Consider the following 115,343-nt stretch of genomic DNA (forward strand, 5'->3'; position numbering starts at 1 on the left):
TCCTGGGTGTGGGTGCGGCCGATCTTGATGATGTGGTCGAATTCGCGCGCCTTCTTGTCGAGGGCGGCATGCAGGTGCTTCAGCGCCGGCAGAAGGTCGTGGACGATGCGCTCGGCGCAGGCGATGTGCATGGCCGTCGGATAGGTGTCGTTCGACGACTGGCTCATATTGACGTGGTCGTTGGGATGAACGGGCTTCTTCGAGCCCATCTCGCCGCCCAGCATCTCGATGGCGCGGTTGGAGATCACCTCATTGGCGTTCATGTTCGACTGCGTGCCCGAGCCGGTCTGCCAGACGACAAGCGGGAAGTGGTCGTTGAGCTTGCCGTCGATGACTTCCTGGGCGGCGGCAACGACGGTGTTGCCGATCTTGGGGTCGAGGCGGCCGAGCGCCATGTTGGCTTCGGCGGCGGCGCGCTTGACGATGCCGAGCGCCCGCACCACCGACAGCGGCTGCTTTTCCCAGCCGATCTTGAAATTGCCCAGCGAGCGCTGCGCCTGCGCACCCCAATAGCGGTCGGAGGCGACCTCGATCGGTCCGAAGGTGTCTGTCTCGGTTCTGGTCTTCTGGGCTGTCACGATCAGGTCTCCGAAAAATCTCGTTGCGGGCATCGGCCTATCGCGTTGCACACATCGCTTCAAGCGGAGATTGGGGCGTGCCGAAATCCTAATCGGTTCAAAGCAGTGAGCGCGAGGTCGGCATCAGGCGAAGCCGCTCGATCGGTTGCGCGAGGTGGCCGTGAAGACGGGGCAGGACGCCCTCGACCCATGACGGCTCGGCGGCAAGAGCGGCCTGGTGACGGCCATGCGCTTCGGCGTTTTCGAACGCGGAAAAGGCGATGAAGACGTTGACGTCGTCGCGCACGGGCAGGCGCGGAAAGGTGTTTTCGGCATGTTCGGTGAGGAATGTCGCAAGCAGCGGCGCCCCGAGGCGGGCAAGCAGCGGAACGACGTCGCTTTCGAACAGCGCGAGGAATTCGGCTTCGGCTGCGGGGCGGAGGTGGAACATCGTTGCAACGATCATCGCGCCCGGCTGCACCAGGCCAGCCATGCCGCGCGCCTTGCCCGAAAGATCGAAACCGCCGCCGACTGGGCGCAGCAGCAGGACGTCGTCGGAATCGATCATGGTCCTGTTGGCCGCATCCTTGTGGGCAGCCCAGACCGGTCCGCCGTAAAAGGCTTCGAGTGCGGCCTTTCGGGCAGCCATGTCGTCGAAGCCACGCAACCAGACGAAATGATCCGGTCGGTCGAGGTCGCGGAACTGGCCGATGATTTTCATGCCGCACGCTTCCTGGCTCTCGACAAGATGGCTGTCGAAGATGTCGATCAGCACGTCGCGTTGGCCCTGATGCAATGTGTATTGCCTGAGTTCGACAACAGGCGAGCAGAGTTCGGCGGCCGCCCGGGGCGGCACGGTCAGGTGTTCGGACATCATTCCCTCTCAATAACAAACCGGTTGACCTGTTTTAATAAAAGACCGGTTGCCCGGTTTTGTCAAACTGGTATTTTGCGGCATCCTCAATCCTGGAGCAGCGCATGGCGAAACCGACAGATCGAAGGACCCGCACCAACGACCCCGAAGGCATACGCCAGAAGCTTCTGGACGTTGCCGAGGAGAAGTTTCAGGCACAGGGCTATCACGCCACGAGCCTCGGCGACCTGATGCAGGCGGCCAGTGTGACCGGCGGGGCGCTGCATCATCATTTTCCAACCAAGAAGGCGCTTGGCCTGGCTGTGATCAACGAAAGGGTGGCGGCGGCGGTGGCGGAAACCTGGATCCGGCCGGTCGAGGGCGCGCTTTCGGCGCGGCAGGGCGTGCGACAGGTTTTTGCCGGCGTCGCCGATCAACTGGAGCGCCAGGGTTTCGTGCGCGGCTGCCCGCTCAACAACCTTGCGCATGAATTGTCGCTCGCCGATCCGGAGTTTCGCGCAGCACTGGCGCGGATTTTTGCCGATTGGCAGGCGGCCATTGCCGACAAGATCAGGGCTGACCAGCACAGCGGGGTCGAAGATCGGCAGACGGATCCGGATCGCTTCGCTGCCCTGGCAGTCGCGACATATTCCGGCGCCATGTCGATGGCCAAGACCGCACAACATGCAGCTGTGCTGCGGTCCTGTGCGGCCGGTTTCGATCCGACGGGGCGAGACGGCTGACCAGGCGGCACCTCATGTCAGGCGGGGCCGTTGCCGCAGCAAAAAGGCGGCGCATGGCGCCGCCTCCATTGGAATAGCCGTGGCTGGGACAACAGTTACCGGATGCCCGTGGCTGGATCCGTGCCTTGGCCCGTGGCTGGGCACATGGCTGGGCCCATGACTGGGATTGCGCGATTGGCGTTCGCTGACGGTCAGAGCGCCTTTTTGATCTTTTCCTTGGTGTCGCCATAGGCCTTTTGCACCTTGCCGGCGATCTTTTCGGCCGTGCCCTTGGCCTGGGTCGTCTTGTTGCCGGTGGCCTTGCCGGCGGCTTCCTTGACCGAACCGGCGACCTGCTTGGCAACGCCCTTGACCTGATCCTTGTTCACCATGTCGCATCTCCTGTGGTGGGTGGCGCAGCACAACGTTCGGCATGCGTTACGGTTCCGGCGCCCGGTTGCAGGGTTCTGGTCGTGACGGGAGGTGCTGATGGGCCAGCCGCAATCGCCGCCCGCCGTTCAGCGCCTGCTTCTGTCGGTGCCGCAACATCGTCGACTGCGTGCTCGGCAAACTCAGGAACGTCCGTGCCGTGGCCACCGCTTCGAAGAGCACAGCCACCATGCTCTCGCCAAACTGGCTCAACCAAATCGGGATGCGCGTCACCAGTCGGCGAGCTAGAAAGGCCCGGCGAACGCTCGGAGAGGCGTTCAGGCAGGAGCATGACCATGATCAAGATGAGTGTCTACTATAGCGCCGATGGCGGTTCGACCTTCGATCACGACTACTACCGCACCCGTCATATGCCACTGCTCCAGGAACGGCTCGGCGATGCCTGCCTGCGCTACGAGATCGACAAGGGCCTTGCGGGTCGCGAAGCCGGAAGCGCGCCGGAGTTCGTCGCAGCATGCCACGTCTACTCGCCTGACCTGGCGACCTTCCAGGAAGCATTGGCTCCCCACCGCGCCGAGATTGCCGCTGATGTCGCCAACTATACCGACATCGCCCCCATCGTGCAGATCAGCGAAGTCGTTGAAGGCTAGGGCAAATCTGGATGCGCTTTGTGAAACGGTGAGCTAGGCTCGGCCGGATCCTGTCGGGCATCGGAGGTGGGGATGCGGTTGGCAATGCGCGCGGCCTGGGCCGTGGTGGCGGGAGTGTCGGCAGCCGGCTGCGTCGCCAGCGACGTCGGTCCGATCAACACGCTGACCGCGCATGTCGGCCAGGCCTCGCCCGAATTCATTCCCGACATGGGCGATGACGGCTCGACGGTGGTGGGCCTGAGTTTTTCCGGCGGCGGCACGCGGGCTGCGGCCTTCGCTTATGGCGTGTTGCGCGAACTCGACGACACCATCATCGACGAGCATCCGGCGACGCGCAGCCTCGTCGACGACATCCGCATGATTTCAGGCGCGTCGGGCGGGGCGGTCGCGGCGTCCTATTTCGGCTACAGGGGACGGGACGACTATCGCGATTTCCGCGAGCGCTTCCTGATCAAGGACGCCGAAGCCTATCTCAGGACCTCGACGCTCTCGCCGCTCAACCTGGCGCGGGCGCTCAATGGCGCCGTCAACGACCGCAACGGCCTGGCCAGATGGCTCGAGGACAATCTTTTCAATGGCGCGACTTATGCGAATTTCAGGCGACCGGATGCGCCGATCGTCTGGATAAACGCCTCCGACATCTACAACCGCACGCCGTTCCTGTTCACCTATGACACCTTCGCTGCCCTGTGCAGCGATCTCGACAAGGTCAGGCTGTCCGATGCGGTTGCAGCATCTGCTGCGGTTCCCGTGGTCTTTGCACCCGTCGTCCTGTCGGCAATCATGCCGAAATGCGGGTACAGCCAGCCTGCGTGGCTGAGCCGCGCGCTTGCCGATCCCGATGCCTCGGTGCGGCTCAAGGCCTATGCCGGCGCCTTGAAGGCTTATCAGCATGCCGACCGGCTCGACTATGTGAAGCTGCTCGATGGCGGGCTGACCGACAATCTCGGCATCACCGGCTTCACCATCGAGCGTTCGTCGGCCGGCACACCCTATGGTCCGCTGTCGCCGGCGGCGGCCGTCAAGCTGCGGACCTTGTTGTTCATCGTCGCCGATGCCGGTCGTGAGGACGATGTCGACTGGGGCGAGACCATCCACGGTCCGGGCCTCGGCGACCTGCTCGAGGCGGTGACCAACACGACCTTCTCGGCTGCCGTTCGCGACCAGCTGGACGCGCTCACCTTGGCCGTCGGCGAGTGGCGCGGCGAACTGATCCGCTATCGCTGCAGCCTGCCGGCTGAAACGGTCAGGCGGTATCGCGGAACACTTGCCGGCTGGAACTGCCGCGACATCAGGCTGGTGGTCGAGCACCTGTCATTCCAGGACCTCGATGCCGCCGCCCAGGCAAAGCTGAACCGCGTGCCGACGCGGCTGAAACTGCCCGTCGAACAGGTCGACCTGACGATTGCGGCAGGGCGTGAAGCGCTTCGGGTCAATGACAGCTTCCAGGAAGCCGTCGCCGACATCCGTCGGCACGCCGGCGTGCTCGACCAGCAGCAGGTCGCCTCGGGCGGCGCGAACTGAGCTCTGCCCCCGAGGTCCGCCGCAGGCACAAAAAGAACGCCTCCCGCACCTGTGACAGTGCTGGAGGCGTCCTGTTCGTCGTTCGATGTTCCGTCCGAATTGCTTCTTCAGGTACCGACGACATCACCTCAATGCGCGGGCGGCAGAAAGGTTCCACCGGTTTCGAAAAAAAATTCGAAGTTTTTTCGACGCCGTTTCAGGCCATGGCGGCTTTGGCCCGGAACAGGCCCCAGGCGAAGCCGGTCCGTGCCCTTGCGTGCAGCAGCAGCGCTGAGACCACCAGCACCATCAGCAGCTCGGCGATGGGTGAGGCCAGCCAGATGCCGCGTTCGCCGAGCAGATGAGGCAGGCCGATGGTCAGCGGGATGGCCAGCAGATAGGTGCGCGCGACGCTGAGCAGCAAAGCGCGGCGGGCATCGCCGATGGCCTGGAAATAACCCGACAGCATCATCACGGGCCCGGCCAGCATGTAGAGCGAAACGGTCATCGGCAGGATGCGGGCGACCTCGCTCTGTGTCGCCGGATCGTCGACGAAGAGCGCGCCGAGGCTGCCATGGCTGAGCAGCATCGCCGCCTCGAACAGCGCGCAATAGCCGAGCGCCAGCAAAAGCCCCAGCTTCAGCCCGGCATCCGACCGTTGCCATTGCCCGGCGCCGAAATTGTTGCCGACGATCGTCTGCATCGCCATGTTCAGCCCGAGCATCGGCAGGAAGGCAAAGGTCATGATGCGGGTGATGATGCCATAGGCGGCGACGGTTGCCGCATAGGCCTCGCCTTCCCAGAGCTGGGTCGAATAGATGACCGTCGCGGCGAGCAGCGAGATGCCGATGAAGCTCAGGCTCTGCGGCGCCCCAAGCGACAGCAATGGCCGCCAGGCGGCGGTCCAGCGCATCGACGGGACAGCTGCGTATTGCAGCACCGTGCCGGCGCGCAGCCGGTAGACGACGACGAACCCAACGGCCATCGCCTGGGCCAGCACGGTGCCAAGGGCCGAGCCTGAAACCCCATAGTCGAAGCCGACGATGAGCACGTAGTTCAGGCCGGCATTGCCGACCGAGGTCAAAAGGTTGGCCGCGGCGACGACGCCGAGGCGGTCTTCGCAGCGCAGCCCGTCGCCGTTGAGCGACAGCGCAAACATCACAGGCGCACCCCAGATCAGGATGGAGATGTAGCCGTAGCCCATCTCGGCGAGCGGTCGCGACCCGTTGGCAAGCCGCAAGGCCAGTTCCTTGCCGCCGAGCAGGAAGGCAGCGATCGCCAGTGCGCAGACGAGCAGGGCAAGGCCGTGCGCATCGAGAAAGGTCGCCCGCGCCTTGTCGCGCTCGCCGGCGCCGAGCAGGCGGGCGAGCTGGCTCGCCATGCCGCTCGCCACCAGCGTCGAAAGCGCAACAAGCAGCATGAAGGCCGGGAACATCAGGGTCACGGCGGCGAGCGCGTCCGGCCCGACATATTCGCCGAGGAAATAGGCATCGACGATGGCGAGCAGGCCGTTGGTGGCCATGATCAGGATGATCGGTGCCGCCGTCCTGAGGAACAGGCCGGGCAAGGGGGCATGCAGAAAGGCATTCGCGCCTCGAGCGTCGGGGGAAGTCATCTCGTCGTCTCCGATAGCGCATCAAACGGAGATCAAATGGGGCCCGCATTGCCATTGGTCTGATGCGTCGGTTTCGACTGACACAGTGAAGGCTTTACCGTGCTTGCGCTGCGGGCGGCGGGCGCTTCATGCCCTGGGCGCTGACTAGGCCCGCAGATGGCGGCTGTCAATCTCGGCGGCGGGCGCGCCCGACAGCACGGCCGTCTGGCGCTGCGCGGTTGCCTCAGGCCATGCCGGGCACGTCAGACAGCTCGAAATAGACGGCAAGGCCGCGCTCGCGGGCGAGCCGCACGTCCTCGTCGGCGCCCTTAGAAGTGCCGGGCAGCCGCAGCACAGCGTTACAATGGTGCAGCAGCCGGTCGGCGACCGGATAGGCGAATTCGTCATAGAGCGGGTCGCCGGCGCCTTTCGAGCCGACCTGCCGCCCGAGCGGCAGCGCCACCCATTCGCCGATGACCGGCAGGTGGCCGGCGCGAAACAGCGGAACGGCGACGCGTTCGAGGCGGCTCAGATTCTCCGCCATCTTGACTGGGTCGTCGCCCGTGCCGGAGCGATAGGGGCCGGCGATCAGGATGAGCAGCGGTTTTCCAGGGGTGTTCATGATATCTCCAGATATTGCACGAATCGCACGAAATAGATATCGCCTCACGCATCATCGTGCAATATCGTGTGGCATCATTGAATTGACGGAGCCGTTCGAAGTGCTCACCAGCCAACGCAAACGTCTGATCCTCGATCGCCTCGCCCGGGACGGGCAGGTCGTCGCCAAGCAGCTCAGCCACGAACTCGCTTTGTCGGAAGACACCATCCGGCGCGACCTCCGGGAGCTTGCGGCGGAAGGCCTGCTATTGCGCGTTCATGGCGGGGCGATGCCGGTGTCGCCGACGGTGGTGCCGATCGCCGAGCGGCGCAGCCTCTCCCGGGACGCCAAGTCGGCGCTCGGCAAGGCCGGTGCCGCGATGATCCGGGACGGCATGACTGTCGTCTTCGACGGCGGCACCTCCAATCTGGAGATCATCCGCCACCTTCGGGCGCAGGCCCGATTCACCGCCATCACCCACAGCCCGACGATTGCCGTGGCGCTGGAGGACAGGCCTGATGTCGACGTCGTCATCATCGGCGGCAAACTCTTCCGTCACTCGATGGTGGCGACAGGCGCGCTGGCGGCCGAAGCGATCGCGCGCATCCGCGCCGATCTTTTCTTCCTTGGCGTCACCGGCGTTCATGCCGGCGAGGGGCTGACGACGGGCGACATGGAAGAGGCGGCGATCAAAAGGCAGCTGATGACAGCGTCGGCCGAGACGGCAGTGCTGGCGACAAGCGACAAGCTTGGCGCGGTGTCGCCGTTCCGCATCGGTGGCATCGGCGAGATTTCGACGCTGATCGTCGAGGGTGAAATTGCCGATGAGCGTGTGGCCATCTTCGCGGACACCGGCGTTTCGGTCCTGCGCGCCGGGTAGAATCCGCGGCCTCAGGCCGAAGCCTGATACGAGGGTACAAAACGAAAAAGGGCGCCCGAAGGCGCCCTTTCCGTAAGCTTCTGGAGCTGGACTTCTTAGAAGTCCATGCCGCCACTCAAGCCCGCAAGCGGGCTTGAGCAACTTTAGCTCATGGGCGTGCTTTATGGACTTCTTAGAAGTCCATGCCGCCCATGCCGCCCATGCCGCCGCCAGGCATACCGCCCGGCATGCCGCCGGCGGAGTCCTTCTTCGGGGCTTCAGCGATCATGGCTTCGGTGGTGACCAGCAGGCCGGCAACCGAAGCTGCGTCCTGCAGGGCCGTACGAACGACCTTGACCGGGTCGACGATGCCGAAAGCGATCATGTCGCCATATTCGCCGGTCTGGGCGTTGTAGCCGAAGGTAGCCGTCTTGTTCTCGAGGATCTTGCCGGCAACGATCGAAGCTTCCGCACCTGCGTTCGAGGCGATCTGGCGGGCCGGAGCCTGCAGAGCGCGACGGACGATGTTGATGCCGGCAGCCTGGTCGGAGTTCTCGCCGACAGCCTTGATGGCGAGCGACGAACGCAGCAGGGCAACGCCACCGCCGGGAACGATGCCTTCTTCGACAGCGGCGCGGGTTGCGTTCAGCGCGTCGTCGACGCGGTCCTTGCGCTCCTTGACCTCGATCTCGGTCGCACCGCCGACGCGGATGACGGCAACGCCGCCTGCCAGCTTGGCGAGACGTTCCTGCAGCTTCTCCTTGTCGTAGTCCGACGTGGTCTCTTCGATCTGCTGCTTGATCTGGGCGACACGGCCCTGGATCTCGGCCTTCTTGCCGGCGCCGTCGACGATGGTGGTGTTCTCCTTGGAGATCGACACCTTCTTGGCGCGGCCGAGCATGTTGAGGCCGACGTTCTCGAGCTTGATGCCGAGGTCTTCCGAGATGACCTGGCCACCGGTCAGGATGGCGATGTCTTCCAGCATGGCCTTGCGGCGATCGCCGAAGCCCGGAGCCTTGACGGCGGCGATCTTCAGGCCGCCACGCAGCTTGTTGACGACGAGCGTGGCCAGAGCCTCGCCTTCGACGTCTTCCGAGATGATGAGCAGCGGCTTCGAGGTCTGCACGACGGCTTCGAGGACCGGCAGCATCGCCTGGAGGTTCGACAGCTTCTTCTCGTGGAGGAGGATGTAAGCGTCTTCGAGGTCAGCAACCATCTTGTCGGCGTTGGTGACGAAGTAGGGGCTGAGGTAGCCGCGGTCGAACTGCATGCCTTCGACGACTTCCAGCTCGGTCTCGGCGGTCTTGGCTTCTTCAACCGTGATGACGCCTTCGTTGCCGACCTTCTGCATCGCCTCGGCGATCATCGAGCCGATTTCCTTCTCGCCGTTTGCCGAGATGGTGCCGACCTGGGCGACTTCTTCCGAAGTCTTGATCTTCTTCGAAGACTTGACGAGGTGGGTGACGACTTCGCCGACAGCGAGGTCGATTCCGCGCTTCAGGTCCATCGGGTTCATGCCGGCGGCAACGGCCTTGTGGCCTTCCTGAACGATGGCCTGGGCCAGAACGGTCGCGGTCGTGGTGCCGTCGCCGGCGATGTCGTTGGTCTTCGAAGCAACTTCGCGGACCATCTGGGCGCCCATGTTCTCGAACTTGTCTTCAAGCTCGATTTCCTTGGCGACGGTGACGCCGTCCTTGGTGATGCGCGGGGCGCCGAACGACTTGTCGATGACGACGTTGCGGCCCTTCGGACCGAGCGTCACCTTCACTGCGTCGGCGAGGATGTTGACACCGCGCAGCATGCGCTCGCGGGCGTCACGGGAGAACTTTACGTCTTTAGCAGCCATTTTAAGCTCCTCGATGGGCCTTTACGGCCCGAATTTCAGATTGGATGGTGCGGATATCAGGCGATCAGCCGATGATGCCCATGATGTCGGATTCCTTCATGATCAGAAGGTCTTCGCCATTGAGCTTCACTTCGGTGCCCGACCACTTGCCGAACAGCACGCGGTCACCAGCCTTGACGTCCAGCGGGACGAGCTTGCCGGCTTCATCGCGAGCGCCAGAGCCGACGGCGACGATTTCGCCTTCCTGCGGCTTTTCCTTGGCCGTATCGGGGATGATGATCCCGCCGGCGGTCTTGGATTCGGATTCGACCCGGCGAACGACCACGCGGTCATGAAGCGGGCGGAACTTCGACTTTGCCATTTGAACTTCCTCGGTGAACTGTTGAGAACCCTCGGTCCGGCTGAACCGGACTTGGTTAGCACTCACTTCAGGCGAGTGCTAACGTGCCGCTGAGATAGTCCGCCACCCCTCGGCTGTCAAGGGAATGACAGCTTCGCGACAGCGAGTTTTTAGGGGTGTCAGCCGCGCGCCTGGGCGATGGCCTTTCGGAAGTCGTCCGAGGTCATGCCGCGCTTGTAGAGCGCCTTGCCGATCAGGAAGCCGGGTGTGCCCTGGAGCTGGAAAGCGGTGGCCTGGGCCTCGTTGCGGGCGAGCACACCGACAAGCACGTCCTGCCTGGCCTGGAGATCGCCGCGGGCGCGCTCGACATCGACGCCGGCCTCGCCAAGCAGATTGGCGGTGCTGCGGAATGTCAGTCGTTCGCGGGCGGTCATCAATGTCTGAACGGCATCGGCATAACGGCCCTGGCTGTTTGCGGCCAGGGTGAGCAGGGCGGCATTGCGCGAGACCTCGCCGAAGATCGGCCAGTCGCGCAGCACCAGGCGAATGCCCGTGTCTTCCTTCATCACCTCGGACAATTGCAGGAAGCTCAGCTTGCAATAGGGACACTGATAGTCGGTGAACTCGACCACCGTGACGTCGCCGTCGGGATTGCCGAGCACCGGGATATCGGGGTCGAAGGCGACGTCTTCGACGCTCGGCATCGGATTGGCCCAGAGCGGCAGCGGGGTCAGCGCGCCAAGGGCAACAACGGCCTTGAGGATATGACGCCGGTTGGGCGACCGGTCGGGCATGCGATCGATCCTGTTTGTCGTGGCGTTGTCCTAGAGAGTTTCCGCTTTTCTTCGAATCGCGGAATCTCTCTAGCTATTTGTTTTTGCGCAATTCCGGACGGAAAACCGCTGCACACTTTTCCTGGAATTGTCCTAGACGATGAGCCCGCATGATTAACAGCCGCCTAATCGCCGCGCCGGCACACGATGATGTGAAGGCCGGGACGTGGATGCCCGGACGTGAATGCAAGTGTGCAATGCAAAAACGCCGCTTGAATGATAAGCATGCTTATAATATATGCGGCTCATGAAAAACGAAGGCATCGACAGGCTGGGTTTCCTGATCCACGACGCGGCAAGGCTGGTGCGGCGCAGTTTCGAGCAGCGCGGCAGCGAATTCGGGCTGTCGGCGGCGCAATGGCGCCTGCTGGTCCGGCTGGTCAAGGAAGAGGGCGTGGCCCAGGCGCGGCTTGCCGAGCTCCTTGAAATCGAGCCGATCAGCGTCTCGCGACTGCTGGACCGGATGGAGGAGGGCGGCTGGATCGAGCGCCGCCAGGGCGCCAGCGACAGACGGGTGCGGATGATCTTTCCGACCGACAAGGCGCTGGAGGCCTTTTCCAAGGTCAAGGCGGTGGCCGGCGAAGTCTACGAGAAGGCGCTGGCGGGCCTTTCCGACGAACAGCGCCTCGCCACGGTCCATGGCCTGCGCACCATTATCGACAACCTTTCCGCTGGCGAGCCCACGGATGCGAATTGTTTGAGAGAGACGAAGACATGAACGCGGTGGCGAAAGTGAACGAGAACAGCACAAAGGTCGAACTGGATGGTGCGGCCGCAACCCAGCTCCAGCCCGTGATCGCGGCACCTCAGCCTGCGCCGAAGAAGCGCGGCCGCGTTCTGTTGATGGCGGCCTTGCCGCTCGCCCTGGTGGTCGGCGGCGGCTATTTCTGGGTCACCGGCGGCCGCTACCAGGAAACCGAAAACGCCAATCTGCGCCAGGCCAAGGTCAACATCGCCTCGGAAGCGGCCGGCCGCATCGTCAAGGTCGACGTGTCGGACAACACCACGGTCAAGGCAGGCGACGTCCTGTTCGAAGTCGATCCCGAGCCCTACAAGATCGCGCTGGCGCAGTCGGACGCATCCCTTGCCGCAGCCCGGCTCAATGTCGAGCAGTTGCGCGCCGCCTACAGCCAGGCGGTGGCCCAGGAACGGGTCGCGGCCAGCGGCCTCGACTATGCCCGGGCGCAGTTCGACCGCAGCAACGGCCTGGTCACCAAGGGCGTCAACACCAAGTCGTCGCTCGACGAGGCCCGCATGGACCTCGACAAGGCTGAGGAGCAGCACAGTGCGGCGGTGCAGGGCATCGCCAGCGCCAAGGCGGCGCTTGGCGGCAATCCCGACATCGAGACCGACAAGCACCCGACGGTTCTGTCGGCGCTTGCCGCACGCGACAAGGCCGCCTTCAACCTGGCCCAGACGACGGTCCGCGCCCCCGCCGACGGCGTGGTCTCGCAGGCCGCGTCCTTCAAGGTCGGCCAGTTCGTCGGCACCGGCACCGCCTTGTTCAGCCTCGTCGAGACGGGCGACACCTGGATCGAGGCGAATTTCAAGGAAACGCAGCTGACCCACATGAAGGCGGGCCAGGAAGCCGAGATCGTGCTCGACACCTATCCGGACCGCACCTTCCGCGGCACCGTCGAGGCGATCGGCGCCGGCACCGGCGCCGAGTTCTCGCTGCTGCCGGCCCAGAACGCCACCGGCAACTGGGTCAAGGTCACGCAGCGCATTCCGGTCAGGATCAAGGTCGACGCCACTGACGCCGGTCTCGCCATGCGCACCGGCATGAGCGCCACCGTATCGATCGACACCGGCGTGTCGCGCGGCTTCGGCAGCATTTTCGGTCACGCGGTGGCGGCGGAATAGGCGCCGTCACCTCAATGTCTAAGTGAATTTTCGAAGTGGATCCGGTCGCGTTGATGCGGCCGGAACTCCGGCTTCTGGTCGCCGCTTGACGACCATCAGGTCCCAAGGGTTGGTCGAATGAGCCAGTCAGCAGCAAAATCCCTCACCGACGTGCCGCATCGCGGCCTGATCACCGTTGCCATCATGCTGGCGACGGTAATGCAGGTGCTCGACACCACCATTGCCAATGTCGCGCTGCCCTCGATGGTCGGCGATCTCGGCGCGTCCCAGGACACCATCAACTGGGTGCTGACCTCCTACATCGTCGCCGCCGCCATCATGACGCCGCTGACCGGCTGGATGTCGGACCGTTTCGGCCGCAAGGAGCTGTTCCTCGTCTCGGTCGTCGGCTTCACCATCATGTCGATGCTCTGCGGCGTCGCCTGGAGCCTGGAGACGATGGTGCTGTTCCGCGTCCTCCAGGGCGTGTTCGGCGCGGCCATCGTGCCGTTGAGCCAGACCTTCCTGCTCGACATCAATCCCAAGGAGCGCCACGGCCAGGCCATGGCGCTGTGGGGCGCCGGCATCATGGTCGGCCCGATCATCGGCCCGACGCTCGGCGGCTGGCTGACCGAGAGCTTCAACTGGCGCTGGGTGTTCTTCATCAACCTGCCGGTCGGCATCGTCGCCTTCCTCGGCTCGGCCGCCTATCTGCCGGCCATCGGCAAGCGCCTGCGCGGCTTCGACTTCTTCGGCTTTGCCATGCTGTCGCTCGGCGTCGGCGCGCTGCAGCTGATGCTCGACCGCGGCGGTGAGGTCGACTGGTTCTCGGCCGTCGAGATCTGGATCGAGCTCGGCCTGGCGATCACAGGTTTCTGGGTCTTTGCCGTTCATATGGCGATGTCGAAGAATACGTTCCTCGACCCCAGGATCTTCACCGACCGCAACTTCGTCACCGGCCTCGTGTTCATCTTCGTCATCGGCGTGATCCTGCTGGCGAGCCTGGCATTGCTGCCGCCGATGCTGGCCCGCATCTATGGCTACCCGACCATCACCACCGGCCTGGTCATGGCGCCGCGCGGCGTCGGCACGATGATCTCGATGCTTTTGGTCGGACGCCTGGTGCGCATGGTCGACAACCGCTACCTGGTCGTCGCAGGCCTGCTTCTGACCGCACTGTCGCTCTATTACATGACCGGCTTCACACCGCAGATGGATGCGTTCCTGATCGTTTCGACCGGCGTCGTGCAGGGCCTGGGCCTCGGCCTCGTCTTCGTGCCGCTGTCGACGGTGGCCTTCGCGACGCTTTCGCCGCAATACCGTACCGATGCCGCGAGCCTGTTCAGCCTGGTCCGCAACATCGGCTCGTCGATCGGCATTTCGATCGTCTCGGTGCTTCTGACGCGCAATGTCCAGATCAACCACGCCGAGCTGTCGGCCAACATCACGCCGTTCAACCCGAACCTGATGGCACTGTCGCCGGGGGCGGTATCAGGCAACCCGACGGCGCTGTCGCAGGTCGACGGCCTGGTCAACATCCAGGCGCTGATGATCTCCTACATCGACGACTTCAAGCTGATGATGATCGTCTCGCTCTGCGCCATTCCGCTGGCGCTTCTGCTGCGCAAGCCGAAGGTGCAGGCGGCGGCCAGCGCTGCGCCGGCAGCGCATATGGACTGAGCTGCGCCGGCAGCGCATATGGACTGAGCTGCGCCGGCAGCGCATATGGACCGACAAGAAAAGGCGCCGCCCGCGAGGACGGCGCCTTTTCATGTCCGTATCGGCGGCTAGCCGACGATGCGCAGGTTCGACAGTTCGTCGGCGATCTCCTTGAACACCTGCATCAGATTGGCGCCGGTGGCATTCCAGTAGAGCTTCTTGCCGATGGTCGTGCGCGAATAGGAGGCGCAGGACTTCATCGCGTCGATGGCCTTCTTCTCGGCGGTCTTGCTTTCGCTGAGGTCGAGCGACACGGTCATGACGACGACGGCGTCATTGCCCTGGCCGTCGATCTTGCGGGCATTGGGACCCTTGGCGTTGGAGCAGACCGTCTGCATCGTCTCGTCCATCGCCGCCTGGAAGTTGTCGCTGGTGTAGGTCGACTTGCTCACCGACGAACTGGTGCCCATGAAGATGCGCGAGGTGCTGGTGCCGTTGTAGCCCTTGCCGGCATAACCATAGGCGGCATAGGTCGAGCGGTTGTTGGCATAGCTCGAATCGCCGAACGAGCTGTAGGTGTTGGCGCCGTCGGTCAAGACGATGATGACCTTGTCGTTGCCCTTTTCCGATTCAGACCTGCCGCCGGTGAACGGCGCAGGGCTCGAGACGACCCGCCAGCCCCAGGCGGTGCCTTCCGGCACGTTGGTGTTGCCCGACGGCTCCATGTCGTCGATGGCCTTCTTGATATCGTCTTTTCCGCCGGTCACGCTGATGTCGGTCAGCGGGGTGATCGGATTGGTGGTGCAGGAATAGTTCGGACCATTGCCGTCAGGGGCGGCTGCCGCGTCATAAGGCTTGACGCGGAAATATTTGCGCATGTCCGCCTGTCTCGGCTTGGTGGTGGTGTTTTCCCAGTCCGCCCACCAGTCGTTGTCGTAGCTCCAGTTGTCGGTGTTCAGATCGGGAATGCCGTCATCATTCAGGTCGGTCCACAGATGCCTCGGCTCATCGGGCGCAAACATCGGGACGAACAGCGTTTCGGGATGTGTCGATGTTGCTGCCGCGTCATTGGTGTTGTAGGGCGCCGGCCGTGCTTCGACGCAGCCTTGCCAGCTCGTATATTGGGTAACCGTGTATTCGTATTCTGGTTCGTTGGTATACTCGCGACACCTGCCGCTGCTGTAGCGCTTGCAAACCCGCCTGACGGTGTTTGGTAGAGCCTCCCGGTCCGTCTGCGCGATGATGTCTTGATACAGGCTGAAGCGGGTGAGCGGTTCGCCTGCCTCTGCTCCCCAGCCGGCCCCCTTCTTGCGCCACATGCCGCCCGAATATTCGGCGAACTTCTCGCCGATCTGGGCGATGTCGGCGCTGGTCATGTTGGCTTGCGTCATCTTCGACCAGTCGAAGTTCTCGTGATGGACAGGCGAAAGCCCGTTCGTGTCCATCCACGACTGGTCGTCATTGTCGGGCGCGATGTTGACCGAGGCGGCGAAGGGCACCAGTGCGAACTGCACCGGCTTGTCGATCTGCTTCATCGCGGCGGCCTGTTCGGCCATCTTGTCGACCAGCTGCTTGGAGGCTGCCTTGAGCAGGTCGATGCGCTTCTGGCCGGTACCGGAGCCGAGATAGCTCATCGACCCCGAATTATCGAGGACGAGCGCGACCTCGAGCGTGTTCTTGAGGCGTATCTCCGACTTGACGGCAAAATCCATCCGGTGCGACCCGCTGCCCTTGCCGAGCAGGGCTGCTGCGGCAGGCACGAAATAGGGATCGTATTTGAGATTGGCTTCGAGCTTCAGCGTGCCGCCGCCCGAATTGTTGCTCGGCAGCGTGACCACGAGTGTGGTGTTCGCCGGGTTCACCGGACCGAGATTGGCCTTGAAGAAGTCGCTCGCATAGGTCTTGAGCTGGTCGTCGGTGGCGCCTTCGATGAGGCGCCTGGCCGTGGCGATGCCGGCGGCGTCAAGCGCGTTGCGTGTGATCTCGCGCTGACGCGACATTTCCGAATAGTCGATCGCGAGAGCCAGAGCCCCCATGATCGGTACCATTGCTGCGACTGTGAGGATTGCATAGCTACCGCGCCGGTCGCGCAAGAATTTGCGGATCATGGATGGGGGTCCCCGAGCTCAACCCCGACAAAATCGCACACAATCGTTAAATTTGAGGTTCCTAATCTATCGAGAAGTCGCAGCTCCGGATTAGCGTCCCGTTTACCAAGCGGACGCCGGTCCGTCGTGGCCGGGACGTCGTCGACGCCGCTGGCATAGCTGCATCAGGGGCAAAAGCTGGTGACAGGACGGACCGGTTCGGATAATTCCGGGCTACTTGGCCGTTCAGCCAAAGTCTCCCGTTGGGATCGATCGAAGGACAGGAAATGGCAGGCTTGCCGCAATCAATCGCGTCGCTCGAAGCGCTCACCGGCCGCTATCAGGCTCTGCTCTGCGACGTCTGGGGCGTCATCCACAACGGTGTCGACGCCTTCCCCGAAGCTGCGGCAGCACTCAAGGCGGCACGCGACAAGGGCGTGGCTGTCGTGCTGATCACCAATGCGCCGCGTCCGCGCGCCGGTGTCATCGCCCAGCTCGCCAATCTTGGCGTGCCCGAAAGCGCCTGGGACCGTGTCGTAACCTCCGGCGACGTCACCCGCGAATTGATCCGCTCGGGGCCGCGCCGGGTCTTCCACATCGGCCCCGACCGCGATTTTCCGATCTATGACGGTATCGATGTCGATCTTGTCGAGGAGTTCGAGGCCTCCGTCGTGGTCTGCACCGGGCTTTTCGACGACGAGACCGAAACGCCCGACGACTATGCCGAGATGCTGCGCCGCCTGCGCGCGCGCAACCTGCCGTTCATCTGCGCCAATCCCGACATTGTCGTCGAGCGCGGCCACGAGCTGATCTGGTGCGCCGGCGCGCTGGCGCGTGACTACGGCCAGCTCGGCGGCCGCACGCTGGTGTCGGGCAAGCCGCACCGGCCGATCTATGAGGCGGCACTGGCGGCGGCGGGCGAAGTGCTCGGCCGCGAGGTCAAGCTGGCTGATGCGCTGGCGATCGGCGACGGCATGTTCACCGACGTCAAGGGTGCCGCCGACAACGGCATCGACGTGCTCTACGTCTCGGGCGGCATCCATGCCCGCGACTATGGCGAGGCGCATGCGCCCGATCCTGACATGCTCGCGGCGTTCCTCGACAAGCATGGCTATTCGCCGGTGGCGACCATTCCGAAGCTGCGGTAAGCGCCAAGATGACACAGAGCTTTCTTCGCATTTCGGGGGAAGAGCCGGTGCCGGAGCGGTTGCGCGGTAGCGTCGTTGCCATCGGCAATTTCGACGGCATCCATCGCGGCCACCAGGCGGTGCTCGAGCGCGCCCTCGAAGAGGCGCAGCGGCGCGGCGTGGCGGCACTGGTGCTGACCTTCGAACCGCATCCGCGCAAAGTGTTCCGGCCCGACGTGCCGCTGTTCGTGCTGACGCCGCCGCCGGTCAAGGCGCGGCTGATCGAGGCGCTCGGCTTTGCCGGTGTCGTCGAAACGCCGTTCACGCGCGAATTTGCCGGCCTGTCGGCCGAGGATTTCGTCACCTCCATCCTGGAGCAGCGCCTCGGCATCAGCCACGTCGTCACCGGCTTCGATTTCCATTTCGGCAAGAACCGGCAGGGCGGACCGGCTTTCCTGATGGCGGCGGGCGAGCGGCACGGCTTCGGCGTGACCCTTGTCGACGCCTTCCGCGACGAAGGCACCGAGATCATCTCGTCGAGCCGGATCCGCGAACTCCTGTCCAGGGGCGAGGCGGCGGAAGCGGCCGGATTGCTCGGCTATCGCTACACGGTCGAAGCAGAGGTCGTCGGCGGGGCGCAGCTGGGCCGCACCCTGGGCTTTCCGACCGCCAATATGCGGCTGTCTTCGGAGAGCGGTCTCAAGGAAGGCATCTATGCCGTGCGTTTCCGCCGCGCCGACGGAACGCTGTTTGACGGCGTCGCCAGCTTCGGCCGCCGCCCGACGGTCGGCGACAATCTGGCGCCGCTGCTCGAAACCTTCGTCTTCGACTTTGCCGGTGACCTCTATGGCGAGATCGCCTCGGTGTCGCTGTTCGGCTACCTCAGGGGCGAGGTCAAGTTCGAAGGCCTCGACGCCCTCGTCGTCCAGATGAAACAGGACGAGGCCGAGGCGAGGGCGCTGCTCCAGGGCGTGCGCCCCCTCTCCGAACTGGACCAGGCCATCGCGTTCTAAAAATGCGAAAGCGCTAGGCGTTGGCGCTTTTCAGGCCGAAGCCGAAGGCGATGTAGCCGATGCCCTGGAAGATCAGGTCGATCGCCAGGAAGGCGCCCAGCACGATCAGGCTGTTCACCGGCCAGCCGATGGCGATGACGATGCCGGCGAGCAATGTCACGACACCTGCGGCGACGATCCAGCCCCAGCTGGCGAGCATGCCTCTGCCCTTGATGCCCATCCAGATGCGCATCAGGCCCGAGGCGACGAGGCTGGCCGCCAGGAACAGCGTCAGGATCGAGGATGCCAACAGCGGATTGTTGAAGGTGAGGAAGCCGGCGACGATGTAGAGCACGCCGCCGAGCAGCCAGAGTAGGAAGCCGCCCCAGTTCTTTATGCCGAAGGCGTGGATGATTTCGAAGACGCCTGCCAGGATCATCAGCCAGCCGACGAAATAGACCGACGCGACGGTCGCGATCATCAGGTTGCCGGCAGCGACGATCCCCAGCACGGTGAGTGCTGCGCCCAAAAGCACGAACCAGCCCCATTTGGAGCGCAACGCGGCGATGTCGCCTTGCGGCATTTGATCGGAAATTGCCATCGGTCCCTTCTCCTGAAAAGTTGCCTGCTTCAGTTGCGTGACCTCCGGCCACACTGCCAACGCTAGTACCGGCGGTTGTATCCGTCCAGCATTCCGGTTTCGGCATTCCGGTTTCGTCGGGGCGTGGGCCAATGTTGTGCCAGGGCTGGAAATTAAATCAAATTTTACCGAGTTGGGCCAAACCCGGGGGTGTCCTGTTGGGTGTGTTTCGTGTACGCGGGGTTGTGATGCCTAGTTTCGCTCGTATTTTGGCGGCAGCCTCCGCGCTTGCCTTGGTGACGGTTCCGGCAACGGCCGGCGAGGGCGCATTCGGTTTTCTCTCCGGCGACTGGTACCTGACACTCGGCGCCACCGGCATGGTCGCGCCGCGTTTCGAGGGCTCCAAGAAATATCTGTTCAGCGCTCAGCCGATCATTTCGCTGGGGAAGGCCGGCAGTGAGGTGCGCTTTTCCTCGCGCAACGACAACATCTCCCTGGCGCTGATCGACGATGGCGGCGTCCGCGCCGGCCTGAACGGCAAGATCATCTTCGGCCGCGACGCCGAGCACGAGCTGCAGGGCCTGCACGACGTGCGCTGGGGCGGTGAGGTCGGTGGCTTCTTCGAATTCTACCCGACCGACTGGATGCGCGCCCGCGCCGAGGTCCGGCATGGCATTCGCGCCCATAGCGGCATCGTCGCCGACATCGCCGTCGATGCGTTCCACGACGTCACCCCCGAAATCCGGGTCTCAGGTGGCCCGCGTGTGTCCTTTGCCTCCAACGATTATTTCGACACCTATTACGGCGTCAGCGCCCAGGAAGCCGCCGCTTCCGGCATCAGCCAGTACAATCCCGGCAGCGGCATGCGCTCGGCGGGTCTCGGCGGCGCGGTCACCTGGAAGGCGACCGACAATGTCACCGCCAGCCTGTTTACCGAGTATTCGCGCCTGATGGGGCCGGCGGCCGATTCGACCATCGTCAGGGAGCGCGGCTCGCGCGACCAGCTGACGATCGGCGTGTCGACCAGCTACCGCTTCGACTTCAAGCTTTGATATCAGGCGAATTAGGCGCTTTATTCCGCGCTCCGGCTCCGCTAAAAGCGCGGCCATGAGATTTTTCGCGCCCGTCTTTGCGACGTCGATACGAATTACAGGCCCGGCCTTCCGGGTGGCCTGAGGCTGTCCGCAAGTCCGGGACTTTTTGCCTGCGCGCTACCGGCGCCTTTTCCAGATCATGACAGTTGAACGCCCGTGGCAGCTTTGCCGGGCAAGATGGCAAGACAAATGACCGACACGTTCGAAAAGCTCGACTATTCCAAGACGCTTTACCTGCCGCAGACGGAGTTCCCGATGCGCGCCGGCCTGCCCGAGAAGGAGCCGGTGACGGTTGCGCGCTGGCAGAAGATGGACCTCTACAAGCGCCTGCGCGAAAGTGCCGCCGGCCGCGAGAAATACGTCCTGCATGACGGCCCGCCCTATGCCAACGGCAACATCCATATCGGCCATGCGCTGAACAAGATCCTCAAGGACGTCATCACCCGCTCGTTCCAGATGCGCGGCTACGATTCCAACTACGTGCCGGGCTGGGACTGCCACGGCCTGCCGATCGAGTGGAAGATCGAGGAAAAATACCGCGCCGCCGGCAAGAACAAGGACGAGGTCGAGATCAACGAATTCCGCAAGGAATGCCGTGAATTCGCCGCCGGCTGGATCGGCATCCAGGCCGAGGAGTTCCAGCGTCTCGGCGTCATCGGCGACTTCAAGAACCCGTACACGACGATGAACTTCCACGCCGAGGCGCGCATCGCCGGCGAGCTGTTGAAGTTCGCCATGTCGGGCCAGCTCTATCGCGGCTCGAAGCCGGTGATGTGGTCGGTCGTCGAGCGCACCGCGCTCGCCGAGGCCGAGGTCGAATACCAGGATTACGAGAGCGACACGATCTGGGTGAAGTTCCCGGTCGCTTCCGGCTCCGAAGCCCTGGCCGGCGCCCATGTCGTCATCTGGACGACAACGCCCTGGACCATCCCCGGCAACCGCGCCGTCAGCTATTCGCCGCGCATCGCCTACGGCCTCTATGAGGTCACCGCTGCCGAGAACGATTTCGGCCCGCAGCCGGGCGAAAAGCTGATCTTTGCCGCAGCCCTTGCCGACGAGGCCGCGGCCAAGGCCAAGGTGACGTTGAATCAGATCGCCAGCGTTTCCGGCGAAGAGCTTGGAAAGGCTGTGCTTTCGCATCCGCTCAAGGGCTTCGGCGGCGGCTATCTGTTCGGCGTGCCGATGATTGCCGGCGACCATGTCACCGACGATGCCGGCACCGGCTTCGTGCACACGGCACCCGGCCATGGCCGCGAGGACTTTGACGCCTGGATGGATGCGGCGAAGGATCTGCACGCGCGCGGCATCGACCCGGCGATCCCGTTTACCGTCGACGATGGCGGCTTCTTCACCAAGGACGCGCCGGGCTTCGGTCCCGACCGCGAAGGTGGTGCGGCGCGTGTCATCGACGACAACGGCAAGAAGGGCGACGCCAACAAGGCGGTCATCGACGAGCTGATCAGGCACGCGGCGCTGTTTGCGCGCGGCCGGCTCAAGCACAGCTATCCGCACAGCTGGCGTTCGAAGAAGCCGATCATCTTCCGCAACACGCCGCAGTGGTTCGTCTATATGGACAAGGAGCTCGGCGACGGCACGACCTTGCGCAGCCGCGCGCTTCAGGCGATCGACGACACGCGTTTCGTGCCCGCCGCCGGCCAGAACCGCCTGCGCGCCATGATCGAGGACCGCCCCGACTGGGTGCTGTCGCGCCAGCGCGCCTGGGGCGTGCCGATCGCCATCTTTGCCGACGCCGACGGCAATGTGCTGAAGGACGAGGCGGTCAATGCCCGCATCGTCGCGGCCTTCGAGGACGAGGGCGCCGACGCCTGGTTCGCCGAGGGCGCGCGCGAGCGCTTTCTGGGCTCCCGCGCCAACGAGGCGTGGACCCAGGTGATGGACATCCTCGACGTCTGGTTCGACTCGGGCTCGACCCATGTCTTCACGCTGGAGGATCGCCCCGACCTGAAATGGCCGGCCGATGTCTATCTCGAAGGCTCGGACCAGCATCGCGGCTGGTTCCACTCGTCGCTGCTCGAAAGCTGCGGCACGCGCGGCCGTGCGCCCTACAACACGGTCGTCACCCATGGTTTCACCATGGACGAGGAAGGCCGCAAGATGTCGAAGTCGCTCGGCAACACCGTGGTGCCTCAGGACGTCATGAAGCAGTCGGGCGCCGACATATTGCGCCTGTGGGTGATGACGACGGACTATTGGGAAGACCAGCGCCTCGGCAAGAACGTGCTGCAGACCAACATCGACGCCTACCGCAAGCTGCGCAACACCATCCGCTGGATGCTCGGCACGCTCGCCCATGACGACGGCGAGGAGGTGGCGCTGGCCGAGATGCCGGAGCTGGAGCGGCTGATGCTGCACCGGCTGTCGGAGCTCGATGCGCTGGTGCGCAAGGGTTATGACGACTTCGAGTTCAAGCGCATCACCCGCGCGCTGATCGACTTCATGGTCGTCGAGCTGTCGGCCTTCTATTTCGACATCCGCAAGGACGTGCTCTACTGCGACGCGCCGTCGAGCATCCGCCGCAAGGCCGCCGTCCATGTCGTGCGCGCGCTGTTCGACTGCGTCGTCAAGTGGCTGGCGCCGATGCTGCCCTTCACCACCGAAGAGGCCTGGCTCGAACGCAACCCGAACGCCGTCTCGGTGCATCTCGAACAGTTCCCCGACGTGCCGGCTGCCTGGCGCGACGAGGCGCTGGCCGAGAAGTGGCGCAAGGTTCGCCAGGTGCGCAGCGTGGTTACCGGCGCGCTCGAGCTCGAGCGGGCCAAGAAGACCATCGGCTCGTCGCTGGAGGCGGTTCCTGTCGTCCATATGAGCGACGCGGTGCTGGAAGACGCGCTCTCGGGCATCGACCTGGCCGAGATCAGCATCACCAGCGATCTCGTCATCTCCCATGATGCGGCGCCGGCCGATGCCTTTGTCCTGCGCGAAGTTCCCGGCGTTGCCGTCGTCGTCGAGAAGGCGGAGGACCGCGGGCTGGTCAAATGCGCGCGCTCCTGGCGCTACACCGGCGATGTCGGTTCCGACGCCGCCTTTGCCGATGTCTCCGCGCGCGACGCCGCGGCCCTGCACGAACTCAAGGCGCTCGGCCGGCTCTGACACCCGACCGGCTGGCATGGGCCGGCTCTGGCATGGGCCGGCTCTGAGATGGGCCGGTTCTAACAGATGCTGAAATGCAACGACCGGTAGACATCTCCGGCCGGTCGTTGCCCTTGACGACCCATTAAGGTAAAAGCGCGAAACTCCGGCAGACAAATTGTCGCCGGAATTCCGTCGGATGAGCATACGGACCGGGACCCGGCTCAAGGCCGGCATCTAGCGAGAGGCGTTCGAGTGAAAATTACTGGCATGACGGACCGCATCAGCGCGCGCGGAGCTTTGCTTGCGTCGCTCGCCGTTTCCGGCCTGGCGCTTACGGGCTGCATGAGCGCGCCCACCTACGGCACCGACAAGTCGGCGACGACCCAGCTCGCGACCGACCTGACCAACATCATGTCGTTGAAGCCGAAGACCAACACCATCGACTACAAGCCGCGTCCGGAGCTGGTGAAGCCGAAGACCGGTCAGGTCGCCGCCCTGCCGGCGCCGCAGGACAACATCGTCACCACGGCAAGCGCCGACTGGCCCGAATCGCCCGAGGCGCGCCGCGCACGCATCCGCGACAACGCCACCAAGAATCGCGACAACCCGAATTTCGAGCCGGAAGTCGTCAACGACATGTCTGCGCTGAACGGCCCCGACATGAGCAAGTGGACGCCGGCGCAGCGCAAGGCCGAGATCGAACGCCGCCTGCGCGAGAACAAGCAGGGCAGCACCACTTCCCGCAAATATCTGAGCGAGCCGCCGCTGGCCTACCGCCAGGCAGCCGCCACCGCCGCCCAGGATGAGCTCGGCGAAGACGAGATCAAGAAGGAACGCCGCAAGAAGAAGCTCGCCAAGAAGGGCACGAGCTGGTGGCCGTTCTGATCCTGGCCACAATTGCAGACTGACCGGGCGCCCTGACTGGTTCAGGGCGTTTTCGTTTTTGCGGGGCTGCCTGCAGCAATTCCAGGAAAAGTGTGCAGCGGTTTTCCCTGGGAATTGCGCAAAACAAAAAGAGGAGCAATTCCAGGAAAAGTGTGCAGCGGTTTTCCCTGGGAATTGCGCAACAACAAAAATGCTGGAGAGATTCCGCGATTCGAAGCAAAGCGGAAACGCTCTAGTCCTCGCGCCTGTCCTTGAAGAAGCTCTTGAGCATCTCGGCGGCGCGGGTTTCACCGATGCCGGCATAGACGTCGGGTGCGTGATGGCAGGTGGGGGAGGCGTAGAACCTCACGCCGCTGACCACAGCGCCACCTTTGTCGTCGGCGGCGCCGAAATAGAGCCGGCGCAGGCGGGCAAACGATATGGCCGCGGCGCACATGGTGCAGGGTTCGAGCGTCACATAGAGGTCGAGCCCGGTCAGGCGCTCCTGGCCGAGCCGCACGCAGGCCTGGCGGATCGCCAGTATCTCGGCATGTGCCGTGGCATCGTTGAGTTCACGGGTGCGGTTGCCGGCCCGGGCGACGATTTCGTTGCCCTGGACGATGACCGCGCCGATCGGCACTTCGCCGCGCGCCGCTGCCGCTTCGGCCTCGTCGAAGGCCAATGCCATGTAATCGGGCCGTTTCACGCCTCAACCATCCTGTTACCCCTCGCTAACCCCCGAGCTTCCTGTTATCTAGCCGCCGAAAAGGGCAAAGGCCACCATGGACGACGATCGTAAGAAATTCCCCCGCAAGGGCGGGTCAAAACCGGCTGGAGCGGGCGGCCGTGACGGCGGTGCCAAGAAATTCGGCAAGCCGCGCAGCGAAGGTGGCGCAAAACCCTTTGCCAAGAAGCCGTTCGTGAAGCGCGCCGAAGGTGCCGAGGGCGGCGAACGCCCGAAGCGCGATTTCCGCCCGCGCGACGGCGAGGCGCGCGCCGAGCGGCCGTTCAACAAGGGGCCGCGCCCCGAAGGCAAGCCGTATGAAAAGCGCGAAGGCGGCCGCTCGTTCGGCGGCGACAAGCCCTTTGCCAAGAAGCCCTATCGTGCGCGCGCCGTCGAAGGTGCCGAAGGCGGCGAACGCCCCAGGCGCGATTTCGCGCCGCGTGATGGCGAAGCCCGCGCCGAGCGTCCGTTCCACAAGGGCCCGCGCCCTGAAGGCAAGCCATATGAAAAGCGCGAAGGCGGTCGTTCCTTTGGCGGCGACAAGCCGTACCGTGCGCGCCCGGCCGAGGGTGGGGAGCGTCCGCAGCGTGAATTCCGTCCGCGCGACGGCGAGGCGCGCGCTGAAGGCGGCGAGCGTCCGTTCCGCAAGGGCCCGCGCCCCGAGGGCAAGCCATATGAAAAGCGTGAAGGCGGCCGTTCGTTTGGCGGTGACAAGCCTTATCGTGCCCGTCCTGCCGAAGGCGGCGATCGTCCGCAGCGCGAGTTCCGTCCGCGCGACGGTGATGCGCGCCCGGCAGGCGGCGATCGCCCGTACCGCGCGCGCCCCGAGGGCGGCAAGCCCTTCGAGAAGCGCGGCGAAGGCTTCAAGCCGCGCCCGCGTGCTTCCGAGGATGCACCGGAGCCGGGCGAGCGCATCGCCAAGCGCCTGGCGCGTGCGGGCCTCGCCTCGCGCCGCGATGCCGAGGAGCTGATTGCTGCCGGCCGCGTCAAGGTCAACAACAAGGTGCTGGCGTCTCCGGCGGTCAACGTCATGCCTGACGACATCATCCATCTCGACGGCATGGAAATCCCGCCGATCGAGCGCACCCGCCTGTTCCTGTTCCACAAGCCGGCCGGCGTGGTCACCACCAACCGCGATCCCGAGGGCCGCAAGACCGTCTTCGACGTGCTGCCGCAAGAGCTGCCGCGCCTGATGACGATCGGCCGCCTCGACATCAACACCGAAGGCCTGTTGTTGCTGACCAATGATGGCGGCCTGTCGCGCGTGCTCGAACTGCCGGCGACCGGCTGGCTGCGCCGCTACCGCGTGCGCGTCCACGGCAAGGTCGAGCAGAAGACGCTGGACGGTCTCAGGGACGGCATCGCCGTCGAGGGCGTGTTCTACGGCTCGATCGAGGCGACGCTCGACCGCGAGCAGGGCAGCAATGCCTGGATCACCATCGGCCTGCGCGAAGGCAAGAACCGCGAGGTCAAGAACATCCTCGGCGCGCTCGGCCTCGAGGTGAACCGCCTGATCCGCATCTCCTATGGCCCGTTCCAGCTCGGCGAGCTGCCGGAGGGCCATGTCCAGGAGATCAAGGGCAAGATGCTGCGCGACCAGCTCGGCGAGCGGCTGATCGAGGAGTCGGGGGCCAATTTTGACGCCGACATCGTCAAGCCGTTCTCCAACAAGCCGACCTTCCGCCGCGAGGAACGTCGCGAGGAAGAGGCGCCGCGCGCCCCGCGTGCGCCCCGCCTCGACATCGGCGAAGGCGGCCTGATCAAGAACCGCAAGCGCGATCGCGAGCGTCATCGCGAGGACGTGCTGGGCCGCCTGTCGACCGAACGCCCTGCCGGCTTCGGCGACAAGCCGAGTTTCGGTGACAAGCCAAGGTTCGGCGACAAGCCGAGATCCGGGGACCGGCCGAAATTCGGGGACAAGCCCAAGTTCGGCGACAAGCCCAGGTTTGGCGACAAGCCGAAATTCGGCGGCAAGAAGGGTGACGAGCGCGAAAAGAAGCCGTTCGAGACGCCTGGTGCGCGCAAGACAAATGTCTGGATGGCTCCGGGCGCGCGTCCGCAGAGCGAAAAGGCCAAGGCCGATGCCGCGTCGAAGCCGCGCTTCGACAAGTCGCGTTCCGACAAGCCTCGTTCCGACAGGCCTCGTTCCGACAGGCCCCATTCTGACAGACCGGGCGGCGACGGCCCGCGCGGTGGACGGCCCGGCGGTCCGCGCCGGGATCGCGGCTGATGCGGGTAGTCGGTGGTGATTTGCGCGGCAGGCCGTTGGCCACGCCGCGCGACAACGCCATTCGTCCGACAACGGATCGCACACGCGAGGCGGTGTTCAACATGCTTGCCCATCGCTTCGGCGGCAGGCTCGACGGCGTGCGTGTGCTCGACCTCTTCGCCGGCACCGGCGCGCTCGGCATCGAGGCGCTGTCACGCGGCGCTGCCTATTGCGTGTTCATCGAGGAATCGGCCGAAGGCCGCGGACTTGTCCGCACCAATGTCGAGAGTTTCGGCCTGACCGGCCGGACCAAGATCTTCCGCCGCGACGCAACCGCTCTCGGAGACGCCGGCACGCTCGGGCCGTTCGGCCTGGTCTTCGCCGATCCGCCCTATGGCAAGGGCCTGGGCGAGAAAGCCTTGCGTTCGGCTCGCGCCGGCGCCTGGCTGGCGCCGGGCGCGCTCTGCGTCGTCGAGGAAGCGGCATCCGTTGCGTTCGAGCCGGGACCCGGCTTTGCCGTCGTCGACGAACGTTCTTATGGCGAGACGGTGATCCGCTTCATCGAGGCGCAATAGCTGCGGCGCCCGACTTCGGCCTCTTTCGGACCGGAAGATTACGAACAATTCACTTCCCGCCGCTTTGTGCCGAAGCCTATAAGGCGGGCACGTCCACATTCAGAGGCAGTTGATGATCTTGAGATTCTTGCGGGCGAAAGCCTCGCTGCCAGCCCTGTTGGCCCTGGGGCTGGCCTCGTCGGCGCCGGCTCTCGCCGAAGCGCCGCGCAGCGACTGGAAGGTCACCAGCTTCACGCTCGACAATGGTATGCAGGTCGTGGTCATCCCCGACCATCGCGCCCCGATCGCCACCCACATGGTCTGGTACAAGGTCGGCAGCGCCGACGAGATGCCCGGCAAGTCGGGCATCGCCCATTTCTTCGAACATCTGATGTTCAAGGGCACCAGCAACCACAAGGCCGGCGAGTTCGGCCAGAAGATCGCCGAGATCGGCGGCAGCGAGAACGCCTTCACCACCTATGACTACACCGCCTACCACCAGACGGTGACCCCCGCTGCCCTCGAAACGATGATGAGCTTCGAGGCCGACCGGATGCGCAACCTGGTGCTGACCGATGCGGTGATCGAGCCCGAACGCGACGTCATCCTCGAAGAGCGCCGCTCGCGCGTCGAAAACAATCCTGGCGCGCTGCTCAACGAGGAAGTCGACGCGACGCTGTACCAGAACCAGCCCTACCGCATTCCGGTCATCGGCTGGATGCATGAGATCGAAAAGCTCAACCGCGTCGACGCCACCGACTTCTACGTCAAGTATTACGCCCCCAACAACGCGATCCTGATCGTTGCCGGCGACGTCGAGCCTGATACGGTCAAGGCGCTGGCCGAAAAGACCTATGGCAAGGTGGCGCGCGGGCCGGAACTGCCGCCGCGCATCCGCCCGGTCGAGCCGGAGCAGAACACCAAGCGCACCGTCGAACTGACCGACGAGCGTGTCAGCGTGCCGAGCTTCTCCAAGGCCTGGGTGGTGCCGTCCTACCAGACGGCCGAGCCGGGCGAAGCCGAAGCGCTCGATCTTCTGTCGGAGATCCTTGGCGGCGGCAGCCGCAGCCGGCTCTACCAGGGCCTGGTGGTCAAGGACGGCATTGCCTCCTCCGCCGGCGCCTTCTTCCAGGGCACGATGGTCGACGACACCAGCTTCACCGTCTATGGCGCGCCGCGTGGCGAAGCCGGGCTGCAGCAGGTGGAAGCCGCCGTCGACGTCGAGATCCGCCGCATCATCAAGGACGGCGTGACATCGGACGAGCTCGAAAAGGCCAAGGACCGTTTCGTCCGCTCGATGATCTTTGCCCGCGACAACCAGGCCAGCATGGCCAACATCTATGGCAGCACGCTGGCGACCGGCGGCACGGTTGCCGACATCGAACAGTGGCCGGACAGGATCCGCACTGTCACCACCGACCAGATCAAGGCGGTTGCCGCCAAATATCTCAATCCCGACCATTCGGTTGCCGGCTATCTGCTGCCGGCGAAATCAGTCGAGAAGTGATGTGATGACCAGGCTCATGGCAATGCGTTTCAAGGCCCCCACTTTCTCGACGACGCGTGCATCAGCGGCGACGCTGATGCTGGCACTGGTTTTCCTGGTCCTGCCCGCCATGGTCGCGCGCGCCGAGGTCCGTATCCAGGAGGTCAAGTCCGACAAGGGCATCACCGCCTGGCTGGTCGAGGACTATTCGGTGCCGATCATCGCGATAAAATTCCTGTTCGATGGCGGCAGCACCCAGGATCCCCAGGGCAAGGAAGGCCTCGCCAACCTGATGACCGGGCTTTTCGACGAAGGCGCCGGCGATCTCGACAGCGACGCCTTCCAGATCAAGCTCGACGAGGCTGGCGCCGAAATGGGCTTCAACGAAGGCAATGACGCCGTCGGCGGCGGCATGCGCATGCTCGCCGAGCGACAGGACGATGCCTTCGAACTGCTCAAGCTTGCGGTCGAGACGCCGCGCTTCGACCAGGCGCCGCTCGACCGCATCCGCGCGCAGATCGTCAACGGCATCGTTGCCAATGCGCGCGACCCCGAGACCCAGGCGGCGCGCAAATGGGCCGAGGCGATCTACGGCACGCATCCTTACGCCAGGCCCGACATGGGCACCGAGGCGTCGCTGGCGACCATCACCGCCGATGACCTGCGCGCCTTCCACAAGGCCAATTTCGCCAGGGAAAACATCCATGTCGCCGTCGTCGGCGCCATCGACGCCGAGACGCTGAAGAAGCGGCTCGACCAGGTGTTCGGCGAATTGCCTGACAAAGCCGAATTGCGGCCGGTCGAACGCGTCGAGCCCAGGCTCGGCCAGACCATGCATATCGAATATCCCCTGCCGCAGACCTCGCTGCAGCTGGTCTATCCCGGCGTGCCGCGCGAAGCGCCCGATTTCCTTGCCGCGGCACTGATGGAGCACATCCTGGGCGGCGGCACATTCTCGTCGCGGCTGTTCGACGAGGTGCGTGAAAAGCGCGGGCTGGCCTACAGTGTCAGCTCCGCGCTGATCAACCAGGAGCATTCGTCGTCGCTGATCATCGGCACCGCGACACGGTCGGACCGGGCGGCCGAGACGCTTGGCGTCATTCGCGAGGTGATCCGCAAGATGGCGGAGGAGGGGCCTACCGCAGCTGAACTCGACGCGGCCAAGAAGTACATGCTCGGCGCCTATGCCATCAACAATCTCGATTCCTCGGGCGCGATTGCCGGCACGCTTGTCGACCTGCAGACCGACAAGCTCGGCATCGACTATATGCAGAGGCGCGTCGAGCTGATCAACGCCGTCACGCTCGACGACGTCAGGGCGGCGGCGCGCAAGCTGTTGTCGGTCGACCCCGCGATCATGATCCTCGGTCCGAAATTCGGAGAGAGCAAGGGATGAGCGCCACCTTCGCACTGGCACTTGGCGGCGGCGGCGCGCGCGGCCTCGCTCATATCCATGTCATCGAGGCGCTCGACGAGCTCGGCATCAGGCCGGTGGCGATCGCAGGGTCCTCCATAGGTGCTGTGATGGGCGCCGGCATGGCCGCCGGCCTGACCGGCAGGGAAATCCACGAGCACTCCCGCGCCGTGCTCGGCCGGCCGGCCGAGGTGGCCAGCCGCATGTGGCGGGCCCGGCCGGGCACGCTGTCGGAGATGGTCGAGACTGGCATCAGGGTCACCCAGTTCAATGTCGAGCGCATCCTCAAGTCGTTTCTGCCCGAGGGCGTGCCTGATACCTTCGAGGAGCTGAAGCTGCCCTTGAAGGTGACGGCAACCGACTATTACGGCCATTGCCTGAAGGTGTTCGAGGAGGGCGAGCTGTTTTCGGCGCTCGCCGCATCGGCGGCGATCCCGGCGGTGTTCAAGCCGGTGACGCGCGGCAACACGCTCTATATCGACGGCGGCATCTACAATCCGGTGCCGTTCGACCTGCTCGAGGGCCTGGCCGACCACGTCATCGCCATCGACGTCGTCGGCGCGCCATTCGAGAACGGCCGCAAGCCGCCCAATTCGATCGACCTGATGTTCGGCGCCAGCCAGCTGATGATGCAGTCGATCATCGCCAACAAGCTCGGCCAGAACCCGCCAGACATTTTCCTGAGGCCGCCGGTGTCGCGCTTCAAGGCGCTCGACTTCCTCAAGATCGACCAGGTCATGGCCGAGACGGCGGCGATCAAGGACGAGCTCAAGCACGCCCTCGACGAGATCCTGCGCTAGGCCCGGCGGGCGGCTTTCTCCAGCTATTGCAGCGTCGAAGCCTTGCCGGTGGAGAAGGGCGACTGTGCCGCCGGCGGCAGCGCCGGCACCGGCTCGTCCTGATGCTGCGGTTCGCGCGCGATCGCGTTGACGACGCGGAAGCAGACGAACATCGAGACGACACCGAACACCACAGCGCCCAGGCCCCAGCCGGCGATGACGCCGATGGCGCCCCAGTAATGCGCGCCGATCCAGACGAAGGGGATGACGCCGAGCGTCGAGCGGCCCCAGTTGAACACGGTCGAATAGGTCGGATAGCCCAGATTGTTGAAGGCAGCGCTCGACACGAAGATCGCGCCGTTGAACAGGAAGCTGCCGGCGGCGAAATGGCAGAAGAACACGATCAGTTCGCGGGCGATGCCGTCGGCGCCGAAGGCGCTGGCGATCGGGTTGGCGAAGATCGCCAGCAGCCCCCACACAGCCAGCACATAGACGATGGTGAACAGCAGGCTGTCGCGCATCGTCGTGGTCAGGCGCTCGAACTTGCGGGCGCCGTAGTTCTGCCCGAGGATCGGCCCGACGGCACCCGACAGCGCGAAGATGACGCCGAAGGCGACCGGCACCAGACGGCCGATGATCGCCCAGCCGGCCACTGCCTGGTCGCCGAAGGCAGCCATTTCGATGGTGACATAGGCGTTGCCGACAGGGGTCGCGACCTGGGTCAGCATGGCCGGCACGCCGATGGCGAAGAAGGGCCTGACGGCCTCGCGCAAACCGCTCAGATCCGGGAGCTTGATCAGCCGATGCACAACATGGGCGCCGTGCAGGCCGATGGCCAGCATGACAAAACGTGTCAGCACCGTCGAGATGGCGGCGCCGTCGAGGCCGAGGTCGAAGCCGAAGATCAGGATCGGGTCGAGAATGGCCGCGGCGATGCCGCTGCCGAGCGTCACATACATTGCCCGTCGCGCATCGCCGACGCCGCGCAATATGCCTGTCGTGCACATGCCGAGCGCCATGACAGGGAAGGACGGCAGCACGATCTGCAGGAACCGGGTCGACAGGTCGAGCGTCGCACCGGTGGCGCCGAGCAAAGCGAGCAGGGGCCGCAGGAACGGCAAGGCAGCGAGCGTCATCACAAGCGTGGCGACGCCCATGAACACCATCGAGGCGCCGCCCATGGAGCGGGCCTCCTCGCGCTGGCCGCGGCCGAGGCAGCGCGCCACCAGCGCGCCGCAGGCGATGGTGAAGCCGATCGAGATCGACAGCGTGAAGAACAAAAGCGTCGAGGCAAAGCCGATGGCCGCCGCCAGCTCCTCGATGCCGAGCAGGGAAATGTAGAACAGGTTGAGCGCGTCGACGATGAAGATGGCGATCAGCCCGACCGAGCCGGTGCCGGTCATGACCACGACATGGCGCATGGTCGAACCGGTGGTGAATTTTGCCGGTGCCGCCGCCGGAGCCTGTGTGGACATGCGATTTCCCTGGAAATTTCGGCGGCGAAGCACCGCATCACGGTGGTTTGACCATGCACCCGCCCATTGCACAAGCGGGTTGGGGACAATAGATGGGGTGGTACGGGCCGCGTCCAACGGGCGGCAAGCAATCGGAACATGCCAAATGAACGATACCAACGACGCCGCGAAACTGGCCGACCGGGTGGCGAGCCTCGTCGAGGCGGCAAAGAAGGCCGGCGCTGACGCCGCCGACGCGGTTGCGGTACGCGGCCGCTCGACAAGCGTTTCGGTGCGCCTCGGCAAGGTCGAGGCGACAGAGGCCTCGGAGAGCGAGGACATGTCGCTCAGAGTGTTCGTCGGCCAGCGTGTCGCCAGCGTTTCGGCGACCGCCGCCTCCGACCCCAGGGTTCTGGCCGAGCGCGCCGTGGCGATGGCCAGGGTATCGCCGGAGGATCCCTATCAGGGCCTGGCCGATGCCGCCTTGCTGGCGCAAACGCCGCGCGACCTCGACCTGTTCGACGACACCATCGTCTCGGCCGAACGCCTGAAGGAAGACGCGCTCGCCGCCGAAGAGGCAGCGCTCGCCGTCAAGGGCGTGACCAATTCGTCCGGCGCCGGTGCTGCCGCCGGTCTTGGCGGGCTGGTGCTCGCCACCTCGCACGGCTTCGTCGGCCATTATGTCGGCTCACGCTTCTCGCGCTCGGCCAGCGTCATCGCCGGCGAGGGCACGGCGATGGAGCGCGACTATGATTTCTCGTCACGCATCCACTTTGCCGATCTCGATGCATCGGCCGATATCGGCCGCAGCGCCGGCGAACGCGCGGTCAAGCGGCTCAACGCCCGCAAGGCGGCAACCGGACCCGTCGACGTCGTCTTCGATCCGCGCGTCGCGCGCGGCATTGCCGGCCACCTCGCCGGCGCCATCAACGGCGCCTCGGTGGCCCGCAAGACCAGCTTCCTGCGCGACATGATGGGCAAGCCGGTGGCTTCCGCCGCCATCACCGCCATCGACGAGCCGTTGAAGCGGCGCGGCCAGGCGTCGCGTCCGTTCGACGGCGAGGGCATCGAAGGTGCGACGCTCAAGATGGTCGACAAGGGCGTGCTCAACCACTGGTTCCTGTCGACATCGGCGGCGCGCGAACTCGGGCTCGTCACCAATGGCCGTGGCGCGCGCGGCGGCTCGTCGGTCACGCCGTCCTCGACCAATTTCAGCATCGAGCCGGGCGAGCGCTCGCCCGAGGACATCATCCGCTCGCTCAAGCGCGGCTTCTATGTCACCGAGGTGTTCGGCCAGGGCGTCGACATGGTGACGGGCGAATACAGCCGCGGCGCTTCCGGCTTCTGGATCGAGAATGGCGAGATCACCTGGGCGGTGTCGGAGGTGACGATCGCCTCCAACCTCAAGGACATGTTCCTGCGCATGGTGCCGGCAAGCGACCTCGACCGCAATTTCGGCACTGCCGCGCCGACGCTTCTGATCGAAGGCATGACCCTTGCAGGCGACTGACAACATCGACAATTCCGACCTGAAGGCCGAACTCGACCTGCTGCGTGCTGCTGCCACCGAGGCCGGGCGGATCGCCATGGGCTTTTTCCGGCAGAGCCCGGAAGTCTGGTTCAAGGGCGGCAATTCGCCGGTCAGCGAGGCCGATTACGCCGCCGACCACTATTTGCGCGAAACCCTGACCGCGGCACGGCCCGGCTATGGCTGGCTGTCGGAGGAAACCGCCGACAATCCCGACCGGCTCGGCGCGCGCCGCACCTTCGTCGTCGACCCGATCGACGGCACGCGCGGCTTCGTCGAGGGGCGCACGGCATGGTGCGTCAGCGTTGCCGTCGTCGAGGCCGGCCGCTCGCTCGCCGGCGTGCTCGAATGCCCGGCGCGGCAAGAGACCTTTTGGGCGGTCAAGGGCGGTGGCGCCTTTCTCAACGGCCAGCCCCTGAAGGTGCGCGAGGCGGGCGAACGCATGCGTATTGCCGGTCCCAAGCCGATGATCGACAAGATGCCTGTGCACTGGCAGGGCAGGCTCGATCGCGAGACCTACATTCCCTCGCTGGCCTATCGCGTGGCGATGATCGCCAACGGGGTGCTCGATGCGACTTTCGTCAAGCCCAATGCCCATGATTGGGACATCGCCGCTGCCGAGCTGATCCTGACCGAGGCGGGCGGCAAGCTGCTCGACCGGCATGGCGACAGGCTCGCCTTTGCCGGCAGTGACATCGTTCACGGCGCGCTGATGGCCGGCAGCGGCACGCTGCTCGATGTCATGGCCGGGGTGCTTGCCAGCCACGACGGTTGATGATTTTACCGACTGTTCCAAAACGGCGCGCTTTGGTCTAGATCAGGCGAGCCCTGAGATGATGAATCAAGGAAACAGATGTCCGAAGAAAACGGAAAAAAGCAGCTCCTGCATCTGGTGTTCGGCGGCGAGTTGACCAAGCTCGGCGGAACCGAGTTCCGCGACCTCGATGCGCTCGACATGGTTGGCATCTATCCCGACTACAAGTCGGCCGAGCTGGCCTGGAAGGCAAAGGCGCAGGCAAGCGTCGACAACGCCCACATGCGCTACTTCGTCGTCCACCTGCATCGGCTGCTGGAGCCCGACACGAAGGCTGCCGGTCAGAACTGATGGAGCAACCCCGCATGGCGTCGCCGGCCGTGAGGCCCGCGGCGAAGAAGAAGCGCGTCAAGCAGCCGGCGTCGAAGACGTTCTGGCGCCGCATCCGCGAGCCGCTTGCCAAGTCGCGCTTCGCCAAGGGGGCGGTGGCGAGCCTGTTTGCCGGGGCGATGCGCTTCATCAAGCTGACCAACCCGATGGTCAAGGGCTCCTATGCGCTGGCCGGCGGCAGCCATGCCGACAGCGAGCCGCTGATCGTCGGCCTGTGGCACGGCCAGCATCTATTGGCGCCGGCGCTCTATCCGAGCCAACGCGGTCTGGTGGCGATGGTGTCGCGCAGCGCCGATGCCGAGCTCAATGCGCTTGTCATCAACAAGTTCGGCATCGAGGCCGTGCGCGGCTCGGGCGGCCGCGAAACCAGGCGCAAGCACGAAAAAGGTGGCGCCGTGGCGCTGATCGCCCTGAAAAAGGCGCTCGATGCCGGCAAGAACGTCTGCATGATCGCTGACATTCCGCATGGCACGCCGCGCGACGCCGGCATGGGCATCATCCTCCTGGCCCGGCTGTCCGGGCGCCCGATCGCACCGGCAGCGATTGCCACCAGCCGTCGCAAGGTGCTGGAAGGCAGCTGGGACAAGACCACGATCAATCTGCCGTTCGGCCGCTGCGCCATCTTCGTCGCTCCGCTGATCGAGGTTCCGGCCGATGCCGACGATGCCGAGATGGAGCGCAAGCGCCAGGAACTGACCGCCGCGATCGACCATGCCACCGAGCAGGCCTACCGCCTGGTCGATGGTGGCAAAGGGAGCGGTGGCAAATGAGCGAACGCTGGGCTCGCGCCTTCCTCAGAGCCTATCGTTACGCAGGTGCCGCTGCCTATCCGATGGTCGGCGGCTATGTCGCCTGGCGCGCCTCCAAGGGCAAGGAAGACCGCAACCGCCGGCGCGAGCGCTACGGCGTGCCGAGCCGGGAGCGGCCTGACGGGCCGCTGGTCTGGTTCCATGCCGCAAGCGTCGGCGAGACGATCGCGGTCGTGCCGCTGATCGAATCCATCCTGGGCTATGGCATCAACATCGTGCTGACCACCGGCACGGTCACCTCGGCGCAGGTCGCCGAGGAACGGCTGGGCGGCCGCATCATCCATCAATATGTGCCGCTCGACCTCAAGCCGGCGGTCAGCCGCTTCCTCGACCACTGGCACCCGGATCTGGCAATCATTGCCGAATCGGAAATCTGGCCGATGACCATCCTCGAACTCGGCGCCCGCCGCGTGCCGCAGATCCTGGTCAATGGCCGCCTGTCCGACCGCTCGTTCAAGTCGTGGAAGAAGCGCGCCTACATCGCCGAGGCGCTGTTCGAAAACATGGCCCATGTGGTGGCGCAGTCGGAGGTAGACGGCGAGCGTTTCCGCGCGCTCGGCGCACGCCCGGTCACCGTCTCGGGCAACCTCAAGGTCGATACCGCGCCGCCGCCGGCCGACGAAACCGCGCTCTACGCCATCCAGCGCCAGATCGGCCGCCGCCCGACCTGGGCTGCCGTGTCGACCCATGACGGCGAAGAGGTGATGGCTGCCGAAGTGCACGCCATGCTGCGCAGCCGCCATCGCAGCCTGTTGACCATCATCGTGCCGCGCCATCCCGACCGCGCCGCGGCCCTGGTGACGGAACTGACCGCCCTGGGCCTGAACGTCGCCCGCCGCAGCACCGGCGACCGCATCACCCCTGACACCGACATCCTGCTCGGCGACACCATCGGCGAGATGGGACTTTACCTGCGCCTGACCGAGATCGCCTTTGTCGGCCGTTCGATGACGGCCCAGGGCGGCCAGAACCCGCTCGAGCCGGCGATGCTCGACACCGCCGTTCTTGCCGGGCGCAACGTGCAGAACTTCCGCGACACCTACCAGCGCCTGATCGACAAGGGCGGAGCCAAGATCGTCCGCGACCGCGACATGCTCGCCGGTGCCGTCAACTTCCTGCTCGGCAACGAAATCGCACGCCATGACATGATGTTGGCCGGTGCCGCCACCGTCGAGGAAATGCGCGGCGCGCTCGCCCGCACGCTGAAGGCGCTCGAACCCTTCATCCACCCGCTGATCGTGCAGTCGCGCCTCAAGGGCGCGGGCGGGAGGTAGCTCTGGCCAGCGAAGCGCCTCCTTTCTGGTGGGAAAAGCCGGACTGGCGCGCTTACGCGCTCTATCCGGTGTCGGCGCTGTACGCCCTGGTGGCGGGCCGGCGCATGAAGGCGGCCAGGCGCGAAAAGATGGACGCACCGGTGCTGTGCGTCGGCAATTTCACCGTCGGCGGCACCGGCAAGACGCCTGTTGCCATAGCCCTTGCCAGGCAGGCCAAACGCATGCATCTGGTGCCCGGTTTCCTGTCGCGCGGCCATGGCGGCAGTTTTTCCGAACCGCACATTGTCGATCCTCATCACGACAGCGCCAAGCATGTCGGCGACGAGCCGCTGCTTCTGGCCGAACATGCGTTGGTCGCGGTGTCGGCCAACCGGGCCGCCGGCGCGCGCATGCTGATCGAGCGCGGCTGCAATTTCCTGATCATGGATGACGGCTTCCAGAGCGCGCGCATCCACATCGACTATGCGCTGATCGTCGTCGACGCCCGTTATGGCCTCGGCAATGGCCACGTCATCCCCGGCGGGCCGATGCGGGCGCGGCTGATCGACCAGCTCCGCTTCGCCGACGCCGTGCTCAAGATGGGCGAGGGCGAGCGCGCCGATGCGGTGGTGCGCCGGGCGGCGCGTGCCGGCAAGCCGGTCTTTGCCGCTGTGGCGCGCCCACGCGGCAAGAAGGCATTTGCCGGCCGTCGTTTCCTGGCTTTCGCCGGTATCGGCCATCCGGAAAAGTTCTTCGCCACGCTGGCCAAGGCAGGGGCGACAGTGGTGCTGGCGCATCCCTTCGCCGACCATCATTTCTACCTGCCCGACGAACTCGAGGATCTGGTCACCGCCGCGCGCGTCGGCGAGCTCGAACTGGTCACGACGTCCAAGGATGCCGCAAGGTTGCGCCATGGCGCGGCGTCGCCGGAATTTCTCGAAAACCTGAATGTGCTGGAGATCGACGCCGTCTTCGACGTCGAGAACGCGCCCGAGCGCATCATCAGCGAGACGCTCGAAGCCTGGCGCCGCCGGAAGATATCAGGTTGAAGATATCAGGTTGAAAATCTCAGCCTGAAGATCTCAGGCTGGCCGGCTTATTTGCGCGTGCGCAGCTCCGGGTTCATGTCGATTTCACGCGACAGCGACACCGCGGCATCGCGGTAAGGTTCCTGGCGGGCGACGCTCCAGTATTTGAGCTCGTCCAGCGGGATGGATTCCCCCGTCACCGCGCAGCGCACGAAGGAACCGGGGCTCGTCACCTGGAAATCGCCGTCGAGATAGCGGATGCGGGCTTCGCGTGCGCCGGGGCCTTCGAAACGGTTCATCATGGGCTTTCGCTCAATCTCCCTGTGCCGGCTGCCGGTCGCCGGCGGCATCGCCTGCCGAAATCTACAGTTTCTTGACCCGCTAAAGAAGGGGGGCCATCAAGGCGGTCGCCCGTCAAGAAGGGCGGGCCGTGCCTTGCCCGGCTTTTACGGTCACAGAACGTCCTGGGTCAAGTTACCTGTCCTCGGCGAGGAAGCGTTCGACCGTCTCCAGCGACAGCCCGGCATGGTGGCCGATGCGCCGCGCAAGCTCGGCCGCAGCATGTCGCGGCCGTCCCGCAGGGCGATCGAGCCAGTAGGACACAGGGTTCAGCGCGCGGTGTTCGTCGACCATGACGAGATGGCCCGCCTTGAGCTGGTTTTCGGTCAGCGGCGGCCGCGCCAAAGCGATGCCGAGGCCGTGGCTCGCCGCCGACAGCACCAGATTGTAGTCCTCGAAGCGGCGGTCCTGCGGGCGCGGTCGGTAGTCGAGGCCGTGCGTGCTGAACCAGGACCGCCAGCTCGACGCATCGGAATCGTGGATCAGCGGAAAGTCCAGCAGCCTTGCCGCGTCGCCGCTGCCGATGCGGGCCGCAAGCGCGGGTGCTGCGATGGGAAAGCAGTGCTCCTCGAACAATTGCGTCGAGATCCGCCCCGGGATCTTGCCGCGGCCGCAGCGGATGGAGAGATCGATGCCCTCGTCGGCGAGGTCGGCCTGGCGGATGTCGACGTCGAGCACGACGCGCAGCTTCGGCTCGCCCGCTTCGAGCTGCGACAGGCGCGGCATCAGCCACAGCCCGGCAATCGACGGGATCGAGGTCAGCCGCACCACGGCGGCGCCGCGCGGCTCGACCCAGCGGTCGGTGGTGTCGGAGATCAGCGAGAACGCCTCATTGGCGCGCAGATGCAGGCGCTGGCCCTCGAGCGTCAGCGTCACGCCGCGCGCCCCGCGCTCGAACAGCCGGAGGCCGAGCCAGTCTTCCAGCTTGGCGACCTGCCGGCTGATCGCGCCATGCGTCATGTTGAGCTTTTCGGCCGCCGCCGAGAAGCTGCCGCTGCGCGCCGCCGCCTGGAAGGCGCGCAAGGTTTCGAGAGGGAGCATCTGTTCTGAGCTGTGATCCATGCTCACAGCTGAGCCTCGATTTATTCGTTTGTCAATCAGCTCGGTGTCGGCGACATCTTGGCATGCAGACCCAGACTGACGAGGCCCAGCCATGACCGCCCAGACCACCATCCAGACCGGCAATCCGACACAGCGGTCTTCTACTGTCACCGTGCTTGCGGTGGTCGTGACGATCGTCGGCTGGGCCTCGTCCTTTCCGGCCATCCGCGCCGGGCTCGATGCCATCGATCCGATCGAACTCGGCGCGTTGCGCTTCGCCATCGCGGCCGTGCCGTCGGCGATCTACCTGATGATCCTGCGCCCGGCCTTGCCGGCGCTGAACGAACTCTGGCGTTTTGCCTTTGGCGGCGCGGTCTTCATCGCGCTCTACACGGTGCTGCTCAACTATGGCGAGACGACGGTTTCGGCGGGGGCGGCGAGCTTCATCATCAACGTCAATCCGATCATCACGGCGGTGCTGGCGATGATCCTGCTCGGCGAGCGTTTTCCGGTGCTTGCCTGGGCCGGCACCTTCCTGTCCTTTGCCGGCATCGGCATCATCGCGATCGGCGAGGGGCAGGGGCTGACCTTCAACACCGGCGCCTTGCTGATCCTCGGCTCGGCGTTCTGCACCTCGCTGAGCAGCATCGTCCAGAAGCGCCTGTACATCAGCCATCGGCCGCTGACCGTCTCGGCCTGGAACATGATCCTCGGCGCGCTGTTCCTGGCCCCGGCGCTGCCCAACGGCCTTGCCCAGATGTCGGTCGCCTCATCGGAACCCTTCTGGTCGGTCATCTATCTCGGCATCGTGCCCAGCCTGATCGCCTATGGCAGCTGGTCGGTGGCGCTGTCGCGCCTGCCGGCGTCGCGTGCCTCCAACTTCATGTATTGCGTGCCGCCGGTGGCGGTGGCGATCGGCTTTGTCTGGCTCGGCGAGACCCCCGGCCTGTTCGGCATCCTGGGCGGCGCGCTGGCGCTGGCCGGTGTGGTGCTGGTCAATCTCAAGCGCTGAGGCGGGCGGGCTGTAGCGACTTGATGGCGCCAGGTGGCAGCACCTGGCGCCATCAATGTCTGAAGCGGTTTTCCCCAGGAGTTGCGCAAAAACAAGGAGATAGCGCGTTTCCTTGATTCAGGCACAAGTGCTGCGCTCCGGCGCAATTCCAGCAGGGCTGTGCAGCGCTTTTCCGTCCGAGATTGTGTAGAAACAAGGAGATAGAGCGGTTTCGCGATTCAGGATGAAAAGCGCGAAACGCCCTAGCGGCGGCCGAACAGCTTTTCGATGTCGGCGAGCTTGAGCTCGATATAGGTCGGGCGGCCGTGATTGCAGGTGCCCGATCCCGGCGTCGCCTCCATCTGGCGCAGCAGCGCGTTCATTTCCTCAGGCCTGAGACGGCGGCCCGAGCGCACCGAGCTGTGGCAGGCCATGGTGGCGGCGATCGCATGCAGCCTTTCCTTCAGCGTGTCGGCGGTGTCGCTGTCGGCGATCTCGTCGGCGAGGTCGCGCACCAGCTTGACGACGTCGGTTTCGCCGAGCATCGCAGGCGTTTCGCGCACCGCCACGGCTCCAGGGCCGAAACGTTCGACGCCGAGGCCGAAGCGGGCCAAGGTTTCCGAATGCAGCGCCAGCCGTTCGGCGTCTTCTTCGGGCATGTCGACGATTTCGGGCAGCAGCAGCATCTGCGAGGGGATCGGCCGCGCATGCAGCGCGTTCTTCAGCGCCTCATAGACAAGCCGCTCATGGGCGGCGTGCTGGTCGACGATGACGAGCGAGTCGCTGGTCTGGGCAACGATGTAGTTTTCATGCACCTGCGCCCGGGCAGCCCCCAGTTCGGTGCGCAGCAGCGCTTCGACCACCTCTGACTGGCCGGCGCGGGTATCGGCACTATCAAGCGGTCCGGCGTCGAAGCTCGCCTGCGCTGGCTCGGCAAAGCCCGCGTCGAGCGGCCGGAACGGTGAGCGCTGCGGTTCGTAATTGGCCGAGGTGGCGGCACGGAAATCCGGCCGTATCTGCGGGTTGTAGGCGCGATGGCCGTTGGCCGGGCCGGGGTGGCCGTAGCTGGTCGGCCCCGGCCGGAACGCCCCCATCATCGCCTGCGTGCCTGTCGTCGCCGGCCGGATGCCGGCATTGGCCAGCGCCTGGCGGATCGCGCCGACGATCAGGCCGCGCACCAGGCCGGGATCGCGGAAGCGCACGTCGGCCTTGGCCGGATGCACGTTGACGTCGACGATGGCCGGGTCGAGCGTCAGGAACAGCACCGTCACCGCATGGCGGTCGCGCGGCAGAACGTCGGCATAAGCGCCGCGGATCGCCGAGGCGATCAGCTTGTCGCGCACCGGCCGGCCGTTGACATAGGCATATTGCTGCAGCGCATTGCCCCTGGTGTAGGACGGGATCGAGACATGGCCTTCGAGCCGCACGCTCTCACGCGCGGCGTCGATGGCGATCGAATTGTCGGGGAAGTCATTGCCCATCACCTGGGCGATGCGGGCAAGCCTGCCTTCGACCTGATCCGAGGTCGCCGACAATTCCAGCGTCGAGCGGTCGGTGCCCGACAGGGTGAAACGCACGGCCGGGAAAGCGATGGCGATGCGCTTGACGGTGTCGGCGATGGCGGTCGCCTCGGCGCGCTCGGTCTTCATGAATTTGAGCCGGGCAGGCGTGGCGTAAAACAGGTCGCGCACCTCGACTGTCGTGCCGCGGTTGCTCGGCGCCGGGCGCACGCCCGACACCCGGCCGCCCTCGACGGTGATCTCGGCGCCGCTGTCGGCTGATCTGGTGCGCGAGCGGATGGCGAGCTTCGACACCGAGCCGATCGACGGCAAGGCCTCGCCGCGGAAGCCGAGCGAGCGGATGTCGAGGATGTCGTCACCGAGCTTGGAGGTGCAGTGGCGCGAGATCGCCAGCGCCAGCTCGTCCTCGGGCATGCCCGAACCGTCGTCGACGACGCGGATCAGATTGAGCCCGCCGCCTGCTGTCGCCACCTCGATGCGGCCTGCACCGGCGTCGAGCGCGTTTTCGACAAGCTCCTTGACCACGCTGGCCGGCCGCTCCACGACCTCGCCGGCGGCGATCTGGTTGATCATCGTTTCGGAAAGCTGGCGAATGGGCATGGCGGAACTATAGCGGGATTCGGTTGGGCGGCGACAGGGAGATTGCGCGGGGCAAGGGCATCCACAGCGGATTGGTGATACCGGCATTTTACAGGGGAGGCAGCGCTGCCCGTCATCCCCTGCCGGGACCTTCTCCCCGTGAACGGGGAGAAGAAGGCTTGCCGCAGCCTTGGCGCTCTTCCTTCCCCACGTTGACGGGGAGAAGGTGCCCGAGGGGCGGATGAGGGGCGGCGCGACGATGCAGACTGGGGACACAGCCGCTGTCCGCCTCACGCCTGCGCCGCCAGCCAGTCGCGCACCTTTTCAGCGCTTTCGCTCAGCACGCGATTCCTGGGCCAGGCGACGTGGAAACCCTTGTTCGTCGTCATGACGTGATCGGACAGCCGGACCAGAAGCCCCGCCGCGATCAGCCGGTCGGTGAGATGGCGCCAGCCGAGCGCGATGCCCTGGCCTTCCATGACGGCCTGGATGACCAGCACATAGTCGTTGATCACAAGCCCGCGCTTGGCGACGGCGCCGTTCAGGCCGGCCGACTGGAACCATTCGTTCCAGGTTGCAGCAGGGCGATAGGGCTCGTCGAGGTGGATCAGATGGTGCAGGGTCATCTCGGCCGGCGTCATTGGCGTGCCGGCGCGCGCCAGATAGGCCGGCCCGGCGACCGGATAGACCTCTTCGTCGGCGATCTGCAACAGCTCGTAGTCGGGCCAGTCGGCGGCGTCGCCGCCGCGAATGCCGAGCGGAATGCCCTCGGCGACGAGGTCGAGGTCGCGGTCGGCAGTCTGGATGCGCAGGTCGATGCCGGGCAGGTCGTCGCGGAATTTCTGCAGTCGCGGCATCATCCAGAACGAGGCAAAGGCAGTCGAGGCCGACAGCGTCACATGCATGCCGCCGGCGCGGGCGCGCAGTTCTTCCGCCGACTTGCGGATATGCGACAGGCCGAGCGTGACGTCGGCATGGAACCGTTCGCCGGCCTCGGTCAAAAGCACCTGGCGGTGGCGGCGCTGGAACAGCTTGGCACTGAGCTGATCCTCCAGCCCGCGGATGGCGTAGGACACCGCGGCCTGGGTCATGCCGAGCTCGCGCCCGGCGGCGGTGAAGCTCGCCAGCCGCCCGGCGGCTTCGAAGACGATCAGGCTGCCGGCCGAGGGCAACAGGTGGCGCAGGCTTTGCATAAATCAAGCTTATGCAAGTGATGAGGATTTTCAAGCGTCACAGCATCGGATCCAAAGGCTAGCTTCATGCTGGAACGATTTGGAGCCTGACATGAGCGTCGCCACCGCAAAAGCCCCGAGCGAGCCCGCCAAGCGCCGCGAGCGCGGCGGCCGCAACGCCCGCCGCGAGCAGCGCTCGCATGGGCCCGAGGCGCATGGCCGGCCCTATATCACGAGGAACATCCCGACCTACGACATTCTCTCCGAGGACAACCTTGTCCGCATCGAACAGACCGCCGACAGGATTCTTGCCGAGATCGGCATCGAGTTCCGCGACGATCCTGTGTCGCTGGATCACTGGAGACGGGCAGGGGCCAAGGTCGAGGGGGTGCTGGTCAAGTTCGAGCCCGGCCTGCTGCGCGAGGTGCTGAAGACAGCACCTGCAAGCTTCACCCAGCACGCCCGCAACCCAGAACGTTCGGTCGAGATCGGCGGCAAAAGCGTGGTGTTTTCGCCGGCCTATGGCTCGCCCTTCGTCATGGATCTCGACAAGGGCCGTCGCTACGGCACCATCGAGGATTTCCGCAATTTCGTGAAGCTGGCGCAGTCCTCGCCCTGGCTGCACCATTCCGGCGGCACCATCTGCGAGCCGGTCGACGTGCCGGTGAACAAGCGCCATCTCGACATGGTCTACAGCCACATCCGCTATTCCGACCGCGCCTTCATGGGCTCGGTGACCTCGGAAAGCCGTGCCGAAGATTCCATCGACATGGCGCGTATCGTCTTTGGCGAGGACTTCACCGACCGGAACTGCGTCGTCCTGGGCAATGTCAACGTCAACTCGCCGCTGGTCTGGGACGCCACCATGACCACGGCTTTGCGCGCCTATGCCCGCGCCAACCAGGCGGCTGTCATCGTGCCCTTCATCCTCGGCGGCGCCATGGGCCCGGTGACCAATGCCGGCGCCATCGCCCAGTCGCTGGCCGAGACCATGGCCGGCTGTGCCCTGACCCAGCTCGAACGGCCCGGCGCGCCCGTCATCTTCGGCAATTTCCTGTCGTCCATGTCGCTGCGCTCGGGTTCGCCGACCTTCGGCACGCCGGAACCGGCGATCGGCTCGATGGTCATCGGGCAACTGGCCCGGCGGCTCAACCTGCCGCTGCGCTGCTCCGGCAATTTCACCACCTCCAAGCTGCCCGACGCCCACGCCATGAACGAAGGCACCATGTCGATGCTGGCGGCGGTGCATTGCGGCGCCAACTTCATCCTGCACTCGGCCGGTTTCCTCGACGGGCTGTTGTCGATGTCCTACGAGAAGTTCGTCATGGACGCCGATTTCTGCGGCGCGCTGCACACCTATCTCGACGGCGTCAAGATCGACGACAACCAGCTGGCGCTCGACGCCTTCCGCGAGGTCGGGCCCGGCAACCATTTCTTCGGCTGCGCCCACACCATGGCCAATTACGAGACGGCATTCTGGGATTCGGCCATCGCCGACAACGAGCCTTACGAGAAATGGGAGGCGGCAGGCTCGGTCGACGCCGCCACTCGCGCCAACCGGCGCTGGAAGACGATGCTCGCCGAGTATGAGGCGCCGCCGCTCGACGAAGGCATAAACGAGGCGCTGCAGGACTTCATGGCGCGCAGGAAGGCGTCGATGGAAGATGCCTGGTATTGAGGCCGCCCTATGCAGGACACGGCCTTCGATCCCCTCGCTGCTCTGAAAACCTACCACGCGGCAATCGACGTGCTCGACTTCGCCGCCATCGAAGCCTGTTTCGCGCCTGACGCCTGTTATGTCTCCGATGGTGTCGGTGACGCCGTCGTCGGCCGCGACGCGATCATGGCGGCGTTTCGCGGCTATTTCGCCTGTTATGGCGACCAGGTTTCCAAGGACGAGCAGGTGGCGGCATTGTCACAGTGCTCCGCCTGGTCGCGCTGGCGGCTCGAGGCGACGCATGCCGTGTCAGGTGTCCGTCTTGTCAGGTCGGGCGAGGAGACGGTGACGTTCGACGTCGACGGCAGGATCATGCGTGTCGAGGTGAAGGATGACGCTGGCGCGCAAGGCAGCGGCCGATGATGCGTGCTATTGAGGGCCATCACGCCAACGCCGAGGCCGCCATGAAAGCCGCTTTTGCAACTGCCATCCTGCCCTTTCTGGTCATGCCTGCCATGGCCGGCACCGCCGTCGAGGCGGTCAGGCCGTTCTACGACCATGTCGGACTCGAACTCGATCCGGCCGAGCGCGGCCGTTTCGTCGATCCGGCCAAGGCGGTGCTCGACGCCCGCGACCAGCTCGAGAAATCGGAGCAGGGCGATTGCCTCGATGCCAACATGCCGCTCGACAGCACAGCCTATGACAAGGCCGAACTCGACAGGAGCCTGAAGATCATCGGCTCGGAAACCGGCGACACGGCGATCGTCGTCGCGGCGTTTACGGCTCAGGGCGAGCCGCATCGCATGCAGTGGAAGCTGAAGAAGGTCGACGGCGAATGGAAGGTCGCCGACCTGCTGTCGGTGACCAATGAATGGGCGCTCAGCCAGTATCAATGCCAGTGAGCGCCGCTATCCCTTCGATGCGTTCAGCCGCGGCCGCGATAGGGCGCAACACCCGTGTCGGGCAGCCACACGCCTTCCGGCGGCCTTCCGGTCTGCCAGAACACGTCGATCGGGATGCCGCCGCGCGGATACCAGTAGCCCGCGATGCGCAGCCACAGAGGTTTTGTCGCGGCGACGACGCGGCGGCCGATCATCACGGTGCAATCCTCGTGGAAGGCGCCGTGGTTGCGGAACGAGACCATGAACAGCTTCAGCGACTTGGATTCGACCAGCAGCCGGTCCGGGGCATAGTCGATGACGATGTGGGCGAAGTCGGGCTGGCCGGTGACAGGGCACAGCGAGGTGAACTCCGGGCAGGTGAAGCGCACGATGGCGGGCGGGCCGCCGAGGCGGTCGTAAGGCACGGTTTCGAGCACGGCGGTCTCGGGCGAGGCCGGCGTCTGCACCTGGGTGCCAAGCTGGGTGAGGCTGTCGGTGATGGTCATTGGGCGGCTCTTCTGGATGGGCCTGGCTCAATGCCCGAAAGGCGGCATGCGCCAGACTGCACGGGCCAGATTTTCAAGTGGCGTGTATTAGCGCCTGACAATGCGGGAAGGCAATGACCAGCAACGATCCGCTTCTCCAGCCCTACCAGCTCCGGCATCTCACGCTCAAGAACCGCATCATGTCGACGAGCCACGAGCCGGCCTACTCCGAGGACGGCATGCCCAAGGAGCGCTACCGGCTCTACCATGCCGAGAAGGCCAGGGGCGGCATGGCGCTGACCATGACGGCGGGCTCGGCCATCGTCTCGCGCGACAGCCCGGCCGCCTTCGGCAACCTGCACGCTTATGACGATGCCATCGTGCCCTGGATGGCCGAGCTGGCGGATGCCTGCCACGCGCATGACTGCAAGGTGATGATCCAGCTCACCCATCTCGGCCGGCGCACCGCCTGGAACAAGGCCGACTGGCTGCCGGTGCTGAGTGCCTCGCCGGTGCGCGAGGCCGCCCATCGCACCTTCCCCAAGACCGCCGAGGACTGGGACCTCGACCGCATCGTCGGCGACTATGCCTCGGCCGCCCAGCGCATGCAGGCAGCGGGGCTCGACGGCATCGAGTTCGAGGCCTATGGCCATCTGCTCGACGGCTTCTGGTCGCCGGCGACGAACCATCGCGACGATGTCTATGGCGGCTCGCTCGACAACCGCCTGCGCTTCACCTGGCGGGTCATCGATGCGGTGCGCGCCGCCGTCGGCCCGGATTTCCTCGTCGGCATCCGCATGGTCGCCGACGAGGATTTTGACAAGGGCCTGTCCAGGCAGGAGGGCGTCGAGATCGCCCAGAGGCTGGCCTCGTCGGGGAAATTCGACTTCCTCAACATCATCCGCGGCCATATCGACACCGATGCCGCACTGACCGGCGTCATCCCCATCCACGGCATGCCGTCCTCGCCGCATCTCGATTTTGCCGGCGAGGTCAGGGCGGCAACGAAGTTCCCGGTTTTCCACGCCGCACGCATCGCCGACGTCGCCACCGCCCGCCATGCCATTGCATCAGGCAAGCTCGACATGGTCGGCATGACACGCGCCCACATCGCCGACCCACACATCACCGCCAAGGTGATGGCCGGCGAAGAGCACCGGATAAGGCCCTGCGTCGGCGCCACCTACTGCCTCGACCGCATCTATGAGGGCGGCGGCGCGCTCTGCATCCACAATGCCGCCACCGGCCGCGAGGCGACGATCCCGCATGTCATTTCCCGCACCGACGGGCCGCTGCGCAGAACCGTCGTGGTCGGCGCCGGCGCTGCCGGGCTTGAGGCGGCACGGGTCCTTGCCGAGCGCGGCCACAAAGTGACCGTCCTTGAAGCCGCGAGCCAGGCCGGCGGCCAGATCAGGCTGGCCGCCCAGAACCCGCGCCGGCGCGAGCTGATCGGCATCGTCGACTGGCGGCTGGCCGAGCTGGAGCGCCTCGGCGTCGAGATCCGCTACGACGTCTGGGCCGGCGCGGACGACGTGCTGGCGCTCGACCCCGACGCCGTGGTGATCGCCACCGGCGGCCTGCCGCAGAACCCGCCGCTCGACGGCGGCGACGAGCTGGTGACCTCGAGCTGGGACATCATTGCCGGCAGCGTCAAGCCGGCCGAAAACGTACTGCTTTATGACGACAATGGCGGCCACCAGGGCATGACGGCGGCCGAGCTGATCGGCAAGGCCGGCAGCAAGCTCGAGCTTCTGACGCCGGAGCGCTTTTTTGCCCCCGAGATCGGCGGCATGAACCACGTGCCCTATATGGAGGCGTTTCACCGCCATGGCGTGAAGATCACCATCAACACGCGGCTGCAGCGGGTGCGGCGCGACGGCAACCAGCTGGTGGCAACGCTTGTTTCGGATTTCGCCAAGGGCTGGAGCGAGGAGCGCCGCGTCGACCAGGTGGTGGTCGAGCATGGCACGCTGCCGCTCGACGAGCTCTATCTCGAACTCAAGCCTTTGTCGAAGAATTCAGGCGCCATCGACTATAACAGCCTGATCCATGGCGGTGACATCTTCCCTGACAACAATCCGGATGGCCGTTTCCTCTTGCTGCGCATCGGCGACGCGGTCCAGGCGCGCAACATCCACGCCGCCATCTATGACGGCATCCGCTTCGGCCTCAGGATCTGACGGTCTCCGCCGTCAGCCAGCGTACGAATTCGCGCAGGCCCGGCCGGTCCTCGCTGCCGGGGCGGAAGGCGAGCCGGTAGGGCGCTTCGCCGGCGATGCGGTTGGGCGAGGCCATGACCAGCCGGCCGGTGCCGAGTTCGCGTTCGGCCAGCACCTCAGGCACCAGCGCCACGCCGAGGCCGGCAACCGCCGCCTCGACCACCATCGAGAACTGCTCGAAGCGATGGCCCCGCAAGGTCGTGCGCGGGTCGATGCCGGCGGCCTGGAACCATTGCAGCCACAGCGTCGGCCGCGTCGACTGCTGCAAAAGCGGCAGCGCGGCGAGTTCGGCGTCATCGAGTGCTGCGCGGCCATCGAGCAGGGCAGGCGAGGCGACCACCACCAGGACCTCGTCGAACAGCCTGACGATGCCTGCCTGTCCCGCCCCGGCCGGACCGCGCTGGATCGCGGCATCGAAAGCTTCGGTCTCGAAGTCGACGGTTTCCAGCCGCACCGCGAGGTCGATGGCGACATGCGGGTGGGCGGCGTGGAAGCCGGCGAGCCTGGGGATCAGCCAGCGGTCGGCCAATGTTGGCAGTACCGCGAGGCTGAGCACGTCGGACTGGCCGCCGAAAGCCATGGTGCGCACCGCCGCCTCATGCAGGCTGTCGAGGATGGCCTCGGCATCGCGGGCAAAGCGCCGGCCGGCATCCGACAAGGCCAGCCGCTGCCTGACACGGTGGAACAGCGCCACGCCGAGCCGGTCCTCCAACTGGCCGATCGAGCGGCTGACCGAGCTCTGCGTCAGGCCGAGCTGATCGGCGGCGCGAATTGTCGTGCCGAGGCTGGCGCAGGCGCGAAACGCCTCAAGCTCCGCAATCGTTGGGACATAGCTGCGGCGCATCGCCTGGCCTTTGACCGAGTTGATCGAATTTACGCATAAACTATGCGAGATTACTTGTTAGCGAAATGTGCCGAAGCGGTCTAGGATGTCTGGGAAATCACCCATTCTCCGGAGGAACCATGAGCGCATCCACACCGGCCGGCGGCGGCAGCTTTGTCTGGGCCGACCCGTTCCTGATCGAAGACCAGCTGACCGAGGACGAGCGCATGGTGCGCGACGGCGCCGCAGCCTTTGCCGCCGACAAGCTCGCGCCGCGCATCGAGGAGGCCTATCTCGACGAGAAGACCGATCCGGCGATCTTCCGCGAAATGGGCGAGGCCGGCCTGCTCGGCATCACCGTTCCCGAGGAATATGGCGGCCTTGGCGCCGGCTACGTCACCTATGGTCTCGTCGCCCGCGAGGTCGAGCGCGTCGATTCCGGCTATCGCTCGATGATGTCGGTGCAGTCGTCGCTGGTGATGTACCCGATCTATGCCTATGGCTCCGAGGAGCAGCGCAGGAAGTACCTGCCCAAGCTTGCTTCGGGCGAGTGGATCGGCTGCTTCGGCCTGACCGAGCCGGATGCGGGTTCCGACCCGGGCGGCATGAAGACCCGCGCCGAGAAGACCGCCAATGGCTACAGGATCTCCGGCTCGAAGATGTGGATCTCGAACGCGCCGATCGCCGACGTCTTCGTCGTCTGGGCCAAGTCTGCAGCCCATGACAACCAGATCCGCGGTTTCGTGCTCGAAAAGGGCATGAAGGGCCTGTCAGCGCCGAAGATCGGCGGCAAGCTGTCGCTGCGCGCCTCGATCACCGGCGAGATCGTCATGGAAGGCGTCGAAGTCGGCGAAGACGCGCTGCTGCCCAACGTCTCGGGCCTCAAGGGGCCGTTCGGCTGCCTCAATCGCGCCCGCTACGGCATTTCCTGGGGTGTTATGGGTGCGGCCGAGGATTGCTGGCACCGCGCCCGGCAATATGGCCTCGACCGCAAGCAGTTCGGCAAGCCGCTGGCCGGCACCCAGCTCTACCAGAAGAAGCTGGCCGACATGCAGACCGAGATCGCGCTCGGCCTGCAGGGGTCGTTGCGCGTCGGCCGCCTGATGGACGAGCATAAATTCGCGCCCGAGATGATCTCGATCGTCAAGCGCAACAATTGTGGCAAGGCCCTCGACATCGCCCGTATCGCCCGCGACATGCATGGCGGCAACGGCATCCAGATCGGCTACCACGTCATGCGCCATGCGCAGAACCTGGAGACGGTCAACACCTATGAAGGCACGCATGACGTGCATGCGCTGATCCTGGGCCGCGCCCAGACCGGCCTGCAGGCGTTCTTCTAGAGCGTCTTGCACAATTCCGGACGGAAAACCGCTTCGCAGTTTTCCTGGAATTGCGCCGTGCGTCAGCCGCAACCCGAAATCGCTGAAACGGCCGCGAAGCAAGCGCTTCGCGGCCGCTTTTGCTTGGCGCCGCAAACTGCCCGCGCATGCAGAATGGCTTTCGCTTTCAGGTTTAGGAAGTGCGAATATATTTCGACTTACACGCGAATTGTTTCATTGGCTTGAAACACTGGCGGCGGCTGCCAACCTCAAACGGTTACATCGCATCGATAACTCCGGACCTGGGCGGCAGTTTCGCCTGCGTGCGGGGAGAATAATCTGTGAGCGATCAGACCAGGGCTGAGAACGCCAACCAGATCTTGTGGTTCGGCGACAACCTGATGACCATCCGTGTGCCGGCCGGCGCCGGCGACGACCAGATCAGTGTCATCGAATGCCGCATGCCGCATGGCGAAACGACGCCGCTGCACATCACGCTCAGCGGCGACGAAGTCATTCACATGCTCGAAGGCACGATGCAGTTCTTCGTCGACGGCAAGGACTTCCCTGCCCATGTCGGCCAGACGGTGATGGCGCCCAAGGGGCTGCCGCACAATTTCAGGATCGAATCGACTGACGCCGCGACCTGCCTGATCGTCACCCAGAGTGGCGCCTTCGAGCAGATGGTGCGCCAGATGAGCCTGCCGGTGCGGGCGGACGTCCTGCCGTCGAGGGGCGAACGGGACGCAAGCAGGCGCTTCTTCGACAGCTCAGTGCAACGCAACATCGAGGTCGTCGGCGCTCCGCTACCATAGCGCCGGCATCAGGCTGGACGGGTGCGGGGGCGTGTCCGTCCAGCCATCTCTTCAAAGGCTGCAAACAAACAGCGGTTCGCCGAACAGGTCAGGCTCGACGTCGAGGCCGAGGCCCGGCCCGCCGGGCACAGCCATCATGCCGCCTGAAATGGCAAATTCGCCGCTTGCATTGGCCACCGTCACCCAGTTGTGGAAGTCGACCGTGTGCTGCCTGAGATGCTCGGGCGTCGACAACAGCAGGCCCGAATAGGCCGCCGTGTCGATCTGGGCGCCGCCGGTGTCCTCGATCGTGACCTTCAGGTTTTTGGATATGGCGATGTCGCGCAACAGTTTTGCGCGCGTGAGCCCGCCCACCCGCGCGAGCTTGATGGTGATGCCGTCGACGAGCCCGTCTGATATCGCGCGGATGAGCATGTCGGCGCTGTCGATGGTCTCATCCAGCACCAGCGGCCGGTCGGTGGCGCGGCGGATGGCGAGATTTTCCTCATAACTCGCGCAAGGCTGCTCCAGCGTGTAGTCGAGATTTCGTGTCGCCATCAGGAAGCGCCGCGTCTCCGCTGTGCCCCAGCTGGCATTGGCGTCGCAGAACAGCACCGTGTCGGTGGGTACTGCTGCCCGCACCGCTTCGAGCCTCGCGATGTCCTCGTTGACGTCGAGGCCGACCTTGACCTGCAGCCGGCGATAACCCTCGGCGATGTATTTTGTCGCCCTTATGGCCATCGCCTCGGGCGCCTGCTGGGCAATCGAGCGGTAGAGCGCAAGCTGCTCGCCCTCGGCGCCGCCTGAGAGCGCGGCCAGCGACAGGCCTGAACGTTTGCCGGCCAGGTCCCAGAGCGCCATGTCGATGGCCGACTTGGCGTAAGGATGGCCCTTGAGCAACAGCTCCATGCGCCGGTAAAGCGCCTCGATGCCGGAGGCTGCACAGCCGAGCAGCTGCGGCGCCAGCTCCTTCATCGCCTCGCGGGCGCCAGCGGCAAAGGCCGGGTCGTAGAAGCTGCCGAGCGGCGCCATCTCGCCATAGCCCCTGGCACCGTCGCGGCTGGTGATCTCGACGATTGTCGAATCGAAGCCTTCGGCACTTCGACCGCCCGAGCAGCGATAGGTGCCGTCGCGAAACGGCTGCCATTGCCTGTAGATGCGGATGCCTGAAATGGTCGCGTCGGCCATGTTGTCCCCTGGGCGAAGCCTGATCGTGGCCAAGGATAAACCGGGCAGTCGGCCGCCGCGGCGAGGGAAACGGCGCTTGGCCGCGTCGTTTTCCTGACAGGTCGGGCTCTCCAGTGCAGGGTTCTTTTGCTTTCGTATGAGACGCGAATTGTTTCAGCTTTCGGATACAGCGTTCGGTTTCGCTGAATTCGAGCGGATACGGTCGCCGCTTAGATCGGGGCACCGCGGATTTTCAGACCGCGCTGCTCGAAAGGACGAGAAATGACCATGCATGCGAAGACCGACAGTGACGGCGAGTTGTTGTGGTTTGCCGGCTCTCTGGCAACCATCAAGGTATCGGGTGAGGCGGGAGCCGACACGATCAGCGTCATCGAACATCTGATGCCCTATGGCTCATCGCCGCCGCTGCACATCCATGTCAACGAAGACGAGGTGTTCCATATCCTCGACGGCGTGATGCGCTTCAATGTCGGCGGCAAGGAGCTCGTGGGTCGCGCCGGCCAGACCATGATGGCGCCGAAGGGTGTTCCGCACAGCTACCGCGTCGAATCCGCCGAGGGTGCCCGTTGCCTGACCGTCACCACGCGCGGCGACTTCGAGCGCCTGGTGCGGGAGATCGGCGTGCCCACCGACAAGGCGGAGTTGCCGCCTCAGGTCGCGCCGACGCCGGAGGCCATCACGGCGCTCACCGAGGCCTGTGCCCGCAACGGCATCGACATCATCGGCGCGCCGCTGTCCTGACCCGTCTTGAAGAGCTGGTCGTCCCGGCCGGCTCTTTTCTCGTGAAACGTGCTCGTTGCAAGGGGCCCGGCTTGGCCGCATCCTGTGCCAGGGATGATCGACCTCTCGGGTCGTATTTCCTGTAGTATCGGCCAGGTCTTGCCGCCATATCAGGCCAACGAACGGGACGTGACGCGATGACAAGTGCTTTCCTCTCCCATCTCCAGACGGAACTGTCCGGCCTCAAAACCGCCGGGCTCTACAAGTCCGAGCGCGTCATCACCTCGACGCAGGGTGCCGAGATCGAGGTCGGCGGCGAAAAGGTGCTGAACTTCTGCGCCAACAACTATCTCGGCCTCGCCGACAGCCATGAACTGCGTGACGCCGCCAAGTCAGCCCTCGACCGTTATGGCTACGGCATGGCCTCGGTGCGCTTCATCTGCGGCACCCAGGAAGAGCACAAGCAACTGGAGGCAAAACTCTCCGGCTTCCTCGGCATGGAGGACACCATCCTCTATTCCTCCTGCTTCGACGCCAATGCCGGCCTGTTCGAGACGTTGCTCGGCGAAGAGGACGCGATCATCTCGGATGCCCTCAACCACGCCTCGATCATCGACGGCGTCAGGTTGTCCAAGGCCAGGCGCTTTCGCTACGCCAACAACGACATGGCAGCACTTGAGGAGGAGCTGAAGAAGGCCGAAGGCAGCCGCTTCAAGCTGATCGCCACCGACGGTGTGTTCTCGATGGACGGCATCATCGCCAATCTCACGGGCGTCTGCGATCTCGCCGACAGATACGGGGCGATGGTGATGGTCGACGACAGCCATGCCGTCGGCTTCGTCGGCAGGAACGGGCGCGGCACCCCGGAGCATTGCGGCGTCGAGGGCAGGGTCGACATCATCACCGGCACGCTCGGCAAGGCGCTGGGCGGCGCCTCCGGCGGCTACACCTCGGGCAGACGCGAGGTCGTCGACTGGCTGCGCCAGCGCTCGCGGCCCTATCTGTTCTCCAACACGCTTGCCCCTTCCATAACAGGCGCCTCGATCAGGGTGCTCGAGCTGATCGCCGAAGGCGCGGACCTGCGCCAAAAACTCTATGCCAATGCCGAACGTTTCCGCGCCGGCATGGGCAAGCTCGGCTTCAAGCTTGCCGGCGCCGACCACCCGATCATCCCGGTCATGCTCGGAGATGCCACGGTGGCCCAGGAGATGGCGGCGCGCATGCTGAAGCGCGGCATCTATGTCATCGGCTTTTCGTTCCCGGTGGTGCCCAAGGGGCAGGCGCGCATTCGCACGCAGATGTCGGCGGCGCATTCTTCAGCCGACATCGATCGCGCGATCGCGGCCTTCGCCGAGGTCGGGCGCGAACTCGAGGTGATCTGGTAGCACTGCCGGGATTGCGAAAAGCGATTCCGGATCAAGCGATTCCGAGGACAAGACAATGTCGAACATGATGCGCGCACTGGTGAAGGCGAAGGCTGAACCGGGGATCTGGATGGCAGAGGTGCCGGTGCCGGAGGTCGGCCCCAACGACGTTCTGATCAAGGTCAGGAAGTCGGCGATCTGCGGCACCGACGTCCATATCTACAATTGGGACCAGTGGGCGCAGAAGACCGTGCCGGTGCCGATGGTGACGGGACACGAATTCGTCGGCACCGTCGCCGATTTCGGCGCCGGGGTGAAGGACTACAAGGTCGGCCAGCGTGTCTCCGGCGAAGGCCACATCGTCTGCGGCCATTGCCGCAACTGCCGGGCCGGGCGGGGACATCTCTGCCGCAACACGCTCGGCGTCGGCGTCAACCGGCCGGGTTCCTTCGCCGAATATGTCGCCATTCCCCAGCACAATGTCGTGCCGATCCCCGACGACGTCTCCGACGAAATCGCCGCGATCTTCGACCCGCTCGGCAATGCGGTGCACACCGCGCTGTCCTTCGACCTCGTCGGCGAGGACGTGCTGGTGACAGGCGCCGGGCCGATCGGCATCATGGGCGCGCTGGTCGCCCAATGTGTCGGCGCCCGGAAGGTCGTCATCACCGACATCAACCCGACCCGGCTGGCGCTGGCCCGCAAGATGGGCATCCATCACGTCGTCGACGCCTCGAAAGAGAAGCTGCGCGACGTGATGCGCGAGGAAGGCATGACCGAGGGGTTTGACATCGGCCTCGAAATGTCGGGCTCGGCGGTTGCCTTCCGCGACATGATCGAAACCATGAACAATGGCGGCAAGATCGCCATTCTCGGCATTGCCCCGACCGGTTTCGAGATCGACTGGAACAAGGTCATCTTCAAGATGCTGCATCTCAAGGGCATCTATGGCCGCGAGATGTTCGAGACCTGGTACAAGATGATCGCGCTGGTGCAGGGGCCGCTCGACGTCAGCGGCCTGATCACCCACCGCATCGGCATCGACGACTATCAGGCCGGGTTCGACGCCATGCGCAGCGGCAATTCCGGCAAGGTCGTCATGGATTGGTAGGGGGGATTGGCAGGGTATTCCATGGAAAGTTTTTTCACTGTGAGGTGAAAAATTCGAACAAAGCGCCGTTGCCAGCCGAAGCCCTGATTTGCTATTGAAGCGGGCCCTTCGGCCTGGAACCAACGATGCGCCGTCACATACGCACCCTTACTGCCCGGCATGAGCCGAAAGGCCAGATGCTCTCGCACGTCAAGTCGGGATCGGGCGCGATCGTCGGCCTGGCGGCTGTCGGCGGCCTCGCATCGGTCACCGGCCTGCCGATGCTGATTGCGCCGCTGGGCGCAACCGCGGTTCTGTTGTTCGGCCAGCCGGCCAGCCCGCTGGCCCAGCCGATCAACATCTTTGCCGGTTATTTCATCGCCACGCTGATCGGCGTCGCCGCTGCGATGGCTTTCCCCGGCCTGTGGGAAATGTCGGCGGTGGCGGTCGGCGTTTCGATCGCGCTGATGCTGATGTTCCGTGTCACCCATCCGCCGGCGGGTGCGATCCCGCTGGTGGCGACAGCCACGCCCTATCAGGGCAGCACATTGTTCATCGTCGTGCTGCTGAGCTGCATCAGCCTGCTTGTGCTGGCGCTTGTCCATCACTGGATCCCGCCGCGCGCCCAATATCCGCGCCGCGTCGACTGACGCTTTGACCTTGCCTCGGTTGCCGCCGCCGCTCTAGCTTGGGCGGCGGCATGAAGAGGTTTGACATGACATGTGAGTCGCAGATCGCAGCTGTTCGCCCGGGCAGGGGCGCATGAGCGGCCGTCTCGTCCTGCTCGGCACCAAGGGCGGGCCGGCGATCAGGCCGGGCGGCCCATGGCCGACATCGACGCTGCTCGAACTCGGCGGCCGCACTGTTGTCGTCGATTGCGGGCTCGGCGTGACGCGCGGCGTGACCGATGCCGGGCTCAGCCTCAAGGCGCTCGACCTCGTTTTCATCACCCATCTCCATTCCGACCATGTGCTCGAGCTCGGGCCGCTGCTGCATACCGCGTGGACGGCAGGGCTTGCCACACCGGTCACACTTTTCGGCCCGGTCGGATTGAATCGATACTGGCAGAGTTTCGTGCAAGCGCTTGAATTCGACATCGAAATCCGCATCGTCGACGAAGGCCGCCCGGATCTGCGCAAAATGGTCGAAGTCGTCGAGTTCGGCGAAGGCGAGGTGCTTAGCGACGGCGATCTGTCGGTTACCGCCCTGCGTGTCGACCATCCGCCCGTCACCGAGTGTTTTGCCCTGCGCTTCGAGCATCAGGGCACTTCGATCGTCTTTTCGGCCGACACGGCTTTTTTCCCGCCTTTGGCGGACTTTGCCCGCGGCGCCGACATCCTGCTGCATGAGGCGATGCTGGAGAAAGGTGTTGAGCGGCTGGTGGCGCGCACCGGCAATGGCGCGCGGCTGCGCGAACATCTGATGGCAAGCCACAGCCTGGCCGGCGAGGCGGGCACCATTGCGGCGCGTGCCGGCGTCGGCCGCCTTGTGCTCAACCACCTCATACCAGCCGACGATCCCGACATCGGCGAGGCCGATTGGGTCGAAGCTGTCAGGAAAACATGGAATGGTCCCTTGACGATTGGTCGCGACGGGCTTGTTGTGACTGACAAGGGCGAAGACGCCCCCTAACCGGGAGGACGTGCATGAAACTGGCGACGCTGAAGAACGGTTCGCGTGACGGGAAACTGGTCATCGTCTCGCGCGACCTGACGCGATACACCGATGCCTCGTTCCTGGCACCCAACCTGCAGGCGGCGCTGGACGACTGGCGCCGGATTTCCCCACATCTCGCGGCTTTGGCCGGCTCGCTCGAAATCGGCGCGGTGCCGTCGTCGCGCTTCCACGAGCATGACGCCCATTCGCCCTTGCCGCGCGCCTACCAGCGGCTCGGCGGCGGCGATGCCTTTGCCGGCCCGCGCGATCCGATCGAACTGCCCGGCAAGATCCGCGACGCAAAAATCGACGCGGCCGTCGCGGTGATCGTCTCGGACGTTGCCATGGCTGCGACCGAAGAGGCGGCGAAAGACGCGGTGGCGCTGATCGTGCTCTCCACCGACACGACCCTCGACGGCGGCCAGGCAGGCACCTCGGCCCTTTCGCCTGTCGCCGTCACCCCGGATGAGCTGGGCGGCGCCTGGGACGGGGCCGTGCATCTGCCGCTGGTTGCCGGGGCGCGCAACGTCACCTCGGTCTGGACCAGCTTTCCCAAGCTGATAGCGGACGCCGCCGCCAGCCGCGCGCTTGGCACCGGCGCCATCGTCAGGGGCGCGGTCGAGACGCTGTCGGTGTCGCTCGGCGACACGCTGCGCGTCGAAATGAAGGACAAGGCCGGCCACTCGATCTTTGGTGCTGTCGAACGCCAGGTCGGCAGGTTCGAGCCGGCCTGAGCCGCCTGGTGGAAATGACAGGCCATTTCAGCCGCATGGCGCGGAACAATCTGTGGTCCAACGACCGCATCTACCGCGCCGTGCTGGCCCTGCAGCCGGGTGAGCTCGAGGCCGAACGGACGAGCTTTTTCCCCTCGCTCAAGGACACGCTGAACCACATTCTGGAAGTCGACCTGTTCTATCTCGACATGATCGAGGAAGGCGGCGAGGGGCAGAAGCTGTTCGATCGTTTTGTCGCGCTCGACACGGCCTCAGCCCTTGCCGCGGCGCAGGCCGAGTTCGACCGGCGACTGGTCGCCCGTTGCGACGGTCTGAGTGCAGCCGATCTCGACAGGCGGGTGCTGTCGGATCGCGGCGAGGCCGGCCAGATCCCCGAACGCATCGGCGACCTCCTGGCCCATCTGTTCATTCACCAGATCCATCACCGCGGCCAGGTTCATGCGATGCTGTCGGGCACATCGGTCGCGCCGCCGCAGCTCGACGAGTTCTTCCTCGACTATGATCTGCGCTTCAGGGGAGAAGAGGTCGAGCGGCTGGGGATCTAGAGCGGGCAAGACGCGTGTCGGTGACCGCGTCTTGCCGGTTGGCCGGTCAGCCCTTGCTCTGCTGGATTGCCATATAGAGATTGGTGCAGCGTGTACCCGAACGGCAATAGGCGAAAACAGGACCGTCCATCTCGTCGAGCGCTTCGGCCATGTCGGCAACATTGTCGCCGGTCATGGCGCCGCTGATGACCGGGATGTAGCGGAAGGCAAGGCCGGCGGCTTCGACGGCGGACTTGACGCTGTCCGCGGAGGGCTGGCCGGGCTGTTCGTCGTCGGGCCGGTTGCAGATGACACTCTTGAAGCCGGCGGCCTTGATGGCGGCAACTTCATCAGGGGTGATCTGGCCTGAAACCGAGTAGTCGTCGGTGATCTGACGGTATTCCATCTTGGTCCTCACAGTTTGTTGGCCGCCTTGGCGGCGCGTCGGCGCCAGTCTTGCCACTGCTGGCGCCGCGGGGCAACTGCTGTAGGACCTCGTTCAGGCAGCCGGGCGCTGCCAGGACGGGAACGGATCGACGAGATCGCGCCATTTGCCCGGCGTGAAGGACGAGGCGTCGACAAGACAGTGGTCGAGCTCGGCGCGGATTTGCTGCTCGTTCATCGGATCGCAGCCGATGAAGACGATCTCCTGACGGCGGTCGCCCCAGACCGGGTCGAGATAGGGCTTCATCGCTTCATGCCATTCGGCATGGTCGGGCCATTGCCCGCGCGGCACTGCCGACCACCACAGGCCGCGCTTGCCGGTGCGCACCAGGGCGCCGGCCTGGCTGATCTCGCCGACGAATTCGGACCTTGTGGCGAGCCAGAAGAAGCCCTTGGCGCGGACGACGCCGGGCCATTGGCGGTTGATGAAGGCGTGCAGCTTCTCGGGGTCGAACGGCCGCCGCGCGCGATAGACGAAGGAGCGGATGCCATATTCCTCGGTTTCGGGCACGTGATCGCCAAAGCCGTTCAACTCCTTGAACCACAAGGGATGCTGTTCGGCCTTGTCGAAATCGAACAGGCCGGTGCCGAGGACGGTGTCTGTCGGCACCCGGCCGAAATCGGTCTCGACCAGCCGGGCATCGGGGTTGAGCGCGACGACGATCTTGCGCGCCGCGTCGCGGTCGGCGGCACTGGCAGTCGAGGCCTTGTTGAGCACGACGACATCGGCAAATTCGATCTGCTCGACGAGCAGGTCGACCAAGGCACGATCGTTGCCGGGGCCGGCCTGTTCGCCACGGTCGCTTAGGAAATCGGACGACGCATAGTCCTTGAGCAGATTGGCGGCGTCGACGACAGTCACCATGGTGTCGAGGCGGGCGACGTCGGACAGGCTTTGGCCGTTCTCGTCGCGGAACTGGAAGGTCGAGGCGACGGGCAGGGGCTCGGAAATGCCTGTCGATTCGATCAGCAGGTAGTCGAAGCGGTTCTGCCCGGCGAGCGCGCGCACCTCCTTGAGCAAATCGTCGCGCAAGGTGCAGCAGATGCAGCCATTGGTCATTTCGACCAGCTGCTCGTCGGTGCGCGACAGGTCGGCGCCGCCGTCGCGGACAAGCGCTGCGTCGATGTTGACCTCGCTCATGTCGTTGACGATGACGGCGACGCGAAGGCCGTCGCGGTTGTTGAGGATGTGGTTGAGAAGCGTGGTCTTTCCTGCACCGAGGAAACCGGACAGCACTGTCACGGGCAGTCGTGTCGGCTTGTTTGGGACGGGCATTGGTCATTCCCTTCGATGTGGGTAGCCGTTGACGGATGCCGCCGGCCAGGACGTGGGGGAAGAGTCCGGCGACGGATGCCGCCGGCCAGGACGTTGGGGAAGAGCCCGGCGGCGAACGCCGCCGGATGTGCGAGTCGCTGCTCAGTGCGTTTCGCCGGAGCCGCCGACGGCAACGAGGTTGAAGGGCTTGCCTTCGAGCGCGATGTCGTCGCCTTGCTTGAAGCTCTCAGCATCGACGATATGCAGCACGCTCTTGAGCGGATCGGAGACGACGATGCGGCTGCCGGCAACCGCGATGCGCGGGCGCGGGTCGCTCCAGTGGCCGTCCATGGAGTAGGGTTCGGTCAGCTTCAGCGAGGCGTCGATCTTGCCCGCGACCACGTCGATGCGGTGCAACTGGCCGTCCTCGGTGAAGACATAGGCAAATTTCGCCCGCACCGGATCGACGGTGAAATGCACCCGGCGCGTCGGCAGCTCGATCAGCCGGAAGGCGTCTTCCGACTTCGGGTCGATCAGCACGACAGCGCTTGGGCCATAATTGCCGAGGAAATATTGCAGGCCGCGGCCGCCGACCAAAGTCGTCGATTTGCCCGCGGGCAAGGCCTTGTCATAAGGCAAAAGCTCGATCTTGCCGTCGCCTGAGGTGATAAGAAGCCCTTCGGCGCAGGCAATGGCCACCAGGTTGCCCGAGGATGCTTCGCCATGCAGGTCGGGGCAGGCATGGATATCGCCGACGGTCGCACCGGCGCGATCGACGACACGAATGCCTGTCGGCAGCTCGTCGGGTTTGTCCGTGTTGGGCTCCGATATCAGCACGTCGTCGCCAAGGGCGATCGCGACGCCATGGTGGGGAGCGTCGGTCACCACCTCGCGGATGGCCGGCTTGCCGTCCAGAATGTCAGCCTCGCGGGTGACGCGCGCCTTGCCTTCGCCGTCGAAGAACAGGGCGATGTCGCCGTCATGATCGACGAAATGCGACGGCTTCTTGCCCTCGAAGGCGACGTCGAGCAGCTTGGGTGCCTCGACCTTGATGTCGCCGTGGTCGCCATGGTCGCCGAAGGCGATGCCGCTCGACAGCACCGAGATCACGTCGCCCTTGCCTTGCACGGCAAAGATGCTGCGGCCGCTGTCTGAGCGGTAGAGGCTGGTTGGCGCCTTGACGTCGAAGGTTTCGATCGTCTTGCCGGTTTCCATGTCGAGGGCATGGACGACTGAGGCTGCATGGTCGGAGACGAACAGCCGCCATGCCGTCTTTTCCTCTGAAGAGGCGGGGGTGGTGGCGAGGCCGATCAGCATGGCGAGCGCGGATGCCGTGGCGAGCAGGTGTTTCATGATGTCCTCATAAATGTTATTACATAACAGATTGTGCGAGAAGAAAAGGCGAGGTTTTGCGCCCCGCCTTCACCAGGCTGGTTGGGTCGTGCGGCAGCCCGATCGCGCGGGCCGCCGGTGCTTCGGACGGGCAGTCCTAGCTGCCGAGGATCGCGCCCTTGATGGTGGCGATGTTGGACTTCATCATGTCGATATAGGTTGCAGCAGGGCCGTCGGCCTTGGACAGGGCATCGGAGTAGAGCGTGCCGCCGACCTTGACCCCGGTTTCGGCCGAAATCTGCTCGACAAGGCGCGGATTGGTGATGTTTTCGACGAAGATCGCCGACGCCTTGTCGCCGCGAACCTGCGAGATCAGGGCCGCCACGTCGGCAGCGGAGGCCTCGGCTTCGGTCGAAATGCCTTCAGGGGCCAGGAAGGTCAGGCCATAGGCGTTTTCGAAATAGCCGAAGGCGTCATGCGAGGTGATGACGGTGCGCTTCGCCTCGGGGATCGATGCCACCGCTTCCTTGACCTCGGTCTCGGCCGCGGTGAGTTTGGCCGTATAGGCGTCGGCGTTGCTCTTGTAGGCATCGCAACCGGCGGCATCCGCCGCGCAGAAGGCGTCGGCGATGTTCTTCACATAGATCTTGGCATTGGCGATCGACTGGAAGGCATGCGGGTCGAGGTCGCCGTGATGGTGGTCATCACCGCCTGCCTCAGCGGCGTGCTCATGTTCTTCCTTCATCTTGATCGGCTCGACGCCCTTTGTCAGCTCGACGACCGACGCCTTGGTGGCGCTGGCCTCGACAAGCCGCTGCAGGAAACCCTCGAACTGCAGGCCGTTGACGAGCACGACATCGGCCTTGGACATCTTCACCGCATCGGCGGGCGAAGGTTCATAGACATGGGCGTCGCCGTCGGGGCCGACGAGTGTGGTCAGCTCGATGCGGTCGCCGCCGACATTTCTGGCGAAATCGCCGATGATCGAGAAGCTCGCCACCACTTTCAGCGGTTCGGCTGCGGCCGAAATCGTGGTCAGCGAAGTTAATGTTATAACGCTCATAAGCGAGGCGAAGCCAATTGTTCTGAGCATGTGTCTCTCCATGTTGAAGCGGATCAGGCGGTGCGGTGGCGGTGGCGGCGCAGCTTGGTGTTGAAGACGCCGCGTGTGCCGAAAAGGATGGAGGCGAGATAGATCGCGCCTGAAGACAGGATGATGGCCGGGCCCGAGGGCAGGGAGGCGTGGTAGGACACCAGCAGGCCGGCGATGCAGGAGATGGCGCCGAAGCCGAAGGCGAGCGCACACATCGGCTCGACGCGCGCCGTCCAGAAGCGTGCCGCGGCTGCCGGCAACATCATCAGGCCGACCGAAAGCAGCGTACCGAGCGCCTGGAAGCCGCCGACGAGATTGAGCACGACGAGGCCGAGGAAGATGAAATGGACAGGCGTGCCAAGCCGGCTGACCGAGCGCAGGAACAGCGGATCGAGGCATTCGGCGACGAGTGCGCGCCAGAAGATGGCGAGCGTCAAAAGCGTCAGGCCCGATATCAGCGCGATCAGCGTCAGCGCGTCGTCATTGAGCGCCAGCACGGTGCCGAACAGCACATGCATCAGGTCGACGCTCGAGCCGCGCAGCGACACGATCAGCACGCCGAGCGCCAGCGAGATCAGGTAGAAGGCGGCCATAGAAGCGTCTTCGCGCTGCACGGTGAAGCGTGACACAGCACCTGCGCCGAGCGCCACGATGACGCCGGCGATCAGCCCGCCAATGGTCATCGGCACGATCTGCAGGCCATAAAGCAGGAAGCCGGCGGCAGCACCGGGCAGGATGGCGTGCGCCATGGCGTCGCCGGTCAGGCTCATGCGCCGCAGCATCAGGAAGACGCCGACCGGGCAGGCGCCCAGTGCCAGCATCAGCGAGCCGGCCAGCGCGCGCTGCATGAAGCCGAATTCGACGAAAGGAGCGATCAGGAACTCATACATGGCGAAGGTCACGCTGCCCGGGGGCCGGATTCATGGTCGGGATGATCATGGACCTCGCCATGATCGTGATGGTGATGCCCGCCATGTCCCTCTGTGTGGGAATGCGCGTGGTCATGTCCATGAGCGTGGGAATGCGCATGGCCGTGCCCGTCATCCGGCTCGCACCAGGGCGCATCGTCATGCCAGGCCTCGTCGAAACGGCGCGCCTTGAGCAGGTTTTCCGGGCGCAGCACCTCGCGCGTTTCGCCCCAGGCGACCGGCCGGCGGGCCAGAAGCAGCGTGTGCGGGAAATGTGCGCGCACCAGTTCGAGGTCGTGGGCGACGACAAGCACCGTGCGGCTTTCGCCATGCCAGCGCTGGATCAGCTGGATCAGGTCGCCGACAGTCTTGGCGTCGACCGCGTTGAACGGTTCGTCGAGCAGGATCAGATCGGCATCCTGCACCAGCACACGGGCAAACAGCGCGCGCTGCAGCTGGCCGCCCGACAGCGTGTCGATGGCGCGCTTTTCGAAACCTTCGAGGCCAACCGCCATCAGCGCCTTGGAGACGGCATCGCGGTCTTCCCTGGAATAGCGGCCAAGCAGGCCGCGCCTCGGCCAGAGACCGAGCGAGACAAGATCGACGACGCGGGCCGGGAAGCTGCGGTCGAGTTCGGACTGCTGCGGCAGATAGGCGACGCGTTTGCCCGGTGTGACGGTGCAGATGCCGGCCATCGGCTTCAGCACGCCGACGATGCCCTTCATCAAAGTGGATTTGCCCGAGCCATTGGCGCCGATCACGGCGGTCAGCGATCCCGAGCTGATCGAGCCGCTGAGATGGTGCACTGCCGGATGGCTGTTGTAGCCAAGCGTCAGGTCCTTGAATGTCAGGCAGGCGTCGGTCATCGGCTTCATGCTTTGTCGCAGCGAACTGGTCCCCCTGGATATGTGATGTTATTACATTAGTCAACGAGGTCGGGCGACAAACCGGTGGATCGGTGCGGCAAAGCCGCTGGCCCACGCAATTCGACCACTGCGGCCTTGCCCGGGGAGGTGGCAAAATCTAAGAAGGCGCCACCCCTAACGGAAGGAGACCCACCCATGAGCGTTCGTCGTATCGATGTCGGCCCCCGCATGAGCCAGATCGTCATCCACAACAACACCGTTTACCTGGCTGGCCAGGTCGGCGCCCCGGGCGAAAGCGTTGCCGCGCAGACCAAGGCCATCCTGGCCGAGATCGACGCGCTGCTCGCCAAGGCCGGCACCGACAAGACCAAGATCCTGCAGGCGATCATCTGGCTCGACGACATGTCGACCTTCGCCGAGATGAACTCGGTCTGGGATGGCTGGGTGCCGCAGGGCAACACGCCGGCGCGCGCCACTGGCGAAGCCAAGCTGGCCGGCCCGGAATACAAGGTCGAGATCATCGTCACCGCCGCTGCATAAGCGACGCGTTTCGGCTCGAAGCCCAAAGAACGCCGCGTATCCAAGGGGATGCGCGGCGTTTCTGATTCTGCATCGAGGCGACTTGGAAAAACTAACGGTGTCTGGCGAACAGGTCCCGCTGAGCCTGGTTGACGGAGCCATCGTCCCAATCGACTTCACGCTTCGACAACGGCATATGGGGTCGTCGATGCTGATTGTCGTAGAACAGGGTGCCATGAATTCCCAAGGCATCGCGCTTCAGCACGGGACGGCTCCACAACTGCGCCAGGACCGAGCCTGCGGCCTTCTTGCCGAGCCGCTCGATCAGGTCTTCGACCAACTCCACGTCGCGTCCAGCCGGGAAGATGGCGGCAAACTCCTCCTCCGTTGCCTGGAACACGCTGAAGGTGGCGTTCTCAGCGCCGTCGATGATCTGGATGTTTTTCGTGGGGCGCAATTTGACACTCGACATGCACGGCGACAATCGAAGCTGATTGGCGTGAGATGAAAGCCTTTGCTCAAGACCGCCTGGGCGGGCAGGACTGAGCTGCATGTTGCCGCCGGCGGATGCTCGCTCAAAATCGCCTAGCCGTCGGACGGCGTGAAGCGCGCCACCACGGCATGCGCATTGGCCGGATAGGTGAAGCGCACATGGGTGACCGGGCGCTCTGCGCTCCAGGTCCGCCTTTCGATGATCAGGCAGGGCGCGCCGCTGGCGAGGCCAAGGTCGGCGGCCGTCTCGCCATCGGCGGAGGCGGCGCGAATGACATGTTCGGCAGCACTCCACGGCACCTGTCCGATCAGCCACGGCCCGGGCGCCGATTTGCGAAACTCCTGATCGGCGGCTTCGGGCACGGCGGCGAGGCTGATCAGCCGGTCCTCGACGCAGAATGGACGCACCCCGGCATAATGCAGGCACTGCAAGGCCAGGAGCTGGCCTGCGGTCGACGGGCTGGGGCCGAGCCTGTCGCGGTCGACTGTCGTGGCGCGCCGCTTGGTCTGGGCCATCAGCTCGTAGCGATAGGGCAGGCCGAGCGCTTCGACCTCGACGCGGATGTCGTGGATTTCGAGCACCGCCGCCTGCGATTGCGGCCGGCGCACGAAGCTGCCGGAGCGGCGCCGCCTTTCGATCAGCCCGGCCTTGGCGAGCTGCGACAGCGCCTTGTTCACGGTCATGCGCGAGCAGCCATATTGCTCGGTCAGCTCGTGTTCGAACGGAATGCGGTAGCCGGGCTCCCATTCGCCCGAGACGATGCGGTCCCTGATGTCGTTGAGGATGCGCTGGTAGAGCGATGTCGATGCATCGCCGCCAACCGTCTCTTCAACCATCTCCGCTATCGAATCGGACACCCCAGTCTCCCTTTCTTACGCCGCCGTCAGTTCCATCATCACGTTACGAAACCGGGCCGCAATAGCATCCCTGCGGAAATGTGCGCCATCAGTCACGACTTTGCGGCCATTTGCCCAGACACAGTCGACTTTTCCGCCCGAGGCGAAGATCCAGGCATCGAGAATGGCGTCGTCCGACTTGCCGGCAAGCGTCGGGTGGGTGGGCGCGAGCGAGACGAAATCGGCGGCAGCGCCGGCGCCAAGTCCCGCCGTGCCCACGCCGAGCGCCTGGGCGCCGCCGCCAAGTGCCGCATCGAACAAGGCGCGGCCGGTCGACTGGCCTGAGGTGGCAAGCACATTGCGGGCGCGATGGGCGAGGCGCTGCGAATATTCGAGCATCCTGAGTTCGCCACTGAGGCCGATCTCGACATTCGAATCCGAGCCGACGCCGTATTTGCCGCCATGTTCGACAAACAGCGGTGCGGCAAAGACGCCGTCGCCGAGATTGGCCTCGGTGATCGGGCACAGGCCGGCGACCGCGCCCGACCGCGCCATGGCGATCGTCTCGGCTTCGGTCATGTGGGTGGCGTGGATCAGGCACCAGCGCCTGTCGACATCGGCGTGGCTAAGCAGCCATTCCACCGGCCGGGCGCCCGACCAGGCGACGCAGTCTTCGACTTCCTTGACCTGTTCGGCGATGTGGATGTGAACAGGGCCTGACGTCAGCGCGGTGACTATGGCCAGTTCGTCAGGCGTTGCGGCGCGCAGGCTGTGCGGCGCAAGGCCGAGCACCGCACCGTTGATGCCCTTCAGCGCTTCGCCGCACCTCTCAAAAAGCCTGGCGAAGCGATTCGTATCGTTGATGAATCGGCGCTGGCCGTCATTGGCGGGCGCGCCGCCGAAACCCGAATGGGCGTAGAACACCGGCAGCAAGGTCAGCCCGATGCCGGTATCGACAGAGGCCGCCGCGATGCGTTCGGCCATCTCGGCGATGTTGGCATAGGGGCTGCCGTCGCGGTCGTGATGGAGATAGTGGAACTCGCCGACGCGAGAAAAACCGGCCTCCAGCATTTCGACATAGAGCTGGGCTGCGACCGCCTCGACCTGCTCCGGTGTCATCGACAGCGCGAAGCGGTACATCACCTCCCGCCAGGACCAGAAGCTGTCCGACGACGGCCCGCGGATTTCGGCGAGGCCGGCCATGCCGCGCTGGAAGGCATGGCTGTGCAGATTGGGCATGCCGGGCAGGACAATGGCGTGGCGCTCGTCGCCGGGCTGAGCGGCCTTGCCTGTTTCCACCGTCGCGATGCGGCCGCCGGCCAATGTCATCCGCACGTTGCGTTGCCAGCCGTCGGCCAGCAGCGCCTGTTCCGCAAAGATCGTCGCCACCAGAATCTCCTCACCTTTCATGTGCACGATAGCACTTGCATCGCCTTTCTGATATGTATATACATAATCGCAGTTGGAGGAAACGAAAAAGATGATGGCTGGCAACCAATCAGCGACATCGGCAAGAATCTGGCGCAATGCGCGGCTGGCGACGCTGGCTGAAGCTGCCACCGGCCTTGGCATTGTCGAAAACGGTGCGATTGCCGCCCGTGACGGCCGCATCGTCTTTGCCGGCCCGGAAGCCGACATGCCCCAGGCTCTGCGCGACGGTGCCGACCTCATCGACTGCGAGGGGCGCTGGATCACGCCGGGCCTGATCGACTGCCACACCCATCTCGTCCATGCCGGCAACCGCGCCAACGAGTTCGAGATGCGGCTGGCGGGTGCGACCTATGAAGAGGTGGCGCGGGCAGGGGGCGGCATCGTCTCGTCGGTCAAGGCGCTGCGCGCGGCGAGCCAGTCCGATCTGGTGGCTCAGACCTTGCCGCGCCTCGATGCGCTGGTTTCAGAAGGTGTCACCACCGTCGAAGTCAAGTCGGGCTACGGTCTCGACCTCGACAACGAAGCCAAGTCGCTGCGCGCCGCCCGGCACCTGGCCGAACTGCGGCCGGTGACCGTGCGCACCACGTTCCTCGGGGCGCACGCGCTGCCGCCGGAAGCCAACGGCGACAAGGACGCCTATATCGACCTCGTTGCCGGCCCGATGCTCGACAGGATCGCGGCCGAGGGCCTTGCCGACGCCGTCGACGGCTTCTGCGAGGGCATCGCATTCTCGACCGCGCAGATCACGCGTGTCTTCGACGCCGCGCGCGCCAAGGGCCTGCCGGTCAAGCTCCATGCCGACCAGCTGTCCAATCTCGGCGGTGCGGCCCTTGCCGCACATTATGGTGCGCTGTCGGCCGACCATCTCGAATACACCGATGACGCCGGTGCCGCCGCAATGGCTGCGGCAGGCACGGTCGCCGTCATCCTGCCCGGCGCCTTCTATTTCATCCGCGAGACCAAAAAGCCGCCGGTCGAGCTGTTCCGCCGCCACGGCGTCAGGATGGCGGTTGCCACCGACAACAATCCCGGCACCTCGCCGCTGACCTCGCTGCTTCTGACCATGAACATGGCAGCGACCCTGTTTGCCATGACGGTCGAGGAATGCCTCGCCGGCACCACCCGCGAAGCGGCTCGCGCGCTCGGGCTGCTCACCGAGACCGGCACGCTCGAAAAAGGAAAATGGGCTGATCTCGCCATCTGGGACATCGAAAGCCCGGCCGAACTTGTCTATCGCATGGGGTTCAACCCGCTCCATGCCCGTATCTGGAGGGGAAAATGACCACGCTTGTATTGAACCCCGGCAATGCCACGCTTGCCGACTGGCGCGCCATTTATCGCGGCGCCGTTCCTGAACTCGATCCGGCCTGCCGTCCCGGGATCAAGGCCAGCGCGGAGACGGTGGCGCGGATCGTTGCCAAGGGCGAGCCGGTCTATGGCATCAACACCGGCTTCGGCAAGCTCGCCAGCGTCCGCATCCCGGCCAATGACCTCGAAACGCTCCAGCGCAACATCGTGCTCAGCCATGCCGCCGGCGTCGGCGAGGCGATGCCGGTTGCCGTGACCCGCCTGATGATGGCGCTCAAGCTCGCCAGCCTGGCGCAGGGCGCCTCCGGCGTGCGCGAACAGACCATCGACCTGTTGCAGCAGATGCTCGCCAAGGGCGTCATTCCGGTCGTGCCGGCGCAAGGGTCGGTCGGCGCCTCGGGCGATCTGGCGCCGCTGTCGCACATGACCGCAACGATGATCGGCGTCGGCGACTGCCACACCCCGCATGGCATCGTGCCGGCCAAGGTCGCTTTCGTTACCCACGAACTCGAGCCGATCACCCTGGGCGCCAAGGAAGGCCTGGCGCTGCTCAACGGCACCCAATTCTCGACCGCTTACGGGCTCGCCGCTCTGTTTGAGGCGGAAAACCTCTATCATTCGGCGCTGGTGTCAGGCGCGCTGTCGACCGATGCCGCCAAGGGCTCGGATGCGCCGTTCGACCCGCGCATCCATGTCCTGCGCAAGCACCGCGGCCAGATCGAGACGGCTGAGACGCTGCGCAATCTGATGGCCGGCAGCGCTATTCGCGAAAGCCACCGCATCGGCGACGAGCGTGTCCAGGATCCGTACTGCCTGCGCTGCCAACCGCAGGTCATGGGTGCTGCCCTGACCTTGTTGCGCCAGGCCGCCGACACGCTCGGCACCGAGGCCAACGGCGTCACCGACAATCCGCTGATCTTCACCGAGGACGACACCGCGCTGTCGGGTGGCAATTTCCACGCCGAGCCGGTGGCATTTGCCGCCGACATGATCGCGCTTGCCGTCTGCGAGATCGGCTCGCTGTCGGAACGCCGCATCGCCATGCTGGTCGATCCGGCCCTGTCGGGCATGCCGGCGTTTCTGACGCCGAAGCCCGGTCTCAACTCCGGCTTCATGATCCCGCAGGTCACGGCCGCCGCGCTGGTCTCCGAGAACAAGCAGAAGGCCTATCCGGCCAGCGTCGATTCGATCCCGACTTCGGCCAACCAGGAAGACCACGTCTCGATGGCCGCCCATGGCGCCCGCCGGCTGCTCGGCATGATCGAAAACGCCAATGGCGTGCTCGGCATCGAGCTGCTTGCCGCGGCCCAGGGCTGCGACTTCCATGCGCCGCTGGCCTCGAGTTCGGCGCTCGAGGCCGTGCGCAAGCTCGTTCGTGCCCAGATTCCGCATCTTGACGACGACCGCCATTTCCATCCCGACATGGAAAAGGCCATCGCCCTTGTCCGCAGCGGCGCCATCGTCCAGGCGATCGCCGGCGTCGGCCTGCCCGAGATCTCGGGTGGCGAAAGATGAGCGGCGCGCCCTGGTTGACGGTGCAGCGTGGCGACGCCCCGCTGCTCGTCAGCATCCCCCACACCGGCATAGACCTTGCCGGGTTGGACGATCTGTTCGTGTCGCGCTGGCTGGCGCGGCGCGACACCGACTGGTGGATCGAGCAGCTTTATGATTTTGCCGCCGGCCTCGGTGCAACGGTGGTGCGCACCACGGTGTCGCGCTCGATCATCGACGTCAACCGCGACCCCTCCGGCGCCTCGCTCTATCCCGGCCAGGCGACGACCGAACTCTGCCCGACCACGACTTTCGACGGCGAGGCCCTCTACAACGAAGGACAGGAGCCCGACGAGGCCGAAGTCGCAAGGCGTCGCCAGACCTATTACGATCCTTATCATGCAGCGCTCGAAGGCGAGATCGTCCGTCTCAGGGCACTGCATCCCGAGATCGTGCTCTATGACTGCCATTCGATCCGCTCGATCATCCCCAGGCTGTTCGACGGCAAGCTGCCGCTGTTCAACCTCGGCACCAATTCCGGCAAGAGTGCCGATCCCGCCTTGCAGGAACAGGTCGCATCGCTGATGGCAGCCAGCGGCAGGCCCTGGGTGGTCAATGGCCGCTTCAAGGGCGGCTGGATCACCCGCCGGCACGGCCAGCCGGAGCAGGGCGTCCATGCCTTGCAGATGGAACTGTCCTGCCGCGGCTACATGCTCGAGCCGGAAGGCAAGGTCGAACCGGCCAACTGGCCGAGCCGCTACGATCCCGAATTCGCCGCACCGATGCGCGCGACGCTCACCAAGATCCTTGAAACCGCGCTCGCCTGGGCGGGCAGCCGACACTCCTAGGGAGGTTTTCGTAATGACCCAACATTCCCGCATCGACAATGCCCGCGTCATCCGCGCCGCCACCGGCACCGAGCTCACCGCCAAGAGCTGGCTGACCGAAGCGCCGCTGCGCATGCTGATGAACAATCTCGACCCGATCGTCGCCGAAAAGCCGGGCGAGCTCGTCGTCTATGGCGGCATCGGCCGTGCTGCCCGCGACTGGGACAGCTACGACCGCATCGTCGCTGCCCTGCGCAAGCTCGAAGGCGACGAGACGCTGCTGATCCAGTCGGGCAAGCCGGTTGGCGTGTTCCGCACCCACAAGGATGCGCCGCGCGTGCTGCTCGCCAACTCCAACCTGGTGCCGCACTGGGCCAACTGGGACCACTTCAACGCCCTCGATAAGAAGGGCCTGATGATGTACGGCCAGATGACCGCGGGATCGTGGATCTATATCGGCAGCCAGGGCATCGTTCAGGGCACCTACGAGACCTTCGTCGAGATGGGCCGCCAACATTTCGGCGGCGACCTCGCCGGCCGCTGGATCCTGACCGCCGGCCTCGGCGGCATGGGCGGCGCCCAGCCGCTGGCCGCGACCATGGCCGGTGCCGCCTGCCTCGCCATCGAATGCCAGGCAAGCCGCATCGAGATGCGCCTCAAGACCGGTTATGTCGACGTCCAGGCCAAGGATCTCGACGATGCGCTCGCCATCATCGACAGGGCCTGCAAGGACAAGAAGGCGATTTCGGTCGCCCTTCTCGGCAATGCCGCCGAAATCCTGCCCGAACTGGTCAAGCGCGGCGTCAAGCCGGATGCGGTGACCGACCAGACCTCGGCGCATGACCCCGTCAACGGCTACCTGCCGATTGGCTGGACCGTTGCCGAGTGGGAAGAAAAGCGCGAGCGCGACCCCAAGGCGGTCGAAAAGGCGGCGCGTGCCTCGATGGCAGTGCACGTCAGGGCGATGCTCGACTTCCACAAGATGGGCATCCCGACCGTCGACTACGGCAACAACATCCGCCAGGTCGCCAAGGAAGAGGGCGTCGAGAACGCCTTCGACTTCCCGGGCTTCGTGCCGGCCTACATCAGGCCGCTGTTCTGCCGCGGCATCGGACCGTTCCGCTGGGCAGCCCTTTCGGGCGATCCCGAGGACATCTACAAGACCGACGCCAAGGTGAAAGAACTGCTGCCCGACAACAAGCACCTGCACAACTGGCTCGACATGGCGGCCAAGCGCATCCATTTCCAGGGCCTGCCGGCGCGCATCTGCTGGGTCGGCCTCGGCGACCGCCACCGCCTCGGCCTCGCCTTCAACGAGATGGTCGCCAAGGGTGAGCTCAAGGCGCCTGTCGTCATCGGCCGCGATCACCTCGACTCCGGCTCGGTCGCTTCGCCGAACCGCGAGACCGAGGCGATGAAGGACGGCTCGGACGCCGTCTCTGACTGGCCGCTGCTCAACGCGCTGCTCAACACCGCCTCGGGCGCCACCTGGGTGTCGCTGCACCATGGCGGCGGCGTCGGCATGGGCTTCTCGCAGCATTCGGGCGTGGTCATCTGCGCCGACGGCACCGAGGATGCCGCCCGCCGTCTCGAGCGCGTGTTGTGGAACGACCCGGCGACCGGCGTCATGCGCCATGCGGATGCCGGCTACGACATCGCGCTCGACTGCGCCAGGGATAAGGGCCTCAACCTGCCCGGAATCCTTTGAAACTGATCGACCTTGCGAGGCGGCACCCGGTGCCGCCTCGCATCTTGTTGACTTACTGGGAGGAGGACCCTCATGACCGATATCACCAGCCATGAAGGCGGATCGCGGGCCGGCGCCGGCCTGAAACTTGTGCTTTTCAGCCTCATTGGCATAGTCTTCTTTTTCGTACCGGTCACGATCGGCACAAAATCCACCATCCTCCTTGATCATGCCGCGACCGCGCTGGCGGTCCAGTTGCGCCCCGTGGCGGTTGCCTTCGTCTGTCTGCTGATCGCCTATGGCGCCATCGGCCCGTTCGTTCGCGGTTCCTGGAACAGGAACGTCACCGAAGCAATCTTTTCGGCCCTGCGTGTCCTCGGGCTCGGGCTCTCGGTCATGTATCTCACCGGGGTCGGGCCGGAGACTTTCTTTGCCCCCGACATGTTGCCCTTCCTGTTCGACAAGCTGGTGCTCTCGGTCGGCTTGATCGTGCCGATCGGCGCTTTGGCGCTCGCTTTCCTCGTCGGCTACGGCCTGCTGGAGTTCACGGGTGTGCTTGTGCAGCCGGTCATGCGGCCGGTCTGGCGGACGCCGGGCTGGTCGGCCATCGATGCGGTTGCGTCCTTTGTCGGCAGCTATTCGCTGGCGCTGCTGATCACCGACCGGGTCTTCAAGGAAGGCAAATACACCGTCCGCGAGGCGGTGATCATCGCCACCGGCTTCTCGACCGTTTCGGCAACCTTCATGATCATCGTCGCCAAGACCCTCGGCCTGATGGGCAACTGGAACCTCTACTTCTGGACCACCTTCGTCGTGACGTTCGTCGTTTCGGCAATCACCGCCCGGATCTGGCCGATCTCCGGCAAGGATCATCCCGCCAACCGCGACCAGCCGCTTGCGGCCGGAAAGTCCCGCCTCCAGACGGCGATCGATGTCGGCCTCGACCAGGCCCAGGCGGCTCCGCCTCTGCACGCGCTGCTGCGCGACACCTTCATCGACGGCCTGCGCATGGCATCGATCATCCTTCCCAGCATCATGGCGGTCGGGCTTCTCGGTCTGTTGGCGGCCAAATACACGCCGATCTTCGACATACTGGGTCTGGCGCTGTATCCATTCACCTGGCTGGCGCAGTTTAACGATCCGATGCTTGCCGCAAAGTCGCTGGCTTCCGGTCTGGCGGAAATGTTCCTGCCGGCGATCCTGCTGAAAGAAGCCGATCTCGGGCTGAGGTTCGTTGCCGCGGTCGTGTCGGTCAGCCAGGTGCTGTTTTTGTCGGCATCGATCCCGTGCGTGCTGGCGACGTCCATCCCTCTGTCTTTCCGGGACCTGATCATCATCTGGTATATCCGCACCGCTCTCAGCATTCTGGTCACCGCTCCGATCGCCTGGCTGGCGATCAGCATGGGCTGGCTGGCGTAATGGCAGCGCGCATCATCCGTCACGCCGACTGCCGCCCCATGCCGTGGAAGAACGGCGGCGGCGTGACGACCGAAATCCTGGCCTGGCCGTCCGCGGCCGGGCTCGACGCCTTCGACTGGCGCATCTCCATGGCGCAGGTCGCCGGCGGCGGGCCGTTTTCGGTCTTTGCCGGCATCGACCGGACGTTGACCGTTCTGTCGGGCACGATGCAGCTTGCCGCGGGCGATGCCGCACCGGTGGCGTTGTCTCCGCAGTCGCAGCCTTACGCTTTCCCAGGCGATGTCGGCACCGAGGCCGTGCTCATCGACGGGCCGGTGCTCGACTTCAACGTCATGACCCGGCGCGACCGTGTCAGCCATGCTGTCGAGCGGCTGGAATTTTCGGACCCGGGCGAAATCGCCCTGGGGCAGGGCATCAGCCTGGTCTTCGTCGCATCAGGTGCGGCGCGCATCGGCAGCGAAGCGGTCGCGGCCTTCGATACGCTCTATTCAGATGACGGGCCGGCCAGCTTGACGGTCGCGCCGAACGGGCCGGTATCGCTTCTCAAGGTCTCCATTCGCCTGATATAACAGGGCAATCTCCAAAATCGTCGTGACATCGGCGCGGAACTGGCAAACACTCCCCTGGGGGACGGGTAGGTCAGGCCGGCGATCCAGATCGCGCGGCGCAGTGGAGTATGTGCCATGGACACCTACAAGGTCGGCTATTTCGTCGGCAGCCTTGCCACAGCGTCGATCAACCGCAAGCTCGCCAAGGCGCTGGTCCGGCTCGCGCCCAAGCACCTCGAAATGGAAGAGATCCCGTTTCGCGACCTGCCGCTCTACAGCTATGACTACGACGCCGACTTTCCGCCGCCGGCGCGCGCCTTCAAGAAGGCACTGGCCGGCGTCGATGCCGTGCTGTTTGTCACGCCCGAATACAACCGCTCGATCCCCGGCGGCCTCAAGAACGCCATCGACTGGGCGAGCCGGCCTTACGGCACCAATTCCTTCACCCGCAAACCGTCTGCTGTCATCGGCACCTCGCCCGGCGCGATCGGCACCGCTGTCGCCCAGCAAAGCCTGCGCAGCGTGCTGAGTTTCTGCAACTCGCCGCAGATGAACGCGCCCGAAGCCTACATCCAGTTCAAGCCAGGACTGATCACCGACGAGGGCGAGGTGACAAATGAAGGCACCGCCGAATTCCTCAAGAACTACATGGCCGAATTCCATGCCTTCGTGGTCAGGGTCTACACCGTGTTGCCCCGCGGCGGCTGAGTGGCGGCTGAGCGGTTCGAAGCCCGTTTGGCCACGGTGGTGGCCTGAAATTCGGCTGAAGAAATGCCGGTGTTGCGAAGGTTGACGCGCAGCGCCTGAAATATGGCAAAGATTCATCATGCGAACACGAAAAAGCCCCAATCCTTGCGTTCCGCTCGCGGCCCTGCACTGCTATGAGGCGCGGAGGGAGATTGGCGGCGCCGACGCCATATTTTCACTCCATCCAGGTGCAAGAGCGCTCAATCGACCTGTTGGTTGCATGCAACCAATTCTTGTTTGAAACGGTTTATGTGGCAGGTCCGCGACGCCGGCAGGCGCTGCGGACTTTCTGTCAAACGGAAATGCTGTAGATGAATATTCAGACCGACCCGCGCCGGATCAAAGACGTAGTGCCGAGTTTTCCGGCCGTGGCCGAACAGCCGATCAGGGCGACGGTGCTGCATGAGGACCGGCTGCGCGCGACGGGCGAAAGCATGGCCCGCAAGGAGCTGCGCTCCTATTTCGGTCTCGAAGCCTTCGACTTCCACGCCCGCATCCGCGAGAGCGCCAAGAAGATCCTCCAGGTCTATCGCGACACCAATGCCGCGCAGGGCAGGGGCGAGCCGATCACGCCGGCGGCGCAATGGCTGCTCGACAACAACTATCTCGTCGAAGAGACCATCTACCAGGTCAAGCGCGACCTGCCCAAGCGCTTCTACCGCGAATTGCCGACGATTGATCTCGGCAACGGCCAGTCGGTGCCGCGCGCGCTGGCCATCGCCTGGGTCTATGTCGCCCATTCCGACAGCACCGTTTCGGCGCATATGTTCAAGGCGATCGTCGAGGGCTACCAGGCCGTCGAGCCGCTGCATATCGGCGAGCTCTGGGCGCTGCCGTCGCTGCTGCGTTTCGTTCTGGTCGAGAATCTGCGCCGCATCGCCGTCCGCGTGAACCGCGCCCGCGAAATGCGCGCAATCGCCAACGACGTCGCCGACCGCCTGCAGAGCGTGCAGGAGCAGGACGACGGCCTGGCCCTGCTCAGGGCCTATGCTGCCCACGCCCGCGACACGACCTTTGCGACGCAGTTGCTCTATCGCTTGCGCGACGGTTCGCAGAACGCCGGCAAGGCGTTGATCTGGCTCGAGAACGAGCTCGAGAAGTCGGGCAGCGACGCCGAAGAGATCATCATCGGCGAGCACCACACGCTGTCTTCCGGCAACGTCACGACCGGCAACATCATTCGTGGCCTGCGCCTGATCAATGACCAGGACTGGACGGTCTGGTTCGAGGATGTCAGCCGCGTCGACACGCTGCTGCGCGAGCGCACCAATTTCGCCGAACTCGACTTCGCTTCGCGCGACCAGTATCGCACCGCGATCGAGGAACTGGCGCGTCACTCCAAGCTGTCGGAATTCCAGGTCGCCGAACAGGCGACCGCCTTTGCAAGCAAGGAAGTCGCCGAACAGGCGACCGATTTTGCGCTCAAGGAAGCGCCTGCTTCATCAGAGGATCCTTCGGGTCTGCAGAAGGAACGCTCCGACGTCGGTTTCTTCCTCGTCGGTCCGCGCCGGCAGGAGCTGGAACAGTCGATCGGTTACCGCCCGACCATCGGACGCATCGTCAACCGCGCCTTCCGCAAGACCAACTGGCTCGGCATTGCCCTCCCGGTCTTTGCCCTGACCGTTCTACTGCTTCTGCTGGCTGGTAACGCGCTGGCTGCGCTGGGCCTGCCGACGGCGGCGGTGGTGGTGATGCTGGTGCTGTTTTCGGTTCCGGCCAGCGAGGGTGCGCTCGCCTTCTTCAACACCATCGTGCTGAAGTTTCTCGAGCCGACCCGCCTGATCGGCTACGAGTTCAAGGACGGGGTGCCGGCGGAAGCCCGGACATTGGTGGTGGTGCCGTCGCTGATCGGCTCGCGCGACGATGTCGAGGAGAACATCCGCAACATCGAGATCCATCACCTCGCCAACATGACGGGCGAGATCCATTTCGCCGTGCTCTCCGATTGGCCCGACAGCCAGGCCGAAATCTCCGTCGGCGACCGCGAGATCTATGACTATGCCCGTCGCGAGATCGCCAGGCTCAACCAGCGTTATCCCAGCGAGGGTGCTGCGCGTTTCTACCTGCTGCACCGCCGCCGGCTGTTCAACCCGTCGCAGGGCTGCTGGATGGGCTGGGAGCGCAAGCGTGGCAAGCTGCACGAGCTGAACCTTTTGCTGCGCGGCGACGCCGACACCACCTTCCTGCCGACCGATACGCCGCTGCCTGACAATGTCGTTCACGTCGTCACCCTCGACGCCGACACGCGCATGACGCGCGGCGTCGTCACCAAGCTGGTCGGCAAGATGTGCCACCCGCTCAACCGGCCGGAGTTCGACGCAGAGAAGCGCCTGGTGACCTCAGGCTACGCCATCCTGCAGCCGCGCGTGACGCCGTCGCTGACGACGGGCGACGAAGCCTCGTTCTTCCAGCGCGTGTTTTCAGCCCATCGCGGCCTCGACCCTTACGTCTTTGCCGTGTCCGATCTCTACCAGGACGTCTTCGGCGAAGGCACCTTCACCGGCAAGGGCCTCTACCATGTCGACGCGATGGAAGCCGCGCTCAAGGGGCGCATCGCCGAAAACACCATCCTGTCCCACGATTTGCTCGAAGGCGCGCTCGCCCGCTCGGCACTGGTCACCGACGTCGAGGTGGTCGAGGACTATCCGACCCGCTACTCGGTCGACGCTTCGCGCCAGCATCGCTGGGCGCGTGGCGACTGGCAGCTGCTCGGCTACATCTTCGACCCGAAGTCGGGCGTGCCGGCGCTGTCGCGCTGGAAGATGGTCGACAATCTCAGGCGCTCGCTGACGCCGATCTTCTGGGTTATGGCGGCGATTGCCGGCTGGACGCTGCTGCCCTTCACCCAGGCCGCGCAATGGCAGGCGCTGCTGATCCTCAGCCTGTTCATGGCGCCGACCTTCGACATCATCGACGCAATCCTGCCCAAGAACCGCGAAGCGACCCCGCGCGGCCATTTCAGCGCGCTCGGCCGCGACCTTGCCTTCGGCACCGCGATGGTGGCGCTCAAGGTCGTGTTGATGGCGCATCTGGCCTGGATGATGGGCGATGCGATCATCCGCACGCTCTATCGCCTGTTCGTCAGCCGCGAGAACCTTCTGGAATGGCGCACCGCCTCGCAGGCGCACAAGTCGGGCGGCAACGACCTCGCTGCCTATTACCGCATGATGTATGGCGCGGTGATCATCGCCGCCGTCGGCCTGGTCCTGCCTGTGATGACGGATTCGACCGGCGCCTTCGTTGCCTTCGCCTTCGCCATCTTCTGGGCCGGTTCGCCGGCTTTTGCCTGGCTGATCAGCCGCTCGGCCGAAACCGAAGACCGGCTGCATGTCGCGCCCTGGGACGTCCACACCCTGCGCACCGTGGCACGCCGCACCTGGCACTATTTCGAGACCTTCGTCACGGCGGAGCAGAACTTCCTGCCGCCTGACAATTTCCAGGAAAACCCGACCGGCGTGATTGCCACGCGCACCTCGCCGACCAATATCGGCGTGTATTTGCTGTCGGTCGTCTCGGCCCGCGACTTCGGCTGGATCAGCCTGGCGGACGCGGTGTCGCGCATCGACGCCACCGTCTCGACCATCGAAAAGATGGAGCGCTACCGGGGCCATCTCTACAACTGGTACGACACGACAAACCTCAGGCCGCTCTATCCGCTCTATGTCTCGAGTGTCGACAGCGGCAATCTCGCCGGCCATCTCGTGGCGGTTGCCGCCGCCTGTTCGGAATGGGCGGAGGCGCCCTCGGTCCATCTCCAGGGCGATTTCGAGGGCATTCTCGACATCGTTTCGATCATCGAGGAGAGCGTCGCCGACCTGCCTGACGACCGCCGCCAGCTGAGGCCGCTGCGCCAGCGCCTGATCGACCGCATCGACGGCATGCGCCGGGCCGTGGAAACCATCAAGTCGCAGCCGGAAATGGCCTCGATCCGCACCATCAACCTGGCCGTCTTGTCGGGCGAAATCCGCAAGCTGGCGGGCGCGATCCACACCGAAGCGGCCTCGACCAAGAGCGAAGTGCTTGCCGACTGGGCGAGGACGCTGGAAGTCACCTGTGAGGCGCATGTGCATGACGCGCACAGCGATGACCAGGCGGTCGCGGCCCTGCGCAGCAAGCTGATGGAACTGCGCGAACGCACCCGCAAATTCGCCTTCGAGATGAATTTCTCGTTCCTGATGCGCAACGAGCGCAAGCTTCTGTCCATCGGCTACCGCGTCGAGGAGCACCAGCTCGACGAAAGCTGCTACGACCTGCTTGCCTCCGAAGCGCGGCTGACCAGCCTGTTCGGCATCGCCAAGGGCGACATCTCGACCGAGCATTGGTTCCGCCTCGGCCGTCCGATCGTCGAGATCGGCTTCCAGGGCGCGCTGATGTCGTGGTCGGGCTCGATGTTCGAGTATCTGATGCCGCCGCTGGTGATGAAGGAGCCGCAGGGCGGCATCCTCAACCAGACCAACAAGCTGATCGTCCACCGGCAGATCCAGTATGGCCGCTCGAAAGGCATTCCGTGGGGCATCTCGGAGGCTGCCTATAACGGCCGCGACCGCGAACTGACCTACCAGTACACCAATTTCGGCGTGCCGGGGCTTGGCCTCAAGCGCGGCCTTGGCCAGAACACCGTCATCGCGCCTTATGCGACCGTGCTGGCGGCCCAGTTTCTGCCAAGCGAGGCGACGGCCAATCTCAGGCGCTTGCGCAAGCTCGGCGCGCTTGGCCGCTACGGCTATTACGACGCCGTCGACTACACGCCGCAGCGTGTGCCCGAAGGCACCGACCACGCCGTCGTCTACAACTACATGGCCCATCACCAGGGCATGTCGATCGTGGCGATTGCCAATGCGATCTTCGAAGGCCGCATGCGCGACCGCTTCCACAGCGATCCGGTGATCGAGGCGGCCGAACTGCTGCTGCAGGAAAAGGCGCCGCGCGACATTCCCGTCGCCACCGTCCGCACCGAGGTGGCCGAACACACCAAGGACGAGACCGCCGATCACAGCGCCGATACGCGCCTGGTGCTCAATCCGATGCGCGCCCTGCGGTCGACCAACCTGATGTCGAATGGCCGCTACTCGGTCATGGTCACGGCGACAGGCTCGGGCTACAGCCGCTGGAACGACATGGCGATCACGCGCTGGCAGCCGGATCCGACCGAGGATCGGCTTGGCACCTATCTGTTCCTGCGCGACACCGAAACCGGCGACTGGTGGTCGGCGACATCGGAGCCGAAGCGCGCCACCGGTGAGCAGACCCAGACCCTGTTCTGCGACGACAAGGCGAGCTTCATCAAGACGGTCGGCACGCTGCGCAGCGAGGTCGAATGCATCGTCGTCTCCGAAGGCAATGGCGAGGCCCGCAAGGTCACCATCTGGAACGACGCTGCCGTCGACCGCCACATCGAGGTGACGTCGTTTGCCGAGCTGGTGCTGGCGCCCGAGGCCAATGACAACGCCCATCCGGCGTTCTCCAAGATGTTCGTCGAGACCGAGATCACCCACAATGGCAGCGCCATCCTGGCGACGCGGCGCACCCGCGCCGCCAACGAGCCTTCGGTCGTCGCGGCGCATTTCGTCACCGACCAGTCGGGCTTCGTGCGCGACACCGAGGCCGAGACCGACCGCCGCGCCTTCATCGGCCGTGGCCGCACCATATCAGATCCGGCGGCGTTCGATCCGGGCGCCAAGCTTTCGGGCAGCGCCGGCTTCACGCTCGATCCGGTGGCGGCCCTGCGCCGCCGCGTCCGCGTGCCGGCCAACAAGAAGGTGACGCTGACCTATTGGACCATCGTCGGCTCGACCCGCGAAGAGGTCGAAGAGACTGTCGCCAAGCTCGACCACCCCGAAGGCTTCCAGCGCCAGGCCATGCTGTCCTGGACCCGCTCGCAGGTGCAAACGCGCCATCTCGGCCTCAACCTGGCTGACGCCGCAAACGTCCAGAAGCTGGCCCGCTTCCTGATCTATCCCGATCCGTTCCTGCGCCTGTCGGCGGATGCCATCGCCTCCGGCCTCGGCCGACAGTCGGCGCTGTGGCCGATGGCGATCTCGGGCGACTTCCCGATCCTGGCGATCCGGATCGGCGACGTCGCCGATATCGAGATCGTCGCCCAGGCGCTGCGCTTCCAGGAATATATGCGCGCCCGCGGCCTCGTCGCCGATCTCGTCATCGTCAACGAGCAGGCCTCGTCCTATGTCCAGGACCTGCAGCAGGCGATCGAGCATCTGTGCGAGAACAGCCGCCTGCGCGGCAAGGAACTCGGACCACGCCAGCATATCTTCGCGGTTCGCCGCGACCTGATGGACGAGGCATCCTACCGCACGCTGCTGGCCGTCGCGCGTGTCTGCCTGCACACCCGCAACGGCACGATCTTTGACCAGATCGAGCGCGCCGAGGCGGCAGCGCTTGCCGCCCGCGACGCATTGACCGCCGCCCAGGCGACCGACCGGCCGGAAACCTCGGCACTGCAGACCTCGCCGTCGCGCAGCGCCCGCAAGAGCGGCGGCGACGGCCTGTCCTACTGGAACGGTTTCGGCGGCTTCGACGCCAATGGCCGGGACTATGTCGTGCGCCTCAATGGCGCCCGGTCGACGCCGCAGCCCTGGATCAACGTCATCGCCAATGGCGGTTTCGGCTTCCACGCTTCGGCGGAAGGCGCTGCCTTCACCTGGAGCCGCAACAGCCGCGACTACCAGCTGACGCCATGGTCGAACGATCCGGTCACCAACCGGCCGGGCGAGGCGATCTATGTCTTCGATCGCGCCAGCGGCAGGACCTGTTCGCCGATTGCAGCGGTGGCGCGTGACGCGGGCGCAAGCTACGAAGCCCGTCACGGCCAGGGCTTCTCGACCTTCCGCTCCAAGCGCGGCACTTTGGCCACCGAACTGACGCATCTCGTCGATCCGAACGATCCGGTGCGCATTTCCAGGCTGAAGATCGAGAACTCCGGCGCGGTGCCGGCCAAGCTCAAGGTCTACGCCTACGCCGAGTGGGTGCTGGGCAACAGTCGGGCCAGGACTGCGCCCAACATCGTGCCGTCGCTCGACGAGGCGACGGGCGCGCTGTTCGCCCGCAACAGCTACGGCCTCGATTTCGGCGAGCGTGTCGCCTTCATGGCGATGGACGGCAAGACCAACTCGGTCACCTCGGATCGCCACGAGTTCATCGGCTTGGGCGGCACCGTCGAGGCGCCGCGCGCCGTGACCCTCGGCGCCGATCTGACCGGACGCGTCGAGGCGGGTGTCGATCCCTGTGCTGCGATCTCGAGGGATGTCGAGGTGCCTGCCGGTGGCTCGATCTCCCTGCTCTGGCTGCTCGGCGATGCCGGTTCGGACGAGGAGGCGAGCGCGCTGGTCGCCCGCCATCTCAAGGTCGATTTCGAACAGAGGCTGGCCGACAACGAGCGGAACTGGCGTTCGTTCCTCGGCACCATCGAGGTCGAGACGCCCGACAAGGCGCTCGACGCCATGGTCAACAACTGGCTGCCTTACCAGAGCCTGGCCTGCCGCATCCGTGCACGCTCGGCCTTCTACCAGGCCAGCGGCGCCTTCGGCTTCCGCGACCAGCTGCAGGACACGCTGGCGCTCCTGATGCACGACGCAAGCCTTGCCCGTGCGCAGATCCTGAACGCCGCCGGCCGGCAGTTTGCCGAAGGCGACGTGCAGCATTGGTGGCTGCCGCGCACCGGCGCCGGCGTGCGCACCATGATCTCCGACGACGTCGTCTGGCTGGCGAGTGCCACCGCGCGCTATGTCACGGTGACCGGCGATGCGGCGATCCTCAACGAGCAACTGCCCTTCATCGAAGGTCAGCAGCTCAACCCGGGCGAGCACGATGCGTTCTTCACGCCGGAGCAGTCCAAGAAGAAGGCCTCGCTCTACGAGCACTGTGCCCGCGCGCTCGACCTCGCCATCAAGCGGACGGCCAAGAACGGCCTGCCGCTGATCCTCGGCGGCGACTGGAACGACGGCATGAACCGCGTCGGCGAGGAGGGCAAGGGCGACAGCGTCTGGCTCGGCTGGTTCCTGCTGCGGACGCTGGGAGAGTTCGCCCCGCTGGCCAAGGCCGAGGGCGATTCAAAACGCGCCAACGCCTGGGACAAGCATGCCACGGCATTGAAGCGCGCGCTGGAGAATGCGGCCTGGGATGGTGAGTGGTATCGCCGCGGCAGCTTCGACGACGGCACGCCGCTCGGCTCGCGCAACTCCGATGAATGCAAGATCGACTCGATCGCACAGTCGTGGAGCGTCATTTCGGGCGAGGGCGATCCGGCACGTTCGCGCACGGCGATGGCACAGGCGACCAAAATGCTGGTCGATGACGAGCTGAAGCTGATCAAGCTGTTCACCCCGCCATTTTCCGAAACCGACAAGGAGCCGGGCTACATCAAGTCCTATCCGCCTGGCGTGCGGGAAAATGGCGGTCAGTACACCCATGCCGCGACCTGGTTTGTCATTGCCTTGGCGGAAATGGGGCAGGTCGACGAGGCCTATCGCTGCTTCTCGATGCTCAACCCGGTCAACCATGCGCTCGACGAGGCGGCGGCCGAGACCTACAGGGTCGAACCCTATGTGGTGGCAGCCGACGTCTATGCCGACGCCTCCAAGGCGGGCCGCGGCGGCTGGACCTGGTACACAGGTTCGGCAGGCTGGCTCTATCGCGCGGCGGTCGAAAGCATCCTCGGCATCAGCCAGCGTGGCAACAGGCTCGTCGTGGCACCAGCCATTCCCAGGCATTGGGAAGGTTATTCGGCGACGCTCCGTTTGGGTGGTGCCGTCTACAGGTTGCGTGTGGTGAGGGACAAAGCCGCTAAAGCTGCGAAAGCAGAAGTCGATGGCGTGAAGGGCAAGGACGCGTCCTTTGCCATGCGCGACAGCGGCGAAGTCGACGTTGTGATCCGCATCCCGGCCTAGCCGGGATGCCCCTGCGTCAACTTGGTTGCCGGCTTTGTCATCATTTTGCCGCAACGATGCCTTTTTTCGTTAAATCTCAATTCCTTATCGGATCACAGCAGATTACCGGCCGTAGCCATGTGTTGTTCGATTTTTTTGAACGGAGCGGCTATCTGCGCATTGTCTTGCGGACCCATGACCGCTATTTGTCGGCTATGGTGCAGTGCACAATAAAGGGACGAACGGGACTCAAGGGGTACCAAAGTGTCGTTGCTTGAAGTTTATTGGAGAGCCCTCCGCTATCTTGCCGCCGACGGCAAGAAGGTCGGGCTGATTTGCGCAGCCAACGTCGTGTTGGCAATCGTGACCATTGCTGAACCGATCCTGTTCGGGCGTATCATCGATGCTATCGCTGGAAAGACGGAAGTCGTTCCGACAATGGCGCTGTGGGCGAGCTTCGGCGCGTTCAACATCGTCGCCTTCGTTCTGGTCGCACGCGGCGCCGACCGCCTGGCGCATGCGCGCCGCGGCGAGGTGCTGTGCCAGTCGTTCGAACGCGTCATCACCATGCCACTGGCCTGGCACCAGCAGCGCGGCACGTCGCATTCGCTGCACACCTTGCTGCGCGCGGTCGAAGCGCTGTTCAGCCTGTGGCTCGAATTCATGCGCACCCATCTGTCGACGGCGGTGGCGCTGGCGCTGCTGATCCCGACTGCCTTTTCGCTCGACGTCCGCATGTCGCTGGTGCTGATCGTGCTTGGCGCGCTGTATCTCGCCATCGGCCGGCTCGTCATGCGCAAGACCAAGGAAGGCCAGGCCTCCGTCGAGCGCCACTATCACAAGGTGTTTTCCCACGTCTCGGACTCGGTCAGCAACGTCGCCGTGCTGCAGAGCTACAACCGCGTCGGCCAGGAAACGGAATCGCTGCGTGCCTATGTGAAGGCATTGATCACCACGCAGAACCCGGTGCTCGACTGGTGGGCGCTGGCATCCGCCATGCACCGCCTGGCCTCGACGATCTCGATGATGGTGGTGCTTCTGATCGGCGCCTATCTGGTCAGCAAGGGCCAGCTGCGCATCGGCGACATCGTTGCCTTCACCGGCTTCGCCGCCCTGCTGATCAGCCGCCTCGACCAGGTTTCGAACTTCGCCAACCAGATCTTCGACGCCCGTTCGAAGCTGGAGGAGTTCTATCGCCTCGAGGACGCCGCCGGCGAGAACCGCGAGCCGGAAGGCCTGCGTGAGCTCGACAACGTCACCGGCCACGTCCGTTTCGAAAACGTCAGCTTCGAGTTCCCCAATTCGGGGCAGGGCGTCACCGACGTCTCCTTCGAGGTGCGCGCCGGCCAGACCATCGCCATCGTCGGCCCGACCGGTGCCGGCAAGACGACGCTGATCAACCTGCTGCAGCGCGTGCACACGCCCCAGCATGGCCGCATCCTGATCGACGGCATCGACACCCGCACCGTGACCAAGAAGTCGCTGCGCCACTCGATCGCCACCGTCTTCCAGGACGCCGGCCTGCTCAACCGCTCGATCGAGGACAACATCCGCGTCGGCCGCGCTGGTGCGAGCTACGAGGAAGTGCATGCTGCAGCGACCGCGGCTGCGGCGCAGGACTTCATCCTGTCCAAGAGCGAAGGCTACGACACCAATGTCGGCGAGCGTGGCGGCCAGCTGTCCGGCGGCGAGCGCCAGCGTATCGCCATTGCCCGCGCCATCCTCAAAAGCGCGCCGATCCTGGTGCTCGACGAGGCGACGAGCGCCCTCGACGTCGAGACCGAGAACCGGGTCAAGGACGCCATCGACATGCTGCGCGACGGCCGCACCACCTTCATCATCGCGCATCGCCTCAGCACTGTCCGCGACGCCGACCTTGTGGTGTTCATGGATCGCGGCCATGTCGTCGAGATGGGCGGCTTCAACGAGCTGTCGACCCGCAATGGCCGCTTCGCCGCCCTGCTGCGCGCCGGCGGCCTGCTCAATGATGAGGAAGTCCGCCGCGTCACCCATGTCGAGGCCGCGGCCTAGTCCATCATCGTCATACGGATCCGGACGGGGCGCCTTGGCGCCCCGTTTGCGTTTGCCCGCGACGCCGGAACAGATTGCGAAGACGCACGCCCAAGGCTATTTAGCGTCCATGACACAGACGACCTCGCAGGCTTGGCGTTTCAGCGACCTGGCCAATCCGACCCGCTTCATCTCGCTGGTCGACAAGATCGTGCCCTGGCTCGGCGGCGCCTCAGTATTGGTGCTGGCGATCGGGCTCTATCTGGCCTTCGCCGCACCGGCGGATTTCCAGCAAGGCATCACCGTTCGCATCATGTATATCCACGTGCCTTTCGCCTGGCTCGCCATGATGTGTTATTCGGTCATGGCCATCTCGGCGCTGGGAACGCTGGTCTGGCGTCATCCGCTCGCTGATGTCGCTCTGAAGTCGGCCGCACCGGTCGGAGCCGTGTTCACCGCGCTCGCATTGCTCACCGGCTCGATCTGGGGGAAGCCGATGTGGGGCACCTGGTGGGTGTGGGACGCCCGGCTGACCTCGGTCTTTGTACTGTTTTTGATGTATCTCGGCATCATCGCGCTGACCCGCGCGCTCGACGACCCCGCGCGTTCGGCGCGTGCTGCCGCCGTCATCACGCTTGTCGGCTTCATCAACATTCCGATCATCAAGTTTTCGGTCGAATGGTGGAACACGTTGCACCAGCCGGCCTCGGTGTTCCGCATGGACGGCCCGACCATCGATCCGAGCATGCTCTGGCCCCTCATGACCATGGCGCTTGGCTTTACCCTTCTGTTCTTCACTCTGCATCTAATGGCGATGCGCACCGAGATCTGGCGCCGTCGTGTCACAGCCATGCGCCAGATTGCCGCTCGGAGGGCCGAGCGCCAGCAGGCCTGACGGCCCGAACACGAGGAAGACATCATGTGGCCCGATCGTCGAATTCTTGATCTCCTGGGCCTCGAGCTTCCGATCTTCCAGGCGCCGATGGCCGGGCCCGTCGATTCCGAAATGGTGATCGCGGTCTCGGAGGCCGGCGGCCTCGGCGGGCTGCCTTGCGCGCTGATGACGCCCGAAAAGGCGCGGACCGAACTCGGCATCATCCGGCAGCGCACCTCGAAGCCGATCAACGTCAATTTCTTCTGCCACAAGCAGCCCGAAGACGATCTTGCCCGCGAGGCGGCGTGGAAACAGCGGCTCGCGCCCTATTATCTCGAACTCGGCCTCGACCCCACGGCGCCTGCGCCGCGTTCGGCGCGTGCGCCTTTCGACGAGACCTTCTGCGACATCGTCGAAGAGTTCCGGCCGGAGGTGGTGAGTTTCCATTTCGGCCTGCCTGATGCCGCCTTGCTCGATCGCGTCAAGGCGACGGGCGCCAAGGTGCTTTCGTCGGCGACGACGGCCGACGAGGCGGTGTGGCTCGAGGCGAGGGGCTGCGATGCGATCATTGCGCAAGGTGCCGAGGCCGGCGGCCATCGCGGCATCTTCCTGACCGACGACGTCGCCAACCAGCCCGGCACCTTCGCTCTGGTGCCGCAGGTGGTCGATGCGGTCAAGCTGCCCGTCATCGCCACCGGCGGCATATCAGACGCACGCGGCATCGTTGCCGCCTTTGCCCTTGGCGCGTCGGCGGTGCAGGTCGGCACCGCCTATCTGTTCTGCCCCGAGGCCAAGGTGGCAGCACCGCACAAGGCCGCACTCAAAGCGGCCAAGGACGACCATACCGCGCTGACCAATCTGTTCACCGGCCGGCCAGCGCGCGGCATCGTCAACCGCATCATGCGCGAGGTCGGTCCACTGTCTGAAGACGCGCCGGCATTCCCGCTGGCAGGCGGGGCACTGGCACCGCTGCGAGCGGCGTCGGAACCCAAGGGCTCGGGCGATTTCATGTCTTTATGGTCGGGGCAGGCGGCGCGGCTTGGCCGCGACATGCCGGCGGCCGACCTGACGCGCGCCCTTGCCGCGGAAACACAGGCTCTGCTGTCGCGCTTCGGCCGCCAGCCTATGGCATGATCCCTTGATGTAGTGGCCTGTTTTCGCAAAAGATCATGCGAGAACAAGAAGATAGAGCCCCATTCCGAATCATTTGATGAGAATGGGCTCTGGTCGATAGGCCGCCTATTTCGGCGTCAGCGTCCGCCGCACGGCGTCGTGCCAGCCTTTCAGCTTGGCCTTGCGCAGCGAAGGCTCCATGACCGGCTTGAACTGGCGGTCGAGCGCCCAGGCCTTGGAAAACTGTTTGGCCTTCGGCCAGACGCCGGCGCGCGATCCCGCCAGCCAGGCAGCACCGAGTGCCGTGGTCTCGAGCACCGTCGGCCGGTCGACCGGCGCGTCCAGGATGTCGGCCAGGCGCTGCATCGTCCAGTCGGAGGCGACCATGCCGCCGTCGACGCGCAGCACGGTCTTGCCGTTGCCGCCCTTCCAGTCCTTCTTCATCGCGTCGAGCAGGTCGCGGGTCTGATAGGCGACGGATTCCAGCGCTGCGCGGGCAAATTCCGCCGGCCCGGTGTTGCGGGTCAGGCCAAAGATCGCACCGCGCGCCTCGGCATCCCAATGCGGCGCGCCGAGTCCGACAAAGGCCGGCACGAGATAGACGTCCTGGCTGTCGTCGGCGTCGGCCGCCAGCTTGCCGCTTTGCTCGGCCTTGCCGATCACCTTGATGCCGTCGCGCAGCCACTGCACGGCGGCACCGGCGACGAAGATCGAGCCTTCCAGCGCATAGGTCGTCTTGCCCTCGAGGCGATAGGCGATCGTCGTCAACAGCCGGTTCTTCGAGCGCACCATGTCGCTGCCGGTGTTGAGGATGGCAAAGCAGCCGGTGCCATAGGTCGATTTCATCATGCCGGGCTCGAAGCAGGCCTGGCCGATGGTCGCCGCCTGCTGGTCGCCGGCAACGCCGAGGATCGGGATTTCGGCGCCGAACAGCGCCTTCTCGGTCACGCCGAAATCGGCGGCGCAATCCTTGACCTCGGGCAGCATGACGGCGGGGATCTTCAGGATGTCGAGCAGCTCGGCGTCCCAGTCGTTCTTCGCGATGTTGTAGACCAGCGTGCGCGAGGCGTTGGTGGCGTCGGTCGCATGCAGCTTGCCGCCGGTCAGGCGCCAGATCAGGAAGCTGTCGATGGTGCCGGCAAGCAGCTCGCCGCGTTCGGCCCGCTTGCGCGCGCCCTTCACCTTGTCGAGCAGCCAGGCGATCTTGGTGCCGGAGAAATAGGGATCGAGCAGAAGCCCGGTCTTTCCAGCGAATTTCGGCTCCAGCCCCTGCTTCTTCAGCCTGGCGCAGAGAGGGGCAGTGCGCCGATCCTGCCAGACGATGGCGTTGTGGATCGGCTTGCCCGTCGTTCGGTCCCAGATGACGACGGTTTCGCGCTGGTTGGTGATGCCGATGGCCGCAATGTCGGCGGCGGTCGTGCCGGCCTTCTTCAGCGCCGCCCTGCAGGTTGTGACGACGCTGTCCCAGATTTCCTCGGGGTCATGCTCGACCCAGCCGGAAGCAGGGAAATGCTGGGTGAATTCCTTCTGGCCGACACCGACAGGTTTCATCGTTTGGTCGAACACGATGGCCCGGCTCGACGTGGTGCCTTGGTCGATTGCCAGAATGAAGCCGCTCATCTTCCCCCTCCGCAGTCACTTGCATGAATAGGGGAGACGGCGCTGCGCCGTCTCCCCGGATAGTTGGCCGGGCGGATGATCCGCCCGAACGCTTACTTGCTCCAGCTCTTCACCAGCTCATCGTAGTTGATGGTGACAGGCTTTTCCTTCTCGTTTTCGATCTTCAGCTGCGGCGCGAGATTGCCGGCCTTGACCGCTTCGGCATTCCAGTAGGCGAGATCGTGCTCTTCCGCCATCTTCGGGCCGATATCGCCCTGGATGCCGGCGCGCTCGAGGCGCTCAAGCACCTTTTCCTGCTCGGCGCACAGCGAGTCCATGGCTTCCTGGGCCGTCTTGGCGCCCGAAGACGCGTCACCGATCGCCTGCCACCACAGCTGAGCCAGCTTCGGATAGTCAGGCACGTTGGTGCCCGTCGGCGACCACTGAACGCGGGCCGGCGAACGGTAGAACTCGATCAGGCCACCGAGCTGTGGGGCACGGTCGGTGAAGCTCTTGTGGTCGAGCGTCGACTGGCGGATGAAGGTCAGGCCGACATGGCTCTTCTTCACGTCGACAGTCTTCGAGGTCACGAACTGCGCATAAAGCCATGCGGCCTTGGCGCGGTCGTCAGGCGTCGACTTCAGGATCGTCCACGAACCGACGTCCTGGTAGCCGAGCTTCATGCCGTCCTTCCAGTAGACGCCGTGCGGCGAAGGCGCCATGCGCCACTTCGGCGTGCCGTCCTCGTTCATCACTGGCAGGCCGGGCTTGACCATGTCGGCGGTGAAGGCGGTGTACCAGAAGATCTGCTGGGCAATCGCGCCCTGGGCCGGCACCGGGCCGGATTCGGAGAAGGTCATGCCCTGGGCTTCCGGCGGCGCGTAAGCCTTCAGCCAGTCGAGATACTTGACGATCGAATAGACCGAGGCCGGTCCGTTGGTGTCGCCGCCGCGCGCGACGCAGGAGCCGACGGGCTGCGACTTTTCATTGACCTTGATGCCCCATTCATCGACCGGCAGGCCGTTCGGCAGGCCCTTGTCGCCGTTGCCGGCCATCGACAGCCAGGCGTCGGTGAAGCGCCAGCCGAGCGAGGGGTCCTTCTTGCCATAGTCCATGTGGCCATAGACTTTCTGGCCGTTGACGTCGCGGCCGGTGAAGAACTCGGCAATGTCCTCATAGGCCGACCAGTTGACCGGAACGCCGAGGTCGTAGCCGTATTTCGCCTTGAAGTCGGCCTTGTTCTTCTCGTCGTTGAACCAGTCGTAGCGGAACCAGTAGAGGTTGGCGAACTGCTGGTCGGGAAGCTGGTAGAGCTTGCCGTCGGGTGCTGTCGTGAACTTCGTGCCGATGAAGTCGGCGATGTCGAGGTTGGGGTTGGTGACGTCCTTGCCCTCATTGGCCATCCAGTCGGTCAGGCTGCGGGCCTGCAGATAGCGCCAGTGGGTGCCGATCAGGTCGGAATCGTTGACATAGGCGTCATAGATGTTTTCGCCCGACTGCATCTGCGTCTGCAGCTTTTCGATGACGTCGCCTTCACCGATCAGGTCATGCGTGATCTTGATGCCGGTGATGTCGCTGAACGCCTTGGCGAGCGTCTTCGATTCATATTCGTGCGTGGTGATGGTTTCCGAGACGACCTTGATCTCCATGCCGGCGAAAGGCTTCGCCGCATCGACGAACCATTGCATTTCGGCTTCCTGGCCGGCGCGGTCGAGCGCCGATTGATCCTTGATCTCGGTATCGAGGAAGGCTTTTGCCTCGTCCATGCCGGCAAAGGCATTGCTTGATCCCAAGAGCAGGGCGATCACGCTTGTTGATGCTAGAATATGGCGTCGCATTAATTTCCTCCCAAACAAGGTTGCATTGCCATTTGGCGCCGCCGCGGGCTTGCGGCGGCCCAACATTTCCCCCTCTAGACGAAGCGGAATACGCCGATCGCGTAGACCACTGCGAGAGCGAGAGCCCACCACAGGTTGGGCCCGATCAGGCCCAGCCATGCGAGATGAATGAAGGCGCTGCCGAGCAGCGAAACGAAAAGCCTGTCGCCCCGGGTCGTTTCGAAGCGGAGGATGCCGACGCGCGGATTGCCGCCGGGCGAGAAGTATTCCCACACGCCCATGCCCACGAGCATCAGGAAGATGGTGATGAAGAACGCCGCTGTCGGCAGCGTCCAGGCCATCCATGAAAGGTCCATCACAAACGCTCCCTCAGACGCGGCCCAGGGCAAAGCCCTTGGCGATGTAGTTGCGGACGAACCAGATGACGAGCGCGCCCGGAATGATGGTCAGGACGCCGGCCGCGGCGAGCACGCCCCAGTCCATGCCCGAGGCCGAGACGGTGCGTGTCATGATCGCGGCGATCGGCTTGGCGTCGGTGGTGGTCAGCGTGCGGGCGATCAAGAGTTCGACCCACGAGAACATGAAGCAGAAGAAGGCCGCGACCCCGATGCCGCTGGCGATCAGCGGAACGAAGATCTTCACGAAAAAGCGTGGGAACGAGTAGCCGTCGATATAGGCGGTCTCGTCGATCTCCTTCGGCACGCCCGACATGAAGCCTTCGAGGATCCAGACTGCCAGCGGCACGTTGAACAGGCAGTGCGCCAGCGCAACCGCGATATGCGTGTCGATCAGGCCGAAGGCCGAATAGAGTTGGAAGAAGGGCAGGGCGAACACCGCCGGCGGCGCCATGCGGTTGGTCAGAAGCCAGAAGAACAGGTGCTTGTCGCCGAGGAAGCGGTAGCGCGAGAAGGCGTAAGCCGCAGGCAGGGCGACGGCGATCGAGATCACCGTGTTCATCACCACATAGATGATCGAGTTGATGTAGCCCTTGTACCAGGACGGATCCGTGAAGATCACGCCGTAATTGCGCAGAGTGGGGTTCTGCGGCCAGAGCGAAAATGTGCCCAGGATTTCCTGGTTCGACTTGAAGCTCATATTGATGAGCCAGTAGATCGGCAGCATCAGGAAGATGATGTAGAGCGTCGGCACCACCCACCAGAAGCGCGATTCCTCGCCGCGCCGCCGCATCCTGCGCGCCAGCGCCTCGTCTGGAGCGCCGCCATGGACAACGCCCGTCGAGGTCACGGCATCCCGCATCATCTTGTCCTTGTCGGCGTCCGCGACTGCTTGCCTTGTCCCCGCCATCTCACTTCTCCACGTCGTAATTTGTCATGACGGTGTAGAAGACCCATGACAGCAGCAGCACGATCAGGAAGTAGATGATCGACATCGCCGCCGCCGGGCCGAGGTCGAACTGGCCGACGGCCATCTTGACCAGGTCGATCGACAGGAAGGTGGTGGAGTTGCCGGGGCCACCGCCGGTGACGACGAAGGGCTCGGTGTAGATCATGAAGCTGTCCATGAAGCGCAGCAGCACGGCGATCAGCAGCACGCGCTGCATTTTCGGCAGCTGGATGTAGCGGAACACCGCCCAGCGCGAGGCGCCGTCGATCTTGGCGGCCTGATAGAAGGCGTCGGGGATCGACACCAGGCCGGCATAGCAGAGCAGCACGACAAGGCTGGTCCAGTGCCAGACATCCATGACGATGACCGTCACCCAGGCGTCGAACGGGTCGTTGACATAGTTGTAGTCGAAGCCGAGCGCATGCAGCGTGTAGCCGAGCAGGCCGATGTCGATGCGGCCGAAGACCTGCCAGATGGTGCCGACGACGTTCCACGGAATGAGCAAAGGCAGCGCCATCAGCACCAGGCAGACCGGCACGCCCCAGCCCTTCCGCGGCATGTTGAGGGCGATGAAGATGCCGAGCGGGATCTGGATCGCCAGGATGATCGCCGAGAAGATCAGGTTGCGGCCCATCGCCGCCCAGAAGCGGTCGGAATGCAGCATCTCCTCGAACCATTCGGCGCCGGCCCAGAAGAACTGGTTGCCGCCGAACGTGTCCTGCACCGAATAGTTGACGACGGTCATCAGCGGGATGACCGCCGAGAAGGCCACCAGCACCAGCACCGGCAGCACCATGAACCAGGCCTTGTTGTTCCAGGTCTTTTCCACGGGTTACGCTCCCATCTCGACGCGCCAGGACTTGTCGTAGAGGTTGATGCCGGCAGGATCGAAGCTGACATGCGGATCGGCCGGCACGTGATCGTCCTCGCCGAGGATCGCCGCGATCTCGCGGCCTTCGAGGCTGGCGCGCACCACCTTGTGGCGGCCGATATCCTCGACCTTGCGTATGGTGACAGGCATGCCCTTGGCGCCGAGCCTGACATATTCGGGCCGGATGCCGAGTTCGATGCTTGCGCCTTCGGCCTTGGGCGTGCCGGGCAGCTCGATGGTCTGGCCGCCGAGCCGGGCGCGCCGGCCTTCGACCGCCACCGGCATGACGTTCATGCCGGGCGAGCCGATGAAATAGCCGACGAAAGTGTGCTTGGGGCGCTCGAACAGCTCGGCCGGCGTGCCGATCTGGACGATCTCGCCGTCATACATCACCACCACCTTCTCGGCGAAGGTCAAAGCCTCCGTCTGGTCGTGGGTGACATAGATCATGGTGTAGCCGAAGCGCCGGTGAAGCTGCTTGAGCTGCGAGCGCAGCACCCATTTCATATGCGGGTCGATGACGGTCAGCGGCTCGTCGAACAGGATCGCATTGACGTCGGAGCGGACGAGGCCGCGGCCGAGCGAGATCTTCTGCTTCTGGTCGGCGGTGAGCCCGCGCGCCTTGCGTTTGGCCCAGCTGGCGAGGTCGATCATGTCGAGCGTCTCGCGCACCTTGCGGTCGACATCGGCTTCTCCGACGCCGCGGTTGCGCAGCGGGAAGGCGAGATTGTCGTACACCGTCATGGTGTCGTAGATGACCGGGAACTGGAACACCTGGGCGATGTTGCGCTCCTGGGTGGACAGCCGGGTCACGTCCTTGCCGTCGAACAGAAGCTGGCCGTGCGAGGCATGCAGCAGGCCGGAAATGATGTTGAGCAGCGTGGTCTTGCCGCAGCCGGACGGCCCGAGCAGGGCATAGGCGCCGCCGTCCTCGAAGCCGTAATGGACTTCGCGCAGGGCATAGTCCTTGTCGGATTTCGGGTTGGCGCCATAGGCGTGGCGGATGTGGTTCAGGTCGATGCGTGCCATCTTCCCCTCCTATGCGGCGCGTGACGAGGGTGCGCCGGCGGCGCGACCGGTGGCATCGAAGACCATGACGTGGCGCGGATCGATGAACACCTCGATGGTCTCGTCCGGCTCGAACTGGCGGATGCCATGGGTCAGCATCACCCAGCGCGCGTCGGCGTAGTTGAGGTGGACAAAGCTCTCCGAGCCGGTGATCTCGGTGACCGACACCTTGGCCTTGACGCCGACGGCGTCGGTCGTGCGCTTCTCAAAAGAAAGATGGTGGGGCTGGAAGCCGATCGTATAGCTGGCGTCGGCAATGCCGGCGAGGTCGCCTGGCACCGGGAGGTCCACCCCACCATCAAGCTGGAAGTTGCGGCCGCTCTTCCTCAACACGATGGTATTGAGCGGCGGGTCGGCGAAGGTCCGCGCCGTGATCAGGTCGTCCGGCTTGCGGAACACCTCGATCGTCGGGCCGAACTGGGTGATGCGGCCTTCCGACAGCGTTGCCACATTGCCGCCGAGCAGAAGCGCTTCATGCGGCTCGGTCGTGGCATAGACGAAGATCGCGCCGGTTTCGGCGAAGATCCTCGGCAGTTCGGCGCGCAGTTCCTCGCGCAATTTGTAATCGAGATTGGCGAGCGGCTCGTCGAGCAGCACGAGCCGGGCATTCTTGACGATGGCCCGTGCGAGCGCTGTGCGCTGCTGCTGGCCGCCCGACAGGTTGAGCGGGGTGCGGTCGAGATAGGGCGTCAGCTTGAGCAGGTCGGCGGCGCGCTTGACCTCCTGTTCGATCCTGGCCTTGTCGGCGCCGGCGACACGCAGCGGCGAGGCGATGTTCTCATAGACCGTCATCGCCGGGTAGTTGATGAACTGCTGGTAGACCATGGCGATGTTGCGCTTCTGCACCGGCACGCCGGTGACGTCGACACCGTCGAACCAGACCGAGCCCGCGGTCGGCTTGTCGAGCCCGGCCATCAGCCGCATCAGGCTGGTCTTGCCCGACAGCGTCGGCCCCAGCAGCACATTCAGGCTGCCGTGCTGAAGCGCCAGCGAGACGTCGCGGATATGATCCGTGCCGGCCACCGTCTTGGTTACGTTGCGCAGTTCGAGCATAAATCCTCCTCCCAGAGGCAGATGCAGGCGGGCAGGCCTATTCTGCCGCGGCGTTGTGCACGCCTGGGCTCATTCCTTGCAGAAATTCATCGAGTGCCGCGGCCTGCTCCTTGCTGAGCTTCAGCCCCCGCTTGGTGCGCCGCCACAAAACGTCCTCGCCGCTCACCGCCCATTCATGGGCGACGAGATAGCGGACCTCGGCCTCGTAGAGATCGGCGCCGAAATTGCGCCCGAGATCGGCTTCCGACTTCGCCAGGCCGAGCAGCGTCCTGGCGCGTGTGCCGTAGAGCCTGGTCAGGCGGCGGGCGAGGCGCATGTCGAGGAAGGGGTAGGCAGCCTTGAGCTTGACCACTTCGGCGTCGAAGCCGGTCGCCTCGAACTCGCCGCCCGGCAGGGCGGCGGTTGCCGTCCAGGCCTTGCCCCTCTTGCCCAGCTGCTTCTCGATGATCTCGAGCATGGATTCGGCAAGGCGGCGATAGGTGGTGATCTTGCCGCCGAAGATGTTGACGATCGGCGCGCGGCCTTCGCCGCCATCTGATTTCAGCACATAGTCGCGTGTCGCTTCCTGGGCCTTGCTGGCGCCGTCGTCATAGAGCGGGCGGACGCCGGAATAGGTCCAGACGATGTGTTCGGGTTTCACCGGCTCGGCGAAATATTCGCTTGCCGCCTCGCAGAGATAGGTGATCTCAGCCTGGCTGATCCTGGCGGTGTGGGGATCGCCTTGATAATCCTGGTCGGTGGTGCCGATCAGGGTGAAGTCTTCCTCGTAAGGAATGGCGAAGATGATGCGCCCGTCCTTGTTCTGGAAGAAATAGGCGCGCGGATCGTCGAACTTCTTCGCCACCACGATGTGGCTGCCCTGGACGAGGCGGACATTGTGGACGTTGTTCTGGCCGACGGTTTCGGTCAGCACATGGTCGATCCAGGGCCCGGCGGCATTGACGATGAGCCGCGCCTTGACCTCTTCGACCTGGCCGCTGCGCAGGTCCTCGACGCGGATGTTCCAATGGCCGTTGTCGCGGCGCGCGCTCGTCACCTTGGCCCGGGTGCGGATGACGGCACCCCTGTCGGCGGCGTCGCGGGCATTGAGCACGACCAGCCGTGCATCGTTGACCCAGCCATCGGAATATTCGAAGGCGCGCGCAAACATCGGCTTCAGCGGCTTGCCGGCGACGTCGCTGTGCATGTCGAGCGTGCGTGTCGGCGGCAACAGCTTGCGGCCGCCAATATGGTCGTAGAGGAACAGGCCGAGCCGGATCAGCCATGCCGGGCGCAGGCCCTTGGCATAGGGCAACACGAAGCGCATCGGCCAGATGATGTGAGGCGCATTCTTCCACAGCACCTCGCGTTCCATCAGCGCTTCGCGCACCAGGCGGAACTCGTAATGTTCGAGATAGCGCAGCCCGCCATGGATCAGCTTGGTCGAATAGGACGAGGTGCCGGAGGCGAGATCGTTCATTTCGGCAAGGTAGACGGAGTAGCCGCGGCCGACCGCGTCGCGGGCGATTCCGCAGCCATTTATGCCGCCGCCGATAACGAAGATGTCGTGGATTTCGGGTCTGCTCACGCCTTCGCCGCCTTTTCGCACTGCAGCAATTTAAGCACCATTCGAAGCTCGATTTGGATTATTTCGAACTGAAAGTGAATGTCAAACGAAATATATCGCTGATCGCAGGCTGACATGCTGACGTTGTGTCAGGGGCAGGGGCTTGGTGTGTATCCGTCAGTTTAGACGGCTAAAAGCCTACAAAAGGGCGGAATATTCTGTTTTTCGCCAGGCGAAACACTGTTGCCCTCGGGCAATGCAGGACAATTCCCGGTTGTGATCTTCGTTTTCAGCCTTCATTGACCAAAACGAAAGCGGAATTTCCGGTGCATGTCGCGGCGGCAGGCGGCGTCTGTGCGGCCGGCTGTGGACAACAAAAAGCCGGGGCCGCGTCGGCGGCCCCGGCTGCAGATGGGGTTCGCGAAAGTCAGTGGGGGAAGAAGGCGAAGCGAATGACGAACAGGATCGCCACCAGCCAGGTCGCGGCATGGACTTCACCGGGACGGCCGGTGAGCAGCTTGAGCGCGGCATAGCTGATGAAGCCGAAGGCAAGGCCGTTGGCGATCGAGTAGGTGAAGGGCATCATCAGCGCGGTCAGCGCCGCCGGTGCTGCCTCGGTGATATCGGCCCATTCGACCTCGACCAGCTCGCGCATCATCAGGCCGGCGACATAGAGCAGGGCAGGCGCCGTCGCATAGGCAGGCACCGAGCCGGCCAGCGGCGAGAAGAACAGCGCGGCGAGGAAGAGCACGCCGATGACCAAAGCGGTCAGGCCGGTGCGGCCGCCTGCCTGCACGCCCGAGGCGCTTTCGACATAGGCCGTCGTGCTCGAGGTGCCGAGCAGGGAGCCCGCGACGATGGCCGTGCTGTCGGCCAGAAGGGCGCGGCCGAGGCGGTTGGGCTTGCCCGGCTCGATCAGCCCGGCGCGCTTGGCGACGCCGATCAGCGTGCCGGTGGCGTCGAAGACCTCGACCAGCACGAACACCAGGATGACATGGACCAGGCCGGCATGCAGGGCGCCGAAGACGTCGAGCTGCAGGAAGGTCGGCAGGATCGACGGCGGCATCGAGACGATGCCGTTGAACTGGCTGACGCCGAGCGCCATCGAGGCGATGGTGATCACCAGAATGCCGATCAGGATCGCGCCGCGCACCTTGAGCGCGTCAAGGGCCGCGATGATGAAGAAGCCGGCGATGGCAAGCAGCGTCCCGGTCTGGCTGACGTCGCCCAGCGTCACCAGCGTTGCCGGGCTGGCCACGACGATACCGGAGCTTTTCAGCGCGATGATGCCGAGGAACAGGCCGATACCGGCGGCAATGGCGCTGCGCATCGAGTGCGGGATGCCGGCGATCAGCCAGCTGCGCACGCCGCTGACGGTCAGGATCAGGAAGATCACGCCTGAAATGAACACCGCGCCCAGCGCCTGCTGCCAGGAAAAGCCCATGGCGCCGACGACGGTAAAGGCGAAGAAGGCGTTCAGGCCCATGCCCGGCGCCATGCCGATCGGCCATTTCGCCACCAGGCCCATGACCAGCGAGCCGATCGCTGCGGCAAGGCAGGTGGCAACGAACACGGCGTTGCGGTCCATGCCCGTCGACGACAGGATCTCCGGGTTGACGAAGATGATGTAGGCCATGGTCAGGAAGGTCGTGACACCGGCGATCACTTCGGTCCGGACCGATGTCCCTTGTTCCTTCAGGTTGAAATACTTCTCAAGCACTCTTTGCTTCCTCCCAGACGGTTAGGGGGCAGCCTGGTCCTGGCGCAGGCTTGCCGACGCACCCATGCTTTCCCCGCATGGCCGCCGGCGTTTTCCTGCCGAACTCCTGCTGCCCTCTCGTGCCGACCCAGGACGCGTCTTGCGTCTCCACCCCGGACCGGCTTCCGCCAACAAATGGCGCAAGGCATGATTGCCTGCGCAAACGTGGCCTAAATTCTGCCTGATGCAGCCATCGCACAAGTGGCGGTTGCTTTAAGCAGTTTCGCGTTTTTGTTGATGGATTGCGCCCGTTCGGACGATGCCTCAGGCGAGCAGCGCCTGGCCGGTTGCCGGGTCGAACAGGTGCAGCGCGTCGTCGTCGACGGCAAATGCCGCCACGTCACCCTGGCCGACCCTGGCTCTTGGCGCAAGACATGCGGTGAGCTTTTGCGGGCCGATGCGCGCGGTGGCGACAAGTTCGGGTCCGGTCAGTTCGACCACTTCGATCCGCACCGGCAGCACATGGCCGCCGGCCTGGTCGCCTGCCTGGTCAAGTGACGCCAGCCGCAGTGCCTCCGGCCTGATGCCGAGCGCAAGCCGCGTCTTGTCCTGGACAACTGGGGCCTGGAGGAGTGGCCTGAAACGGTCGGGCAAACGCAAGCGAACCTCGGATCCGACGATTCGTAACGCGCCATTGTCGACCTCGACGTCGATCATGTTCATCGGCGGGGCGCCGACGAAGCCGGCGACATAAAGCGTGGCGGGCTGGTTGTAGATCTCTTCCGGCGTGCCGAGCTGTTCGATGCGCCCATCCTTCATCACCGCGATGCGTGTCGCCAGCGTCATCGCCTCGATCTGATCGTGGGTGACGTAGACGACGGTCGTCTTCAGAATCTGGTGCAGACGCTTGAGTTCGGTGCGCATTTCGAGCCTGAGCTTGGCATCGAGATTGGACAGAGGCTCGTCGAACAGGAACACCTGGGGCTTGCGCACCAATGCCCGGCCGATAGCGACGCGCTGGCGCTGGCCGCCGGAGAGCTGGCTCGGCTTGCGGTCGAGCAAGGGCTCGATCTGCAGCAGGCGCGACGCCTCCGCGACGGCCTTCTCACGTTCGGCAAGCGGCACCTTGCGCATCTCCAGGCCGAAGCCGATGTTCCGGCGCACGCTGAGATTGGGGTAGAGCGCATAGGACTGGAACACCATGGCGATGTCGCGGTCCTTGGGATGAACGCCGAGGATGGACCTGCCGGCGATGCGGATGTCGCCGCTGGTGGCTTCGGCAAGCCCGGCTATGATGTTGAGCAGCGTCGATTTCCCGCAACCCGACGAGCCGAGCAGGACGAGGAACTCGCCGCTCTGCAGCGCGATGTCGATGCCTTTCAGCGTCTCGACCGCGCCGTAGCTCTTGCGGATGTTCTGGATGTCGAGCGCACTCATGCAAATTCGTCCCTGATCTCGGGCAACCCGCCATAGAGGCGGGGCAAGGTGGAAATGGCACGCGAGGCGACCTGCACGCCCGCGGTGAGGCAGGCAGCCAGCGGCCGGTCGCCGGCAAGCGCTGCCAGGAAGGCAGCATTGAAGACGTCGCCGGCGCCGATCGTGTCGATGACCGTGACGACGGGTGCTTTCACCGACACCAGTTCGCCGCCGGGACCGATGGCGACGGCGCCGTCCGGACCGCATTTGACGACCAGGATCGCGCCTTCGGGCATGCTGCGCCACAAGGCGACTGCGGCTTCGGCCGGACTGTCGAGGCCTGCAAGGGTCGTTGCCTCGACTTCGTTCAGCAACGCACAGTCGCAATGCGCAAGCCATGTCCGCGTCAAGGCGCAGTTGTGCTCGGTCCAGCCGTCGGGTGGCCAGCCGGTGTCGAGCACGACCGAGATGCCATGGCCATGCGCCCAGTCGAAGAAGGCGTCGTAGTCGCGCGTAAGCTCGGTGGTCAGGAACGCACCACAGAGCAAGGCGTAGCCGCCGGAAAGCTGCGCGCCGTCGAGCACCGACAACACATCGGCCAGGCTGAAGCGGGGCAGGTGGCCATGGGTGGTGAAGAAGGTGCGTTCGCCGTCGGGATGGGTGATGCCGACCGAAAGCGTCGTGCGCTCGGCAGTAACAGGCCATCTGGCGGCCCGATCGCCGAAGGCGTCGCGCAGCCACAGGCCGAACTGGTCGTTGCCGACATTGGCTGATATCTCGAAGTCGACGCCGAGCGCATCCCAGGCAAGCGCGCTGTTGCCCGCCTGGCCGCCGACCCGCAACTCGTCATGGTCGACGATGATCTCCGTTCCTGCCCTCGGCCAGGGTGCTGTCGGCCCCAGGATGAGGTCGACATTGACGTTGCCGATGACAGCAAGCGGACGCATTCATTCGCTCCGCGTGATCTTGGTCGAACGCACCGGCGTGCCGGCGTCGTCGACACGGGCATCGGCAAAGGCGATCATCAGCCGCTGGGCTGTCGGCAGCATGGCAAAAATGGCGTCCATGCCGGTTGCCGGCTTGAAGGCAAGGGTCGTCGCGCCCGCCACCGGCGCCTCATCAGAGGAATCGAAGATGACGACGGCAGCACCGGTCTCGACAGCCGACACGGCCATGGCGGTGACAAGCGGTGCCGTCGGGTCCTTGCCCCGGAACAGCACGACCCCGATGTTGGGCCCAAGCATCTCCATCGGCCCGTGCCGCAGCTGTCCGCCCTCGAGCGAAAAGCACGGCCGCCGCGACAGTTCGGTCAGGCCAAGCGCCAGCGCCTCGGCAACGCCCTGCAGGCGCCGGCCCGAGGTGACGACGGTGTCGACATCGGCCAAAGCCTTGAGCGCGGGACCAACATCGACGACCTCGGGCAGTTGCAGGGCGACAAGCGCCCCGCCCGGATGTTCGCCAAGCGCGGCGAGAATGGCGAGGTGAAGCGAAAGCGTCACCGTCAGGCTGCGGGTCGCGGCAAAGGCGAGCTCGGTGCCGCCGACGCCGACCAGCGAAGGTGCTGTCCGGGCCAGGAACGAGCCGGCCTCCAGCGTCAGCCCGAAAGTCTCGCTGTTGCCGCCCGTCTCGGTGAACCAGCGCAGCACCTCGGCACTTTCGCCCGACTGCGACGTCATGATCACCGTGCGGCCATCGAGCGAGAGCCCCTGGCCGAGTTGCTCCGACAGCGGCAGGGCAATGGCGTCGATGCCGAGCGCGCGATAGAGCGGCTCGACCGCCCGGCCGACGGCATGCGAGCCGCCCATGCCGAGCAGCAGCAGCCTGCCGGTCCTTTCGAGCGAGGCGGCGACCCGGGCCGCCATTCCGGCGTTTTCGGCGAAGGACGCCAGGGCGTCGCCATTCTGCCGCGCCATTTCGCGGTCGATGGCCAAGAGGCCGGCAGGTCTGGGCTTCGGTGAGGTCATGGTCATCATCCTTTCACGCCGCCGCTGGTCAGGCCCGAAATCAGGGCACGCTGCATGACGAGCCCGATCAGCACCGGCGGCAGGGCAGCCAGCACGCCTGCGGTGGCAATCAGACCGTAATCCGAGACGCGGCCTCCGGCGAGGTCGGCGATGGCGACCGTCAGCGTCTTGGCGCGCAGGTCGGAGGTAAACAGCAGCGCATAGAAGAACTCGTCCCAGGCCAGGAGCAGCGCAAACAGTGCCGACGTCGCGACAACGGGTGCTGCCAGCGGCAAGGTGATGATGCGCAGCGTCTGGAACAGGCTGGCGCCGTCGATCATCGCGGATGCTTCGATCTCGCGCGGGATGGCATCGAAGCCCGATTTCATCAGCCAGGTGGTGAAGGGGGCGAGGATGGTGAGATAGACCAGCGCCAGGCCGAAAATGTTGTTGAGCATGCCGAAATAGGCCAGGCCCATATAGAGCGGCACGGCGAGCGCCACCGGCGGCAACATGTAGGTGGCGATCACCATCGACAGCGACCAGCCGACCTGAGGCGTGCGCGACACCGCCCAGCCGGCCGGGATGGCAAGCGCAATCGCTGCAATCGTCGCCATGCCGGCGATCTTAAGGCTATTCCAGAGGGAGGCCGTGAAGGCGGCGCCGGCGCTGTTTTCGACTGATGAAAGCAGCAAGGCGTAACGGGAAAAGTCGACCTCCGCGGGCCACCAGCGCAACGGCTTGGCCGACAGGTCGGCCGTCGGCGAGATGCTCATGACGAACAGCCACAGCACCGGCGCCAGGATGACGACCGCCAGAAGCAGCGCTGCGGCATGGATGAAGATGGTGAAAGCCAGGCTCCTGCGTTCCATCAGCTCGCACTCCCCGCAGCTTTCCTGACAAGGGCCGCATAGGCGACGGCCAGCACGGTGACCAGCAAGGTGACGATCAGCGCCAGCGACGCGCCCGAGCCGGCGCGCTGGAACGAAAACGCCTCCTGATAGACCAGGATCGACAGCGTGCGCGTCGAATTGGCCGGCCCGCCGCGCGTCATCACCCAGATGATGTCGAACACCTTGAAGGCCTCGATGGTGCGCAGCACCAGTGCCACCAGAAGCGGGCCGACGAGATAGGGCAGGATGACGAAACGGAAGCGCGCGATCGGCCCGGCGCCGTCGACCATCGATGCCGCGGTGATGTCGCGCGGCACAGCCTGCAAGGCTGCAAGGGCAATGAGGGCGACGAGCGGAAAGTTCTTCCAGCAGTCGGCGACGATCAGCGCTGCCAGCGCGGTGTTGGGCTCGCCGAGCCAGGAGCGGTAGGCGTCGAGCAGGCCTGCTTGGGTCAGTGCCGCGTTTAATGCGCCATATTCGGGATTGTAGATCAGCCGCCACAGCGTGGCGTTGACCACTGTCGGCAGCGCCCAGGGCAGGATCATCAGCGCACGCAGCACGGTGCGGCCGTAAAACTGCTGGTTCAAGAGCAGGGCGGCGAGCACGCCGAGCACCATCTCCGCCGCCACCGAGATGACCGCGAACCATGTCGTGGTCACAAGCGTGCGCTGGAAGTTCGCGCCGGACAGCATCCTGGCGTAGTTGTCGAGGCCGACGAAGCTGCCCTCGGTGCCGACGAGCCTGGCGTCGGTGAAGGACAGGCGAACCGTGTCGACGAGGGGCCAGCCGATGACTGATATCATGACCGCGAGCAGCGGCAGCATCAGCAGCCATGCCCGGGTCGTCATCCATGAGCCCGACATGAGGCGACTCTTTTCAGTTGGAACGAAAGGGCCGGGCGACCGGCGCCGTCCGGAAATCATTTGAAACCAAAGGACCGGGCCGCCGGAGCGGCCCAGAAGTGACTTGAACCGAAAGGGCGGGGCGGTCGGACCCGCCCAGAAAACGAAAGGGCCGGGCCGCCGGAGCGGCCCGGAGTTTGGGGCAGTAAAGCTTAGAGACCGCTGTTTTCGGCAGCGCTCTTGAGCGCGTCTTCGGGCTTTGCCTGGCCGAGCAGCGATTCCTGGATCGCCTGCTGCAGCGCCGTCGACAGCTCCTGGTATTTCGGCGTCGTCGGGCGCGGATACATCGCCGCAAGGCCGAGCTTGGCAGCGGCGATCAGCTCTTCCTGGCCCTTGGTCACTTCAGGATCGTCATAGGACGAGGCCCAGATCGGCAGAGAGAGCTTTGCATACTGGTTCTGGGTTTGCTGCGAGGTCATGAAGGTGATGAACTTCCAGGCTTCCTCGGGATGCTTGCTGGCTGTGGTGATGCCGAGGCCCATCGAGCCGTTGACCGCCGAGACCTCGCTTTTGCCCGCAACGCCCGGCGCCGGCACGACGCCGACCTTGCCCGCGACCTTGCTGTCCTTGGGGTCGTTGGCCATGTTGTACATGTAGGTCCAGTTGAGCGCGAAGGCGGCTTCGCCGTTCTGGAACACCTTGCGCACGTCCTCTTCGAGGAACTCCTTGGAGTTCGGGTTGGTCAGGCCCGAGCTGTAGCTCGTCACCATGTAGTTCAGCGCATCGAGCCCGCCGCCGCTCTGGAAGGCCGGCTTGCCGTCCTTGATGAAGTCGCCGCCATAGGCGCTGACCAAAGTGGTGTAGTCGCAGATCGCCGCTTCCGCCTGCGACCAGCTCCACGAGATCGGCGTTGCCAGCAGGCCCTTGTCCTTGATGATCTTGGCCTGCTCGGCCAGTTCGTCCCAGGTCTTGGGCGGGCTCTTGATGCCGGCCTTTTCAAGGATTTCCTTGTTGTAGAACAGGTACTTGGTGTCGAGAATCCACGGCATGCCGTAAGACTTGCCGTCATAGGTGACGGTGGTCCAGGCGCCTGGAAGCACACCCTTCTTCATCTCCTCGGTGATGCGCGCGGAGACGTCGACGAGCACATTGTTGGAGGCATATTCGGCCGGCCAGATGACGTCGAACAGCACCACGTCGTAGCCGCCCGACCCCTGGGCCAGCACTGTCTTGTCGTGCAGGCCTTCGTAAGGCACGAATTCGAGATTGACCTTGATGTCGGGATTGGCCTTGCTGAAGGCTTCAGTCATCGCCCGCACGTCGGCCTCGCTATAGGCCGCCTGGGCCATGAACAGCGCGTTGATCGAGGTTTCGGCAAAGGCATGAGGCATGAAGGCGCCGCCGACGAAAGCCGCGCCGAGCAATGTCCTGCTAATCGATTTCAACATTTGATCCTCCATTTTTGACTTATGCAAATCCGTCCGGCGGCGCGCGTCACGCTGCCGTCTCGCCTGGGAAAGCACGGGGCCTTGGCCTCGCGATCTGTCGCAAGCGGCTGTCCTGGTCGAAAAATGCGGCGGCTCCAGCCGCCTTTGGTTCCCTGGAACTCTCGCGGTTCCTTATTAAGTCAACTGACTTGACTTATTACTTCTGCAATTATCATTGGAGTCAAGAGGGGAAAACAGTTGAGCGACATCAGCCCGATCCGCGCCACCAGCGGCACCAACCAGGAGGGCACCAGCGCCCACAATCGCCGTGTCATGATGGACGCGTTGCGGCTCAACGGAGCGCTGTCGCGGGCCGACCTGGCGCGGGCGACGCAGCTGACCAAGCAGGCCGTGTCCAACATCATCGAGGAGCTGGAACGCGACGGTTTCGTCGTCTCGCTCGACGCGGTGAGAAAGGGCAGGGGCCAGCCCTCGACGCCTTACCGTCTGGTGCCCGAAGGCGCCTTTGCCATCGGCCTGCAGATCGACCGCCACCTGACCCGCGCCGTCGCCGTCGACCTTGTCGGCACGGTTCTGGTGCGCGCCGAGGCCAAGCTGCCGCCCGACGATCCGCATGGCGGCGTCAAAATCATTCTCGGCGTGGTCGAGAGCATCAGGCGCGACCTCGCCGCGATCTCGGCGCTATCCGAAAAGCGCATCGTCGGCCTGGGTGTCGCCATGCCCGGTCCGTTCGGGCTGGAGGAGTTCGGCGACAACAAGTGGATGATGCCGGCCTGGCAGAAATATCCGCTGCTGGAGACGCTAGCCGCCGGCACCGGCCTCGACATCAGCCTGCAGAACGACTCCGCCGCCTGCGCCATCGCCGAGCGCATGGTGGGCGCCGCGCATGGGCTCGATCACGCCGTCTGCCTCTATGTCGGCTACGGCATCGGCGCCGGCCTGATCCTCAATGGCGAGCTCTACCGGGGCGGCAGCGGCAATGCCGGCGAAATCGGCATGGCGCTGCTGTCGCCGCGCGGCAGCGACGGTGCGGTGCTCGAGCATCGGGCCTCGCTGGCCTCGCTCTACCAGCAGCTGGAGCTCGACCCGTCCGAAACCGGCCTCTACGACCATGTCGCGGCGTTGGCCCTGGCCGAAGATCCGGCGTTGCTCGCCTGGGTCAGGGACGCGGCGATGGATCTGCGCTGGAGCGTCCAGCTCATCGAAACGCTTTTCGACCCGGAGACGGTGATCCTGACCAGTGGCGCGCCCGAGGCCTTGGCCCGTCTGATCGTCGAGGCGATGCTGCCGCTGCCGCTGTCGATCGCCAATCGCCCGGGGCGGAGCTTGCCGCGCCTGCAGCTCGGCATCACCGACCCCTGGTCGATCGCCCTTGGCGCCGCCGCCGAGCCGATCGGCCGCGCCTTCGACCCACGCTTTTCGGCGATCCTCAAGACCCGTTCGGGCGGCTAGGGATTTTGCGCGTCGGTTCCTGATGTGAAAATAATTTGACAGGAAGGCAAATCTGCGTTTGCATCGGCCTGCCTGATGATGCGAGCGCGCGAGCTTTCGCTCAGGCGGGGAGAGATGCCGCGACAAGGCAATCTCCCGCACAGCATGATCAGAGCAGCCCGCTCAACCTACCAGTCGATGACGATCCGGAACTCGCAATTCCAGGGACAGGGCTCATAGCGCGACGAAGCTGAATGCCAGCTGCGTCGGAGTGAATGAGAACCGACCTGGAGAAGCTGCATGTCCGTAGACCTGCTCGTCCGTGACGCATATGTGTATGTCGATCGCGGCTGGGAAATCGCCGACGGCTGGATCGCCGTCAAAGACAAGAGAGTTCATTCCGTAGGCAAGGCCGGCGACGAGCCGGTCGCCGCAAGGACCATCTCGGCGCGCGGCCGGCTGGTCACGCCGGGGCTGATCAACGCCCACCACCACATGTACCAGAACCTGACGCGGTCCTACGCGCCGGTGACCAACGGTTCGCTGTTCGAATGGCTGACCGGGCTCTACCCGATGTGGGCCGGGCTGACCGAGGAATCGGTCTATGCCTCCACCTATGTCGCGATGACCGAGCTTTTGATGGGCGGCTGCACCACCTCGATGGACCACATGTATGTCCATCCCAGGCCCAGGCTGATCGATGCCCAGATCCGCGCCAGCACCGACATCGGCTTCCGTTTCTATGCGACACGCGGGTCGATGACGCGCTCGGTCGAGGATGGCGGCCTGCCGCCTGCCTCGGTGGTGCAGCGCGAGGACGACATCCTCGAAGACAGCGTCCGGCTGGTCGAGAGCTACCACGATGCCGGGCCGGGCGCGATGACGCGCGTGGCGCTCGCGCCTTGCTCGCTGTTCTCAGTGACCGAGCGGATCATGTCGGAATCGGCGCGGCTGGCCGACAAATATGATCTCAGGCTGCACACCCACCTCGCCGAGGACCCCGAGGAGGATAGATATTGCGCCGAGGTGTATGGCTGTACGCCGACCGAATATTTCGAGCGTGTCGGCTGGGCCAGCAAGCGCTCCTGGGTCGCGCATTTCATCTATCCGACCGATGCCGAGATCGGACGCCTCGCACATGCCGGCGTCTGCGCCACCCAGTGCCCCTGTTCGAACATGCTGATCGGCGGCGGCTCGGCCGACGCCATGGGGCTTCGCGCCCGCGGCATGCGCGTCGGCCTTGGCTGCGATGGCTCGGCTTCGACCGACCATGCGTCGATGTGGCTGGAGGCGCGCACGGCGCTGTTGCTCGGACGCTATCGCAACGGACCGCATTCGATGTCGGCGCGCGATGCGCTCGACATAGCCACGCGGGGCGGCGCCGCCTGTCTCGGCTGGGAGGATGAGATCGGCCATCTGAGGCCGGGCGCCTGCGCCGACCTTGTCGTCTGGAGCATGTCGGATGTGGCGCTTGCCGGCGCCCATAGCGATCCGGTCGAGGCCTGGCTGCGCTGTGGCCCCGCGGTCGCCGGCACCACCGTCGTCTCAGGCAAGGTGCTCGTCGAGGACTGCCGTCCGGTGATGACCGAACTCGGCGACGTGTTGCGCGAGCATGCCCGCCATTCGCGTCGCATGCAGTGCCTCGAGGCCTGACCGGGCCATCGGCCCAATTTCATCTATTGCCGCGGAGGCGGCTCATACTTCTGGGAGGAGGTCGTATATCAATGACTGATCATGTTCATGCCCATATGGGCGAGCTTGAAGCGGTCGACGGCATGGTCGGGGATGTCGAGGAGGTCATCCCCGCCAAGCGTCGCTTCGCATTGGGACTTCAGCAGGCGCTCGTGTCCAACGCCTGGCTCGATCCCATCTTCATCGCTTCGGTGGCGGGGTTCTCCGCCACGCTGGCGACAAATCTGGTGACCGCCACATTCCTCGCTGCAGGCGTGGTCACCGTCGTGCAGAGCACCAGGCTGGTCCGCTTGCCGGTGGTGCAGGGGCCGTCCTCGGCCTTTTCGCCACTGGCCATCGGTTATTACAAGGCAGGGACGATTTCCGCGGCAAGCCTCGGCCTGATCATCGGCGCGGCACTCGTCTTCCTTGCCTCCGTATGCGGCCAGTTCGCCAAGCTCCGGCGGCTGCTGTCGCCGGCCGTCTCCGGAACGATCATCACCCTTGTGGGGGTCGCACTGGCCGGGTTCACCTTCATGGAGTTCTTCGGCGGCATCGGCTCGCCAAGCTTTGCCACGGGATCGAGCCTGTTCCTGGCCTGTGTGACGACGGCGGTGGTGCTGCTCAGCGCCGCCTTCGGCGGTACCTTGCGCATGTTCGGCTTCCTGACCGCGCTCATCGTCGGCGATGTGCTGGCCCTGGGCCTTGGACTGCTCGACTTCTCCAGCGTCGGCCAGGCGCCCTGGCTGGCTTTCCCGAAACTGCTGCCCTATGGCGCGCTGACCTTCGACCCGGCGATCACCATCACCATGTGCATCGTCTTCGTCGTTGCCGTCGTCGAGGCCATGGGCATGTATGAGGCGACGGCGCGGCTCACAGGCGTCGAACTCGACGACCGCCGCGTCAACGCCGGCATTGCCGGTGAAGCCGGTGGTTCGATGCTGGCAGCGCTGATCGGCGGTTTCGGCACGACGGCATACGCGCAGAATCTCGGCGTCATCAGGCTGACCGGCGTCGCCAGCCGGCATGTCGTCCGCGTCGCCGGCTTCATCTTCATCGCCCTGGCATTCCTGCCCAAGGTCGCAGCGGTGCTGGTGGCGACACCGGCGGCGGTTGTCGGCGGGCTGTTCCTGCCGGCGGCGGCAACCGTGGTCATGACCGGCATCCAGATGGCGAGCCAGGACCGGGGTTCACCTGTCAAGAACATGGTGGCCCCGCTCGGCCTGATGGCCGGGCTGGGCATTCCTGCGCTGGCCGGGGCCCTGTCGGGCGGGCTGCCGCAGATCCTTGGCGAGATGCTCGCGCATTCCATCGTGGTCGGCGCGGTGACCGTCATGGTCGCCGAGATCGTCCTGGTTCGTCTTCCCGAGTTCCTGCGCTCGCGCTGAAACAGGAGCAGCCGGGCCGAGGATCCGGCGTCGATCGGCTGGGACATGGACGCGGCGATGGACTCGCGCTCGGCGCTGACGCCGAGCGCGATCGACCCACGCCTTTCGGCGCCCCCAAGGACGCGTTCGGAGTGTCAGCCGAGCATTGCCGGGCTGAAGCGCGCGCCTTGCTCATGGATCCGCTTGACCAGCATCAGCGGGTGGGTGCCGCCGATCTGAGCCGTCTCATCGGCGACGGCCGCGGTGGTCGCCGTCGCCATCAGGTTGGGCATGGTCGCGGCGCTATCCATCTCAGCCCGCCGCATCGATGCCGCCGATGCAGGCATATTTGAGCTCGGTGAATTCGAGGATGCCGTGATGGGAGCCCTCGCGCGAATTGCCGCTTTCCTTGACGCCGCCGAAGGGCGCCAGTTCGGTCGAGATCAGCCCGGTGTTGACGCCGACCATGCCGAATTCGAGCCGCTCCATCATGCGGAACACCCGCGCCGAATCGCGCGTGAAGAAATAAGCGGCGAGCCCGGTCTCGGTGGCATTCGCCGCCTGCAGCACCTCGGCCTCTGTCTCGAAGCGGAATACGGGTGCCAGCGGCCCAAAGGTTTCGTCCTGCGCCAGCAGCATGTCGGCGGCAGCGCCGGTGATGACTGTCGGTTCGAAGAAGGTGCCGCCAAGCGCGTGGCGCTTCCCGCCGGCGGCAATCTCGGCGCCCTTGCCGAGCGCGTCCGCGATATGCGCTTCGACCTTGGCGACGGCGCGTTCCGAGATCAGCGGCCCCTGGACGACGCCGTCGTCGAAGCCGCAGCCGACCCGCAACTGCTTCACCCGCTCCGTCAGCCTGGCGACGAAGACGTCATGGACGGCCGACTGAACATAGATGCGGTTGGTGCAGACACAGGTCTGGCCGGAGTTCCTGAATTTCGACGCCATCGCGCCTTCGACCGCGGTGTCGATGTCGGCGTCGTCGAAGACGATGAAAGGGGCATTGCCGCCAAGCTCCAGCGCGACACGTTTGACCGTGCTTGCCGCCTGCCGCATCAACAGCTTGCCTGTCGGCGTCGAGCCGGTGAAGCCGACGAGCCGGACGGCGGGATGCGAGGTCAGCACGCCGCCTATGGCTATGGCATCGCCGGTGACGACATTGAAGCTGCCGGCGGGAAAGTCGGCGCGGCGCGCCAGTTCGGCCAGGACGAGAGCGGTCAGCGGCGTTTCGGGCGCCGGCTTGACGACGACGGTGCAGCCTGCGGCAAGCGCCGGGGCGACCTTGCGGGTGATCATCGCCGCCGGGAAGTTCCATGGCGTGATCGCCGCGACCACGCCGAGCGGCTGCCGCTGCACCAGGATACGGGCGTCGGGGCGGTGTGACGGCAGGATCTCGCCGGCAATACGCTTGGCCTCCTCGGCATAGAACTCGACATAGGAGGCGGCATAGTCGATCTCGCCGAGTGCCTCGGCGAAGGGCTTGCCCTGTTCGCTGGTCAGGATGGTGGCAAGGTCGCTGCGTGCCGCAACGATCAGCTCGAACCAGCGCCGCAGCGTTGCCGAGCGCTCCTTCGCCGTCTTCGCCGCCCAGGGCCGGAACGCCCTGGAAGCCGCCTCGACGGCTTGGGTGGCCGCGTCGGCGCCAAGGTTGGGGACATGGGCGATGACGGCGCCAGAGGCCGGATCGGTGACAGGTGTGTCGGCAGACCCGACAAAGCAGCCGTCTATGAAGGCCTGCGTCTTCATGAGGCCATTGTCTTCGAGCGTGCGCATGACGGCTCCTAGGCGTTGGCGGAGACGAGGGCGCGTTCGAGGAGGTCCAGCCCCTCCTTGAGCTGCGCATCGGAAATGGTCAGCGGGCAGAGCAGGCGGATGGTGTTGCCGAAGACGCCGCATGACAGCAGCACCAGCCCGTGGCCGAGCGCTGCCTGCACGACCTTCTTCGTCGTCTCGGCATCCGGCGTATTGGTGCCGCGCTGTGTCACGATGTCGAAGGCGACCATCGCGCCGGGGCCGCGGATCGACGCCATCGGCACGGCGTCGTTGCGCTGCGACATCCGCTCCAGTGCAGCGTGCATCGTCGCGCCGATCTCATTGGCACGGGCGACAAGGCCTTCGTCCTTGATGACGTCGAGAACCGCAAGTGCGGCGGCGCAGGCGATCGGGCTGCCGGCATAGGTGCCGCCCAGCCCGCCCGGTTCGGCAGCGTCCATGAGCGCTGCACGCCCGATGACGCCGGCCAGCGGGAAGCCGCCGCCGAGCGCCTTGGCGACGGTGATGATGTCGGGTTCGATGCCGGAATGTTCGATGCCGAACATCTTTCCGGTGCGCGCAAATCCCGTCTGCACCTCGTCGGCGATCAGCACGATGCCGTGCGTGTCGCAAATCTTGCGGAGTTCCGCCAGAAGCTCGGTGGGGGCGGGCCAGAAGCCGCCTTCGCCCTGGACCGGCTCGATGATGATCGCAGCGACATCAGACGGCGCGATGTCGGCGCGGAACAGAAGCTGCAGCGCGCGCAGCGCATCCGAGACGTCGACATCCAGCGGCGTCGCCGGGAACGGCACGTGAAAGACGCCGGCGGGCGACAGGCCGAATTTGTGCTTATAGGGTGCAACCTTGCCGGTCAGCGCCATGGTCATCGCCGTGCGGCCGTGGAAACCGCCGGCAAAGGCGATTATGCCGGGCCGGCCGGTCGCTGCCTTGGCGATCTTGATGGCGTTCTCGACAGCTTCTGCGCCGGTCGAAAACAGGAGCGACTTTGCCTCGCCGGAGAAGGGCGCCAGCGCGTTCAGGCGCTCGCACAGCGCGACATAGGGTTCGTAGGGCAGCACCTGGAAGGCGGTATGGGTGTAGGCGTCGAGCTGCTGCTTCGCGGCGGCGATCACCTTGGGGTGACGGTGGCCGGTATTGAGCACCGCGATGCCGGCGGCGAAATCGATGTAGCGGCGCCCCTCGACGTCCCAGATCTCGGCGCCTTCCGCCTTGCCGGCAAAGACGGGGAAGGCCGTTGCGACGCCGCGAGCGACTGCCGCCGACCGGCGGGCCAGCAAGGTGGTGTTGGTGGTCATGGGGAGGTGCTCCGTAAGATTCTGGCGGCAACCTAGCGGCATTCCTTGGCAAGCAGTGCGCGATTGATTTAGATGCTGTGGTGCCTCCAGTGCACCACAGACTGTCCAGGGGCCTCTGCTTGAACACCGACATTCGAAGACGCCGGTCCGTCGAGAAAGACCAGCCGCATCAGGCCATGCCGCCGCTGCAGATGATCCGCGCCTTCGAGGCGGCGGGGCGCATGGGCTCGATGCGCAAGGCGGCCGACGATCTCGGCGTCAGCCACTCGGTGGTCAGCCGCCATGTCAAGAACCTCGAATTCTGGATGGCGGTGAAACTCGTCGTGTCCAGTCCCCGGGGCCTCAGGCTCACCCGCGAAGGCGAGATTTTCCATGCCGCCATCTCGACGGCCTTCGAGCTGATCGCTGCAACGACGGCCGAACTTCGTCCGCCCTCGCATCGGCGGACGCTCAGGCTTTGGTGCATGCCTGGCCTGGCGACACGCTGGCTGGGGCCGAGGCTGCCTGAGATGCAGCATCTGCTCGGCGACACGGAACTGGTGTTTCGCGCCATCGACCGCCTGCCGGATTTCTCGGTCGGCGAGGCCGATGTGATGGTC

The 115,343-nt window shown here is 64.9% G+C and carries 99 protein-coding genes (2 of these 99 only partly in view); 53 read left to right on the forward strand and 46 right to left on the reverse strand.

Annotated features, from left to right (window positions below):
* On the reverse strand, positions 1-578 hold the start of the coding sequence (fumC, locus tag Amn_RS11225; RefSeq protein WP_286297101.1) for a class II fumarate hydratase. The gene continues 820 nt to the left of window position 1, outside the view; only the first 578 of its 1,398 coding nucleotides appear in the window; its start codon is at positions 576-578; the stop codon falls past the left edge of the window.
* A gap of 97 nt (positions 579-675) precedes the next feature.
* Positions 676-1,431, reverse strand: coding sequence for an NIPSNAP family protein (locus tag Amn_RS11230; RefSeq protein WP_286297103.1), 756 nt, complete (start codon positions 1,429-1,431; stop codon positions 676-678).
* Positions 1,432-1,535: 104 nt separating this feature from the next.
* Here Amn_RS11230 and Amn_RS11235 point away from each other — a divergent pair, with 104 nt between their 5' ends.
* On the forward strand, positions 1,536-2,153 hold the full coding sequence (locus Amn_RS11235; protein WP_286297105.1) for a TetR/AcrR family transcriptional regulator: 618 nt from the start codon (positions 1,536-1,538) through the stop codon (positions 2,151-2,153).
* Positions 2,154-2,344: 191 nt separating this feature from the next.
* Here Amn_RS11235 and Amn_RS11240 read toward each other — a convergent pair whose 3' ends face one another.
* Positions 2,345-2,524, reverse strand: coding sequence for a CsbD family protein (locus tag Amn_RS11240; protein ID WP_067963408.1), 180 nt, complete (start codon positions 2,522-2,524; stop codon positions 2,345-2,347).
* 333 nt (positions 2,525-2,857) lie between these two features.
* On the opposite strand from Amn_RS11240, the gene Amn_RS11245 reads away from it, so the two are divergent.
* Both Amn_RS11245 and Amn_RS11250 read left to right on the forward strand, forming a co-directional pair.
* Positions 2,858-3,172, forward strand: coding sequence for an EthD family reductase (locus Amn_RS11245; RefSeq protein ID WP_067966780.1), 315 nt, complete (start codon positions 2,858-2,860; stop codon positions 3,170-3,172).
* Between the two features lie 72 nt (positions 3,173-3,244).
* A complete protein-coding gene (locus Amn_RS11250; RefSeq protein WP_502874759.1) occupies positions 3,245-4,696 on the forward strand; it encodes a patatin-like phospholipase family protein in 1,452 nt (483 codons plus the stop codon).
* Positions 4,697-4,892: 196 nt separating this feature from the next.
* On the opposite strand, the gene Amn_RS11255 is transcribed toward Amn_RS11250, so the two are convergent.
* A complete protein-coding gene (locus Amn_RS11255; protein WP_286297108.1) occupies positions 4,893-6,290 on the reverse strand; it encodes an MATE family efflux transporter in 1,398 nt (465 codons plus the stop codon).
* Positions 6,291-6,513: 223 nt separating this feature from the next.
* Positions 6,514-6,870, reverse strand: a complete 357-nt coding sequence (locus Amn_RS11260; protein WP_154385517.1) for a DUF4406 domain-containing protein — start codon at positions 6,868-6,870, stop codon at positions 6,514-6,516.
* A 121-nt stretch (positions 6,871-6,991) separates the two neighbouring features.
* Here Amn_RS11260 and Amn_RS11265 point away from each other — a divergent pair, with 121 nt between their 5' ends.
* Positions 6,992-7,750, forward strand: a complete 759-nt coding sequence (locus Amn_RS11265; protein ID WP_185910162.1) for a DeoR/GlpR family DNA-binding transcription regulator — start codon at positions 6,992-6,994, stop codon at positions 7,748-7,750.
* A gap of 172 nt (positions 7,751-7,922) precedes the next feature.
* On the opposite strand, the gene groL is transcribed toward Amn_RS11265, so the two are convergent.
* The 3 genes from groL to Amn_RS11280 form a co-directional block, all read right to left on the reverse strand.
* Positions 7,923-9,575 carry a chaperonin GroEL gene (groL, locus tag Amn_RS11270; protein WP_286297112.1) on the reverse strand — a complete coding sequence of 551 codons (1,653 nt, stop codon included), beginning with the start codon at positions 9,573-9,575 and terminating at the stop codon, positions 7,923-7,925.
* Positions 9,576-9,639: 64 nt separating this feature from the next.
* Complete coding sequence (groES, locus tag Amn_RS11275; protein ID WP_018427182.1) at positions 9,640-9,936, reverse strand: co-chaperone GroES; 297 nt, start codon at positions 9,934-9,936, stop codon at positions 9,640-9,642.
* Positions 9,937-10,094: 158 nt separating this feature from the next.
* Positions 10,095-10,709: a DsbA family protein gene (locus tag Amn_RS11280; protein ID WP_154385467.1), complete on the reverse strand. Its 615-nt coding sequence runs from the start codon at positions 10,707-10,709 to the stop codon at positions 10,095-10,097.
* A gap of 286 nt (positions 10,710-10,995) precedes the next feature.
* On the opposite strand from Amn_RS11280, the gene Amn_RS11285 reads away from it, so the two are divergent.
* The 3 genes from Amn_RS11285 (at position 10,996) to Amn_RS11295 (ending at position 14,270) form a co-directional block, all read left to right on the forward strand.
* A complete protein-coding gene (locus Amn_RS11285) occupies positions 10,996-11,466 on the forward strand; it encodes a MarR family winged helix-turn-helix transcriptional regulator (RefSeq protein WP_154385466.1) in 471 nt (156 codons plus the stop codon).
* Entirely contained in the window at positions 11,463-12,611 is a 1,149-nt protein-coding gene (locus tag Amn_RS11290) for an HlyD family secretion protein (RefSeq protein ID WP_154385516.1), read from the forward strand. Before Amn_RS11285 ends, Amn_RS11290 begins: the two co-directional genes overlap by 4 nt.
* A gap of 117 nt (positions 12,612-12,728) precedes the next feature.
* On the forward strand, positions 12,729-14,270 hold the full coding sequence (locus Amn_RS11295; RefSeq protein WP_263007488.1) for a DHA2 family efflux MFS transporter permease subunit: 1,542 nt from the start codon (positions 12,729-12,731) through the stop codon (positions 14,268-14,270).
* A 107-nt stretch (positions 14,271-14,377) separates the two neighbouring features.
* Here Amn_RS11295 and Amn_RS11300 read toward each other — a convergent pair whose 3' ends face one another.
* Positions 14,378-16,357, reverse strand: a complete 1,980-nt coding sequence (locus Amn_RS11300; protein ID WP_154385464.1) for a pilus assembly protein — start codon at positions 16,355-16,357, stop codon at positions 14,378-14,380.
* 266 nt (positions 16,358-16,623) lie between these two features.
* Here Amn_RS11300 and Amn_RS11305 point away from each other — a divergent pair, with 266 nt between their 5' ends.
* Both Amn_RS11305 and Amn_RS11310 read left to right on the forward strand, forming a co-directional pair.
* Entirely contained in the window at positions 16,624-17,484 is an 861-nt protein-coding gene (locus tag Amn_RS11305) for a TIGR01459 family HAD-type hydrolase (protein WP_263007486.1), read from the forward strand.
* A gap of 8 nt (positions 17,485-17,492) precedes the next feature.
* Positions 17,493-18,476, forward strand: a complete 984-nt coding sequence (locus Amn_RS11310; RefSeq protein ID WP_263007485.1) for a bifunctional riboflavin kinase/FAD synthetase — start codon at positions 17,493-17,495, stop codon at positions 18,474-18,476.
* 13 nt (positions 18,477-18,489) lie between these two features.
* On the opposite strand, the gene Amn_RS11315 is transcribed toward Amn_RS11310, so the two are convergent.
* Positions 18,490-19,056 (reverse strand): HdeD family acid-resistance protein, encoded by a 567-nt coding sequence (locus tag Amn_RS11315; RefSeq protein ID WP_286297121.1) that lies wholly within the window; start codon positions 19,054-19,056, stop codon positions 18,490-18,492.
* Between the two features lie 227 nt (positions 19,057-19,283).
* On the opposite strand from Amn_RS11315, the gene Amn_RS11320 reads away from it, so the two are divergent.
* From Amn_RS11320 to Amn_RS11330, 3 genes are all read left to right on the forward strand, one after another.
* Entirely contained in the window at positions 19,284-20,087 is an 804-nt protein-coding gene (locus tag Amn_RS11320) for a MipA/OmpV family protein (protein WP_154385461.1), read from the forward strand.
* A gap of 231 nt (positions 20,088-20,318) precedes the next feature.
* Complete coding sequence (ileS, locus tag Amn_RS11325; RefSeq protein ID WP_286297126.1) at positions 20,319-23,240, forward strand: isoleucine--tRNA ligase; 2,922 nt, start codon at positions 20,319-20,321, stop codon at positions 23,238-23,240.
* A 249-nt stretch (positions 23,241-23,489) separates the two neighbouring features.
* Complete coding sequence (locus tag Amn_RS11330) at positions 23,490-24,107, forward strand: hypothetical protein (RefSeq protein WP_154385459.1); 618 nt, start codon at positions 23,490-23,492, stop codon at positions 24,105-24,107.
* Between the two features lie 232 nt (positions 24,108-24,339).
* On the opposite strand, the gene Amn_RS11335 is transcribed toward Amn_RS11330, so the two are convergent.
* A complete protein-coding gene (locus Amn_RS11335) occupies positions 24,340-24,792 on the reverse strand; it encodes a nucleoside deaminase (RefSeq protein WP_182573670.1) in 453 nt (150 codons plus the stop codon).
* 76 nt (positions 24,793-24,868) lie between these two features.
* On the opposite strand from Amn_RS11335, the gene Amn_RS11340 reads away from it, so the two are divergent.
* The 5 genes from Amn_RS11340 to Amn_RS11360 all read left to right on the forward strand — a co-directional run bounded on the left by Amn_RS11340 (position 24,869) and on the right by Amn_RS11360 (position 31,273).
* Positions 24,869-27,040 (forward strand): pseudouridine synthase, encoded by a 2,172-nt coding sequence (locus tag Amn_RS11340; RefSeq protein WP_286297129.1) that lies wholly within the window; start codon positions 24,869-24,871, stop codon positions 27,038-27,040.
* Positions 27,040-27,594 carry a 16S rRNA (guanine(966)-N(2))-methyltransferase RsmD gene (gene rsmD, locus Amn_RS11345; protein WP_263007480.1) on the forward strand — a complete coding sequence of 185 codons (555 nt, stop codon included), beginning with the start codon at positions 27,040-27,042 and terminating at the stop codon, positions 27,592-27,594. Before Amn_RS11340 ends, rsmD begins: the two co-directional genes overlap by 1 nt.
* A 112-nt stretch (positions 27,595-27,706) precedes the next feature.
* Positions 27,707-29,080 (forward strand): M16 family metallopeptidase, encoded by a 1,374-nt coding sequence (locus tag Amn_RS11350; protein WP_154385456.1) that lies wholly within the window; start codon positions 27,707-27,709, stop codon positions 29,078-29,080.
* 4 nt (positions 29,081-29,084) lie between these two features.
* Positions 29,085-30,455 carry a M16 family metallopeptidase gene (locus Amn_RS11355; RefSeq protein WP_154385455.1) on the forward strand — a complete coding sequence of 457 codons (1,371 nt, stop codon included), beginning with the start codon at positions 29,085-29,087 and terminating at the stop codon, positions 30,453-30,455.
* Positions 30,452-31,273 carry a patatin-like phospholipase family protein gene (locus Amn_RS11360; protein WP_154385454.1) on the forward strand — a complete coding sequence of 274 codons (822 nt, stop codon included), beginning with the start codon at positions 30,452-30,454 and terminating at the stop codon, positions 31,271-31,273. Before Amn_RS11355 ends, Amn_RS11360 begins: the two co-directional genes overlap by 4 nt.
* Before the next feature lie 23 nt (positions 31,274-31,296).
* Here the strand turns inward: Amn_RS11360 and Amn_RS11365 are convergent, their stop codons facing one another.
* Positions 31,297-32,727, reverse strand: coding sequence for an MATE family efflux transporter (locus Amn_RS11365; RefSeq protein WP_067963352.1), 1,431 nt, complete (start codon positions 32,725-32,727; stop codon positions 31,297-31,299).
* A gap of 145 nt (positions 32,728-32,872) precedes the next feature.
* Between Amn_RS11365 and Amn_RS11370 the strand changes: the two genes are divergently transcribed.
* The 6 genes from Amn_RS11370 (at position 32,873) to lpxK (ending at position 38,489) form a co-directional block, all read left to right on the forward strand.
* Positions 32,873-34,216, forward strand: a complete 1,344-nt coding sequence (locus tag Amn_RS11370) for a TldD/PmbA family protein (protein ID WP_263007478.1) — start codon at positions 32,873-32,875, stop codon at positions 34,214-34,216.
* The gene (locus Amn_RS11375) at positions 34,203-35,009 is read left to right on the forward strand and encodes a 3'(2'),5'-bisphosphate nucleotidase CysQ (protein ID WP_154385452.1); all 807 of its coding nucleotides are present in this window, start codon (positions 34,203-34,205) and stop codon (positions 35,007-35,009) included. Before Amn_RS11370 ends, Amn_RS11375 begins: the two co-directional genes overlap by 14 nt.
* Before the next feature lie 78 nt (positions 35,010-35,087).
* Positions 35,088-35,339, forward strand: coding sequence for a DUF4170 domain-containing protein (locus tag Amn_RS11380; protein WP_067963345.1), 252 nt, complete (start codon positions 35,088-35,090; stop codon positions 35,337-35,339).
* Positions 35,339-36,148 (forward strand): lysophospholipid acyltransferase family protein, encoded by an 810-nt coding sequence (locus Amn_RS11385; RefSeq protein ID WP_067963341.1) that lies wholly within the window; start codon positions 35,339-35,341, stop codon positions 36,146-36,148. The genes Amn_RS11380 and Amn_RS11385 overlap by 1 nt, the downstream gene beginning before the upstream one ends.
* Positions 36,145-37,461: a lipid IV(A) 3-deoxy-D-manno-octulosonic acid transferase gene (gene waaA, locus Amn_RS11390; RefSeq protein ID WP_067963337.1), complete on the forward strand. Its 1,317-nt coding sequence runs from the start codon at positions 36,145-36,147 to the stop codon at positions 37,459-37,461. The genes Amn_RS11385 and waaA overlap by 4 nt, the downstream gene beginning before the upstream one ends.
* 2 nt (positions 37,462-37,463) lie before the next feature.
* Positions 37,464-38,489 carry a tetraacyldisaccharide 4'-kinase gene (gene lpxK / locus Amn_RS11395; protein WP_067963335.1) on the forward strand — a complete coding sequence of 342 codons (1,026 nt, stop codon included), beginning with the start codon at positions 37,464-37,466 and terminating at the stop codon, positions 38,487-38,489.
* A 47-nt stretch (positions 38,490-38,536) separates the two neighbouring features.
* Here the strand turns inward: lpxK and Amn_RS11400 are convergent, their stop codons facing one another.
* Positions 38,537-38,770: a DUF2093 domain-containing protein gene (locus Amn_RS11400; protein WP_067966764.1), complete on the reverse strand. Its 234-nt coding sequence runs from the start codon at positions 38,768-38,770 to the stop codon at positions 38,537-38,539.
* Positions 38,771-38,942: 172 nt separating this feature from the next.
* Entirely contained in the window at positions 38,943-39,848 is a 906-nt protein-coding gene (locus Amn_RS11405; RefSeq protein ID WP_286297136.1) for a LysR substrate-binding domain-containing protein, read from the reverse strand.
* Between the two features lie 112 nt (positions 39,849-39,960).
* Between Amn_RS11405 and Amn_RS11410 the strand changes: the two genes are divergently transcribed.
* Positions 39,961-40,860 carry a DMT family transporter gene (locus tag Amn_RS11410; protein ID WP_286297138.1) on the forward strand — a complete coding sequence of 300 codons (900 nt, stop codon included), beginning with the start codon at positions 39,961-39,963 and terminating at the stop codon, positions 40,858-40,860.
* A 242-nt stretch (positions 40,861-41,102) separates the two neighbouring features.
* On the opposite strand, the gene mutL is transcribed toward Amn_RS11410, so the two are convergent.
* Both mutL and Amn_RS11420 read right to left on the reverse strand, forming a co-directional pair.
* Positions 41,103-42,959: a DNA mismatch repair endonuclease MutL gene (mutL, locus tag Amn_RS11415; RefSeq protein WP_286297140.1), complete on the reverse strand. Its 1,857-nt coding sequence runs from the start codon at positions 42,957-42,959 to the stop codon at positions 41,103-41,105.
* A 269-nt stretch (positions 42,960-43,228) separates the two neighbouring features.
* Complete coding sequence (locus Amn_RS11420; protein WP_067963326.1) at positions 43,229-44,131, reverse strand: LysR substrate-binding domain-containing protein; 903 nt, start codon at positions 44,129-44,131, stop codon at positions 43,229-43,231.
* 91 nt (positions 44,132-44,222) lie between these two features.
* Between Amn_RS11420 and Amn_RS11425 the strand changes: the two genes are divergently transcribed.
* Genes Amn_RS11425 through Amn_RS11435 form a run of 3 tightly spaced genes read left to right on the forward strand, consistent with a single transcriptional unit; the run spans position 44,223 to position 46,669 of the window.
* Positions 44,223-45,788, forward strand: a complete 1,566-nt coding sequence (locus Amn_RS11425) for a trimethylamine methyltransferase family protein (RefSeq protein ID WP_286297141.1) — start codon at positions 44,223-44,225, stop codon at positions 45,786-45,788.
* 9 nt (positions 45,789-45,797) lie between these two features.
* The gene (locus Amn_RS11430; protein ID WP_286297142.1) at positions 45,798-46,190 is read left to right on the forward strand and encodes a nuclear transport factor 2 family protein; all 393 of its coding nucleotides are present in this window, start codon (positions 45,798-45,800) and stop codon (positions 46,188-46,190) included.
* Entirely contained in the window at positions 46,187-46,669 is a 483-nt protein-coding gene (locus tag Amn_RS11435) for a nuclear transport factor 2 family protein (protein ID WP_286297143.1), read from the forward strand. Before Amn_RS11430 ends, Amn_RS11435 begins: the two co-directional genes overlap by 4 nt.
* A gap of 23 nt (positions 46,670-46,692) precedes the next feature.
* On the opposite strand, the gene queF is transcribed toward Amn_RS11435, so the two are convergent.
* Positions 46,693-47,154 (reverse strand): preQ(1) synthase, encoded by a 462-nt coding sequence (queF, locus tag Amn_RS11440; protein WP_067963317.1) that lies wholly within the window; start codon positions 47,152-47,154, stop codon positions 46,693-46,695.
* A 113-nt stretch (positions 47,155-47,267) separates the two neighbouring features.
* Here queF and Amn_RS11445 point away from each other — a divergent pair, with 113 nt between their 5' ends.
* The gene (locus tag Amn_RS11445) at positions 47,268-49,313 is read left to right on the forward strand and encodes an NADH:flavin oxidoreductase (protein WP_286297144.1); all 2,046 of its coding nucleotides are present in this window, start codon (positions 47,268-47,270) and stop codon (positions 49,311-49,313) included.
* On the opposite strand, the gene Amn_RS11450 is transcribed toward Amn_RS11445, so the two are convergent.
* Positions 49,303-50,196, reverse strand: coding sequence for a LysR family transcriptional regulator (locus tag Amn_RS11450; protein ID WP_286297145.1), 894 nt, complete (start codon positions 50,194-50,196; stop codon positions 49,303-49,305). The genes Amn_RS11445 and Amn_RS11450 overlap by 11 nt on opposite strands.
* A 119-nt stretch (positions 50,197-50,315) precedes the next feature.
* Here Amn_RS11450 and Amn_RS11455 point away from each other — a divergent pair, with 119 nt between their 5' ends.
* Positions 50,316-51,518 (forward strand): acyl-CoA dehydrogenase, encoded by a 1,203-nt coding sequence (locus Amn_RS11455; RefSeq protein ID WP_067963310.1) that lies wholly within the window; start codon positions 50,316-50,318, stop codon positions 51,516-51,518.
* Positions 51,519-51,838: 320 nt separating this feature from the next.
* A complete protein-coding gene (locus Amn_RS11460; RefSeq protein WP_067963307.1) occupies positions 51,839-52,312 on the forward strand; it encodes a cupin domain-containing protein in 474 nt (157 codons plus the stop codon).
* A 51-nt stretch (positions 52,313-52,363) separates the two neighbouring features.
* Here the strand turns inward: Amn_RS11460 and Amn_RS11465 are convergent, their stop codons facing one another.
* Entirely contained in the window at positions 52,364-53,479 is a 1,116-nt protein-coding gene (locus tag Amn_RS11465) for a mandelate racemase/muconate lactonizing enzyme family protein (RefSeq protein ID WP_286297146.1), read from the reverse strand.
* A 261-nt stretch (positions 53,480-53,740) separates the two neighbouring features.
* Between Amn_RS11465 and Amn_RS11470 the strand changes: the two genes are divergently transcribed.
* The 7 genes from Amn_RS11470 (at position 53,741) to Amn_RS11500 (ending at position 59,588) form a co-directional block, all read left to right on the forward strand.
* Positions 53,741-54,220, forward strand: a complete 480-nt coding sequence (locus tag Amn_RS11470; RefSeq protein ID WP_067963300.1) for a cupin domain-containing protein — start codon at positions 53,741-53,743, stop codon at positions 54,218-54,220.
* A 176-nt stretch (positions 54,221-54,396) separates the two neighbouring features.
* The gene (locus Amn_RS11475) at positions 54,397-55,584 is read left to right on the forward strand and encodes a glycine C-acetyltransferase (RefSeq protein ID WP_286297148.1); all 1,188 of its coding nucleotides are present in this window, start codon (positions 54,397-54,399) and stop codon (positions 55,582-55,584) included.
* Between the two features lie 55 nt (positions 55,585-55,639).
* Positions 55,640-56,674, forward strand: coding sequence for an L-threonine 3-dehydrogenase (gene tdh, locus Amn_RS11480; RefSeq protein WP_286297149.1), 1,035 nt, complete (start codon positions 55,640-55,642; stop codon positions 56,672-56,674).
* A gap of 125 nt (positions 56,675-56,799) precedes the next feature.
* Positions 56,800-57,303: an HPP family protein gene (locus tag Amn_RS11485; protein ID WP_067963292.1), complete on the forward strand. Its 504-nt coding sequence runs from the start codon at positions 56,800-56,802 to the stop codon at positions 57,301-57,303.
* Positions 57,304-57,415: 112 nt separating this feature from the next.
* Positions 57,416-58,285, forward strand: a complete 870-nt coding sequence (locus tag Amn_RS11490; protein ID WP_286297150.1) for an MBL fold metallo-hydrolase — start codon at positions 57,416-57,418, stop codon at positions 58,283-58,285.
* Between the two features lie 14 nt (positions 58,286-58,299).
* Positions 58,300-59,043, forward strand: a complete 744-nt coding sequence (locus Amn_RS11495) for a fumarylacetoacetate hydrolase family protein (RefSeq protein WP_286297151.1) — start codon at positions 58,300-58,302, stop codon at positions 59,041-59,043.
* Positions 59,044-59,051: 8 nt separating this feature from the next.
* The gene (locus tag Amn_RS11500; RefSeq protein ID WP_286297152.1) at positions 59,052-59,588 is read left to right on the forward strand and encodes a DinB family protein; all 537 of its coding nucleotides are present in this window, start codon (positions 59,052-59,054) and stop codon (positions 59,586-59,588) included.
* Between the two features lie 46 nt (positions 59,589-59,634).
* Here the strand turns inward: Amn_RS11500 and Amn_RS11505 are convergent, their stop codons facing one another.
* The 6 genes from Amn_RS11505 to aztA form a co-directional block, all read right to left on the reverse strand.
* Positions 59,635-59,973, reverse strand: a complete 339-nt coding sequence (locus tag Amn_RS11505; protein WP_067963282.1) for a protein tyrosine phosphatase family protein — start codon at positions 59,971-59,973, stop codon at positions 59,635-59,637.
* Between the two features lie 93 nt (positions 59,974-60,066).
* Positions 60,067-61,287: a zinc metallochaperone GTPase ZigA gene (zigA, locus tag Amn_RS11510; RefSeq protein WP_286297153.1), complete on the reverse strand. Its 1,221-nt coding sequence runs from the start codon at positions 61,285-61,287 to the stop codon at positions 60,067-60,069.
* Positions 61,288-61,428: 141 nt separating this feature from the next.
* Positions 61,429-62,619, reverse strand: a complete 1,191-nt coding sequence (aztD, locus tag Amn_RS11515) for a zinc metallochaperone AztD (protein WP_154385433.1) — start codon at positions 62,617-62,619, stop codon at positions 61,429-61,431.
* Positions 62,620-62,755: 136 nt separating this feature from the next.
* A complete protein-coding gene (gene aztC, locus Amn_RS11520; RefSeq protein ID WP_263007456.1) occupies positions 62,756-63,691 on the reverse strand; it encodes a zinc ABC transporter substrate-binding protein AztC in 936 nt (311 codons plus the stop codon).
* Positions 63,692-63,714: 23 nt separating this feature from the next.
* Positions 63,715-64,581: a zinc ABC transporter permease AztB gene (aztB, locus tag Amn_RS11525; RefSeq protein ID WP_154385512.1), complete on the reverse strand. Its 867-nt coding sequence runs from the start codon at positions 64,579-64,581 to the stop codon at positions 63,715-63,717.
* An 8-nt stretch (positions 64,582-64,589) separates the two neighbouring features.
* A complete protein-coding gene (aztA, locus tag Amn_RS11530) occupies positions 64,590-65,465 on the reverse strand; it encodes a zinc ABC transporter ATP-binding protein AztA (RefSeq protein ID WP_286298024.1) in 876 nt (291 codons plus the stop codon).
* A 195-nt stretch (positions 65,466-65,660) separates the two neighbouring features.
* Here aztA and Amn_RS11535 point away from each other — a divergent pair, with 195 nt between their 5' ends.
* Positions 65,661-66,005, forward strand: a complete 345-nt coding sequence (locus Amn_RS11535) for a RidA family protein (RefSeq protein ID WP_055979001.1) — start codon at positions 65,661-65,663, stop codon at positions 66,003-66,005.
* A 91-nt stretch (positions 66,006-66,096) separates the two neighbouring features.
* Here Amn_RS11535 and Amn_RS11540 read toward each other — a convergent pair whose 3' ends face one another.
* The 3 genes from Amn_RS11540 to Amn_RS11550 are packed head-to-tail and all read right to left on the reverse strand — an operon-like array spanning position 66,097 to position 68,702.
* Entirely contained in the window at positions 66,097-66,537 is a 441-nt protein-coding gene (locus Amn_RS11540; RefSeq protein WP_286297154.1) for a DUF8220 family protein, read from the reverse strand.
* A 32-nt stretch (positions 66,538-66,569) separates the two neighbouring features.
* Complete coding sequence (hutC, locus tag Amn_RS11545; RefSeq protein ID WP_286298025.1) at positions 66,570-67,313, reverse strand: histidine utilization transcriptional repressor HutC; 744 nt, start codon at positions 67,311-67,313, stop codon at positions 66,570-66,572.
* 36 nt (positions 67,314-67,349) lie between these two features.
* A complete protein-coding gene (locus Amn_RS11550; RefSeq protein WP_286297155.1) occupies positions 67,350-68,702 on the reverse strand; it encodes a formimidoylglutamate deiminase in 1,353 nt (450 codons plus the stop codon).
* A 94-nt stretch (positions 68,703-68,796) separates the two neighbouring features.
* Between Amn_RS11550 and hutI the strand changes: the two genes are divergently transcribed.
* The 11 genes from hutI (at position 68,797) to Amn_RS11605 (ending at position 89,671) form a co-directional block, all read left to right on the forward strand.
* Positions 68,797-70,026 carry an imidazolonepropionase gene (gene hutI, locus Amn_RS11555; RefSeq protein ID WP_502874760.1) on the forward strand — a complete coding sequence of 410 codons (1,230 nt, stop codon included), beginning with the start codon at positions 68,797-68,799 and terminating at the stop codon, positions 70,024-70,026.
* Entirely contained in the window at positions 70,023-71,567 is a 1,545-nt protein-coding gene (gene hutH, locus Amn_RS11560; RefSeq protein WP_286297157.1) for a histidine ammonia-lyase, read from the forward strand. The genes hutI and hutH overlap by 4 nt, the downstream gene beginning before the upstream one ends.
* Positions 71,564-72,391, forward strand: a complete 828-nt coding sequence (hutG, locus tag Amn_RS11565; RefSeq protein ID WP_286297158.1) for an N-formylglutamate deformylase — start codon at positions 71,564-71,566, stop codon at positions 72,389-72,391. The genes hutH and hutG overlap by 4 nt, the downstream gene beginning before the upstream one ends.
* A 13-nt stretch (positions 72,392-72,404) precedes the next feature.
* Entirely contained in the window at positions 72,405-74,078 is a 1,674-nt protein-coding gene (gene hutU / locus Amn_RS11570; RefSeq protein WP_154385427.1) for a urocanate hydratase, read from the forward strand.
* Positions 74,079-74,150: 72 nt separating this feature from the next.
* On the forward strand, positions 74,151-75,476 hold the full coding sequence (locus Amn_RS11575) for a YjiH family protein (protein ID WP_067963246.1): 1,326 nt from the start codon (positions 74,151-74,153) through the stop codon (positions 75,474-75,476).
* On the forward strand, positions 75,476-76,045 hold the full coding sequence (locus Amn_RS11580; RefSeq protein WP_067963241.1) for a HutD/Ves family protein: 570 nt from the start codon (positions 75,476-75,478) through the stop codon (positions 76,043-76,045). The genes Amn_RS11575 and Amn_RS11580 overlap by 1 nt, the downstream gene beginning before the upstream one ends.
* 114 nt (positions 76,046-76,159) lie before the next feature.
* The gene (locus Amn_RS11585) at positions 76,160-76,732 is read left to right on the forward strand and encodes an NADPH-dependent FMN reductase (RefSeq protein WP_067963236.1); all 573 of its coding nucleotides are present in this window, start codon (positions 76,160-76,162) and stop codon (positions 76,730-76,732) included.
* Positions 76,733-77,082: 350 nt separating this feature from the next.
* The gene (locus Amn_RS11590; protein WP_182573693.1) at positions 77,083-85,674 is read left to right on the forward strand and encodes a glycoside hydrolase family 94 protein; all 8,592 of its coding nucleotides are present in this window, start codon (positions 77,083-77,085) and stop codon (positions 85,672-85,674) included.
* Positions 85,675-85,917: 243 nt separating this feature from the next.
* Positions 85,918-87,684 (forward strand): glucan ABC transporter ATP-binding protein/ permease, encoded by a 1,767-nt coding sequence (locus tag Amn_RS11595; RefSeq protein WP_067963229.1) that lies wholly within the window; start codon positions 85,918-85,920, stop codon positions 87,682-87,684.
* A gap of 109 nt (positions 87,685-87,793) precedes the next feature.
* Positions 87,794-88,558 (forward strand): heme ABC transporter permease, encoded by a 765-nt coding sequence (locus tag Amn_RS11600; protein ID WP_192317141.1) that lies wholly within the window; start codon positions 87,794-87,796, stop codon positions 88,556-88,558.
* Positions 88,559-88,582: 24 nt separating this feature from the next.
* Positions 88,583-89,671: an NAD(P)H-dependent flavin oxidoreductase gene (locus Amn_RS11605; protein ID WP_286297159.1), complete on the forward strand. Its 1,089-nt coding sequence runs from the start codon at positions 88,583-88,585 to the stop codon at positions 89,669-89,671.
* A 105-nt stretch (positions 89,672-89,776) separates the two neighbouring features.
* Here Amn_RS11605 and glpK read toward each other — a convergent pair whose 3' ends face one another.
* The 15 genes from glpK to Amn_RS11680 form a co-directional block, all read right to left on the reverse strand.
* On the reverse strand, positions 89,777-91,270 hold the full coding sequence (gene glpK / locus Amn_RS11610) for a glycerol kinase GlpK (RefSeq protein ID WP_286297160.1): 1,494 nt from the start codon (positions 91,268-91,270) through the stop codon (positions 89,777-89,779).
* A gap of 92 nt (positions 91,271-91,362) precedes the next feature.
* Entirely contained in the window at positions 91,363-93,087 is a 1,725-nt protein-coding gene (locus Amn_RS11615; RefSeq protein WP_067963216.1) for an ABC transporter substrate-binding protein, read from the reverse strand.
* A gap of 74 nt (positions 93,088-93,161) precedes the next feature.
* Positions 93,162-93,443 (reverse strand): DUF2160 domain-containing protein, encoded by a 282-nt coding sequence (locus Amn_RS11620; protein WP_067963213.1) that lies wholly within the window; start codon positions 93,441-93,443, stop codon positions 93,162-93,164.
* A gap of 13 nt (positions 93,444-93,456) precedes the next feature.
* Positions 93,457-94,344: a carbohydrate ABC transporter permease gene (locus tag Amn_RS11625; RefSeq protein ID WP_376775254.1), complete on the reverse strand. Its 888-nt coding sequence runs from the start codon at positions 94,342-94,344 to the stop codon at positions 93,457-93,459.
* Between the two features lie 49 nt (positions 94,345-94,393).
* Positions 94,394-95,260, reverse strand: coding sequence for a carbohydrate ABC transporter permease (locus Amn_RS11630; RefSeq protein WP_067963210.1), 867 nt, complete (start codon positions 95,258-95,260; stop codon positions 94,394-94,396).
* A 3-nt stretch (positions 95,261-95,263) separates the two neighbouring features.
* Positions 95,264-96,331 carry an ABC transporter ATP-binding protein gene (locus Amn_RS11635; RefSeq protein WP_067963207.1) on the reverse strand — a complete coding sequence of 356 codons (1,068 nt, stop codon included), beginning with the start codon at positions 96,329-96,331 and terminating at the stop codon, positions 95,264-95,266.
* A gap of 9 nt (positions 96,332-96,340) precedes the next feature.
* On the reverse strand, positions 96,341-97,423 hold the full coding sequence (locus Amn_RS11640; RefSeq protein WP_286297161.1) for an ABC transporter ATP-binding protein: 1,083 nt from the start codon (positions 97,421-97,423) through the stop codon (positions 96,341-96,343).
* A gap of 37 nt (positions 97,424-97,460) precedes the next feature.
* On the reverse strand, positions 97,461-98,990 hold the full coding sequence (gene glpD, locus Amn_RS11645; protein ID WP_192317129.1) for a glycerol-3-phosphate dehydrogenase: 1,530 nt from the start codon (positions 98,988-98,990) through the stop codon (positions 97,461-97,463).
* A gap of 406 nt (positions 98,991-99,396) precedes the next feature.
* Entirely contained in the window at positions 99,397-100,689 is a 1,293-nt protein-coding gene (locus tag Amn_RS11650) for an NCS2 family permease (protein WP_067963201.1), read from the reverse strand.
* Positions 100,690-100,992: 303 nt separating this feature from the next.
* The gene (locus Amn_RS11655) at positions 100,993-102,105 is read right to left on the reverse strand and encodes an ABC transporter ATP-binding protein (protein ID WP_067963199.1); all 1,113 of its coding nucleotides are present in this window, start codon (positions 102,103-102,105) and stop codon (positions 100,993-100,995) included.
* Complete coding sequence (locus tag Amn_RS11660; protein ID WP_182573697.1) at positions 102,102-103,031, reverse strand: PfkB family carbohydrate kinase; 930 nt, start codon at positions 103,029-103,031, stop codon at positions 102,102-102,104. Before Amn_RS11660 ends, Amn_RS11655 begins: the two co-directional genes overlap by 4 nt.
* Positions 103,032-104,048, reverse strand: a complete 1,017-nt coding sequence (locus Amn_RS11665) for an SIS domain-containing protein (protein WP_286297162.1) — start codon at positions 104,046-104,048, stop codon at positions 103,032-103,034.
* A gap of 5 nt (positions 104,049-104,053) precedes the next feature.
* Entirely contained in the window at positions 104,054-104,899 is an 846-nt protein-coding gene (locus tag Amn_RS11670) for a carbohydrate ABC transporter permease (RefSeq protein WP_182573698.1), read from the reverse strand.
* Entirely contained in the window at positions 104,899-105,783 is an 885-nt protein-coding gene (locus Amn_RS11675; protein ID WP_067963190.1) for a carbohydrate ABC transporter permease, read from the reverse strand. The genes Amn_RS11670 and Amn_RS11675 overlap by 1 nt, the downstream gene beginning before the upstream one ends.
* A 191-nt stretch (positions 105,784-105,974) precedes the next feature.
* Complete coding sequence (locus Amn_RS11680) at positions 105,975-107,210, reverse strand: extracellular solute-binding protein (protein WP_067963186.1); 1,236 nt, start codon at positions 107,208-107,210, stop codon at positions 105,975-105,977.
* A gap of 237 nt (positions 107,211-107,447) precedes the next feature.
* On the opposite strand from Amn_RS11680, the gene Amn_RS11685 reads away from it, so the two are divergent.
* The 3 genes from Amn_RS11685 to Amn_RS11695 all read left to right on the forward strand — a co-directional run bounded on the left by Amn_RS11685 (position 107,448) and on the right by Amn_RS11695 (position 111,700).
* Positions 107,448-108,662, forward strand: a complete 1,215-nt coding sequence (locus tag Amn_RS11685; RefSeq protein WP_286297164.1) for an ROK family transcriptional regulator — start codon at positions 107,448-107,450, stop codon at positions 108,660-108,662.
* 279 nt (positions 108,663-108,941) lie between these two features.
* Positions 108,942-110,294, forward strand: a complete 1,353-nt coding sequence (locus Amn_RS11690; RefSeq protein WP_286297165.1) for an 8-oxoguanine deaminase — start codon at positions 108,942-108,944, stop codon at positions 110,292-110,294.
* 71 nt (positions 110,295-110,365) lie between these two features.
* On the forward strand, positions 110,366-111,700 hold the full coding sequence (locus tag Amn_RS11695; protein ID WP_286297167.1) for a uracil-xanthine permease family protein: 1,335 nt from the start codon (positions 110,366-110,368) through the stop codon (positions 111,698-111,700).
* A 134-nt stretch (positions 111,701-111,834) separates the two neighbouring features.
* On the opposite strand, the gene Amn_RS11700 is transcribed toward Amn_RS11695, so the two are convergent.
* From Amn_RS11700 to gabT, 3 genes are read right to left on the reverse strand one after another with little or no spacing between them, the layout of a single operon-like run.
* Positions 111,835-111,990, reverse strand: a complete 156-nt coding sequence (locus tag Amn_RS11700; RefSeq protein ID WP_182573700.1) for a hypothetical protein — start codon at positions 111,988-111,990, stop codon at positions 111,835-111,837.
* Between the two features lies 1 nt (position 111,991).
* A complete protein-coding gene (locus tag Amn_RS11705; RefSeq protein WP_182573701.1) occupies positions 111,992-113,449 on the reverse strand; it encodes an NAD-dependent succinate-semialdehyde dehydrogenase in 1,458 nt (485 codons plus the stop codon).
* A gap of 8 nt (positions 113,450-113,457) precedes the next feature.
* Complete coding sequence (gene gabT, locus Amn_RS11710) at positions 113,458-114,744, reverse strand: 4-aminobutyrate--2-oxoglutarate transaminase (protein ID WP_182573702.1); 1,287 nt, start codon at positions 114,742-114,744, stop codon at positions 113,458-113,460.
* A 119-nt stretch (positions 114,745-114,863) separates the two neighbouring features.
* Between gabT and Amn_RS11715 the strand changes: the two genes are divergently transcribed.
* Positions 114,864-115,343 carry the start of a LysR substrate-binding domain-containing protein gene (locus Amn_RS11715; protein ID WP_067963174.1) on the forward strand. 510 nt of this gene lie beyond the right edge of the window, so the window shows 480 of its 990 coding nt (coding positions 1-480); the start codon lies at positions 114,864-114,866; its stop codon lies beyond the right edge, outside the window.

The organism is Aminobacter sp. Y103A (assembly GCF_030294925.1).
Lineage (GTDB): Bacteria > Pseudomonadota > Alphaproteobacteria > Rhizobiales > Rhizobiaceae > Aminobacter > Aminobacter ciceronei.

Coding starts and splice junctions, on each gene's coding strand:
- Amn_RS11230 (WP_286297103.1), bottom strand. CDS start 1,431: ATGTCCGAACACCTGACCGTGCCGCCCCGGGCGGCCGCCGAACTCTGC.
- Amn_RS11235 (WP_286297105.1), top strand. CDS start 1,536: ATGGCGAAACCGACAGATCGAAGGACCCGCACCAACGACCCCGAAGGC.
- Amn_RS11240 (WP_067963408.1), bottom strand. CDS start 2,524: ATGGTGAACAAGGATCAGGTCAAGGGCGTTGCCAAGCAGGTCGCCGGT.
- Amn_RS11245 (WP_067966780.1), top strand. CDS start 2,858: ATGATCAAGATGAGTGTCTACTATAGCGCCGATGGCGGTTCGACCTTC.
- Amn_RS11250 (WP_502874759.1), top strand. CDS start 3,245: ATGCGGTTGGCAATGCGCGCGGCCTGGGCCGTGGTGGCGGGAGTGTCG.
- Amn_RS11255 (WP_286297108.1), bottom strand. CDS start 6,290: ATGACTTCCCCCGACGCTCGAGGCGCGAATGCCTTTCTGCATGCCCCC.
- groL (WP_286297112.1), bottom strand. CDS start 9,575: ATGGCTGCTAAAGACGTAAAGTTCTCCCGTGACGCCCGCGAGCGCATG.
- groES (WP_018427182.1), bottom strand. CDS start 9,936: ATGGCAAAGTCGAAGTTCCGCCCGCTTCATGACCGCGTGGTCGTTCGC.
- Amn_RS11280 (WP_154385467.1), bottom strand. CDS start 10,709: ATGCCCGACCGGTCGCCCAACCGGCGTCATATCCTCAAGGCCGTTGTT.
- Amn_RS11285 (WP_154385466.1), top strand. CDS start 10,996: ATGAAAAACGAAGGCATCGACAGGCTGGGTTTCCTGATCCACGACGCG.
- Amn_RS11290 (WP_154385516.1), top strand. CDS start 11,463: ATGAACGCGGTGGCGAAAGTGAACGAGAACAGCACAAAGGTCGAACTG.
- Amn_RS11295 (WP_263007488.1), top strand. CDS start 12,729: ATGAGCCAGTCAGCAGCAAAATCCCTCACCGACGTGCCGCATCGCGGC.
- Amn_RS11300 (WP_154385464.1), bottom strand. CDS start 16,357: ATGATCCGCAAATTCTTGCGCGACCGGCGCGGTAGCTATGCAATCCTC.
- Amn_RS11305 (WP_263007486.1), top strand. CDS start 16,624: ATGGCAGGCTTGCCGCAATCAATCGCGTCGCTCGAAGCGCTCACCGGC.
- Amn_RS11310 (WP_263007485.1), top strand. CDS start 17,493: ATGACACAGAGCTTTCTTCGCATTTCGGGGGAAGAGCCGGTGCCGGAG.
- Amn_RS11315 (WP_286297121.1), bottom strand. CDS start 19,056: ATGGCAATTTCCGATCAAATGCCGCAAGGCGACATCGCCGCGTTGCGC.
- Amn_RS11320 (WP_154385461.1), top strand. CDS start 19,284: ATGCCTAGTTTCGCTCGTATTTTGGCGGCAGCCTCCGCGCTTGCCTTG.
- ileS (WP_286297126.1), top strand. CDS start 20,319: ATGACCGACACGTTCGAAAAGCTCGACTATTCCAAGACGCTTTACCTG.
- Amn_RS11330 (WP_154385459.1), top strand. CDS start 23,490: ATGACGGACCGCATCAGCGCGCGCGGAGCTTTGCTTGCGTCGCTCGCC.
- Amn_RS11340 (WP_286297129.1), top strand. CDS start 24,869: ATGGACGACGATCGTAAGAAATTCCCCCGCAAGGGCGGGTCAAAACCG.
- rsmD (WP_263007480.1), top strand. CDS start 27,040: ATGCGGGTAGTCGGTGGTGATTTGCGCGGCAGGCCGTTGGCCACGCCG.
- Amn_RS11350 (WP_154385456.1), top strand. CDS start 27,707: ATGATCTTGAGATTCTTGCGGGCGAAAGCCTCGCTGCCAGCCCTGTTG.
- Amn_RS11355 (WP_154385455.1), top strand. CDS start 29,085: ATGACCAGGCTCATGGCAATGCGTTTCAAGGCCCCCACTTTCTCGACG.
- Amn_RS11360 (WP_154385454.1), top strand. CDS start 30,452: ATGAGCGCCACCTTCGCACTGGCACTTGGCGGCGGCGGCGCGCGCGGC.
- Amn_RS11365 (WP_067963352.1), bottom strand. CDS start 32,727: ATGTCCACACAGGCTCCGGCGGCGGCACCGGCAAAATTCACCACCGGT.
- Amn_RS11370 (WP_263007478.1), top strand. CDS start 32,873: ATGAACGATACCAACGACGCCGCGAAACTGGCCGACCGGGTGGCGAGC.
- Amn_RS11380 (WP_067963345.1), top strand. CDS start 35,088: ATGTCCGAAGAAAACGGAAAAAAGCAGCTCCTGCATCTGGTGTTCGGC.
- Amn_RS11385 (WP_067963341.1), top strand. CDS start 35,339: ATGGAGCAACCCCGCATGGCGTCGCCGGCCGTGAGGCCCGCGGCGAAG.
- waaA (WP_067963337.1), top strand. CDS start 36,145: ATGAGCGAACGCTGGGCTCGCGCCTTCCTCAGAGCCTATCGTTACGCA.
- Amn_RS11400 (WP_067966764.1), bottom strand. CDS start 38,770: ATGATGAACCGTTTCGAAGGCCCCGGCGCACGCGAAGCCCGCATCCGC.
- Amn_RS11405 (WP_286297136.1), bottom strand. CDS start 39,848: ATGCTCCCTCTCGAAACCTTGCGCGCCTTCCAGGCGGCGGCGCGCAGC.
- Amn_RS11410 (WP_286297138.1), top strand. CDS start 39,961: ATGACCGCCCAGACCACCATCCAGACCGGCAATCCGACACAGCGGTCT.
- mutL (WP_286297140.1), bottom strand. CDS start 42,959: ATGCCCATTCGCCAGCTTTCCGAAACGATGATCAACCAGATCGCCGCC.
- Amn_RS11420 (WP_067963326.1), bottom strand. CDS start 44,131: ATGCAAAGCCTGCGCCACCTGTTGCCCTCGGCCGGCAGCCTGATCGTC.
- Amn_RS11425 (WP_286297141.1), top strand. CDS start 44,223: ATGAGCGTCGCCACCGCAAAAGCCCCGAGCGAGCCCGCCAAGCGCCGC.
- Amn_RS11430 (WP_286297142.1), top strand. CDS start 45,798: ATGCAGGACACGGCCTTCGATCCCCTCGCTGCTCTGAAAACCTACCAC.
- Amn_RS11435 (WP_286297143.1), top strand. CDS start 46,187: ATGATGCGTGCTATTGAGGGCCATCACGCCAACGCCGAGGCCGCCATG.
- queF (WP_067963317.1), bottom strand. CDS start 47,154: ATGACCATCACCGACAGCCTCACCCAGCTTGGCACCCAGGTGCAGACG.
- Amn_RS11445 (WP_286297144.1), top strand. CDS start 47,268: ATGACCAGCAACGATCCGCTTCTCCAGCCCTACCAGCTCCGGCATCTC.
- Amn_RS11450 (WP_286297145.1), bottom strand. CDS start 50,196: ATGCGCCGCAGCTATGTCCCAACGATTGCGGAGCTTGAGGCGTTTCGC.
- Amn_RS11455 (WP_067963310.1), top strand. CDS start 50,316: ATGAGCGCATCCACACCGGCCGGCGGCGGCAGCTTTGTCTGGGCCGAC.
- Amn_RS11465 (WP_286297146.1), bottom strand. CDS start 53,479: ATGGCCGACGCGACCATTTCAGGCATCCGCATCTACAGGCAATGGCAG.
- Amn_RS11470 (WP_067963300.1), top strand. CDS start 53,741: ATGACCATGCATGCGAAGACCGACAGTGACGGCGAGTTGTTGTGGTTT.
- Amn_RS11475 (WP_286297148.1), top strand. CDS start 54,397: ATGACAAGTGCTTTCCTCTCCCATCTCCAGACGGAACTGTCCGGCCTC.
- tdh (WP_286297149.1), top strand. CDS start 55,640: ATGTCGAACATGATGCGCGCACTGGTGAAGGCGAAGGCTGAACCGGGG.
- Amn_RS11485 (WP_067963292.1), top strand. CDS start 56,800: ATGCGCCGTCACATACGCACCCTTACTGCCCGGCATGAGCCGAAAGGC.
- Amn_RS11490 (WP_286297150.1), top strand. CDS start 57,416: ATGAGCGGCCGTCTCGTCCTGCTCGGCACCAAGGGCGGGCCGGCGATC.
- Amn_RS11495 (WP_286297151.1), top strand. CDS start 58,300: ATGAAACTGGCGACGCTGAAGAACGGTTCGCGTGACGGGAAACTGGTC.
- Amn_RS11505 (WP_067963282.1), bottom strand. CDS start 59,973: ATGGAATACCGTCAGATCACCGACGACTACTCGGTTTCAGGCCAGATC.
- zigA (WP_286297153.1), bottom strand. CDS start 61,287: ATGCCCGTCCCAAACAAGCCGACACGACTGCCCGTGACAGTGCTGTCC.
- aztD (WP_154385433.1), bottom strand. CDS start 62,619: ATGAAACACCTGCTCGCCACGGCATCCGCGCTCGCCATGCTGATCGGC.
- aztC (WP_263007456.1), bottom strand. CDS start 63,691: ATGCTCAGAACAATTGGCTTCGCCTCGCTTATGAGCGTTATAACATTA.
- aztB (WP_154385512.1), bottom strand. CDS start 64,581: ATGTATGAGTTCCTGATCGCTCCTTTCGTCGAATTCGGCTTCATGCAG.
- aztA (WP_286298024.1), bottom strand. CDS start 65,465: ATGACCGACGCCTGCCTGACATTCAAGGACCTGACGCTTGGCTACAAC.
- Amn_RS11535 (WP_055979001.1), top strand. CDS start 65,661: ATGAGCGTTCGTCGTATCGATGTCGGCCCCCGCATGAGCCAGATCGTC.
- Amn_RS11540 (WP_286297154.1), bottom strand. CDS start 66,537: ATGCAGCTCAGTCCTGCCCGCCCAGGCGGTCTTGAGCAAAGGCTTTCA.
- hutC (WP_286298025.1), bottom strand. CDS start 67,313: ATGGTTGAAGAGACGGTTGGCGGCGATGCATCGACATCGCTCTACCAG.
- hutI (WP_502874760.1), top strand. CDS start 68,797: ATGGCTGGCAACCAATCAGCGACATCGGCAAGAATCTGGCGCAATGCG.
- hutH (WP_286297157.1), top strand. CDS start 70,023: ATGACCACGCTTGTATTGAACCCCGGCAATGCCACGCTTGCCGACTGG.
- hutG (WP_286297158.1), top strand. CDS start 71,564: ATGAGCGGCGCGCCCTGGTTGACGGTGCAGCGTGGCGACGCCCCGCTG.
- hutU (WP_154385427.1), top strand. CDS start 72,405: ATGACCCAACATTCCCGCATCGACAATGCCCGCGTCATCCGCGCCGCC.
- Amn_RS11575 (WP_067963246.1), top strand. CDS start 74,151: ATGACCGATATCACCAGCCATGAAGGCGGATCGCGGGCCGGCGCCGGC.
- Amn_RS11580 (WP_067963241.1), top strand. CDS start 75,476: ATGGCAGCGCGCATCATCCGTCACGCCGACTGCCGCCCCATGCCGTGG.
- Amn_RS11585 (WP_067963236.1), top strand. CDS start 76,160: ATGGACACCTACAAGGTCGGCTATTTCGTCGGCAGCCTTGCCACAGCG.
- Amn_RS11590 (WP_182573693.1), top strand. CDS start 77,083: ATGAATATTCAGACCGACCCGCGCCGGATCAAAGACGTAGTGCCGAGT.
- Amn_RS11600 (WP_192317141.1), top strand. CDS start 87,794: ATGACACAGACGACCTCGCAGGCTTGGCGTTTCAGCGACCTGGCCAAT.
- Amn_RS11605 (WP_286297159.1), top strand. CDS start 88,583: ATGTGGCCCGATCGTCGAATTCTTGATCTCCTGGGCCTCGAGCTTCCG.
- glpK (WP_286297160.1), bottom strand. CDS start 91,270: ATGAGCGGCTTCATTCTGGCAATCGACCAAGGCACCACGTCGAGCCGG.
- Amn_RS11615 (WP_067963216.1), bottom strand. CDS start 93,087: ATGCGACGCCATATTCTAGCATCAACAAGCGTGATCGCCCTGCTCTTG.
- Amn_RS11620 (WP_067963213.1), bottom strand. CDS start 93,443: ATGGACCTTTCATGGATGGCCTGGACGCTGCCGACAGCGGCGTTCTTC.
- Amn_RS11625 (WP_376775254.1), bottom strand. CDS start 94,344: ATGCGGGATGCCGTGACCTCGACGGGCGTTGTCCATGGCGGCGCTCCA.
- Amn_RS11635 (WP_067963207.1), bottom strand. CDS start 96,331: ATGGCACGCATCGACCTGAACCACATCCGCCACGCCTATGGCGCCAAC.
- Amn_RS11640 (WP_286297161.1), bottom strand. CDS start 97,423: ATGCTCGAACTGCGCAACGTAACCAAGACGGTGGCCGGCACGGATCAT.
- Amn_RS11655 (WP_067963199.1), bottom strand. CDS start 102,105: ATGAGTGCGCTCGACATCCAGAACATCCGCAAGAGCTACGGCGCGGTC.
- Amn_RS11660 (WP_182573697.1), bottom strand. CDS start 103,031: ATGCGTCCGCTTGCTGTCATCGGCAACGTCAATGTCGACCTCATCCTG.
- Amn_RS11665 (WP_286297162.1), bottom strand. CDS start 104,048: ATGACCTCACCGAAGCCCAGACCTGCCGGCCTCTTGGCCATCGACCGC.
- Amn_RS11670 (WP_182573698.1), bottom strand. CDS start 104,899: ATGGAACGCAGGAGCCTGGCTTTCACCATCTTCATCCATGCCGCAGCG.
- Amn_RS11675 (WP_067963190.1), bottom strand. CDS start 105,783: ATGTCGGGCTCATGGATGACGACCCGGGCATGGCTGCTGATGCTGCCG.
- Amn_RS11680 (WP_067963186.1), bottom strand. CDS start 107,210: ATGTTGAAATCGATTAGCAGGACATTGCTCGGCGCGGCTTTCGTCGGC.
- Amn_RS11690 (WP_286297165.1), top strand. CDS start 108,942: ATGTCCGTAGACCTGCTCGTCCGTGACGCATATGTGTATGTCGATCGC.
- Amn_RS11695 (WP_286297167.1), top strand. CDS start 110,366: ATGACTGATCATGTTCATGCCCATATGGGCGAGCTTGAAGCGGTCGAC.
- Amn_RS11700 (WP_182573700.1), bottom strand. CDS start 111,990: ATGGATAGCGCCGCGACCATGCCCAACCTGATGGCGACGGCGACCACC.
- Amn_RS11705 (WP_182573701.1), bottom strand. CDS start 113,449: ATGCGCACGCTCGAAGACAATGGCCTCATGAAGACGCAGGCCTTCATA.
- gabT (WP_182573702.1), bottom strand. CDS start 114,744: ATGACCACCAACACCACCTTGCTGGCCCGCCGGTCGGCGGCAGTCGCT.